General features: G+C 34.0%; 120 protein-coding genes and 1 riboswitch (1 of these 121 only partly in view). Of the genes, 62 read left to right on the top strand and 58 right to left on the bottom strand.

The annotated features are described in order from the left end of the window. On the top strand, window positions 1-871 hold the 3' portion of the coding sequence (locus LHL71_RS00840; RefSeq protein ID WP_227361172.1) for a proline-specific peptidase family protein. Its footprint begins 41 nt before the window's first position; the window shows 871 of its 912 coding nt (coding positions 42-912); its start codon lies off the left edge, out of view; it ends in the stop codon at window positions 869-871. 33 nt (window positions 872-904) lie between these two features. Here LHL71_RS00840 and LHL71_RS00835 read toward each other — a convergent pair whose 3' ends face one another. Then, window positions 905-2,422: an ABC-F family ATP-binding cassette domain-containing protein gene (locus tag LHL71_RS00835; protein WP_227361593.1), complete on the bottom strand. Its 1,518-nt coding sequence runs from the start codon at window positions 2,420-2,422 to the stop codon at window positions 905-907. Between the two features lie 164 nt (window positions 2,423-2,586). Between LHL71_RS00835 and LHL71_RS00830 the strand changes: the two genes are divergently transcribed. Together LHL71_RS00830 and LHL71_RS00825 are read left to right on the top strand one after the other, a co-directional pair. Beyond that, window positions 2,587-2,907 carry a VOC family protein gene (locus LHL71_RS00830; RefSeq protein WP_227361171.1) on the top strand — a complete coding sequence of 107 codons (321 nt, stop codon included), beginning with the start codon at window positions 2,587-2,589 and terminating at the stop codon, window positions 2,905-2,907. Then, window positions 2,907-3,596: a CPBP family intramembrane glutamic endopeptidase gene (locus LHL71_RS00825; RefSeq protein WP_227361170.1), complete on the top strand. Its 690-nt coding sequence runs from the start codon at window positions 2,907-2,909 to the stop codon at window positions 3,594-3,596. Before LHL71_RS00830 ends, LHL71_RS00825 begins: the two co-directional genes overlap by 1 nt. A 37-nt stretch (window positions 3,597-3,633) precedes the next feature. Here the strand turns inward: LHL71_RS00825 and LHL71_RS00820 are convergent, their stop codons facing one another. Both LHL71_RS00820 and LHL71_RS00815 read right to left on the bottom strand, forming a co-directional pair. Continuing rightward, complete coding sequence (locus tag LHL71_RS00820) at window positions 3,634-4,557, bottom strand: NADP-dependent oxidoreductase (RefSeq protein WP_227361169.1); 924 nt, start codon at window positions 4,555-4,557, stop codon at window positions 3,634-3,636. 19 nt (window positions 4,558-4,576) lie between these two features. After that, window positions 4,577-5,287, bottom strand: a complete 711-nt coding sequence (locus tag LHL71_RS00815; RefSeq protein WP_227361168.1) for an alpha/beta hydrolase — start codon at window positions 5,285-5,287, stop codon at window positions 4,577-4,579. Window positions 5,288-5,413: 126 nt separating this feature from the next. On the opposite strand from LHL71_RS00815, the gene LHL71_RS00810 reads away from it, so the two are divergent. Both LHL71_RS00810 and LHL71_RS00805 read left to right on the top strand, forming a co-directional pair. Further along, on the top strand, window positions 5,414-6,028 hold the full coding sequence (locus tag LHL71_RS00810; protein ID WP_227361167.1) for an NAD(P)H-binding protein: 615 nt from the start codon (window positions 5,414-5,416) through the stop codon (window positions 6,026-6,028). A 67-nt stretch (window positions 6,029-6,095) separates the two neighbouring features. Next, the gene (locus tag LHL71_RS00805) at window positions 6,096-6,716 is read left to right on the top strand and encodes an NAD(P)H-binding protein (RefSeq protein WP_227361166.1); all 621 of its coding nucleotides are present in this window, start codon (window positions 6,096-6,098) and stop codon (window positions 6,714-6,716) included. Between the two features lie 182 nt (window positions 6,717-6,898). Here LHL71_RS00805 and LHL71_RS00800 read toward each other — a convergent pair whose 3' ends face one another. Beyond that, window positions 6,899-7,264, bottom strand: a complete 366-nt coding sequence (locus tag LHL71_RS00800; protein WP_227361165.1) for a fluoride efflux transporter FluC — start codon at window positions 7,262-7,264, stop codon at window positions 6,899-6,901. Next, complete coding sequence (locus LHL71_RS00795) at window positions 7,264-7,644, bottom strand: fluoride efflux transporter FluC (protein WP_227361164.1); 381 nt, start codon at window positions 7,642-7,644, stop codon at window positions 7,264-7,266. The genes LHL71_RS00800 and LHL71_RS00795 overlap by 1 nt, the downstream gene beginning before the upstream one ends. A 127-nt stretch (window positions 7,645-7,771) precedes the next feature. Between LHL71_RS00795 and LHL71_RS00790 the strand changes: the two genes are divergently transcribed. The 4 genes from LHL71_RS00790 to LHL71_RS00775 all read left to right on the top strand — a co-directional run bounded on the left by LHL71_RS00790 (window position 7,772) and on the right by LHL71_RS00775 (window position 11,770). After that, window positions 7,772-9,286, top strand: a complete 1,515-nt coding sequence (locus tag LHL71_RS00790) for a YfcC family protein (protein WP_227361163.1) — start codon at window positions 7,772-7,774, stop codon at window positions 9,284-9,286. A gap of 20 nt (window positions 9,287-9,306) precedes the next feature. Further along, entirely contained in the window at window positions 9,307-10,650 is a 1,344-nt protein-coding gene (locus LHL71_RS00785) for a M20 family metallopeptidase (protein WP_227361162.1), read from the top strand. A 98-nt stretch (window positions 10,651-10,748) separates the two neighbouring features. Beyond that, window positions 10,749-11,258, top strand: a complete 510-nt coding sequence (locus LHL71_RS00780) for a YbhB/YbcL family Raf kinase inhibitor-like protein (protein ID WP_227361161.1) — start codon at window positions 10,749-10,751, stop codon at window positions 11,256-11,258. A gap of 56 nt (window positions 11,259-11,314) precedes the next feature. Continuing rightward, complete coding sequence (locus LHL71_RS00775) at window positions 11,315-11,770, top strand: universal stress protein (RefSeq protein ID WP_227361160.1); 456 nt, start codon at window positions 11,315-11,317, stop codon at window positions 11,768-11,770. Between the two features lie 25 nt (window positions 11,771-11,795). Here the strand turns inward: LHL71_RS00775 and LHL71_RS00770 are convergent, their stop codons facing one another. Beyond that, window positions 11,796-12,119 (bottom strand): hypothetical protein, encoded by a 324-nt coding sequence (locus LHL71_RS00770; protein WP_227361159.1) that lies wholly within the window; start codon window positions 12,117-12,119, stop codon window positions 11,796-11,798. A gap of 126 nt (window positions 12,120-12,245) precedes the next feature. Between LHL71_RS00770 and LHL71_RS00765 the strand changes: the two genes are divergently transcribed. Together LHL71_RS00765 and LHL71_RS00760 are read left to right on the top strand one after the other, a co-directional pair. Then, window positions 12,246-12,890, top strand: coding sequence for an NAD(P)H-hydrate epimerase (locus LHL71_RS00765; RefSeq protein ID WP_227361158.1), 645 nt, complete (start codon window positions 12,246-12,248; stop codon window positions 12,888-12,890). 20 nt (window positions 12,891-12,910) lie between these two features. Continuing rightward, complete coding sequence (locus LHL71_RS00760) at window positions 12,911-14,788, top strand: FAD/NAD(P)-binding protein (RefSeq protein ID WP_227361157.1); 1,878 nt, start codon at window positions 12,911-12,913, stop codon at window positions 14,786-14,788. Window positions 14,789-14,819: 31 nt separating this feature from the next. On the opposite strand, the gene LHL71_RS00755 is transcribed toward LHL71_RS00760, so the two are convergent. From LHL71_RS00755 to LHL71_RS00730, 6 genes are all read right to left on the bottom strand, one after another. Continuing rightward, window positions 14,820-15,446 (bottom strand): LVIS_2131 family protein, encoded by a 627-nt coding sequence (locus LHL71_RS00755; protein ID WP_227361156.1) that lies wholly within the window; start codon window positions 15,444-15,446, stop codon window positions 14,820-14,822. 68 nt (window positions 15,447-15,514) lie between these two features. Beyond that, window positions 15,515-16,195 (bottom strand): methionine ABC transporter permease, encoded by a 681-nt coding sequence (locus LHL71_RS00750; RefSeq protein ID WP_227361155.1) that lies wholly within the window; start codon window positions 16,193-16,195, stop codon window positions 15,515-15,517. Beyond that, window positions 16,195-17,232, bottom strand: a complete 1,038-nt coding sequence (locus LHL71_RS00745) for a methionine ABC transporter ATP-binding protein (protein WP_227361592.1) — start codon at window positions 17,230-17,232, stop codon at window positions 16,195-16,197. The genes LHL71_RS00750 and LHL71_RS00745 overlap by 1 nt, the downstream gene beginning before the upstream one ends. A gap of 27 nt (window positions 17,233-17,259) precedes the next feature. Then, window positions 17,260-18,072 carry a MetQ/NlpA family ABC transporter substrate-binding protein gene (locus LHL71_RS00740; RefSeq protein ID WP_227361154.1) on the bottom strand — a complete coding sequence of 271 codons (813 nt, stop codon included), beginning with the start codon at window positions 18,070-18,072 and terminating at the stop codon, window positions 17,260-17,262. A 367-nt stretch (window positions 18,073-18,439) separates the two neighbouring features. After that, complete coding sequence (locus LHL71_RS00735; protein ID WP_227361153.1) at window positions 18,440-19,054, bottom strand: uracil-DNA glycosylase; 615 nt, start codon at window positions 19,052-19,054, stop codon at window positions 18,440-18,442. Between the two features lie 19 nt (window positions 19,055-19,073). Next, the gene (locus tag LHL71_RS00730; RefSeq protein WP_227361152.1) at window positions 19,074-20,246 is read right to left on the bottom strand and encodes a D-alanyl-D-alanine carboxypeptidase family protein; all 1,173 of its coding nucleotides are present in this window, start codon (window positions 20,244-20,246) and stop codon (window positions 19,074-19,076) included. 168 nt (window positions 20,247-20,414) lie between these two features. Next, a riboswitch (TPP riboswitch) is annotated at window positions 20,415-20,505 on the top strand. A gap of 107 nt (window positions 20,506-20,612) precedes the next feature. Here LHL71_RS00730 and LHL71_RS00725 point away from each other — a divergent pair. The 4 genes from LHL71_RS00725 to LHL71_RS00710 are packed head-to-tail and all read left to right on the top strand — an operon-like array spanning window position 20,613 to window position 23,507. After that, the gene (locus LHL71_RS00725) at window positions 20,613-21,176 is read left to right on the top strand and encodes an ECF transporter S component (RefSeq protein WP_227361151.1); all 564 of its coding nucleotides are present in this window, start codon (window positions 20,613-20,615) and stop codon (window positions 21,174-21,176) included. 2 nt (window positions 21,177-21,178) lie between these two features. Beyond that, on the top strand, window positions 21,179-22,606 hold the full coding sequence (locus tag LHL71_RS00720) for an ABC transporter ATP-binding protein (protein ID WP_227361150.1): 1,428 nt from the start codon (window positions 21,179-21,181) through the stop codon (window positions 22,604-22,606). Continuing rightward, on the top strand, window positions 22,606-23,268 hold the full coding sequence (locus LHL71_RS00715; RefSeq protein ID WP_227361149.1) for an energy-coupling factor transporter transmembrane component T family protein: 663 nt from the start codon (window positions 22,606-22,608) through the stop codon (window positions 23,266-23,268). The genes LHL71_RS00720 and LHL71_RS00715 overlap by 1 nt, the downstream gene beginning before the upstream one ends. Before the next feature lie 56 nt (window positions 23,269-23,324). Next, window positions 23,325-23,507: an LBP_cg2779 family protein gene (locus tag LHL71_RS00710; RefSeq protein WP_227361148.1), complete on the top strand. Its 183-nt coding sequence runs from the start codon at window positions 23,325-23,327 to the stop codon at window positions 23,505-23,507. Between the two features lie 17 nt (window positions 23,508-23,524). Here LHL71_RS00710 and LHL71_RS00705 read toward each other — a convergent pair whose 3' ends face one another. The 4 genes from LHL71_RS00705 to LHL71_RS00690 are packed head-to-tail and all read right to left on the bottom strand — an operon-like array spanning window position 23,525 to window position 26,344. Then, on the bottom strand, window positions 23,525-23,782 hold the full coding sequence (locus tag LHL71_RS00705) for a zinc-ribbon domain-containing protein (RefSeq protein ID WP_227361147.1): 258 nt from the start codon (window positions 23,780-23,782) through the stop codon (window positions 23,525-23,527). Between the two features lie 2 nt (window positions 23,783-23,784). Next, window positions 23,785-24,141: a hypothetical protein gene (locus tag LHL71_RS00700; RefSeq protein ID WP_227361146.1), complete on the bottom strand. Its 357-nt coding sequence runs from the start codon at window positions 24,139-24,141 to the stop codon at window positions 23,785-23,787. A gap of 17 nt (window positions 24,142-24,158) precedes the next feature. Beyond that, the gene (locus tag LHL71_RS00695) at window positions 24,159-25,328 is read right to left on the bottom strand and encodes a hypothetical protein (RefSeq protein ID WP_227361145.1); all 1,170 of its coding nucleotides are present in this window, start codon (window positions 25,326-25,328) and stop codon (window positions 24,159-24,161) included. A 23-nt stretch (window positions 25,329-25,351) separates the two neighbouring features. Beyond that, window positions 25,352-26,344: an asparaginase gene (locus LHL71_RS00690; RefSeq protein ID WP_227361144.1), complete on the bottom strand. Its 993-nt coding sequence runs from the start codon at window positions 26,342-26,344 to the stop codon at window positions 25,352-25,354. Between the two features lie 81 nt (window positions 26,345-26,425). Here LHL71_RS00690 and LHL71_RS00685 point away from each other — a divergent pair, with 81 nt between their 5' ends. From LHL71_RS00685 to LHL71_RS00660, 6 genes are all read left to right on the top strand, one after another. Continuing rightward, window positions 26,426-26,794, top strand: a complete 369-nt coding sequence (locus LHL71_RS00685; RefSeq protein ID WP_227361143.1) for a hypothetical protein — start codon at window positions 26,426-26,428, stop codon at window positions 26,792-26,794. Window positions 26,795-26,865: 71 nt separating this feature from the next. Next, the gene (locus tag LHL71_RS00680) at window positions 26,866-27,951 is read left to right on the top strand and encodes an ABC transporter ATP-binding protein (RefSeq protein WP_227361142.1); all 1,086 of its coding nucleotides are present in this window, start codon (window positions 26,866-26,868) and stop codon (window positions 27,949-27,951) included. Between the two features lie 3 nt (window positions 27,952-27,954). Beyond that, window positions 27,955-28,767 carry an ABC transporter permease gene (locus tag LHL71_RS00675; RefSeq protein ID WP_227361141.1) on the top strand — a complete coding sequence of 271 codons (813 nt, stop codon included), beginning with the start codon at window positions 27,955-27,957 and terminating at the stop codon, window positions 28,765-28,767. Then, window positions 28,764-29,585 carry an ABC transporter permease gene (locus LHL71_RS00670; protein WP_227361140.1) on the top strand — a complete coding sequence of 274 codons (822 nt, stop codon included), beginning with the start codon at window positions 28,764-28,766 and terminating at the stop codon, window positions 29,583-29,585. The genes LHL71_RS00675 and LHL71_RS00670 overlap by 4 nt, the downstream gene beginning before the upstream one ends. Beyond that, window positions 29,582-30,649: an ABC transporter substrate-binding protein gene (locus tag LHL71_RS00665; RefSeq protein ID WP_227361139.1), complete on the top strand. Its 1,068-nt coding sequence runs from the start codon at window positions 29,582-29,584 to the stop codon at window positions 30,647-30,649. Before LHL71_RS00670 ends, LHL71_RS00665 begins: the two co-directional genes overlap by 4 nt. Before the next feature lie 52 nt (window positions 30,650-30,701). Next, window positions 30,702-31,028: a hypothetical protein gene (locus LHL71_RS00660; RefSeq protein WP_227361138.1), complete on the top strand. Its 327-nt coding sequence runs from the start codon at window positions 30,702-30,704 to the stop codon at window positions 31,026-31,028. Between the two features lie 36 nt (window positions 31,029-31,064). Here LHL71_RS00660 and LHL71_RS00655 read toward each other — a convergent pair whose 3' ends face one another. Together LHL71_RS00655 and LHL71_RS00650 are read right to left on the bottom strand one after the other, a co-directional pair. Then, the gene (locus tag LHL71_RS00655) at window positions 31,065-33,791 is read right to left on the bottom strand and encodes an HAD-IC family P-type ATPase (RefSeq protein WP_227361137.1); all 2,727 of its coding nucleotides are present in this window, start codon (window positions 33,789-33,791) and stop codon (window positions 31,065-31,067) included. 20 nt (window positions 33,792-33,811) lie between these two features. After that, window positions 33,812-34,021: a hypothetical protein gene (locus tag LHL71_RS00650; RefSeq protein WP_227361136.1), complete on the bottom strand. Its 210-nt coding sequence runs from the start codon at window positions 34,019-34,021 to the stop codon at window positions 33,812-33,814. Between the two features lie 187 nt (window positions 34,022-34,208). On the opposite strand from LHL71_RS00650, the gene LHL71_RS00645 reads away from it, so the two are divergent. Further along, complete coding sequence (locus LHL71_RS00645) at window positions 34,209-36,554, top strand: ATP-dependent DNA helicase (RefSeq protein ID WP_227361135.1); 2,346 nt, start codon at window positions 34,209-34,211, stop codon at window positions 36,552-36,554. Between the two features lie 45 nt (window positions 36,555-36,599). Next, the gene (locus LHL71_RS00640; RefSeq protein WP_227361134.1) at window positions 36,600-37,433 is read left to right on the top strand and encodes a fumarylacetoacetate hydrolase family protein; all 834 of its coding nucleotides are present in this window, start codon (window positions 36,600-36,602) and stop codon (window positions 37,431-37,433) included. A gap of 30 nt (window positions 37,434-37,463) precedes the next feature. Here the strand turns inward: LHL71_RS00640 and LHL71_RS00635 are convergent, their stop codons facing one another. Beyond that, window positions 37,464-38,510, bottom strand: a complete 1,047-nt coding sequence (locus tag LHL71_RS00635; RefSeq protein ID WP_227361133.1) for a lactonase family protein — start codon at window positions 38,508-38,510, stop codon at window positions 37,464-37,466. 96 nt (window positions 38,511-38,606) lie between these two features. On the opposite strand from LHL71_RS00635, the gene LHL71_RS00630 reads away from it, so the two are divergent. From LHL71_RS00630 to LHL71_RS00615, 4 genes are all read left to right on the top strand, one after another. Continuing rightward, window positions 38,607-39,119, top strand: coding sequence for a GNAT family protein (locus tag LHL71_RS00630; RefSeq protein ID WP_227361132.1), 513 nt, complete (start codon window positions 38,607-38,609; stop codon window positions 39,117-39,119). 118 nt (window positions 39,120-39,237) lie between these two features. After that, a complete protein-coding gene (locus LHL71_RS00625) occupies window positions 39,238-40,350 on the top strand; it encodes a GH25 family lysozyme (RefSeq protein ID WP_227361131.1) in 1,113 nt (370 codons plus the stop codon). A gap of 65 nt (window positions 40,351-40,415) precedes the next feature. Then, window positions 40,416-41,015, top strand: coding sequence for a hypothetical protein (locus LHL71_RS00620; RefSeq protein ID WP_227361130.1), 600 nt, complete (start codon window positions 40,416-40,418; stop codon window positions 41,013-41,015). A gap of 138 nt (window positions 41,016-41,153) precedes the next feature. Next, a complete protein-coding gene (locus LHL71_RS00615) occupies window positions 41,154-42,569 on the top strand; it encodes a GH25 family lysozyme (RefSeq protein ID WP_227361129.1) in 1,416 nt (471 codons plus the stop codon). Between the two features lie 34 nt (window positions 42,570-42,603). Here LHL71_RS00615 and LHL71_RS00610 read toward each other — a convergent pair whose 3' ends face one another. From LHL71_RS00610 to LHL71_RS00600, 3 genes are all read right to left on the bottom strand, one after another. Continuing rightward, window positions 42,604-43,356 carry a YibE/F family protein gene (locus tag LHL71_RS00610; protein ID WP_227361128.1) on the bottom strand — a complete coding sequence of 251 codons (753 nt, stop codon included), beginning with the start codon at window positions 43,354-43,356 and terminating at the stop codon, window positions 42,604-42,606. After that, window positions 43,344-44,453 (bottom strand): YibE/F family protein, encoded by a 1,110-nt coding sequence (locus tag LHL71_RS00605; RefSeq protein WP_227361127.1) that lies wholly within the window; start codon window positions 44,451-44,453, stop codon window positions 43,344-43,346. Before LHL71_RS00605 ends, LHL71_RS00610 begins: the two co-directional genes overlap by 13 nt. Before the next feature lie 87 nt (window positions 44,454-44,540). Continuing rightward, window positions 44,541-44,969 (bottom strand): universal stress protein, encoded by a 429-nt coding sequence (locus tag LHL71_RS00600; RefSeq protein WP_227361126.1) that lies wholly within the window; start codon window positions 44,967-44,969, stop codon window positions 44,541-44,543. Between the two features lie 120 nt (window positions 44,970-45,089). Between LHL71_RS00600 and LHL71_RS00595 the strand changes: the two genes are divergently transcribed. The 5 genes from LHL71_RS00595 to LHL71_RS00575 all read left to right on the top strand — a co-directional run bounded on the left by LHL71_RS00595 (window position 45,090) and on the right by LHL71_RS00575 (window position 49,685). Continuing rightward, a complete protein-coding gene (locus tag LHL71_RS00595) occupies window positions 45,090-45,980 on the top strand; it encodes a hypothetical protein (protein ID WP_227361125.1) in 891 nt (296 codons plus the stop codon). A gap of 106 nt (window positions 45,981-46,086) precedes the next feature. Continuing rightward, window positions 46,087-48,006: a M13 family metallopeptidase gene (locus LHL71_RS00590; RefSeq protein ID WP_227361124.1), complete on the top strand. Its 1,920-nt coding sequence runs from the start codon at window positions 46,087-46,089 to the stop codon at window positions 48,004-48,006. A gap of 74 nt (window positions 48,007-48,080) precedes the next feature. Further along, on the top strand, window positions 48,081-48,251 hold the full coding sequence (locus tag LHL71_RS00585) for a hypothetical protein (RefSeq protein ID WP_227361123.1): 171 nt from the start codon (window positions 48,081-48,083) through the stop codon (window positions 48,249-48,251). 27 nt (window positions 48,252-48,278) lie between these two features. Then, entirely contained in the window at window positions 48,279-49,073 is a 795-nt protein-coding gene (gene map / locus LHL71_RS00580) for a type I methionyl aminopeptidase (RefSeq protein WP_227361122.1), read from the top strand. Window positions 49,074-49,178: 105 nt separating this feature from the next. Further along, window positions 49,179-49,685, top strand: a complete 507-nt coding sequence (locus LHL71_RS00575) for a phosphatidylglycerophosphatase A family protein (RefSeq protein WP_227361121.1) — start codon at window positions 49,179-49,181, stop codon at window positions 49,683-49,685. Here the strand turns inward: LHL71_RS00575 and LHL71_RS00570 are convergent. Then, entirely contained in the window at window positions 49,682-50,311 is a 630-nt protein-coding gene (locus LHL71_RS00570) for a DNA-3-methyladenine glycosylase (RefSeq protein ID WP_227361120.1), read from the bottom strand. The two genes, LHL71_RS00575 and LHL71_RS00570, sit on opposite strands and share 4 nt — an antisense overlap. Beyond that, on the bottom strand, window positions 50,304-50,987 hold the full coding sequence (gene pgmB, locus LHL71_RS00565; protein WP_227361119.1) for a beta-phosphoglucomutase: 684 nt from the start codon (window positions 50,985-50,987) through the stop codon (window positions 50,304-50,306). The genes LHL71_RS00570 and pgmB overlap by 8 nt, the downstream gene beginning before the upstream one ends. A 93-nt stretch (window positions 50,988-51,080) precedes the next feature. Here pgmB and LHL71_RS00560 point away from each other — a divergent pair, with 93 nt between their 5' ends. After that, entirely contained in the window at window positions 51,081-52,064 is a 984-nt protein-coding gene (locus LHL71_RS00560; protein ID WP_227361118.1) for a LacI family DNA-binding transcriptional regulator, read from the top strand. Between the two features lie 33 nt (window positions 52,065-52,097). On the opposite strand, the gene LHL71_RS00555 is transcribed toward LHL71_RS00560, so the two are convergent. Beyond that, window positions 52,098-52,538, bottom strand: coding sequence for a VOC family protein (locus LHL71_RS00555; RefSeq protein ID WP_227361117.1), 441 nt, complete (start codon window positions 52,536-52,538; stop codon window positions 52,098-52,100). A gap of 152 nt (window positions 52,539-52,690) precedes the next feature. On the opposite strand from LHL71_RS00555, the gene LHL71_RS00550 reads away from it, so the two are divergent. After that, on the top strand, window positions 52,691-53,233 hold the full coding sequence (locus tag LHL71_RS00550; protein WP_227361116.1) for a DUF2179 domain-containing protein: 543 nt from the start codon (window positions 52,691-52,693) through the stop codon (window positions 53,231-53,233). A 62-nt stretch (window positions 53,234-53,295) separates the two neighbouring features. On the opposite strand, the gene LHL71_RS00545 is transcribed toward LHL71_RS00550, so the two are convergent. Then, entirely contained in the window at window positions 53,296-53,964 is a 669-nt protein-coding gene (locus tag LHL71_RS00545; RefSeq protein WP_227361114.1) for a ribonuclease H family protein, read from the bottom strand. Between the two features lie 107 nt (window positions 53,965-54,071). Here LHL71_RS00545 and LHL71_RS00540 point away from each other — a divergent pair, with 107 nt between their 5' ends. The 3 genes from LHL71_RS00540 to LHL71_RS00530 all read left to right on the top strand — a co-directional run bounded on the left by LHL71_RS00540 (window position 54,072) and on the right by LHL71_RS00530 (window position 56,577). Beyond that, the gene (locus LHL71_RS00540; protein WP_227361112.1) at window positions 54,072-54,485 is read left to right on the top strand and encodes a hypothetical protein; all 414 of its coding nucleotides are present in this window, start codon (window positions 54,072-54,074) and stop codon (window positions 54,483-54,485) included. 75 nt (window positions 54,486-54,560) lie between these two features. Next, window positions 54,561-55,901, top strand: coding sequence for a TrkH family potassium uptake protein (locus tag LHL71_RS00535; RefSeq protein ID WP_227361110.1), 1,341 nt, complete (start codon window positions 54,561-54,563; stop codon window positions 55,899-55,901). 10 nt (window positions 55,902-55,911) lie between these two features. Beyond that, entirely contained in the window at window positions 55,912-56,577 is a 666-nt protein-coding gene (locus LHL71_RS00530) for a potassium channel family protein (protein ID WP_227361109.1), read from the top strand. Window positions 56,578-56,616: 39 nt separating this feature from the next. Here LHL71_RS00530 and LHL71_RS06435 read toward each other — a convergent pair whose 3' ends face one another. Then, the gene (locus LHL71_RS06435; RefSeq protein WP_283812372.1) at window positions 56,617-56,742 is read right to left on the bottom strand and encodes a hypothetical protein; all 126 of its coding nucleotides are present in this window, start codon (window positions 56,740-56,742) and stop codon (window positions 56,617-56,619) included. 165 nt (window positions 56,743-56,907) lie between these two features. Between LHL71_RS06435 and thiD the strand changes: the two genes are divergently transcribed. Beyond that, entirely contained in the window at window positions 56,908-57,711 is an 804-nt protein-coding gene (gene thiD / locus LHL71_RS00525; RefSeq protein WP_227361108.1) for a bifunctional hydroxymethylpyrimidine kinase/phosphomethylpyrimidine kinase, read from the top strand. On the opposite strand, the gene LHL71_RS00520 is transcribed toward thiD, so the two are convergent. Together LHL71_RS00520 and LHL71_RS00515 are read right to left on the bottom strand one after the other, a co-directional pair. Further along, complete coding sequence (locus LHL71_RS00520) at window positions 57,712-57,891, bottom strand: hypothetical protein (protein WP_227361106.1); 180 nt, start codon at window positions 57,889-57,891, stop codon at window positions 57,712-57,714. It abuts the gene before it with no gap. A 1-nt stretch (window position 57,892) separates the two neighbouring features. Beyond that, a complete protein-coding gene (locus LHL71_RS00515) occupies window positions 57,893-58,600 on the bottom strand; it encodes an NAD(P)H-dependent oxidoreductase (RefSeq protein WP_227361105.1) in 708 nt (235 codons plus the stop codon). Window positions 58,601-58,722: 122 nt separating this feature from the next. On the opposite strand from LHL71_RS00515, the gene LHL71_RS00510 reads away from it, so the two are divergent. The 6 genes from LHL71_RS00510 (at window position 58,723) to LHL71_RS00485 (ending at window position 63,821) form a co-directional block, all read left to right on the top strand. Continuing rightward, window positions 58,723-59,148 (top strand): OsmC family protein, encoded by a 426-nt coding sequence (locus tag LHL71_RS00510; protein WP_227361103.1) that lies wholly within the window; start codon window positions 58,723-58,725, stop codon window positions 59,146-59,148. A gap of 20 nt (window positions 59,149-59,168) precedes the next feature. Beyond that, window positions 59,169-59,870, top strand: a complete 702-nt coding sequence (locus LHL71_RS00505; RefSeq protein ID WP_227361102.1) for a YczE/YyaS/YitT family protein — start codon at window positions 59,169-59,171, stop codon at window positions 59,868-59,870. Window positions 59,871-59,993: 123 nt separating this feature from the next. Further along, a complete protein-coding gene (locus tag LHL71_RS00500; RefSeq protein WP_227361100.1) occupies window positions 59,994-62,009 on the top strand; it encodes an ATP-dependent Clp protease ATP-binding subunit in 2,016 nt (671 codons plus the stop codon). A 229-nt stretch (window positions 62,010-62,238) separates the two neighbouring features. Further along, the gene (locus LHL71_RS00495; protein ID WP_227361099.1) at window positions 62,239-62,442 is read left to right on the top strand and encodes a cold-shock protein; all 204 of its coding nucleotides are present in this window, start codon (window positions 62,239-62,241) and stop codon (window positions 62,440-62,442) included. A gap of 110 nt (window positions 62,443-62,552) precedes the next feature. Continuing rightward, window positions 62,553-63,107 carry an NADPH-dependent FMN reductase gene (locus LHL71_RS00490; protein ID WP_227361098.1) on the top strand — a complete coding sequence of 185 codons (555 nt, stop codon included), beginning with the start codon at window positions 62,553-62,555 and terminating at the stop codon, window positions 63,105-63,107. Between the two features lie 75 nt (window positions 63,108-63,182). Continuing rightward, the gene (locus LHL71_RS00485; protein WP_227361097.1) at window positions 63,183-63,821 is read left to right on the top strand and encodes an FMN-dependent NADH-azoreductase; all 639 of its coding nucleotides are present in this window, start codon (window positions 63,183-63,185) and stop codon (window positions 63,819-63,821) included. 32 nt (window positions 63,822-63,853) lie between these two features. Here the strand turns inward: LHL71_RS00485 and LHL71_RS00480 are convergent, their stop codons facing one another. After that, window positions 63,854-64,834, bottom strand: coding sequence for a lipoate--protein ligase family protein (locus tag LHL71_RS00480; RefSeq protein ID WP_227361096.1), 981 nt, complete (start codon window positions 64,832-64,834; stop codon window positions 63,854-63,856). A gap of 88 nt (window positions 64,835-64,922) precedes the next feature. Between LHL71_RS00480 and LHL71_RS00475 the strand changes: the two genes are divergently transcribed. After that, complete coding sequence (locus LHL71_RS00475) at window positions 64,923-65,309, top strand: biotin/lipoyl attachment domain-containing protein (RefSeq protein ID WP_227361095.1); 387 nt, start codon at window positions 64,923-64,925, stop codon at window positions 65,307-65,309. 69 nt (window positions 65,310-65,378) lie between these two features. On the opposite strand, the gene LHL71_RS00470 is transcribed toward LHL71_RS00475, so the two are convergent. The 3 genes from LHL71_RS00470 to LHL71_RS00460 all read right to left on the bottom strand — a co-directional run bounded on the left by LHL71_RS00470 (window position 65,379) and on the right by LHL71_RS00460 (window position 67,569). Beyond that, window positions 65,379-65,513, bottom strand: coding sequence for an SH3 domain-containing protein (locus LHL71_RS00470; RefSeq protein ID WP_227361094.1), 135 nt, complete (start codon window positions 65,511-65,513; stop codon window positions 65,379-65,381). Window positions 65,514-65,725: 212 nt separating this feature from the next. Then, complete coding sequence (locus tag LHL71_RS00465; RefSeq protein ID WP_227361093.1) at window positions 65,726-66,592, bottom strand: hypothetical protein; 867 nt, start codon at window positions 66,590-66,592, stop codon at window positions 65,726-65,728. A gap of 134 nt (window positions 66,593-66,726) precedes the next feature. Continuing rightward, the gene (locus LHL71_RS00460) at window positions 66,727-67,569 is read right to left on the bottom strand and encodes a hypothetical protein (RefSeq protein ID WP_227361092.1); all 843 of its coding nucleotides are present in this window, start codon (window positions 67,567-67,569) and stop codon (window positions 66,727-66,729) included. 214 nt (window positions 67,570-67,783) lie between these two features. Between LHL71_RS00460 and LHL71_RS00455 the strand changes: the two genes are divergently transcribed. Continuing rightward, window positions 67,784-67,966, top strand: a complete 183-nt coding sequence (locus tag LHL71_RS00455; RefSeq protein ID WP_227361591.1) for a P8 family protein — start codon at window positions 67,784-67,786, stop codon at window positions 67,964-67,966. A gap of 22 nt (window positions 67,967-67,988) precedes the next feature. On the opposite strand, the gene LHL71_RS00450 is transcribed toward LHL71_RS00455, so the two are convergent. Continuing rightward, on the bottom strand, window positions 67,989-68,297 hold the full coding sequence (locus LHL71_RS00450) for a DUF7671 family protein (RefSeq protein WP_227361091.1): 309 nt from the start codon (window positions 68,295-68,297) through the stop codon (window positions 67,989-67,991). 82 nt (window positions 68,298-68,379) lie between these two features. Between LHL71_RS00450 and LHL71_RS00445 the strand changes: the two genes are divergently transcribed. Next, window positions 68,380-69,216 (top strand): DegV family protein, encoded by an 837-nt coding sequence (locus LHL71_RS00445; RefSeq protein WP_227361090.1) that lies wholly within the window; start codon window positions 68,380-68,382, stop codon window positions 69,214-69,216. 66 nt (window positions 69,217-69,282) lie between these two features. Further along, window positions 69,283-69,540, top strand: coding sequence for a hypothetical protein (locus LHL71_RS00440; protein ID WP_227361089.1), 258 nt, complete (start codon window positions 69,283-69,285; stop codon window positions 69,538-69,540). 36 nt (window positions 69,541-69,576) lie between these two features. Here LHL71_RS00440 and LHL71_RS00435 read toward each other — a convergent pair whose 3' ends face one another. The 3 genes from LHL71_RS00435 to LHL71_RS00425 form a co-directional block, all read right to left on the bottom strand. After that, the gene (locus tag LHL71_RS00435) at window positions 69,577-72,324 is read right to left on the bottom strand and encodes an MMPL family transporter (RefSeq protein ID WP_227361088.1); all 2,748 of its coding nucleotides are present in this window, start codon (window positions 72,322-72,324) and stop codon (window positions 69,577-69,579) included. Window positions 72,325-72,327: 3 nt separating this feature from the next. Continuing rightward, the gene (locus LHL71_RS00430; protein WP_227361087.1) at window positions 72,328-72,945 is read right to left on the bottom strand and encodes a TetR/AcrR family transcriptional regulator; all 618 of its coding nucleotides are present in this window, start codon (window positions 72,943-72,945) and stop codon (window positions 72,328-72,330) included. An 80-nt stretch (window positions 72,946-73,025) separates the two neighbouring features. Continuing rightward, window positions 73,026-73,862 carry a DMT family transporter gene (locus LHL71_RS00425; protein WP_249778702.1) on the bottom strand — a complete coding sequence of 279 codons (837 nt, stop codon included), beginning with the start codon at window positions 73,860-73,862 and terminating at the stop codon, window positions 73,026-73,028. A 191-nt stretch (window positions 73,863-74,053) separates the two neighbouring features. Here LHL71_RS00425 and LHL71_RS00420 point away from each other — a divergent pair, with 191 nt between their 5' ends. Both LHL71_RS00420 and LHL71_RS00415 read left to right on the top strand, forming a co-directional pair. Continuing rightward, a complete protein-coding gene (locus tag LHL71_RS00420) occupies window positions 74,054-75,793 on the top strand; it encodes a phospho-sugar mutase (RefSeq protein WP_227361086.1) in 1,740 nt (579 codons plus the stop codon). Window positions 75,794-75,897: 104 nt separating this feature from the next. After that, window positions 75,898-76,767: a DegV family protein gene (locus tag LHL71_RS00415; protein ID WP_227361085.1), complete on the top strand. Its 870-nt coding sequence runs from the start codon at window positions 75,898-75,900 to the stop codon at window positions 76,765-76,767. A 66-nt stretch (window positions 76,768-76,833) separates the two neighbouring features. Here LHL71_RS00415 and LHL71_RS00410 read toward each other — a convergent pair whose 3' ends face one another. Both LHL71_RS00410 and LHL71_RS00405 read right to left on the bottom strand, forming a co-directional pair. Continuing rightward, entirely contained in the window at window positions 76,834-77,772 is a 939-nt protein-coding gene (locus tag LHL71_RS00410; protein ID WP_227361084.1) for a phosphoglycerate dehydrogenase, read from the bottom strand. A gap of 74 nt (window positions 77,773-77,846) precedes the next feature. Continuing rightward, the gene (locus tag LHL71_RS00405; protein ID WP_227361083.1) at window positions 77,847-79,472 is read right to left on the bottom strand and encodes an ABC-F family ATP-binding cassette domain-containing protein; all 1,626 of its coding nucleotides are present in this window, start codon (window positions 79,470-79,472) and stop codon (window positions 77,847-77,849) included. Between the two features lie 215 nt (window positions 79,473-79,687). Here LHL71_RS00405 and LHL71_RS00400 point away from each other — a divergent pair, with 215 nt between their 5' ends. Continuing rightward, a complete protein-coding gene (locus LHL71_RS00400; RefSeq protein ID WP_227361082.1) occupies window positions 79,688-80,341 on the top strand; it encodes an MIP/aquaporin family protein in 654 nt (217 codons plus the stop codon). Window positions 80,342-80,380: 39 nt separating this feature from the next. On the opposite strand, the gene LHL71_RS00395 is transcribed toward LHL71_RS00400, so the two are convergent. The 3 genes from LHL71_RS00395 to LHL71_RS00385 form a co-directional block, all read right to left on the bottom strand. Beyond that, window positions 80,381-81,550: an acetate/propionate family kinase gene (locus tag LHL71_RS00395; protein ID WP_227361081.1), complete on the bottom strand. Its 1,170-nt coding sequence runs from the start codon at window positions 81,548-81,550 to the stop codon at window positions 80,381-80,383. A gap of 119 nt (window positions 81,551-81,669) precedes the next feature. Beyond that, on the bottom strand, window positions 81,670-82,572 hold the full coding sequence (gene gnd / locus LHL71_RS00390) for a phosphogluconate dehydrogenase (NAD(+)-dependent, decarboxylating) (protein ID WP_227361080.1): 903 nt from the start codon (window positions 82,570-82,572) through the stop codon (window positions 81,670-81,672). 210 nt (window positions 82,573-82,782) lie between these two features. Continuing rightward, a complete protein-coding gene (locus LHL71_RS00385; RefSeq protein ID WP_227361079.1) occupies window positions 82,783-85,368 on the bottom strand; it encodes a YfhO family protein in 2,586 nt (861 codons plus the stop codon). A 177-nt stretch (window positions 85,369-85,545) separates the two neighbouring features. Here LHL71_RS00385 and LHL71_RS00380 point away from each other — a divergent pair, with 177 nt between their 5' ends. After that, complete coding sequence (locus tag LHL71_RS00380; protein ID WP_227361078.1) at window positions 85,546-86,184, top strand: DedA family protein; 639 nt, start codon at window positions 85,546-85,548, stop codon at window positions 86,182-86,184. Window positions 86,185-86,474: 290 nt separating this feature from the next. After that, window positions 86,475-87,323 (top strand): GH25 family lysozyme, encoded by an 849-nt coding sequence (locus LHL71_RS00375; protein WP_227361077.1) that lies wholly within the window; start codon window positions 86,475-86,477, stop codon window positions 87,321-87,323. 64 nt (window positions 87,324-87,387) lie between these two features. Here the strand turns inward: LHL71_RS00375 and LHL71_RS00370 are convergent, their stop codons facing one another. Continuing rightward, window positions 87,388-87,735 (bottom strand): iron-sulfur cluster biosynthesis family protein, encoded by a 348-nt coding sequence (locus LHL71_RS00370; protein ID WP_227361076.1) that lies wholly within the window; start codon window positions 87,733-87,735, stop codon window positions 87,388-87,390. A 96-nt stretch (window positions 87,736-87,831) separates the two neighbouring features. Between LHL71_RS00370 and LHL71_RS00365 the strand changes: the two genes are divergently transcribed. Beyond that, a complete protein-coding gene (locus LHL71_RS00365; RefSeq protein WP_227361075.1) occupies window positions 87,832-88,806 on the top strand; it encodes an NADP-dependent oxidoreductase in 975 nt (324 codons plus the stop codon). A gap of 233 nt (window positions 88,807-89,039) precedes the next feature. Here LHL71_RS00365 and LHL71_RS00360 read toward each other — a convergent pair whose 3' ends face one another. Further along, a complete protein-coding gene (locus LHL71_RS00360) occupies window positions 89,040-89,525 on the bottom strand; it encodes a hypothetical protein (protein WP_227361074.1) in 486 nt (161 codons plus the stop codon). Between the two features lie 15 nt (window positions 89,526-89,540). Next, complete coding sequence (locus LHL71_RS00355; RefSeq protein WP_227361073.1) at window positions 89,541-89,960, bottom strand: DUF5391 family protein; 420 nt, start codon at window positions 89,958-89,960, stop codon at window positions 89,541-89,543. Window positions 89,961-90,163: 203 nt separating this feature from the next. On the opposite strand from LHL71_RS00355, the gene LHL71_RS00350 reads away from it, so the two are divergent. Both LHL71_RS00350 and LHL71_RS00345 read left to right on the top strand, forming a co-directional pair. Then, window positions 90,164-90,625, top strand: a complete 462-nt coding sequence (locus LHL71_RS00350) for a universal stress protein (RefSeq protein WP_227361072.1) — start codon at window positions 90,164-90,166, stop codon at window positions 90,623-90,625. Window positions 90,626-90,665: 40 nt separating this feature from the next. Further along, the gene (locus tag LHL71_RS00345; RefSeq protein WP_227361071.1) at window positions 90,666-91,562 is read left to right on the top strand and encodes an RluA family pseudouridine synthase; all 897 of its coding nucleotides are present in this window, start codon (window positions 90,666-90,668) and stop codon (window positions 91,560-91,562) included. A gap of 58 nt (window positions 91,563-91,620) precedes the next feature. Here the strand turns inward: LHL71_RS00345 and LHL71_RS00340 are convergent, their stop codons facing one another. Together LHL71_RS00340 and LHL71_RS00335 are read right to left on the bottom strand one after the other, a co-directional pair. Continuing rightward, window positions 91,621-94,029 (bottom strand): phosphoketolase family protein, encoded by a 2,409-nt coding sequence (locus LHL71_RS00340; RefSeq protein WP_227361070.1) that lies wholly within the window; start codon window positions 94,027-94,029, stop codon window positions 91,621-91,623. Window positions 94,030-94,294: 265 nt separating this feature from the next. Then, window positions 94,295-95,026: a GntR family transcriptional regulator gene (locus tag LHL71_RS00335; protein ID WP_227361069.1), complete on the bottom strand. Its 732-nt coding sequence runs from the start codon at window positions 95,024-95,026 to the stop codon at window positions 94,295-94,297. Window positions 95,027-95,134: 108 nt separating this feature from the next. Here LHL71_RS00335 and ybaK point away from each other — a divergent pair, with 108 nt between their 5' ends. Then, window positions 95,135-95,638 (top strand): Cys-tRNA(Pro) deacylase, encoded by a 504-nt coding sequence (gene ybaK / locus LHL71_RS00330; protein WP_227361068.1) that lies wholly within the window; start codon window positions 95,135-95,137, stop codon window positions 95,636-95,638. A 4-nt stretch (window positions 95,639-95,642) separates the two neighbouring features. On the opposite strand, the gene LHL71_RS00325 is transcribed toward ybaK, so the two are convergent. After that, window positions 95,643-96,278: an HD domain-containing protein gene (locus LHL71_RS00325; RefSeq protein ID WP_227361589.1), complete on the bottom strand. Its 636-nt coding sequence runs from the start codon at window positions 96,276-96,278 to the stop codon at window positions 95,643-95,645. Window positions 96,279-96,440: 162 nt separating this feature from the next. Here LHL71_RS00325 and LHL71_RS00320 point away from each other — a divergent pair, with 162 nt between their 5' ends. Continuing rightward, complete coding sequence (locus LHL71_RS00320) at window positions 96,441-96,701, top strand: hypothetical protein (RefSeq protein ID WP_227361067.1); 261 nt, start codon at window positions 96,441-96,443, stop codon at window positions 96,699-96,701. 195 nt (window positions 96,702-96,896) lie between these two features. Then, window positions 96,897-98,198, top strand: coding sequence for a D-alanyl-D-alanine carboxypeptidase family protein (locus LHL71_RS00315; protein ID WP_227361066.1), 1,302 nt, complete (start codon window positions 96,897-96,899; stop codon window positions 98,196-98,198). Window positions 98,199-98,247: 49 nt separating this feature from the next. Here the strand turns inward: LHL71_RS00315 and adhE are convergent, their stop codons facing one another. From adhE to LHL71_RS00295, 4 genes are all read right to left on the bottom strand, one after another. Next, window positions 98,248-100,881, bottom strand: coding sequence for a bifunctional acetaldehyde-CoA/alcohol dehydrogenase (gene adhE, locus LHL71_RS00310; protein ID WP_227361065.1), 2,634 nt, complete (start codon window positions 100,879-100,881; stop codon window positions 98,248-98,250). 222 nt (window positions 100,882-101,103) lie between these two features. Continuing rightward, window positions 101,104-101,619 carry a DUF1836 domain-containing protein gene (locus LHL71_RS00305; protein WP_227361064.1) on the bottom strand — a complete coding sequence of 172 codons (516 nt, stop codon included), beginning with the start codon at window positions 101,617-101,619 and terminating at the stop codon, window positions 101,104-101,106. Window positions 101,620-101,663: 44 nt separating this feature from the next. After that, window positions 101,664-104,009, bottom strand: coding sequence for an HAD-IC family P-type ATPase (locus LHL71_RS00300; protein ID WP_227361063.1), 2,346 nt, complete (start codon window positions 104,007-104,009; stop codon window positions 101,664-101,666). Between the two features lie 130 nt (window positions 104,010-104,139). Then, window positions 104,140-104,556: an Hsp20/alpha crystallin family protein gene (locus LHL71_RS00295; RefSeq protein WP_227361062.1), complete on the bottom strand. Its 417-nt coding sequence runs from the start codon at window positions 104,554-104,556 to the stop codon at window positions 104,140-104,142. A gap of 202 nt (window positions 104,557-104,758) precedes the next feature. On the opposite strand from LHL71_RS00295, the gene LHL71_RS00290 reads away from it, so the two are divergent. Then, window positions 104,759-106,120: a hemolysin family protein gene (locus LHL71_RS00290; RefSeq protein ID WP_227361060.1), complete on the top strand. Its 1,362-nt coding sequence runs from the start codon at window positions 104,759-104,761 to the stop codon at window positions 106,118-106,120. A gap of 404 nt (window positions 106,121-106,524) precedes the next feature. Here LHL71_RS00290 and LHL71_RS00285 read toward each other — a convergent pair whose 3' ends face one another. Then, window positions 106,525-107,694 carry an MDR family MFS transporter gene (locus tag LHL71_RS00285; protein ID WP_227361059.1) on the bottom strand — a complete coding sequence of 390 codons (1,170 nt, stop codon included), beginning with the start codon at window positions 107,692-107,694 and terminating at the stop codon, window positions 106,525-106,527. Window positions 107,695-107,807: 113 nt separating this feature from the next. Then, on the bottom strand, window positions 107,808-108,524 hold the full coding sequence (locus LHL71_RS00280) for an Ig-like domain-containing protein (protein WP_227361058.1): 717 nt from the start codon (window positions 108,522-108,524) through the stop codon (window positions 107,808-107,810). Between the two features lie 238 nt (window positions 108,525-108,762). Between LHL71_RS00280 and zwf the strand changes: the two genes are divergently transcribed. Both zwf and gndA read left to right on the top strand, forming a co-directional pair. After that, window positions 108,763-110,241: a glucose-6-phosphate dehydrogenase gene (gene zwf / locus LHL71_RS00275; RefSeq protein ID WP_227361057.1), complete on the top strand. Its 1,479-nt coding sequence runs from the start codon at window positions 108,763-108,765 to the stop codon at window positions 110,239-110,241. A gap of 115 nt (window positions 110,242-110,356) precedes the next feature. Further along, window positions 110,357-111,787: an NADP-dependent phosphogluconate dehydrogenase gene (gndA, locus tag LHL71_RS00270; protein ID WP_227361056.1), complete on the top strand. Its 1,431-nt coding sequence runs from the start codon at window positions 110,357-110,359 to the stop codon at window positions 111,785-111,787. A 49-nt stretch (window positions 111,788-111,836) separates the two neighbouring features. Here the strand turns inward: gndA and LHL71_RS00265 are convergent, their stop codons facing one another. The 4 genes from LHL71_RS00265 to LHL71_RS00250 all read right to left on the bottom strand — a co-directional run bounded on the left by LHL71_RS00265 (window position 111,837) and on the right by LHL71_RS00250 (window position 115,166). Continuing rightward, the gene (locus LHL71_RS00265) at window positions 111,837-112,043 is read right to left on the bottom strand and encodes a hypothetical protein (protein ID WP_227361054.1); all 207 of its coding nucleotides are present in this window, start codon (window positions 112,041-112,043) and stop codon (window positions 111,837-111,839) included. 20 nt (window positions 112,044-112,063) lie between these two features. Beyond that, window positions 112,064-112,408 (bottom strand): hypothetical protein, encoded by a 345-nt coding sequence (locus LHL71_RS00260; protein ID WP_227361053.1) that lies wholly within the window; start codon window positions 112,406-112,408, stop codon window positions 112,064-112,066. A 114-nt stretch (window positions 112,409-112,522) separates the two neighbouring features. Further along, on the bottom strand, window positions 112,523-113,764 hold the full coding sequence (locus tag LHL71_RS00255) for a hypothetical protein (RefSeq protein ID WP_227361052.1): 1,242 nt from the start codon (window positions 113,762-113,764) through the stop codon (window positions 112,523-112,525). 163 nt (window positions 113,765-113,927) lie between these two features. After that, window positions 113,928-115,166 (bottom strand): GW dipeptide domain-containing protein, encoded by a 1,239-nt coding sequence (locus LHL71_RS00250; protein WP_227361051.1) that lies wholly within the window; start codon window positions 115,164-115,166, stop codon window positions 113,928-113,930. Between the last annotated feature and the right edge of the window lie 177 nt (window positions 115,167-115,343).

Here is a 115,343-nt window from a genome sequence, read left to right as displayed (position 1 = left end):
TCACATTTGGACTAATACCCAAGGTACTGGCGATATCCATCTTCTTGCTTTGCATGGAGGTCCTGGTGGTTCTCACGAATATTGGGAAGATACTGCTAAACAATTAAAAAAACAAGGACTAAATGTACAAGTCCACATGTATGACCAACTTGGATCATGGTACTCAGATACTCCTGATTTCAGCGATCCAAAAGTTGCTAATGATATTTTAAATTATGACTACTTCTTAGACGAAGTTGAAGAAATTCGTCAAAAATTAGGTATCGATAAATTCTACCTAATTGGCCAATCATGGGGTGGCGCTTTAGTTCAAATGTACGCCAAAAAATATGGTGACCATTTAAAAGGTGCTATTATCTCATCAATGGTTGATCGTATTGATGACTACACTGAAAATCTTAATAAAGTTCGTGAAGCAGCTTTAACTGCTGACCAACTTGCTTACATGAAAGAATGCGAAGCTAAAAATGATTACGATAACGAAAGATACCAAGAATATGTTGATATCTTAAATCGTGGTTATATCGATCGCAAACAACCAGCTGCAATTTCACACTTAATCCCACTTATGAATACTGATATTTATCACGCTTTCCAAGGGGATAATGAATTTGTAGTTACTGGTAAATTAAAAGAATGGAACTTCACCGATCAATTAAAAGATATCAAAGTTCCAACACTAGTTACTTTTGGAGAACACGAAACTATGCCAGTCGAAACTGGTAAACGCATGGCCGAAATGATTCCAAACGCCCAATTTGTTTCTACTCCTGAAGGTGGCCATCACCACATGATCGATAATGCTCCAGTTTATTACGATCACCTTGCTAACTTTATTAAATCTGTTGAAGACGGAACTTTTAATAAATAAACAAAAAAGCAACCACAATTGTGGTTGCTTTTTTTATTGAGCTTTTAAACTTAATTTTTCTACATTAATTTCTTTATCAACTAGCCCTTTATAAAAACTAGCCTCATGACTAACAATAATTAAGTTACCTTCAAAGTCTAATAGAGCTTTCTTTAAGGCATTTTTAGTTTCTTCATCCAAGTGATTAGTTGGTTCATCCATAATTAAAAAGTTACTAGGTACAAATTCCATTAAAGCTAATTTAACTTTAGTCTGTTCCCCACCGGATAACTGCCCAATTGGTTTCATAGCGTTTTGAGAATCTAAACCACATTTAGCTAACTTAGTTCGAATGGCTTTTTGGTTTAACTTAGGATAAGCATCTTGAATAATTTGCATAGGAGTTTGGCGATTATCATCCCAAACCAAGTCCTGACTGAAATAACTAATTACGGCTGAAGGTGAAAAATTAGCTTCCCCACCTTTGGCTTTAATTTTACCTAAAATGGATTTAATTAAAGTTGATTTACCAACCCCATTAAAACCACTGATCCCAACCTTTTCACCATTTGAAACTGAGAAAGTGACCGGTGAAAGTAATGGTTTTTCATAACCAACTGATAACTCATTCACCACTAAAGCGTTATGGGAACCAGTATCTTGGTAAGGAAAATTAAAAGTAGCCATTAAATTAGTTGAAGGTGGATCAATTCGTTCCATTTTAGCCAATTTCTTTTCACGTGACTTAGCCATGGTTGATTTAGATCCCGCTTTATTTTTACGAATAAAACGTTCTTCTTTTTCAATTTCAACTTGTTGTTTCTCAAATTGACGTTGCTGGAATTCTTCACGTTCAGCTCGTTGGCGCATAGCCTGTTTAAAACTACCACGATATTTAGTGATTTTCCCAAAAGCAATATTAATAATACAGTTAGTAATTTGTTCTAGAAAATCATAATCATGAGAAACTACTAATACGCCCCCACTGAAATTATTTAAATAGTCAATTAGCCAATCAATTTGGACGGTATCCAAATAATTGGTTGGTTCATCTAATAGAATAACATCGGGTTCTGTTAATAACATCTTAGCTAAAATAATTTTGGAACGTTGACCTCCGGACATGCTACCCACTAGTTGGTCACGACCAATACTATCTAGTCCCAGACCGGTAATCGTTTGTTCAATTTTAGTGTCTAATTCATAAAATCCGCTAACGTCAATTTTTTCTTGGAGGGTTCCAGCCCGCTCTAACAATTTTTCGTTACCAGTTTCTGCATATTGATTATATAAATCAGTTAATTCATCGTTCATTCGATATAAATCTTCAAATGCAGTTTGTAAAAATTGAGTTAAGGTTAATTCATTAGGAATTTTGGCATATTGGTCTAAATAACCAATTTTAATATTTTTTTGCCATTTAATATCACCTGATAGCGGTAATTCACTACCGGTAATGATCTTAATTAGGGTAGATTTTCCAACCCCATTTTGTCCCACAATTCCCATATGGTCGCCTTTGTTTAATTGAAATTCAGCATCACTATATAAGTCTTTTTCCGCAAAACTCATTGCCAAATTTGAAACTTCTAATAAAGCCACTTAGGTTTCCTCCTTAGATTAAGAAAATCTGTATTGAAATACGTTACTCTTAATATTTAGTAACGTCAACCGCATTTTTAACTAAAAAGTTATATAATAGTTATAAATAATTTTTACGTAAAGGAAATACACTTATGAATATTCGCGAAATTAACTATCTTGAACTAAATGTTGTGAATCTAGAAACCGCACTTAGATTCTATCATGAGGTCTTCGATCTTCCGATAATTGATTATGGTGGCAAAAAAGCTATCAAGATTGGCAATAAACAAATTATCGCTTTTAACCAAACTACTAAAACAATTCCTACTAAGATTGGTATGGTAACTAAAGATAAATACGAAAACGTTACTTCTCATTTAGCTAACTATGGGGTAGAGATCATTAGCCTGACTGATGAAAAAATTGTTGTGATGGACTATGACGAAAACATGATTACTATCGAGTTTATCTAATGAATTTTACTGAAATTTTAAAATACCTCGGTACTAAAATATTTCAAATTATTAAATGGATCTTGTTTTTAATCGTCTATTTAACTGCTTCATCAATGATAACTTTATCAGGAGCGTTTGGTAATAAAGTATCACTAGCTCAAGAAGTCTTAGGAATGGGCCTAATTGCTTGTGCGGTGGCGTTAGCCTTTATTGACTGGCGCTACCATACTCAATTACAAACGAACAATCCTAGACATTTTGGCAAAAATAAAGTTAATGTTCAAAAAATTTTACTTATCTTTGGGCTATATATCTTAATGAATGTAATCCAAATTACTTGGTCAATCTTAATTAGTAAAAATATAATTAGTTTTCCTACCAATCAAACTGACGTAGAACAAGCTGCTATGCAGTTACCTATTTGGAGTAATTTATTTGCGGTATTTATCGCTCCGATCTTTGAGGAATTAATTTTCAGAGGAATTTTCATGAATTATTTCTTCAATAAAAATAACCATTTTAATAACTTCATGGCAATTTTATTTAGTGGAGTCCTATTCGGATTAGCTCATGAACCTAAGCCCGATTTAAATTTACTTATGTATTCTGCTCTGGGATGGGTCTTAGCCTTTACTTATATGCACTTTAAAGATATTCGCTATAATATCTTTTTACACTTCCTAAATAATTTAGCTTCTGTTTTATAATAAAAAATCTCGTTACTAATATAGTAACGAGATTTTTTTATTGACCGATAATAATTCGTCCCTGGGGATGTTGTTCCATAAGTTGGTGTCCTTGAATTACACTTGCTAATTCAAATGGCATTACCTTACTAATCCTAATTTGTAACTGATCTTTTTCTAATAAACTAACTAGTTCTTTTAAAATATATCCTTCGGTAAATTTATCTGTAAAACCAACTGGAATAAATTGAATATTCTTATCGTTAGCTGGCTGCTCGACTCCCGCTGCCATTAATAATTGACCACCAGCTTTTAGCATCGCCATATCGCTATTTAATCCCGCTCCATTCAGCGAAGTATCAATTACTATATCCGCTACGGAATTAAGCTCTTGTGCAAGATTTACCTGATCATAAGCTATAAACTGATCAACCCCTAGTGATTGTACATAAGTAGCATTTTTACTAGAAGCAATGCCAATAATTTTAAGGTTATCAAATCCAGCTAGCAATTGCGTCACGATAGAGCCCACTCCTCCGGAAGCTCCCTGGACCACTATTGTCATCTCTGGCTTAATCTCTGCAAATGAATGAACAATATTATACGCAGCAATGCCTGAAGTAACCATTCCTACTGCTTCATTCAAATTTTGGTCGTTAGCTAATTTAGCAACATTCGTTTTTTTGGCTACTACTGATTGAGCATACGTATGTAACCCCCTAGCGACGACTAAATCACCTACTTTAAATTGATCATCGTCACCACCAACTTCAGTGATTTCACCCACCACATCTAAACCGGGAATATATGGTTTGCCAGCGACAATTTTTGCCAACTGTTTGCGTTGATCTACATCATAGTTATTAATTCCAAATTTAATGGTTTTAATCTTAACTTTTTGATCATTGACTACGGGTTCGGCTATATCGTATTCATTAAATACTTCTGGACCCCCATGAGTTTGATATCCAAAGGCTTTCATTTTGAATTCCTCCTAAATTTTAAAGATAGGCTTGAACCCATTCCATAAATAATGGGAACCAACTAGCAAAATGATGATCAATCCGTTGATTGCCATTTCCTGTATATTGATTGGCTAGACTATAAGCATGGCCACCGGTGCTATAAATATGAACCTCAAAGGCTACATTATTTTCATAAAGCGCCTTTTCATATGGATGAATATGATCCATATAAGGAGTAACGGTATCATCGCGGGAACCAAAAATAAAGGTGGGTACCGTATTTTCATTAACCATCAACGAAACATCTTCGGTTGCGACACCCATTCCTTGATCTAAGGCCTTAGTAATAACCGGATAACCTAAGACTACGTAGCGCAAGCGATTATTTGAAGTATTAGAATAGCGAGCTGCCAATTGACCCCCTGCTGATAAACCAATCATCCCTAATTGGTCAACCCTAACATGTAAATCATCAGCGTGTTCCACAATATAATCTACTGATTGGTTAACTGCTTGAATTGATTGTTGATAATCTTTGTATTCACCTACCGCATAGCGAATTACAAATGCTTGGAATCCCTTAGTTAGAAAAGAAATGGCAACTTTTTCACTATCAAAATCATTAAACTTTTTATAGCCACCACCAGGAACTACAATTATCGCTGGTAGATTTTCTTGAGTACCACTATCGTATATATCTAAGTAAGTTTCATTAGCTTGATTCAACGTAACTTCAGTAAATTTCATTTTTAATTACTCTCCATTTCTTAGTATTTATAAACTAATTTTACAACTACTAAATGTAAATTAACTAATTTTATATCTAAAATGTTTATAATGTGCATATAAGCTAAATTGAAATGAGGTATTTATATGAAAAAAGTCCTAATTCTCGGTGCCAGTGGTCAAATTGCCCAACTTGTTGAACATGAATTAGCTGATAAAGTCGATATGACTTTATTTTTACGCAATAAAAATAAATTAACTAACCCTAACGGAAAAGTAATCGTTGGGGATGCAACTAATTTAGAAGATTTAAAATCCGCCATGCGGGGCCAAGATATCATTTATTCAAATTTAGGTCCGACTTACATGGCCAAAATGGCGGATGCTGTAGTTAAAGCCGCCATCGCAGAAAATGTTCAGCGAATTATCTGGGTAGCCACGGCCGGTATTTATACCGAATATTTACCGGGTCACCAACAAAAGATGGAAGCGGAATATGGTAAAGTTAGCGACGCACACAGTTATATGGGCGATGAACGGATTGGTGCAGATATCATTGACGATAGTTCCCTAGAATCAACCATTATCCGACCAAATATTTTAACTGATGAAGATGAAATTCAAACCATCGTTACTACCCAAAAGAATGATAATTTATTAGGCGGTCCCGTATCCCGCAAAACGGTGGCGCACTTTATTAGTGAATTAATTTTAGAGCCTAATCAACACATTAATGAATCCATTTCAATTAGTAAGCAATAGACAATATTCTTTTACGACCAATTACTTGGATTTATAATAAATCTATTAATTGCACGGGGGGATCGATTTGAAAAAAATTGTTATTATTGGGGCTGATAATAAAACTGCCCAACTAGTTGAAAAAAATTTAGAAAACCTAGTCACGATGGTGCTTATCATAAAATCAAACGTTAATATTAGTTTTAATAACTCCCAAGTATTCAAAATCAACCAGGTTAGTTCACAGGACTTGGTTAACTATTTGAGCGATGCCAATCTCATTTTTGCCATAGCCGGCATTAGTAATATGATCAAAGACACCCAAGCTGTTTTAGAAGCTGCTAAAAGGAGTAATGTTAAAAGAATTATTTGGGTCGCTACCCCAGGATTATATACCTCTATTCATTCAGAAAATCGCTCGCAAACTGAAGAAAATTATGGCGACTTAGAAGATGAAAATAGCTTTATTGGTAGTGAAAAGGTAGCCATTAAAATTATCCAAACGGATCCAGAAGTTAACTCGACCATTATTTGTCCAAATTACATTACAGATAATAAAAATATTGAAAATTACTCCGTAACTAATTTTAAAGAACATGCCACTTCATGGCCAATTTCTAGAGCAACCGTAGCTCGTTTTTGTTCAGACTTAATCTTAAATTCCGATCAATATAATCATAGTACTATCTCCATTGGTCATACCAAATAATTAATAAGCATATTTTAACCATTAAAATTTAAATGGTGTTATATTATAGATGTTCCCAAGAGGAACTACTTTGAATCTGATATCCACCGAGCAAGGGTCTACAATATCTAGACTGTACTCGACGAATCAGATCCGTTTAACCAGATAGGTTGATACCGCAAGGTGTTACTTACCTGGTTTTTTTATTGTATAAACCATTCTGTGACATACCGACCTACCAAAATTAAGAACCAGCCGCCCATAAATGTCCCTAATAGATAGATTAAGCCAACTTTAATTCGTTTAGTATCCATCAGAGCAGCCACCTCACTCATCCAAGTTGAAAAGGTTGTAAAGCCTCCTAGAATTCCTAGGCCTAAAAAGCTCCACCAGGCTCCCTGGATTTTCAATCCTAAAAGAATCCCCATTAATAAGCAACCGATTAAATTAATACATAAAGTTGCTAACGAAAATTTTACTAATTCCATTTTTTTAAATAAGTTAGTAATTAAAAATCTCATCGCCGCCCCTAGTGCAGCACCACTACCCACTAATCCATACGTTAGCATTAACCTTTCCTCCTTAACAGATAAGCACTTAGTTTAATGCATATTAAGCTAATTAACACTCCACCAATTAAACTGAGCCCGTCATAACCAATAGCCGTTAAATATTGATGATTAATTAGCATTTTTAATGTTTCGTTACTAAAAGTCGAGAACGTGGTCATTGCTCCTACAAAACCTGATCCCATACTGGAAATCAAAATTGGTGATAATTTATAAGCTCGCCCAATATAATTAGTAATTAGGACTAATAAGAAACAGCCTAATAAATTTACTATCAAAGTAGCAATCGGAAATCCATTAATTGGGGTAAACCAAACGCTAATTTGATAGCGGGTAATCCCTCCCAAAAAGGCAAATATGATTAACACTAAATAATTCACTTAAATTCTTCCTTTCACTTTAAAATAAATCAGATTTATCAGCTTGCAAAATTGCTACATTCTAAAAGATTAACTATAATGAAGGTGTACTATAATTCTAAATTTTATATTATAAGGAAGTGAGTTTATGACTAATGAACCTCAGGCACCAAAAAAGAAATTCAAGATGCCATCTGCGTACACAATTTTATTTTTCATTATTATAATTGTAGCTATCTTATCTTGGATTATACCAGCTGGTCAATACGATACTAACAAGGCCGGCGACATCATTGCTCATACATATCATGCTGTTAAGTCAAATCCCCAAGGTATTTGGGATGTCTTTGCTGCTCCTATCTATGGGATGATCGGTAACGATAAGACTGAAGGTGCAATTTCAGTTTCACTATTCATTTTAGCAATTGGTGGTTTCCTAGGAGTAGTTAACCAAACCAAAGCTTTAGATGACGGTGTTGCCACAGTTGTTTCTAAATATAAAGGTAAAGAAAAACAACTTATTCCATTACTTATGATTTTATTTGCTTTAGGTGGAACAACTTTTGGTATGTCAGAAGAGACTATCGCTTTTTATCCATTATTAATTCCCGTTATGATTGCGGTTGGTTTTGATTCATTAGTGGCAATTGCTATTATTTTAATTGGATCACAAATTGGTTGTTTAGCTTCAACGGTTAACCCCTTTGCTACTGGGGTAGCTTCTCAAACCTTAAATATTTCACCCGGTGACGGTATAATTTCTCGAGTAGTTTTACTAGTTATTACTACCGCGCTTGGTATTTTTTATGTTTATCACTATGCTTCTAAAGTCGAAAAAGATCCTAAAAATTCATTACTATATGAACAACGTGAAGAAGATCTTAAACGCTTTAATTTATCCAGCAGAGATGAAAATTATCAAATGACTGGTCGCCAAAAAGCCACTTTATGGATTTTTGGTTTAACGTTCTTTATCATGATTTTAGGTTTAATTCCTTGGGATACCATTAACAAGAAATGGACTTTCTTTGTAACTATTACTAAAAAAATTCAAGATATCCCCGTTCTAGGTCACTTACTTGGTTCTAATTTAGTACCTTTCGGTTCATGGTACTTTACTGAAATTACTACTTTATTCCTATTAGGTGCCGTAATCGTTATGTTTGCATCTAGAATGAGCGAATCAGCTTTCATTGATTCATTTATGAGTGGAATGAGTGACTTTATTGGCGTTGCCATTATTGTGGCAGTTGCTCGTGGTATTCAAATCGTTATGAATGATAGTAATATGACCGCTACTGTTCTTCACTGGGGTGAAAATGGTCTTTCTCATCTAGGATCTGCTGTCTTTATTATTTTGGTATATATCTTCTATATTCCAATGTCATTCTTAATTCCATCAACTTCAGGTTTAGCCGCTGCTACCATGGGAATCATTGGACCATTAGGTAAATTTGCCGGCGTTGCTCCTAGTTTAGTAGTTACTGCTTACCAAAGTGCTTCCGGTTGGGTTAACTTAATTACTCCAACCTCTGGTGTTATCATGGGGGCCCTAGCCATTGCCCATGTTAATATTACCGTCTGGTGGAAATTTATATTCAAATTAATGGTTTACTTGCTCATTACTACTATCATATTCTTAGCAGTAATGGCCTTAATCTAAATAATTAGGAGGACTAAATTATGGATCAAATTGTCACTAAAAAACAACAAGATGAGGCGGTTGAAGCCTTAAAACGACTTATTAGCAAAGCATCCGTTTACGATGAATCGACTATTAAAAATGGTCAACCATTTGGTAAAGGTATTAACGATGCTTTAAAAGAAGTACTTAAAATCTGTGATGAATTAGGTTTTAGAACTTTTAGAGATCCTGCTGGTAACTACGGTTATGCCGAAGTTGGTACTGGTGATAAAATTTTTGGAATTATCGGCCACATGGACGAAGTTCCCGTTGGGGATAAAGCTGCTTGGACTACTGATCCATTTACTGCTGATATTCGCGATGGTCGCATTTATGGTCGTGGTTCACAAGATGATAAGGGCCCTTCAATGGCAGCCTTATTTGCTGTTAAAGCTTTAATTGATCAAGGATATGAATTCAATTGTCGTATTCGTTTTATCTTTGGTACTGACGAAGAAAACTTATGGAGAGGAATTGCCGTTTACAATCAATTTGAAGATCAAATTGATATGGGAATCGCTCCTGATGCAGAATTTCCAGTAATTTACGCTGAAAAAGGTTTACAACAAGCTTACTTAGTTGGTGAAGGTAGCGATGATCTTGACATTTCTATCAAAGCAGCCTTTAATGCCGTTCCTGATAGTGCCCCTTATAACGGACCTAAGGTAGACGAAGTTAAAGCTGCCCTTGATAAATTTGGCTTTGAATATGAAAATACCGCTGATGGTATTAATGTAATTGGTAAGACAGTTCATGCGATGAATGCTCCTCAAGGTACCAATGCTATTTTAAGATTAGCCATGGCTTTAGATGAAGTCTTCCCAGGTAATAAAACTTTAGACTTTATCGGTGAAGTATTTAAAGAAGATGCTACTGGTACTAATCTTTTAGGTAAAGTAGCTGACGAACAATCTGGTCAACTAACCTTTAACATTTCTAGCTTGGAAATCAATGCCAAAGAATCTAGAATGCAAATTGATATGCGTATTCCAGTTACGGTTGATCGTGATAACTTATTAGTTGATTTAAAAGCTAAAGTAGCTCCTTTCAATTTACAATATGAAGAATTTGACTATCTTGCCCCACTTTATGTACCAACTGATAGCAAATTAGTTACTACTTTAATGTCAACTTACAAAGATCTAACTGGTGATAATACTCAACCACAAATTTCTAGTGGGGCAACCTATGCTCGAACTATGAACAACTGTGTGGCCTTTGGTGCCATGCTTCCTGGGGTTGAAGATACCATGCACCAAGTCAACGAAAATTGGGAACTAGATAAAATGTTTAAAGCTATGGACATTTATGCTGAAGCAATTAGACGTCTATGTACTAAATAATAAAAAACCTTCGATGATTAATCGAAGGTTTTTTTATTTAGCGTATATAATTGTTCTTTTAATACTTAAAAGTTAGAATTAAATCAGAGGTGAAAAATATGAAAATTACCGTACCGCTAGAAAATAATTTCTTACCAGATAAATTTACTAAACATGCCGACGAATCACATAAATTGCATAATATTCCAATTACATCTTTTCCAATATCCATTGATGAAGCACCCAAAAATACGAAATCATACGCTCTAACTTTTTTAGATTATGATGCCGTTCCCGTAGCGGGCTTTCCTTGGATACATTGGATTGCTGCCAACATTCCTAGTCGAGCTACCTTAATTCCAGAAAATAATAGCCAAAGCCCAATTATTCAAATGACTCAGGGAAATAATAGTACCGCAGGAAAATATATCAGTAATACGGATGAACGGACTAAAGCGCGCTACTTTGGCCCTACTCCTCCCGATGGTACGCACACCTATGAATTAACGGTTTACGCTCTAGATACTAATTTGGATCTTACTGACGGCTTTTGGCTTAATGACTTACGGAACCAAATGCAAGGTCACATTTTAGCTCAAACCAAAATTTCACTTCCAGTTAAAGGATAAGAATTTTTAATTAAAGTAAGTTATAATTAAAGTAAATAAGTATTGGGGGAATATTTATGCAAATCAGTCATTATCAAAATATTTTGGTCCCAGTTGATGGTTCAAAACAAGCTGAAGCTGCTTTACAACGTGCTACTAATCTAGCTCTATTAAATGATGGTAGTATCGATATTTTAAATGTTTTAAGTACCTCACAGTATAGCTATAATTATGGCGGGTTAATTGATGGGGATGTTATCAATTCCCTAGTCGAAGATACTACTAGCTATCTAAATGATTTAATGAAAAAAGTACAAGCCGCAGGATTAAAACAAGTCAGTGTACATATCCGTTTTGGTAATCCTAAAACTATTATTAGTAAAGAATTTACTTCCGATCACCATAATGATTTAATCGTTATGGGAGCAACTGGAATGGGAAAACTACAACAGGTTTTAGAAGGTTCCGTAACTTCTTTTGTTAATCGTAATGCAATTTGTGATGTTATGATTGTCAAAAAACCAGTCAAATAAAAAAGACCTAATCATAGGTCTTTTTTTATTTTCTAGCAATCTTATAGGATTGTTCTTCCAAATAAGTTAGTAAATTATCAGTTTGTTCTTTAAAGTCTGCAATAAATGATTGACCGAGTGGCTTTAATCGCTCAACTTCTTTACCAAAAACACTAACAACAACGATTTCATTATTAACTAATTTTCCGGTATCGTAATGACCCTCTTCAGCTTCATCTAAATAGCTTTGAAAATGATCATTAATTGAATTAATAATTACTTCATCTTCAGTTAATTGGGGATTATTTAACCGCCCCACTGCTAAACTTTGTTGAACTTCATTCATATTTTCGGGAAATTCTAATGACATAACTGTATACCTCGCTAATTAATATTATAATCATAACATTTTTACAAAAATTGGTTAAGTTTCTTGCCATTCTTAACTAAAAGCTTGATTATAATAGTAGGTAATTAAATTAAGGGGGTTGTTTATATGGAAACAATTTCAGTAAGTGAAGCAAAACAATTAGATGATAAAACTATCCACCAAGTTGGTTTAGACTCCATCGTTTTAATGGAACGGGCAGCTTTAAGTATTTATGATGATTTAACTCATAATAATGGCTGGAATCTAGACAACATTTTAATTCTAGCTGGTTATGGCAATAACGGGGGCGATGCTTTAGCATTGGCTAGAATTTTATTCACTCATCATTTTAATGTCACCATCTTACCGATTGGTTTCAAAGATAACGCTAGTGAAGAAAACAAAAAGCAACAATTTAGTTGTGATTACTATCATATTCCACTAACTACTGCTGATGCCGATTTTAGCCAATATACCACTATTATTGATGGAATATTTGGAGTTGGTTTATCACGCGAAGTTAGTAATGATTTTGCGACCGTTATTGAAAAAGCTAATCAAGCTAATGTCCCAATTCATGCTATTGATATCCCATCCGGTTTAAACGGCGATACTGGTCAGCCTATGGGGACTGCCATTAAAGCTACTTCAACTTCCACCCTTTCATATGTTAAAACTGGAATGGCTCTAGATGCAGCTCAACCATACGTTGGCCAAATCTTTATCGATGACATTGGGATTTATAAAACTAATACATTTAATAATGAATAAATTTTTTAGGAGTTTTTTTAATGAAAATTGCAATTATTGGAGCCGGTCCTCGCGGAATCCTAGTTACTTCTCAATTAATTAATCAGTTTAAACACAATACTACTCAAATTGAACCATTAGAAATATCAATTTTTGATCCCTATGGAATTGGCGGACGCGTTTGGAAAGCTAATCAATGGCCGGGATTAATTATGAATACACCTGCTGATCAAATTACTTTATTTACTGATCAAAGTGTGCAATTATCTAGTCCCGTATTCGATGGTCCATCCCTTTTCGAATGGTCTAAAAGTAAGCCTGCGAATGATTTCTTAGTACATCACCATTATCATAGTGATACCATTCGAGATGCCAAAAATTTAAGAACTAATGATTATCCACCAAGGGTCTTATTTGGTGCTTACATTCAATGGTTCTACGAACAATTATTAGCCGAATTACCATTTAACGTGAAGGTTAATTTTCATGAAACCATGGTTTACGACTTAACAGTTAATGCTGATAATAGCATTAAGTTAGTAACTGAAAGTGATAATTTTATTTTTGATAAAGTGGTAATGAGTTTAGGACAACAATCAAATTACCTAAACCAAGAAGAACAACAACTTATCTCTTTTTCACAAGATCATAATTTATCATATATTCCTCCTATCACTCCCGGGGATGCCGACCTATCAAAAATACCCGCCAATGAAAATGTTATTATACGAGGATTAGGCTTAAGTTTCTTTGATTATGTATCAGAATTGACAATTGGCCGTGGTGGTAAATTTATGCGCATGGATGGTCAACGCTTAGTTTATCAACCTAGTGGTAAAGAACCACATATCTTAGCTGGGTCAAAACGCGGACTACCCTATTATCCTAAAGCAATTAGTCAAAAAGGCTATGGGGAACGCTTTACCCCTATCTTTTTGACTGCCGAAAATATCCAACAGAGTTTGGTTAACCAAAAATTACCATTTGATAAATTTATTTTCCTATTACGTTCAGATATTGAATTAATGTATTATTCCCTAGTCATTTCTGAAAAATACCCTAATAAGAGTGTAAGTGAATTTAAAGCAGAATTTATCACTACTGACAATCGTCAAGAGTTATTAAATAGGTTTGGTATATCTAACCAAGATACCTTTATCTGGGATTTAGTTTTAGATCCGACAATTAATTTTAATCATGAAGACTTTGTTCAATATCAAAATGACTTAATTAACTGGTTAGATCAAACGACTAGTGATGCTAATATGGGCTCCAAAACTGGCCCGTTGACTTCTTCTTTAGAGTTACTGCGTGATTTTAGAGACATCATTAGAAATCTAGTTAATCAAAATATGTTTACTAACAATGAATACTATCATGAATTTCTTAATCAATTTAACAGTAACAACAATTTCTTAGCCGTTGGGGCGCCAGCTCTAAGGACTTCACAATTATCCGCCTTAATTCGTGCCGGCATCGTAACTATTATGGGTCCTAACTTAGAAATCAATCCCAAAAATGGTGAATTTTTCGTCAGTTCCAAAAAATTCCCTCAAGATGAATTTAAAGCTAGCACCTTAGTAGAAGCTCGAGTTCCTAAGGCCGATATTAATCACACGCACAATCCGCTATTAGAAAATCTATTAGAAAATCAATTGATTCAACCGGCCACTATTGATATTGATAATGAATCTGTTTCAATTTTAGCTGTTGATGTTGAACGCAAGACTGACCAAGTTATTAGTCCACAATCGACTCTAGAAAATATTTTTATTTGGGGCTTAACGCTAGAAGGTATTCGTTGGTCTACTACCACTAGCCCGCGTCCTGGAGTAAATGATCCTAATTTACAAACTGCTGATTTTATTGCTGCTAAATTACTTAATTTGCCAACTATCAAATCACCAGAATTACAATAAAAAAGTCACCGCCGTTATGGCAGTGACTTTTTTATTTATTAAAATCAATGAATGAGTGATCGGGTACTCGAATTAAGGTAAATTCATTAGCTTTATTACCAGCGTGCATCCCGATTCCATTAATAAAATTCTTTTTATAAGTAGAAGTTGCGGTAGCAACCCAGGCTTTTTGATAACGTTTATTTAAAACTTTAATTTTATTTCTATCCCAATTATATGCTGAAGCAGCAATGTTAACATCATGCTTTCCGGAAACAATTGTGGATTCATAACTGTTTACTTGATATTTTTCATTATTAACTAAATAATCATATTTTTGAATCGGACGATTTTTACCGGCATTATTAACTTTTACATAATAAGAATGTTGTGCTCCCGTTTCTAGGATTAAAGGTCGATATGTATAAGTCGTTACTACACGGTTAGAAGATAAATGATTAACATCTTGGAAAAAGGTAATCTTTCCCATTACCCCTACAACAAGTAAAAATAGTAAAACTTCTCCAATTGAAATCAATCCATTTTTCCACGAAAATGCTTTATTGCCAGTAACAATCTTTTTTAGTCGACGATTCCGAATATCGTGAATCATCCAAATTAAATAGATTAAAATTACTAGCCAGATAAAAACTCCGATTAAATTCCAGGTAGATTGCATATTAATCTCCTTTACTGCTTTAATGTATAGCTATAGTTTACACTAAAATTTTCAAAAGGTAAAAGCCCTTAACTATGGTCGACTGCTTTAGCTAACTTGTCACCAATCAATTGAATTAAAAATACCATGGCTAAAATTATCAAAAGAGCCACAAAGATTACATCATTTTCAAAGCGGTCATAGCCAATAATGATAGCTAGATTTCCCAAGCCACCGCCGCCAATTGCTCCGGCCATCGCCGTTAAGTTAATTACACTAATTAGCGTTACCACCGAGGCTCGAATTAATTCAGCGGTACTTTCATGTAAGTATACATGTAAAATAATCGACATAGGACTAGCTCCCACTGATTGAGCAGCTTCAATGATTCCACCATCAACATCTAGTAAAACATTTTGTACCTGGCGGGCATAAAATGGAATTACTCCAATAATTAACGGAACAATCGCTGCCGTGGTTCCAATGGAAGTTCCCACAATTAAACGCGTTAATGGTGAAATAATGGCTAGTAATATAACAAAAGGAATTGAACGAAATAGATTCACTAACTTATCTAGTAAATTATAAATTAAGTGATTTTCCAAAAGCTTGCCTGGTGCAGTAACCACCAGAGTAATGCCAATTATTAATCCTAAAATTCCGGAAATAATTGCCGTTACCAAGACCATATATAGGGTTTGACCAGTAGCAATTAAAAAATCTTCGGGCATTGTTACTACATTCGGAAAAATACGTGCTAACCAATCCATTATATCGCCTCCGTTAAATTAACTTCATTAATTAAAATTCCTTGATTTTTACAATAATTTATAGCCGATGCCAAATTATCACTCGCACCTTCCATTACCACAATTAAATTGCCTAATGGAGTTGCTTGTAAAATTTCCATATTACCATACAAAATATTTGAAACTACAGAAAATTGACGATAAAGTTCTGTAATTAATGGAGCTTCGGTATTTTGACCAACATACTCTAAATGCATTAACTTACGATTAGGATTTAACTTAAGATCTTGCAATTTAATTTTTTCGATTGCTTGATCAATTTGAGTAGCGGTATTAATAAAATCTTTGGTTAAAGCTTGTGTAGGTTGGCTAAAAATATCCAAAAGAGAACCGCGTTCAATAATTCGCCCATTTTCCATTACGGCTACCTTATTACAAATTTCCTTAACTGCTTCCATTTCGTGAGTTATTAAAACCACGGTTAATTGAAGTTTTTGATTAAGATTTTTTAATAAGGCTAAAATTGAGGCCGTGGTTTTGGGATCTAGAGCACTAGTTGCTTCATCACTAATTAAAATTTCGGGATCATTGGCTAAAGCTCTAGCAATTGCTACCCGTTGTTTTTGGCCTCCGGATAACTGGTTAGGATAGGCTTGAGCTTTATCGCTTAACTCTACTAATTCTAAAAGCCTTTGCACTTTTTGATTAATATGATCTTTACTCAAACCCGATGATTTTAGCGGAAATGCCACATTATCAGCAATTGTCCGTTGATTCATTAAATTAAAATGTTGAAAAATCATTCCAATTTTTTTACGGGCATTACGTAATTCTAATTTAGATAATTGCAACATATTTTGTCCATTAACCCATACTTCACCACTACTAGGTTCTTGTAATCGATTGATAACTCTTACTAACGTACTTTTACCGGCACCTGAATAACCCACAATTCCATAAATATCCCCCGGTTCAACTTGTAAAGACACCTGTTGAACTGCCTTAAAGACTTTTTGATTTTGTTTGAATTCCACATCAATATCTTTTAAATTAATGATTGGTTCATGCATTTGACTAATCTCCTTTTATTTAAATGTTTGGTCCCAGGCTGCCACGGCCGTTCCATGATAAATTTTTTGAATGTTCTTTTTATTGGTTTCGGTTTGATAGGCCGCTACCACTTTTTGATAAACCGGATTATTTTTATCATTAGCAACTAATATATTTACATAAGGTTTAGAAGTCTGATTAATTTTTTCTGTATAAATCGCCGTGGATAGTTTTAATTTAGCACTAGCCGCCATATCATTTGGGACGATTGCTGCTTGGGCATCTTTTAAAGATCTGGGAGTTTGTGCTGAATCCAATGGAGTAATTCTTAATTTCAATGGATTAGTCTGAATATCTTTAGTAGTTGGTAAGGCGCGATTAGTTTTTAACGTAATTAATTTAGCTGATTGCAATAAACTCAAGGCGCGGCCTTCGTTAGTTGCATCATTTGGAATGACAATTTGATCATGCGGTTTAAGTTGAGATACTTTTTTAATTTTATTGGAGTACAATCTCGAAGGCGCTAAATAGGTTACACCTAAGGATTGAAGATGCGTATGATGAGCTTGATTCCACTGATTGAGAAAATATGAATGTTGAAAAGAATTCATTTCTAATTCATGATATTGCAACGCTCCATTAGGTTGGTTGTAATCGGTAAATAAAATTAATTTTAAAGTAATTCCTTCTTTAGCCAAGTGTTTTACAATTGGCTTCCATACGGCTTCATCACCAGACATTATTCCAATTCGGACGGTTTTAGGATCATGATTTCTACAAGCTGTTAAACTAAACATTACTAAAAGTAGTCCTAAGCCTAACATTATTTTTTTAATTAATTTATACAATTCAAAAAACCTCCCTAAATTTTATTTAAAACAACTAAAAAAGCTCGCTTCTAACAATTGTTAGAAGCGAGCTTAGTCGCGGTACCATTCTACCTTTTAAGTCAAAAATTGACCTCTCATCAACACTCTCACTCAGAAATAATGAGCTGTAAGTGCGTGCACGATAATGAGTGCCAATCATCTTTACTTCATCCAAGGATTCAGCAAAGCCTTAAATATTAGGCCATATTCACTAAAGTATTTGTTTCCCAATTTCAGCAGCTATGGGCTCTCTTTATACATTAACTTTTAGTTACTCACCTAATTAGGTTTGTCGTTTTAAATTAATGATAGTGTAAGATACCCACTAAATTGTGTCAATACTTTTTTAATTTAAATACGTTTTTAATTTAGCCAAATCTTCATCAACTAGGGGGCGTTTAGATTTGAATCGTTTAGTATATGAGGGATGATAAGTTGGAAAAATTGTATAAGTTTTTTTGCCCCAGTCCCATTGTTTAGTCTGCAAATTCCATTCCAAAATGGGATGTTTGATAAACGTACCATGTACTTTACCAATTCGCTGATCAGCACCTAATAAGCGCTGTAACCCGGTATTGCCAATCGGTACCAATAAATCACAATCCAGGTTTTCGATTTCAAAATCAAATAACGGTGCAAATTGCTCAACTTCTTCAGAAGTAGGTTTGCGGTCACGCTTATATCCATTATTTTCATTAAACGGACGACTTTTAACTGCTGAGGCAATATAAATTTCTTCTCGGGTTACACCAATTTGGTTAAGCCACTCATCTAACTCAACTCCAGCCGGTCCTTGGAAGGGATGACCAACTTTAATTTCAGTTCGTCCGGGAGCTTCACCGACTAAGATAAACTTAGGATTTAGGGAACCCTCGCCAGCGACAAATCCTTCTAATTTAGGATTATCATTGGCAATTAATTGAGCTTTAGTAATTAATTCGGGTGTCAAAATAGTTTCCATAACTTAATCTCTTTATTAATTATTTAAAATCTGCATTAGTTGTGTAAATGTGTCTAATTAATTCAGCGGTTTCACTGAATTCATTTTGATCATTTAAAACTACGGTAACAATGCGATCTTTACCAGGTTTTTTACTAGTACTTACAAAACATAGTCCGGCGCGAGGTGTATAACCAGTTTTCAAACCATCAACGTATAAATTCTTATCATACCAACTACGACCAGGTAATAAATTATTAACGTTTCTTAGAGTTTGACCATCCACTTTCTTGCTAGCTAATTTAGAATCATTAATAACTTGGGGGTAGTCATTAACTAAGTTAGTTGCAATTACCGCTAAATCTTTTGCTGAAACCATGTTACCATCATATAATCCGCCCTTTGCCCAGTAGCCAAATAAACTTAAATCATCATTTTCTAGACCTGAGGCTGAAACAAATTTAGTTTTGCTTGATAAATTAAAGGCTTTAGCTTGTTGATTCATTTTATTAATAAATGCTGAGTTGCTACCTGATACCCATTGACCTAAAGCAATCGCAGCATTGTTAGATGATTCAATTAAAGCTGCTTGGTAAAGTTGTTTAACCGTGTAAGAATGGCCATTTTTAAATTTAAAGCCGCCAACTGCACTGTTATTCCCCATATTTACTAATCCACTATATGAATTCACATTAACTTTTTTATTCCAAGCATTTTCTTTTTCAGCTTTTTGCACGGCTAAGTAAATGGTCATTAATTTACCAGTTGAGGCCACTAAGCGTTGAGTATTAGCACTACGTTGTTCTAAAATTTTTCCATTTTGAGCATCCATGGCTACAAATGATTTAGCATATTTAAGGTTAAAAGGTGCTTTACCTTTAACTAAATAACTATGCCAAATCCAACCACCGACTCCTTTAGAATTAGTGGCATAGTAATAAGTGGCTTTCGTATTACCATGTTGTAAAGTAGCTTGTTTAGTTACGTAAAAGGTCGTATTAGGATAATTTTTTAATTTATGTAAGACTTTGGTGTGACTTATGTTAAAGAACGATCCGGATGTACTTTTTTTATGGTAAGCAGTTTTATTGACTGACTTAATACTAACCGTTTTGTAACTAGCCGCTTGAGCATTATTGGTATGTCCAAAGATCAAACCACCACTAACTGCTAGAGTAGCTAACATGACCTTTTTTAAATTATTTATTTTCATTATTTTATTCTTCTCCTATAAAATTTCCGTATAAATATAAATTAGCATTTATAAAATGCATTAACAATCAAATCAACAATTTGTAACCGACTTGTCAATCCTTTAACAAGTTTGTAATGGAGTCAATTTGATAAAATCTTTAACCTACTTTATAATTAACGTAAATCATACAACTAGCTGGGGTGCCTTTGTGCTGAGATATATACCCATCGAACCTGATCTGGTTAACACCAGCGAAGGGAGCATATCCGTTGTATATTAATGGATGATTTTTACATATGCTTATTAATCGATACCCAAAGACTAGTTTAATTAGTTTTTGGGTATTTTTAGTTGAATGAAACAATTTTTTAGGAGGTTGTTTTAATGAACAACAATCGCGATCACTGGAGTCTTAGAAATATTATTCTAATTACTCTAATTGCTATTTTCTGTGGAGTTATTTTTTGGGGAACTGGATTTTTATATACTGGACTAACCTTAATCCTCACCCCGTTTGGCTTAGCTCCTTTAGCCAACGATATTTTAATGGGAGTTTGGTGTATGGCTGGTCCCTTAGCTGGAATGGTCATTAAAGTTCCCGGATCCGCCTTTTTAGGTGAATTTTTAGGTTCCGCCGTCGAAGTATTTTTAGGTGGCCAATGGGGCGCCAGCGCTTTTATTTCTGGATTAGTACAAGGAATTGGGTCTGAACTGGGTTTCACGCTAACTGGCTATAAACATTACAATTGGCTAGGAATTACTGCTTCGGTAATCACCACTACAATAGTTACCTTCGGTTGGGACATGATTCGCAATGGTTACAATCACTACGACTTAGGTCTACTAAGTTTATTATTTATTACGCGCCTGGTTTCGACCTTTATTTTTAGTGGAATAATTACCGTTTTAGTATCTAAATTACTAACTAGAAGTAGCAGAGAAGAATAATTATGGTTAACGTAACAATTCAAGATTTTTCATATGCTCCTACCAAAAAAAGTGGTTTAATTCTAGATCACGTCAATGCGCAGATAAATTCTCAACAATTTACCCTGTTAACGGGGCCCTCTGGTGGAGGCAAATCCACCCTCTTAAAATTTATTGCTGGTCTCTATCCTAAATATGCTCATCTAGCTTTAAGTGGGCAAATTTTATTGAATCAACAAAACATGACCGATTTAAATCGAAACGCAGTTACCAAAATGGTCGGTATGGTTTTTCAAGATCCCGATCAACAATTTGCGATGGATACTGTTCAAAACGAAATTATTTTTATTTTAGAAAATTTACAGACTGATCCTAATCAAATAGATAAAATTTTACAGCAGGTTCTAGATTTTTGTGGTATTGAAGAATTAAAACATCACTCGATCAATACCCTATCGGGTGGTGAAAAACAAAAATTAGCCCTCGCGTGTGTCTTAGCAATGGATGTCGAATTAATCATTTTAGATGAACCCTTTGCTAATGTTGATCCAGCAGCTCGATTGGACTTAATTAATAAACTCAAAGATTTACAACTTCATCACCATAAGACAATTATTGTCTGCGATCATGATTTAAACGGTTATGAAAACATTGTTGATACGGTCCTTTATCTAGATGGTCAATCACACCAACTCAATACTTTAAATCCCACTCAAATCCATAGCTTATTTGCTAGTTTTAAAAATGCGACCAATTCTAAGTTAGCGATCAATTTACCAAATAAACATCAATCGGCTATTCTTGAATTAACTGATTTTAAGTTACAAACCGCCGACAAAATTTTACTAGCCCTTGATAATTTTAAATTTTACGCCCACCAAACAACCTTGATTACAGGAGCTAATGGAATTGGTAAATCTACTTTATTTAAAGCCCTGGTTAAACTAACCAATTTTCAAGGAAGTATTTTATTTAACCAAGTTAATATTAATAAAATTAAACCAATTAAATATGCCCAACAAGTTAGTCTTTTATTTCAAAACTCTGAAGACCAATTTTTAGAAATTACCGTCCAAGAAGAATTAGAACTTTCAAAAAAGATGCGCCAAAACTCAGCATTTTCTGAAGATGCTATTCAAGCAGCTTTAGAGGACCTAAATTTAGCCCACTTACTCAAACGAAATGTTTACAATTTAAGTGGCGGACAAAAAAAGAAACTACAAATTTTATTAATGTTGATTATGAACCCACCAGTTTTATTATTGGATGAACCTTTTTCTGGGTTAGATTTAGAATCTTTAAAAGTAGTAATTAGATTATTACAAACTGCTAAATTGAAATTTAATCAAACCCAAATTATCATTAGTCACCAACTTACCAATTTAGATCAATTAGTTGATCTACACGTCCAATTTAGTCAGCAAACTTTAAACTATTTGGAGGTCCTATAATGAATCCCGGTTTAAAATTAATCTTGATGATCATTTTGGTATTAGAAATATCATTTATAGAAAATTTATCGCTTAACGTCATTATTATAATAATTTGTTTAATTTATCTTCTAAAAAAACGACCTTCTAGCAAACAGTTAGTGGGACTCTTTTTGGGTCCCTTAATTCCGGCAGTTGGTATTTTCTTATCACAAATGTTTTATGGAAATGGCGGGAGTCTTTTAGCAGGAGTTTTCGCAACCAGAATTTATGCCTACGTATTTTTAGGTGCCTGCTTTACCTTTTCTACTAATATGACTGACCTCATGAAGGCATTAGAACAAAGTTTTCATGTGCCGGCTAAATTTGTTTACGGAATTTTATCAGCATTTAATTTACTACCTAAAGTAATTCAACAAATCAAAGTGATTCGAACCGCTTCCTTAATGCGGGGAGTAAAAATAAATTTTTGGTCACCTAAAATTTATTTTAAAGCCATTTTATCAGCCCTCCAATGGTCTCAAAATTTAGCAGAGGCGATGGAATCGCACGGATTTGTCGAAGATCAACCGCGAAGTCAGTATCATCCCATTCGCCTAACCCAACGAGATTGGAGTCAATTTTTTGCCATTTTAGTTGTCTTTCAAGGATTAGTTCTAATTTTGAATAGCAAGTTTTTATAAAATTTTGATTTTATTGCTATAATTAAAATATAAGATCAAATTAACGGAGGAAACTTATGGCAGAACAATTCAGTAACATTGCAGAAGATATCATTAAGTACCAAAAAAAATTTGATATGACCGATACCCAATTAGCTTTCCAATTAAAAATGTCTGTGGAACGCCTCCACGATATTAAATCAATGGAAGTAGCTCCTACTAAAGAAGAAACCGATTATATTGAAAGCAATATTAAATAAATAAAAAAGACACTAACTTAATTAGTGTCTTTTTTATTTAGCCATTTTTTCCAAAATGGAATTGATTTTTTGACTGGTTTTCCAGAAGCAATACGATCTCTTTCCATTCCTTCTTTATACGGATTCATCATTAACTTAAATAATGCTCGATTAGGATCAGGATTAGTCGGTTTAGTAACCGCTAATTGCTTATGACAGTTAGCACATTCTTGGGCATTAGGTGTTAATTTGCTGCCACAATATGGGCAAAATTGATAATCGTTGGTTGCGGTCATAATTAATCCCTCCTAGTGTGATTTTTACGAGCTTCATTTCTTAATCGACGATCTTGAGCGGCTGAAGCATTCACTTGTTGAGCTTGTTGCGCTTTTGCTTTTTTGATCTGAGCCTGTTTAGCTCGTTGTTTTTGTACTTTTTCATATTTTTCAATACTAGCTTTAGCATAATTGTAAACTCCCAACATCGCCAAAGCTAAGACAATGGAATAAGGGAATAATTCCCAAGGGAAGTACATCCCCCGTTTTAAAACAATGGGTCCTAACCAATTATATAATGCAACTAATACACCCATGTAAAAAGTCCAAATTAAAGTATCCTGAATCCATTTGGGAACTTTTCGCCATAAATTTTTCAATCAATGTCACCTGCTAATTATAAATTCTTTTCTAAATACGCCAATCGTAGATATTCAAATGAAATTTCACATATTGATTCTATTCCAACTACTCGAGCGGGAGTCTCATTTAATTCATCGTAATCAAATAATTCAATTACTAATTCCCAAGTCGATTCATCAAGTCTTCCTGGATAACCAACAATCTCTTGATTATCTAGGGTCTTAAATTTAAATAATTCATGTTCATTTATCGCCTGTTGAATAATGTGAAGCAGTAAATTATCTTGACTATCAAAATCACGTTGAGCATTTAACATATCAATTTCAAATAGATCTTCGGTGTTATTTAATTCCACAAATTCTTTAATCACTCTTAAGTAGTCAGAATTATTAGTTACCTTGGATACTACATCATATCGCATCCAAACGTAACCACCAAAAGTTCCATTCATACTAATAACTTTAATGACAAACTCAACTTCATTAGCCGCTAAAACTTGGCCGACATAGAAATATTTACGTTCATCTTTAAAATTAAATATTAAAATATTTTCCGTATCTTGAGCGGCCAAAATTTGTCGTTTAATGTCGGCTTGGTCAGTAAAAACTACTGGATCCACATGGTTTTTAAAAGAGAGGGTTTTAATGACTTTTCCTAACCGTGATAATTCATTGCCCCCAAATTCAATTCCCACTAAGTCATCTAAATCAATTGGCATTAGTGATTGCTTAACAAAATCAAACTTGTTAACTGCTTGTAGCACCATTTGATTTTCATTATTTTCCATTAACATACCTTCAGTATAGGTATATTTCTCGCCTTTTTTAGTAATTATCATAGATAACAAAAAGTTATCTCTTAAATAATCAAATAATTGATTATATAGTGATTCATCCGTTTCATCAAAGCGCTGGTTAGGATGAAAATTATAACCATATAAATTATTTAGGCGCGCAAATGAAATTTTTTTCATCATTTCTTCTACGTCGTAACTATCAAAATCAACTAGTGCAACGTTAGCATTTTTTAAGAAAACTGCTCCATCATCTACACCAAAATCATTATATGTTTGCATGATAAAATCTTCAGTTGTTACAAATTTTACACGTCCGGTATACACAATATCACTATTTTTTTGATAAATATCAATTATAGCTTGATTGCTTTGAGCTTTTTTTAATTTTTCGTAAACACTTTCCATCATGCACACCTCTTTAATAATAATTATTATGAAATTGCATCACTAACGAAATGTTTTAAATCTTCTCCCGACTTGCCGGCGCTAATTCCAATTAATAATTTAATTCGAGCCTTTTGACCATTAAGCCCTTTACACAAGGTAACTCCCATTTTTTGTAATTGAATTCCGCCACCTTCATAATCATAAATTCCTTGGGCGATTCCGTTATAACAACGAGAGACCATTACAATAGGGATATTATTATCTAATAATCGTTGAACTGCCGGTAAAGTTTTGGGGGGCAAATTACCCGCTCCTAAACCTTCAATTACTAATCCCTTAGTAGATTCTTGATTTAAAGCATCAATTTGCATTCCATCCATACCCGCATATGCTTTTAATAGATAAACTCCCTTTTCCACATGATCTACATCACAGACTTCACTATTAATTAATGATTGGAAAAAGATTACTTGTTCTTTCTCTAATAAACCAATTGGTCCAAAGGTTGGAGTTCTGAAAGTCGCTACATTGGTGGTATGCGTTTTCGTTACATATCTAGCAGTATGAATTTCATCATTCATAACCACTAAAACTCCTTTACCGTATGATTGATCATCAGCCGCTACTCGAATGGCACTTTGGAAATTATAAAGACCATCAGAGCCTACTTCATTAGATGAACGCATTGCTCCAGTTAGCACAACTGGAATCGTATTTTGCAAAGTTAAATCTAAGAAGTACGCTGTTTCCTCTAGCGTATCGGTTCCATGAGTAATTACGACTCCATCAATTTTTTCTTCAGCTTCTGCTTTTTGAATTCGTTTTTTAATTTCAAACATTACTTCGGGAGTTACGTGGGGAGAAGGTAAATTAAACATTTCATCAGTTATTAAGTTAATTTTACCCTTTAAGATCACTTGTTGACTAGCAATTGGATTTTCATTATTTGGGACTACTTCGCCATTTTCGTTTTGAGACATTGAAATAGTTCCACCTGTATGTATTGCCAAAATATTTTTCAATTTAAAAACCTCCATAAACCTGTTAATCTTATCTATTGTAACCTAAATTGAACCATGATAATTTATAAAAGTAAATATAATGAAAGAAAGATTAAGATGAAAAATAAAAACCGTTATTTCCAACCTAAAAATTCTAAAGAAGCTATGCGTCAAATTGAAACGCTCTTTAATAAGTACGTTGATGCTCCTTTAACACAAGAACTCGTAGCCTATCATCAAAACTTAATTAATCGTTTAAATGATGATATCTTAAAGGCCGCTGAAGCTGAAGGAATTCCCAGCCGAATTGAATCTATCCATAATATGGTCGATGTAATGCGCAGCTGGTTACAAATTAGAATGTCCAATCAGCCTTTTAATGGTCATATGGAACATTTTAAATATGTTACCAATACCAAAACTAAATTTAAGCGTAACACAATTAAATTAAAAAGTGGGCAAAACCGCCGAGCATCAAGGCACTAAATTCTTTTAAATAAAATCAATTAAACCTATAATAAATATTAATTAAGCTGATATAAGGAGGATTCATATTATTGAATAAGCCAATTGTAGAATTAAAAAATGTATATAAAAAATTTAACGATACGACCATTTTAAATAATATTAATTTAAAACTAGAAGCGGGACAATTCTATACCTTACTAGGACCATCTGGAAGTGGCAAAACCACTATTTTGCGAACCATTGCGGGTTTCAATGATGTAACTTCCGGTGAAGTTTTATTTCAAGGTAAGAAAATTAATTCCATTCCTCCTCACCAACGTAATATGAATACCGTCTTTCAAAATTACGCGCTATTTCCTAATATGAACGTTTACGAAAATGTAGCATTCGGCTTAAGAATCCATAAAGTCCCAGAAGCTGAAATTAAGCAGCGGGTCCAAGAGGTCCTTCATTTAGTACAACTAGATAATTACGGTGATCGTGAAATTTCCGAATTATCTGGTGGTCAACAACAACGGGTCGCAATTGCTCGAGCAGTAATTAATCAGCCAAAAGTTTTGCTCCTGGATGAACCTCTTTCAGCTTTAGATGCCAAATTAAGAAAAGACATGCAATATCAATTGCGTAGTTTACAACAACGTTTAGGAATTACCTTCCTATTTGTTACTCATGACCAAGAAGAAGCTTTGGCAATGAGTGATGTGATCTTCGTAATGAATGACGGCAAAATTTTACAACAAGGTTCCCCAGTCGATATTTATGATGAACCTATTAATCACTTTGTAGCGCATTTTATTGGTGAAAGTAACATCATCCCTGGAAAAATGATTAGCGATTTTCACGTGGAATTTTTAGGCCATACTTTTGAATGTTCGGATGCTGGTATTCCAGCTAATGAATCCGTAGAAGTCGTCATTCGTCCCGAAGATTTAGTCATTGTGCCTGTCGATCAAGGTAAAATTAAAGTCAAAGTAAGTACGCAATTATTCCGTGGAGATTACTATGAAATCATCGCTTTTGATCAGCAAGATAATGAATGGCTAATTCACTCAACTAAACCAACCATTGACGATAGTATTATCGGTTTAACTTTTGAACCCGATGATATGCATATCATGCGATATAACGAAGACGAACACAATTTTAACCAACGTTTGGAAAGTTATGAGGAATAAGCCATGAAAAAGGAATTTAAATTTTTATATTTCGCCCCTTATCTGCTATGGTTACTTTTATTTGTTATTGCTCCGGTAGCATTGATTTTTTATTACTCTTTTTTTAATGTAAATCATCAATTCACTTTGAACAATTACATAACCTTCTTCACTTCCGGAACCTATCTAACGATGACCGCTAATTCAGTTTGGTTTGCCTTTTTGATTACGGCAATGACTTTATTAATCAGTTATCCGATGGCCTATTTTATTACTAAATTAAAATACCGGAATTTATGGATATTGCTGGTTATTTTACCTACTTGGATTAATTTATTGCTCAAAGCCTATGCCTTTATTGGTTTATTTAGTCATAATGGCTTAGTTAACCAAATTTTTAATTTCTTTGGAATCCCTGCCCAACAGCTTTTATTTACCAATACTAGTTTTATCTTAGTAGCTGCTTACATTCAGATTCCTTTTATGGTTTTACCAATTTACAATTCACTTTTAGAAATTAATCCGTCCTTAGTCCAAGCCAGTAAAGATTTAGGAGCTACCTCTTGGCAAACCTTTAAAAAAATTATTATTCCCCTCAGTATTCCCGGAATTAAATCGGGAGTCCAAATTGTTTTTATTCCTTCTTTATCCCTATTTATGCTTTCAAGATTAATCGGTGGCAATAAAATCATTACCTTAGGAACCGCGGTAGAAGAACATTTTCTAACTACCATGAATTGGGGGATGGGCTCAACCATTGGAGTAGTTTTAATTATTTCAATGTTTATCGTCACGATTTTAACCCATACCAGCAAAAAGAGGAGGGTTGCTAAATGAGTAAGTCAAAATTTTCTTGGGGAAACCTTTACCTAATCTTCACTTTTTTATTGATGTATGCGCCCATCGTTTTTTTAATTGTATATTCATTTAGCACCGGTGATTCTATGACCAATTATCATGGTTTTACCTTCAAACACTACCAAGAACTATTGGCCGATAAACGCATGATTGCAATCTTTTTAAATACTATTTTAATTGCGCTTTTGTCCTCTGTATTTGCCACCATAATTGGGGCCGCTGGGGCCATTGGCATTAGTAATCAAAAACGCCAAAAAAATAAAGAAATATTATTGTCGTTCAATAACATTTTAATTGTTTCTCCAGATGTAATTATGGGGGCCAGCTTTTTGATATTTTTCACGGCTTTAAAATTACCTTTGGGTTTTTGGTCCGTTTTATTAAGTCACATTGCTTTTGAAATTCCCATCGTAGTTTTGATGCTCCTTCCCCATTTAAATGAACTTAGCGATTCCTTATTAACGGCTGCTAAAGATTTGGGGTCTTCATCTTATCAAACCTTTAGTAAAATTGTCCTACCATTCATCCAACCTGGATTAATTGCTGGATTTTTCATGGCGATTACTTATTCCTTAGATGATTTTGCCGTTACCTTTTTTGTAACGGGAAATGGCTTCTCAACTCTATCAGTAGAAATCTATTCCAGAGCTCGCCAAGGAATTAGCCTAGAAATTAACGCCTTAGCTGGAATTATGTTTATCTTTTCTTTGATCCTAGTAATTATTTACTATTTCATTGAAAATAATCATTCTCAATCTAATAAAAAGGTTAAAGCTAGATTGCGAGGGAAACTATGAAACGTTTAACAATAATTATCTCAACCATTTTAATTATTTGTTTGGGATTAGCCTACGGTAGCAAAAGCTTACAAAAATCTTCTAGCAATCAAAATGGTAAAGTTCTAAATATATATAATTGGGGTAGCTATATTGATCCTAATTTAATTACTAAATTTGAAAAAGAAACGGGCTACCACGTTAACTTAGAAACTTTTGATAGCAATGAATCTATGTATACCAAGGTTAAACAAGGCGGAACTAATTATGACCTAGTGGTGCCTAGCGAGTATATGGTCGCTAAAATGCGTCAGGATCATTTATTAGTTAAATTAGACAAGCGCCAACTTAATTTAAAAAATTATGGTAAGGCCTACCTTAATAAAAGTTTTGATCCACATAATCAATATTCCGTTCCTTATTTTTGGGGTACCCTAGGAATTGTCTACAACGATCAATTAATTAAAGGAACCACTATTAATAGTTGGCATCAACTTTGGAATCCTAAATATAAAGATCAAATTATGTTGGTTGATTCTGCTCGGGATATCATGGGATTATCTTTAATTTCATTGCATCAATCGGTTAATACCACTAATCGACACCAACTAGATTTAGCCAAGGATAAATTAGATCAATTATCACCTAACGTTAAAGCCATTGTAGCCGATGAAATTAAAATGTACATGGCCGATGGAGAAGCCCCGTTAGCTGTAGACTGGTCGGGTGAAGCTAGTGAAATGATGGATCAAAATCCTCACCTCCACTATGTTTTACCTAAAGAAGGTAGCAATATGTGGTTTGATAATTGGGCGATTCCTAAAACTGCCAAACATTATAAAGCAATTTATACCTTTTTAAACTTCATGAGCCAGCCTAAAAATGCCGTACAAAATACCGAGTATGTAGGTTATTCCACTCCTAATCAAGCAGCTTATCAGCTACTACCAGATAAAATTAAACACGATAAACAATTTTATCCTTCTCAAGCTACGCTGAAAAAATTACAGGTTTATAAGAACCTAAGCGCTACTAAAGTTCAAGAATATAACGATTTATATTTAGAATTTAAAATGCATAGATAAAATTTAGTACAAATTTTTCATTTAGATTTACAATGTAGCAGAGGTGATAATTATGGCAAAAATAATTGATCGACATGCGATTATAGTAGATATGGATGAATCCTTAATTGATTATGGACAAACTGTCTTAGACGCTAAAACTAATATTTCACAGGCGATTTATGATAGTGCGAAAAATGATATTAATAATTTAGATAAGCTATTTAATGATCAGGGATTTGGTCGCCAAGACAAATTCTACGATATTGGCGTTGGTTATTTAAAAGATTTTGAACCTCAAAATGAACAACAACTTAGCCAACAAAGTCAATTATTGGCTGAGGAAGCACTAGAATATTTAGGTAAGCATACTAACGAATTTGAAAATTGGCGTAAATAAAAAGCTTTCAACTAATTAGTTGAAAGCTTTTTTTATTTACATTTTTGACTTATTAGCCACTTTATTACGCATTCTTATACGAATTAATTTAACTATTTCAGTAACTACTAATACTACTAAACCAGCTAAAATTGGGATAATCCAACCGTAAAATAAATTAATATTAGCGGTACTAAAGATTTTTTGCATGAATGGTACATAAATCAAAATAGCTTGTAAGCCAATTAAAATGCCAATAATTACAAAGGCCGCCTTATTTTCAAAGAAGTGTTTGGAAATAATTGGATAAGAATTTCGAATGTTAAATAAGTAAAAAATCTTACCAAAAATAATAATATTAACGGCCATAGTGCTACCTAAAATGGGACTTAAAATACCGTTATCCACATAATAATCAAACGTGAAAATTCCCAGCGCCGCAATTAAAACCGAAACATAGAAAATTTCAAAGATATCAAAGCGATTTAAAATTCCTTTACTAGTATCTCGCGGTCCCCGACTCATAATGGATGATTCCGGTGGCTCAAAAATAAACGCAAACTGAATCGTTAAGGCTGATACCGTATTAATCCATAATAATTGGGTCGGATATAGCGGCAACTCTTGGCCCATAATCATACTAATTAAAACGACTAAACCTTCAGCAAAACTAGTTGGTAATAGGAAACGAATCGTCTTTTGAATATTATCAAATACATGACGACCCTCAGCTACTGCATCTACAATAGTCGTAAAACTATCCTTAACCAGCACCATATTAGCCGCTTCTTTAGCTACTTCGGTTCCTTTAATTCCCATCGCAATTCCAATATTGGCTTGCTTTAAGGCTGCCGCATCATTTACCCCATCACCGGTCATAGCAACTACCTTACTATTTTGTTGCTGAGCCTTGACGATTCTTAATTTATTAGCGGGGGTCGTGCGAGCGAAAACATTGTATTTACCAATATTGGCTACTAATTCATCATCAGACATTTCATCAATTTCTGGACCCGTAATCGCTGCAATATTGTCGGCTAAATTCAAGTTCTTAGCAATGGCAATTCCTGTATCGGGATGATCTCCGGTAATCATGTTAACTTTTACCCCGGCTAAACGTAAGCTGCGAATTGCCGGTATAACTTCTTCTCTTGGCGGATCAATAATACCGACTAATCCCGCTAAATGAATTCCAGAAGTAAAATCATGATCAAAATCAATGACATCCTGATTATCAGCTACTTCTTTATAACCTAAAGCAATTACTCGTAATCCTTGAGCAGTTAATTGGTTAACTTCGGTGTTCCAGGTTTCAACATCAAAATCCGGATTAGATTTTTTAACCATTTCTAACACCGTTCCAGTGGATCCCTTAATAAGTAATTCTCGTTTTTGTGGATACTGAATGATTCGAGCACTAAATCGATAAGCCGAATCAAACGGTAAGGAATCAACTTCATTAACTTCCGGAGATCGATTAAAAATTTTATGATATAAGGTAATAAAAGCTCCATCAGTCGGCTCACCCGTTAAATTCCAAACGTTATTTTGTTTAGTTAACTGGGCATCCGTAGTTTTTCCGGCAATTTCAATTAATTTTTCTAAATCTGGATCTTGTTTGTAGTCATAGATCTGGTCATCTAATAAAATATCACCACTAATTCCATTTTCATTATTAGCAAAACCAATTCCACTAACTTTATATTGATTTTGACTAGTAACAATATCCGTAATGGTCATTTCGTTTTTGGTTAAAGTTCCCGTTTTGTCAGTATCGACGATATCAACGGCCCCTAAGGTTTCCACCGCGGGTAGCGTTTTAACGATGGCTCCTTTTTGAGTCATTTGTTGAACTCCTCGTGCCAGTACTACCGAAGTTGAAGCCGGTAATCCTTCCGGAATTGAGCCCACTACCATTGTAATGATGGCAATCGTTAAAACTGGTAAACTATAGATTTTGGTAAACAAACCAATTATAAATAAGATAATCGCAATGACTACGATTAATACTGATAAACGAATTCCTAATTTATTTAAATTATTAGTTAGCGGGGTTACTTTGTCTTTTACGTCCGTTACATTTTCTTGAATAGAACCAATCTCAGTATCTTTACCAGTAGCAATTACAATTCCTAATCCAGACCCTTGGGTGACTGATGTAGAAGCAAAAGCGATATTAGATTGTTCCGCTAATGGAACCACGGCATCCATAATTTGATTTTCCGTTTTTTCCACGGAATCACTTTCACCAGTTAGGGTTGATTCTTGAATTCGTAAATTATCTGCTGAAATTAATCTCAAATCGGCTGGGACAGCATCCCCCGCCTCTAAATTAACTAAATCCCCTAGAACTAAATATTTCGACGGAATTTCGATCTTATGACCATTACGAATCACATAGTTTTGACTAACTAATAAAGCTTGAATTTGTGATAAAGCATTATCAGCCTGGACTTCTTGAAAAAATCCAATTAAAACATTTGCAATAATAACTACCCCAATAACCGCTGAATCGGAATAATGATGGAGGAACAGTGTAATAATAGCGGCCGCAATTAAAATATAGGTGATACTATTATTAAACTGAGCCAAGAATTGAACTAATTTACTTTTCTTTTTGGTCTTTAGTTCATTAAATCCATTGGCTTGTAAACGACGATTAGCCTCTTTTTCTGTTAACCCCTTTTCAACATCGGTGTCAAATTGTTGGGCTAAATCATCCCTTGATTTATTCCAAAGTTGCTGATCCGGTGGTATATTATTTTCGTTACTTGTCAAATTCATCATCCTCACTTATTCAATAATTAATCAAAAAAACCCCATGCTTTTTTAATAACTTGTTGAGATAAAATTTTACCAATTAATTCAATCAATTGATTGGGCATATAGCTCTTAGTATCTAATAAAACATTATCACCATTGATTGATGTAATTTGGTAATCATTAGTTTTAATATCAACATTGTAACTAGCAAATATATCTACAATTTTTTGTAATTTTTCTTCATTCATCATTTTATTAACTCACTTTACCTTGATTTCTAATTACCTTTCTTAATTATTCTCATTATTTTACCTGAAACTACTTTTAATAACTAGTGATAATTAAGCAAGTTAAGTTTGTACAATCTCATTTTGCAATTAAATAATATTTTTTTCAATTATTACGTCTATTTTATACTCAGCCAAAGGAGGTCTGCGCTTGTTAACCCATCAAATCGGGATTCGTCAATTAGTAGAATTCTTATTAAAAACCGGTGATTTAAATGCTACCCAAGGTAGTGATAATACCTTAGCTATGGGAAGCAAGATTCATCGTAAACTACAAAGAAACCGCAATTCTAACTATCAAGCCGAAGTTAATTTAAAAACTACTCTCAACTATTTAAATGAAGAATTTATCATCAATGGTCGAGCTGATGGAATCTATGAAGAAAATGGCTCCATAATTATTGAAGAAATTAAAACTTCCGACTTATTATTTGAAAATTTACCAACTAGTACCCTTGATTTATATTGGGGCCAAGTTAAAATTTATGCTTACATTTACATGCTCGATCAACAGCTCAAGCAAATTAATCTACAATTAACTTACGTCCAAACTCCCGATGAAATTATTACTAATACTATGCAGACGATTACCTTTCAAGAAGCACAGACCTTTTTTGAAGAGTTAATGCGTGAATATCGTAAGTGGATTAAACTCAGAAAGCAGCTAAACGAGCAAAGAATTCATTCAGCCCAAAGATTAGCATTTCCTTACGACCATTATCGTCCAGGTCAACGCCAATTAGCCGTAAACGTTTATAAATCGATTGCGCTAAAAAAACAATTATTTGTGGAAGCACCTACCGGAACAGGTAAAACTATTTCAACACTATTTCCTACCATGAAGGCAATGGGCGAAAATTTAATTAGCCGCTGCTTTTACTTAATAGCCAAACAAAGTACCCGCCAGATAGCTGCCGATACCCTCGCCATTATGAAAAATTCTGGTTTAAAGGTTAAAAGCATCGTTCTAACCGCTAAAGATAAAATTGAATTTGAATCTGAACGGGACTTAGCTCCAGAAGAAAATCCATATATGCTCGGATACTATGATCGAATTCGGCCGGCTATCATGGATATTATCACTCATGAAGATTCTTTAGATGCCCCAAGCATCCAAAAATACTCTCAAAAGCATTCCGTTGATCCGTTTGAATTTTCTCTAGATGTTAGTCTATTCTGCGATGTTATCATCTGCGATTATAATCACCTTTTTGATCCCCAAACTCATTTGCAACGCTACTTTTCCATTTATGACGAACAAAACTGTTTTTTAATTGACGAAGTTCATAATTTGGTCAATCGAGCTCGCGAAATGTACTCTTCATCCCTAGATAACGATCCCATCAATGACTTAATCAAATCATTAGATGCTCAAGATGAAAAAGATAAAAGCTTGATTAAACGATTCCAATCACTCAAGCGATCGTTTTCTCGTTATGGTAAGATTGACGATCTTGAAAAAATTCAAACCGATAGTTTAGATAATTTCAATAAAACGCTCAATAAACTCACCGAAGCCATTCATAATTGGCTTGGTGAACACTCTAATCAAGTAATTTCTAAAGAATTATTAGACTATTACTTTAAATGCCGACACTTCTTACTAATTCAACAGTTTTATGATGAAACCTTTCGCACCAAAATTACTGTAGATCAAAAAAGCATTACTTTTAAAATTTTTTGCCTCGATCCTGGTAAATTTATTGATGAAAGTCTCCAATTAGGCCGGGCAGCAATCTTATTTTCAGCTACCTTAAGTCCGCTAAAATATTATCAAAAGGTTTTGGGAAATAATCAAGAAAGTCTGGCTCAAATTACCCCCTCACCTTTTAGCTATCAACAAAGCCAAACCATCATTTTGGATTATATTAATACCACTTATAAATCACGGAAAGATAGTATCTTACCCATTTGTGATGCTATTTTAAAAATGACTGATGCCAAGTCCGGGCACTATTTAATTTTCTTTCCTTCACTTAAATATCTTAACCAAGTTCATGACAAATTTAGTCAGTTACATCCTGAAATTCCAACCATTGTACAAACTAGTTCCATGGATCAGCAATCTAGACAAGCCTTTCTCGACCAATTTAGCCAAAATGTTGATCAAATCTTAGTTGGCTTTGCCCTATTAGGAGGAATTTTTTCCGAAGGAATTGATTTAAAAGGCCGCCAATTAATTGGCGTTGGTATTGTAAGTGTCGGCTTACCTAAAATTAATTCCGAAACCGATCAAATTATGCAGTACTATGATCAAGAATTAAAACAAGGATTTTCATACGCCTACCAACTACCGGGCTTTAATAACGTTAGTCAGGCCGCCGGACGGGTAATTCGTACAAATGCCGATCTCGGTGTCATTGTCTTAATGGATCAACGCTTTACTCAACCACGTTACCGTAAATTATTTCCCCACCACTGGCAAAATTTAAAAATTGCTTCCAATGGCCCAACCCTAAAAAACTATTTAACTAATTTTTGGCAAAATGTTAACTAATTTGTTAAGGTAAATAATAACTAATTAATTATGGTGGGGGAAAATATGCGTTTAGGAATGTACGAAAATTATCCAGTGTTAATTGCACTTAAAAACCAACAATATTGGGGGTTAAAAATTCAAGATTATCAATCAATTGATGAAATTTTGCAAAATTGGAATTACTTTCAAGAAACTTTTTTAATTACCCAAACCGATGATAAAATTTTTAATAATCCACAATCTATTAAATTAGATTACGAAAAATTCCAATTGCCCATTAAATATTCTCGACAATTACCAACCATTAATTTACATCCGCTAACTTCTACCCGTTCACTTAGACCCGCTTTACCTAATATTTTCAATAAATTCGTTAGCTCATTAGCCGGTCCCAATAATGAAATCAAATTACCTAGTGATCGCGTAGATTGGACATCTAACCTAGTTATTGTCATAGGAGCAGGTGGGAGAGATATTAAAAAAGAAGATTTTGAAGATACCGTGGCTGGCTACATGATCGGTACCGACTTTTTTGATCAAAAGCTAGCCAATGCCGATAACCAAGAAGCTCAAGTATCTATTTCTAAATCTTATAAAAATTTCACTCCAATCGGTCCGTTCCTATCTACAATTGATAGTGTCGGTGACCTATTTGGTAAAAAGATTATTACCGAAATTAATGGTGAGGTAGTTCAAGAAAATGAAATCAATAAAATGATTTTTGATGTTCCTACCATTATTGAATATGTTTCTAGCATTATTGAGCTATATCCCGGTGATTTATTATTCACGGGTATTCCTAGTGATAGTAGCGACCATGGCCGTTACCTAAATTCCGGAGATGTACTGACTAGTTCTATTAAGGGATTAGGAACTATTCAAACCCGTGTAAAATAAAAAGGTAAAACTCCAATGAGTTTTACCTTTTTATTTTTTAGGATATACACTAACCCCTTCTGGTACAATGAAATCTTTTTGAATTAATTTTAATTTACCATCTTGAACATTACGTTTATATAGCGTAGCGTTGTCTGAGTTTTGATTTACACAGATAATATAGCTTTCATCATGACTAAAATTAAAATCACGTGGAAAATCTCCTTCAGTTGAAATCTGTTGGATTAATTTAATTTGATTTTGATCATCTACTGCAAAAACGGCAATAGAATTATAGCCACGATTTGAAACATAAACATAGCGTCCATCACTGCTCATTCGAATAGCTGCCGCTCCATTATGATCCGTAAAATCTTCTGGAATCGTAGAAATAATTTGTTTAATCGATAATGTATCCTGATAATCTAAAACCGCTAATTGACTACTTAACTCGCCCACTAAATAAGCAGTTGAACGTTGTTTATCAAATACAATATGTCTAGGACCATAACCACTTGGCATTTGAAGTTCACTATCTAAGGTTAAGTTTCCGTTTGAAGATACGGAGTATAGATAAACTTTATCTAATCCTAAATCTACGGTAACAATACGATTATCAGGAGTTAAATCCATATAGTGAGGATGGGGACCATTTTGTTGTTCGGGACGTGGTCCTAATTCTCCCGTATCGGTAATTTGATCTACTAGCTTAACATTACCGTCGGAATTTATTTTATATGTAGTAACTGTTCCAGCATGATAATTAGCAGCTAATAATAATTGACGAGCTTCATCAATTGCTAAATAGGCTGGTGAAGTCGGTGCATCTAATAATTTTTGTTGATGGTCTAAAGGAAAGTGGGAATGGTTTAAATTAAATACTAAAATTCCACCTTTAGTCTGATCAGTCTGTGAATCAGTTTCTTTATCAATAGCGTACAAGTATTTAGCATTAGATTCTGCCAAATAGGTCGGATTTCCAGCAGGTGCCACAAACTGTAAGTTTTGTAGTTGGCCATTTTCGGTATCTAAATCTAGTTGATAAATTCCTTCACTAGTTGATTTAGTATAGGTACCAATTAAATATTGTTCAATCATGTTTCTTCCCCTCCTATTTTTGGTAACACTTACATTATGCCATAATAGTAGAAAGTATATTACAATAATTATTAATAATTTTAAAGGAGACTTACCATGCCCGGATTTGAAAAATACCATCCCGTTTTAACCAATCACACTAGACTAGATTGGTTAACCACTTCATCAATTAAAGACGTTCATGAATTACTAGCTAGCGATAATATTAAAACTACGCAATATGAAAATCTTCACCCTGAAAATATCCTAGCTACCGTTAACCTAGTTAGTGGAATCATGCGTGAAATTATGAATGATAACCAATTAACTTGGGGAATTAGTGACCACCATAAAAATTTAGTTGGAATTATTAGCATCTTAGATGTTAATAATCCTGAATCAATCGGTACTATTAGTTTTACAATTAACCATCCCGAATTTATTGAAGAAGTACTGGATCGGGTTATTGACTTTAGTAAAAATCATTTTAGTTTAACCAAATTAAATCTATCTATTAAGGCTAATTCTGATCTTGCCCATTTATTAGAATCGATTGGTTTTAACCAAATTCAAAATAACTTATGGCAAATTTCGGTTAGTGATTTTACCTATCCAGAGATTAATTTTTAGTAAATATTTTAATTTTTTGATAATTTTTTTCAGTCCAATTGCTTGTAAATCGATAACTATATCGCTATATTATTCTTATATGTTATAAATTAAACACATAAAAGGGGAAAAAATTTAAATGTTATCAAGATTACATAAAGTTATCTTAACTGCATTGTTAGCTTCTGGATTTAGCTGGTTTAATCTAACTAATGTTAATGCTAGTGATTCAGCTTCATCAGTTAGTGCCACTATCGAGGCCAAACCCGCTGGTACTATGGGATCTAAATACCCAGTATTTAACAATTATTCAGCCAGCCTTTTAGCACGAACTAGTATTAAAAGTTATAAAAATAGTGTGCCCGATCTTTCAGAATGGCAAGGCAGCTTTACTAATTCAGAAGTTAAAAAATTAAAACGTGAAGTTCCGTTTGTAATTTTAAGAGTACAATATGGGGACAGTTATAAAGACCGCACTTTCAATCATAATAAAGCTTTAATGGAAAAATATAAGGTGCCTTACGGTGTATATTCATTTAGTCAATATACCAGTGCGGCTAATGCTAAAACCGAAGCCAAAGCACTTTATAAACGAGCTCCTAAAGCCCGCTTCTATATTAATGATTATGAAGACCAAACGGTTCGCCACGGTAGTACTAATACTGCTACTAAGGCCTGGTTTACCGAAATGAACAAGTATGCCGGTAAGAAAAAAGTTTTACTTTATTCTAATTATTACTTTATGCACAGTCATGCTAAAACCGCCGTTAAAAGTTACGATGGTTTTTGGTTAGCTGCTTACCAATCATCCGAACCTAAAACAGCTACCCACGTGTTATGGCAATATACAGATAATCACTATTCCAAAGCGCTTAAACAACACGTAGATGCTAGCATTTCTAAAAACCACTCAGCCGAATGGTTTTTAAATCAAAGTTCTTCAACCCTAGCAGCTAATATTAAAAAATTAACTTATAAAAAGCTAGACAAAGTTAAATATTACTCAGTTAAAAAGAATCAAACTGCCAAATTAAGTAAGAAATATAAAAATTATCGTTTATATAACCACGTAAAAAAATCTCACAAATCAATGGTTCAATACAGTTGGTCTAAAGTTAAACCCAAAGTTGGTAAAAAAGTCTATGTCGACATGAAAGGCAAAAAATCAACTACCAATTGGTATCGTATTCGCTTCTCAAGTAATAAAAATGCCAAACGATACTGGGTTTATTCACGTGCCCTTAACTTTTAAAAATTAAGCTAGGATAACTTTCCTAGCTTTTTTGTTTATAAATATTTAGATAAGGAGTCATACAAATGAATTTAAATGCCGAGAGTCTCATAAATACTGCTAATTTCGTCAAAGAATTATCTAGTAATCAAATCAGCCAAATAACATTAGATCTCGCTGAGGCTATTAAAGCAGCTACCAACCAATTATTAGCAGCCATCCAAGTCGATATTGCTAACAATCTTAATCAACCAGAAACTAATTTAACTATTGAAGATATTAACCAATTAGTGTTTGAACTAAGAGAAATTAGTAACCTTCCCTCTTCACTAGATGATTTAAACACTTCCTTTACCTTGATTGATCATGAAACTACTTCACAACAACATATTATTGGGTTTTACAATATGAATAATCTAAACCTGTTAATCGATGCCGTCGGTATTAGCTTAATTAAAGGACTAAGTTTAATCATTTTTGTTAATCCGCAAATTCAGCAATTAAGCCAGGTCTTACAAACTATCATTAATCAAACTCTAGCTAAATATAATATTGAGCAGCATTTCATTAACTTAATTTCTTTAAATCAGATTCAAAATTATGAACTAAAAATAGATCAACTCTTTGCTAAACAGGAGGATTCGTCTGCTTTAGACAATCTTAAAGTTTCAATTATTTACATTTAAATATTACTGTTTATGTGTGAACAGTAACATTTATTAACTAATTTGAAATATTTCTGTGTTCTGGCTGTATCATTATGCCTTTACAATGAGTGTATCTACATAAGAAATAATTAAAGTTATGATTTTAAAGGAGTTATCATGTTTTCAAAAGCAAATAAATTTTTACTAACCGCTGCCTTAGTTAGTGGTACTGCCATGGCCCTTTCTAACCCAGCTAATGCAGCTTCTAACACTGCTAGTTCAGCAGCTGCTGCAATTAACCAAACTATTAAAGAAAAACCTAAAGGAACCATGGGTTCAAAATATCCTCAAATTAATAACGCAATGAGTCGAGCACTTCTTGCAAAATCTACCACTAGCTACACTAAATCCATTCCGGATTTATCTGAATGGCAAGGATCATTTACAGATGCCCAAGTTAAAGCCATGAAGAACCAAGTACCTTTTGTAATTTTACGTGTTCAATATGGTAGTAACTACTACGATAAAACTTTTGCTCACAATAAAGCCTTAGTTGAAAAATACAATATTCCTTATGGGGTTTACTCATTTAGTCAATATTCAAGTCCTAGCGATGCTAAAACTGAAGCTAAAGATTTATATAACCGCGCACCTAACGCTAAGTTCTATGTAAATGATTACGAAGATCAAACTTCTTCAGGAAATACTAATACTGCAGCTACTAACTGGTACAATACCATGAAGAGTTATGCTGGTAACCGTAAAGTATTATTATACTCATATGCTTCATTTATGTACTCATACGCTAGCAAAGCCGTTAGTGATTACGATGGTTTCTGGTTAGCTGCTTACCAATCATACGAACCAAGCACCGTGCATGATTTATGGCAATACACTGATAGTTACTACCTAAGTTCTTTAAACCAAAACGTTGATGCAAGTATTTCAAGCAACCATTCAGCAAGTTGGTTCTTAGGAAGTAGCTCAAACGATAACGATAATAATTCAAATTCTGGTAGCGACAATAACTCTAACTCTGGTAGTGACAATAACACTAATACTGGTAATGATAACAATTCCAACTCTGGTTCAACCTTTGTTGAAAATGTTAAATATTCAGATTATTCACGCAAATTTATCGTTAAATCAAACAGCTACAACTTCTACAACCACGTTCCTGGCAACAACAAGTACAAAACTAGATTGACTAACTACGGAAGTACTTATAAGGGTAAACAAATTACTGTAAATAAAAAAGGTATTTTAACCACTAATAATGCTACATACTATCGTTGTTACTACAATGGTAAAAATATTGGTTGGATTAATGCAAAAGCCTTAGGACCAAATGTTACTTACAAACACACTAGTGGTAAGAAAACTGTAATCGATAGCCCTGCTTCAAACTTCTACAACCACGTTACTGGTAGTCAATACAAATCAATTCGTAAAATCAATAATAGTAAAAACTATATTGGTAAAACTTTAACTTATGATAGTGTTGGTACCAAAGAAGGCTGGAGTACTAAATACTACCGCTGTTACTACAATGGTAAATTAGTTGGCTGGATCTACGGCGGCTCACTTAAATAAAAATAAAAAGAACTTCTCACTTGAGAAGTTCTTTTTATTTAGTCTTTTTATAATTTATATACATTACATATGTAGTAACGGGAATAATTAAAATAACTCCGATTATGGCAATTAAAATCGAAATAAGTTGTGCTACAAACAATTTATCGTTAATAATTTGTCCCAATGAATAATGTAAATCTGAAAACCAAATAAATAACGCTAATGAGCTGCCAAAAAATCCAAAAAATAAGGTATTGACTGCCGTACCAATAATTTGTTGGCCAATTATTTGCCCATTAATTAAAATTCTTTGAGCGGGTAAATTGTCATCGTAATCAATTATTTCATCTAGGCCCGATGAAATGGCAATCGCCGCTTCACTAATCGCCCCCAGTGCACTTAAGATTACAGTAGAAATGGCAATTTTAGTAAAATTAGTCCCTACCAGAATCGACAAACCCTCTAATTCTTCACTTTCTTCGATTCCAAATCCACCAACTAAGGCCCATTTCTCAACAATTATAATTAAAATAATTAATAAAAATAAGACAATTAGTGAGGCTTTAAACGCTACGTTACTGGAACGATCACTAGCATTACTCCAAAAAATGGTTATCGCTAGAACTACCACACTAGCTACAATCGTCACTACTAGTGGTGGAAATCCTAAAGCCATTAAAACTACGCTAAAAAATAAAATCCCGAAATTAATTATTAAACTTAAATACGAACCAATTATTTTATTACCATCTACTAATAGCATTAAGATTAATAAAATAATTCCTAAAGTTGTTATGGTTCCCATTTTGTTTGTCCTTTCAGCCATAGACTTGTAAATAGACTAGCCAATAATACGGTCATTACAATCCCAATTGCGCTTATTAAACTAGAAATCATCCCCAAGGACATATTCATCGAAAAAGAATATCCCCAGGAATTACCATTTTTTAAAAATAATAACGTCATCGGCAGAGTTTCTCCCATAAACACAAAAAATAAAACGTTAATTAGAGGGCCCATAATTGAACTACCAATTTTTCTTCCCGAATCAAAAATTTGTTTCGTAGTGATTTGCGGATTTTCCTGTTTTAAGGCAAATAAGGAAGCCACTATATCTGTCGCTTCATCCATTACCGCTCCTAAGACACCAATAAGAATTTCCGTCGCCAGTAAGGGTTTGGGTAACTGTGTAACAAATTCCATGGATTCATAATAAACGCCCTTTTCTTTAGTAATTATAAAAACTAACCAACTTAAAAGTAAGGCGCAGATTGTTCCGCCTAATGCGGCGCACAAAGTAATCCACGTTTGGCGATTAAAGCCTAGGACCAAGCCTAACGTAATAACACAGAAAACTACTGCTAAAATACTAAAAATTACTATTACTGGACCACCATTGGTTAACCGATTAAGTTGAATGGCCCCGATAAATAAAATACTGTTAATGACAATACTTATTAGTGTAAGTAAGCCACTTCTTTTTAGTAGTACCAGTAACAAAACTATTACTAAATATCCTAGAAAAACTACCACCGTATCGCGTTTTAAATTTTTAATGGTGGCATGAAATTTAGGATGAACGTGATAATTTAAAAATACTTTCTGGCCAGCACGATATTTAATATCCATACCATGAGAATGGGAGTATGTATTATTTATTTGTAATTGCTTGCCTCGATATTTACCATTCGTAACTATTCCAGTTAATACTTGCTTGGTCTGCGTGTCTGGATTATTAAAATCGTCGGTAATTTTGGTGGTGGACTTTGTCTGAACCTGTTGAATTTCAAAAATTGGTTGGCGATAAAGTTGATCATCATACTTGGTAACTAGCACTACCGCGATAGCACCCACTACTATTAATAGTAGTTTGACCCAATGACTTGATAAAAATGATTTCATTATGACTCCTTTATCAAAATAAGCTTTAGCGCAGGCTAAAGCTTATTTTCAGATTAATTATTCATATTTATTTTAAGTACTACTATCTTATTCTTCAACCACGAAGACATTGGTATTAGAATGGCGAACTACATAAGCAGTGGTTGAACCTAAAATTGCTCTAGAAATTGCGTTCATACCGGATTTACCAATCACTGTTAATTGAGTATTTAATTCTTCAGGTAATTTTTCAGCAATTTGAACCTTGGGAATTCCAATAATGAAGTGCGTTTCGGATTTAATACCGGCGGCATCAATTAATTTTTTGGCATCATCCAAGATTTTATTAGCTGCCTGTTCAAAAGAATCCATAACATCATTACCTAAGGTAACTCCATATTGGACATAGCGTTGATCAGTGGCAATTGACACTACTTGTAACTTAGCATCAAACACCTTAGCCAATTGAATTGCTTCTTTTACCGCACTAGTTGAATTTTCACTACCATCGACTGGTACTAAGATATTTTCATACATTATTAATTCCCCCTCAATAATTTAATTACATTCATATAATAGCATTTGTATAATTTTATCGCATTATTTTACCCTATTTTATGCTATTATGTTTTTTAGATAAAAAAATGGAGATGGATCATGAAACTAAAACATTTTGCAATACCCACTGCTTTATTAGCCCTACTATTAAGTGGATGTGGTAAACAATCAATCACAACTCAAAAACAAGTTTATTCTGCTGATAAAGTTTCAGCAACCATTAAAGGAACTGCCAAAAATCTAGATAAAATTGATTATCAAATCAATAACGGAACTAAACATTCAGTTAAAGTTAATCAAAATACCTTTTTATTCCAAGTTCCTGCAACTTTAAAGAATCAAACTGTAAAAATCAGTCATGGTTCCCTCAATAAAACCGTTACGGTAAAGAAACAAACCTCTTTAGGTAAATATGAACAAATTAAAAAGAGCTACAATACTAATTTAGTTAATGCGAGCTTACCCAAAGATCTTACTAAACAAGCAGTTGAGTTACAAAAACAACAAGCTCAGTTAAAAGCTTTAGCTAAGAAAGATCCGCAACAAGCTCAAACCAAAGCTGCTGAGCTTATGCAAAAATCAACTAAGTTTAAAGAACAATTTGGCCAAGCTTCTAAGCAAGCTAAAACTAAATTAAATGACCAATTCTTACCAGACCATCCCAAAGATGGTATTCAAGATTTAGTTACCGCTAAAAATTACACTATTCAAGGTAATCTTGATCAAGGTCAAACCCTTAGCTTAGTCCTTAGCCTTAAGACCAAGGATCTAAGTTCTACAGCTGGTCAAAAAGCTTTTGGTACTGCTCTTAGTTTATTAGCAAATAGTACCGGCGCTAACGCCCAAGAAGTCTTAAAGGCCTTTGGTAAAGAAGTTAAAGAAATTAAAAAGAATCCTTCTTCTACCAAATCAACCACCATTACCAATCATGGGGTTAAATTTGATACCGCCTTTTCAGCTAAAAATATCTACATCTTAATTACTAAATAATAAAAAACGCTAATTACTTAGCGTTTTTTATTATTTATCTTACTTTTAAAAATTTAAGAACTAGAATATACTATTCAATAATTACATTCTAATGGAGGCACTACACATGGCTGAAACAATTGGTAAACAACTTTTAAAAAATGATTTATATCACGCCGTTAATGCAGATTGGATTAAAGACGCTAAGATTCCAGACGATCATGCATCCACCGGTAGTTTTATGGATCTCAATGACAATATCGATAAACAACTCATGCATGATTTTGACGACATGATGGATGACGATATTTCACTTAATCAACCAACTTTGTTTGAATTTTTTAAACTTTATGACTTAGCTAATAATTTTAAAAAACGAGACCAAGATGGCAACGCACCATTATTACCCTATCTTAAACGCATTACTGAATTAAAATCCTTTAAAGAACTTAATGATCAACTAGCCGATTGGACTTTAACGGGGTTACCACTACCATTTAGTTATTCGGTCGATCAAGATATGAAAAATACCCAAGTAAATACTTTATATGCCGAAGTTCCCGGACTATTTTTACCTGATCGTACCTACTATGAAAATGATAATCCGGCTTACCAACAATTAATGCCAATTTTTACTAAGATGGCAGTTGAGTTACTTAAGTTAGCCGACTACGGTGAAGATGAAGCTAATCAAATCATCGCAGACGCTAAAAAATTTGATGCTTTAATTGCTCCACACGTTAAATCAGCCGAAGAAGCTGCCGATTACAGTAAGATTTATAATCCCATGCCCTTTGCCGATTTCATTAAATTTAGTGACCATATCGATTTAAATGAATTAGCTCAACAACTTTTCAAAAATGTTCCGGAACAAATTATCGTTTCAGAACCTAAATACTACCAAGCATTAAATCAAATTATGAATCCCGATACTTTTGATTTAATGAAAAGTTGGATGCTAGTTAAAGTGGTTAATCGCTATGCTAATTATTTATCAGAAGACTTTAGACAAGCTAACAATATCTATAGCCAAGCCCTATCAGGTAAAAAGACAGCAACTCCTCAGAAAAAATCAGCATTTTATTTAGCAACCGGGGTATTCAATCAGACTGTCGGGGACTACTACGCTCAAAAATACTTTGGTGAAAAAGCTAAAGCCGACGTTGAACAAATGGTAGTAAGTATGATTAACGTCTATAAGAGTCGTTTAATTACTAATGAATGGCTAGGTAAAGCCACTAAAGAAAAAGCCATCTTAAAATTAGACTCGCTAGAACTTCAAGTGGGTTATCCGGATAAAATCGATAAACTAGAATACAAGTTTAAGGTCAAACCGGCTTCAGATGGTGGAAATCTTCTAGACAATATCATTAACTTCACTAAAATTTCTCGCGAAGATAGTTTCGATCAACTCGATAAACCTGTCGATCGTAAAAAATGGGAAATGAGTGCTAGCACGGTAAATGCTTATTACCATCCTTTTAAAAACATTATTGTCTTTCCCGCCGCAATTTTACAAGCACCCTTTTATAGTTTAGACCAAACTCCTAGTCAAAATTATGGTGGTATTGGTGCCGTAATCGCGCATGAAATTTCCCACGCTTTTGATAATAATGGTTCGTTATTTGATGAACTAGGTAATTTAAATAACTGGTGGACTAAAGAAGATCACCAACACTTTACTGAATTATCTAAACAAATGATTAAAGAATTTGATGGCTTACCATTTGCTGGTGGTAAAGTTAACGGTAAATTAACCGTTTCAGAAAACATTGCGGATGCTGGCGGTTTAGTCTGTGCTTTAGAAGCTGCCAAAGGTGAAGAAGATTATGACTTATACGAATTCTTTACTAACTGGGCTAAAATTTGGCGCAACAAGTCTACTCAACAATATCAAGAACTTCTATTAAGCGTAGATGTACATGCTCCGGCTGAATTACGGGCCAACGTTCAAGTTAAAAATCTAGATGATTTCTACACTACCTTTGACGTTCAACCAGGAGACGGTATGTACTTGGAACCTAGCCAACGAGTTAAGATTTGGTAATCTCAAGTTTACTAACAAGGTGTTCAGTTACTTTTATTTGAGCTATAATATACTCAAAGGCTGAGGTGATTATAATGAAATTAAGTGAATATTTAAATGACCAACTAAGTTTTTTAGAAAGTCAAATGCAAGAAGCCAAGAAACTAGATAACGAAACTATGCAATATCTAGTAGATTCTAAATCTTCAGAAATTCAATTAGTTTTAAATGCCCTAAACAAGGGAATCATTGATGAATTAAATTAATAACTATTTATAAAGGAAGAAATTATATTGATTACACTTAAATCCGATCGTGAAATTAAAAAAATGGCCGAATCTGGTCATATCTTAGCTGGAGTCCATCTCGGTTTAAGAGACCTAATTAAGCCCGGTTTAGATACTTGGGAAATCGAAGAATTTTCTAGAAACTACATCGAATCTCATGGAGCCATTGCTTCAGAAATTGGTTTTGACGGCTATAAATTCGCTACTTGTATCTCGATTAATGAAGAAGTCGCTCATGGAATTCCCCGTAAGGGCCTTAAATTAAAAAATGGCGATTTAGTTAAAGTTGATATGTGTGTGGAATACGATGGTTTCCAAAGTGACTCATGTTGGACCTATGCCGTTGGTGACATTGATCCTGAAAAACAACGCTTAATGGATGTTACTAAAAAAGCTTTGTACATGGGAATTGAACAAGCTAAAGTTGGTAATCGTGTAGGTGATATTGGTGCCGTTATGCAAAAATACATCGAAGACGAAAACCATTTCGGTGATGTTCGTGAATTAATCGGTCATGGTATCCAACCTACTATTCATGAAGATCCTAATATCCCCGGCTATGGAGTTAGTGGTAAAGGTCCCCGTCTTAAAGAAGGTATGACCATTACCATCGAACCAATGGTTAATATGGGTGATTGGGGCATTGTTGATCGTTACGATAAAAAAGATGACTGGGTTTACTATGTTTCAGCCGATAACTCCGCTTCATCTCAATATGAACACACCATTGCTATCACTAAAGACGGTCCTAAGATCCTGACTTCTCAAGGTGATGAAATGGACAAACCATTTTTACTATAATTTTTGATTTATCTGCTATGATTTTCATAGGGACAAATTAATCATAAAAAAGGTCCTTCAAGATTTTTCTTGAAGGACCTTTTTTATTAAAGGAGTTTGATAATTATGTTAAATAAAGAATTTAAATACCCAGATACGGCAGCCTATGACTTTGTAGTTCAGCGGTTAAAAGAAAAAGGCATTACCATTGAAGATATCGCTAAAATCTCATTTCAAATGCAATCGGAATTCTTACCTAACTTATCTATGGATGAAGTTCGTGAAGATACCGTTAGTGTTTTGCACAAACGAGAAGTTTTAAATAATGCCATGGTAGGTCTCGAATTAGACCGTCTAGCTACTGAAAATCAACTTAGTGAACCTCTCGAAAGTATCATTAAAAATGATGCGGGCGTTTTTGGTGTAGATGAAGGAATCGCTTTAGATATTGCTAACATCTATGGCACAATCGGCGTTACCAATTATGGTTTTATTGATCGTGAAAAAACTGGAATTATTAAAAAATTAGATGAAAGTAAAAAAGGCGATAACCAGTCAAATACCTTTATCGATGATATTGTAGGTGCCTTAGCTAGTGCGGTAGCAGCTAAAATTGCTCATCGTAATAGTTAGCGCCAACCAAAGTTTTCTAAATCCATATCGCGTTTAGAAATTCCGGAAACATACGGATTACCACTAACAAAAAATCTTAATGGCTTTTCTGCCCATGAGTCGATGTTACTAACACCGATTCGGGCAGAAAGGCCAATTTTTTTGGGAATTTTTGGCTTAAACAAATCAATATCTAAGGCACTTTCTCCAAATAATTCAAAATTCATTCTTCGATCTTGAATTCCTAAAGCTTTCATCAATTTTCCAGGTCCATTAGTCATTTCAAATCCTGATTTTTTTGGTCGATTAGCTAACATTAAATCTTTACCAACCGTCGGCTCAATAGCGCGAATTAACACAGCTTGAGGGATTCCCATTTTTTGAGTAGTTACGTTTAACAAAAATTGACCATAAATAGTATAGATATAAACGACTCCTGGTGGTGAATAAATGGGTTCGTTAGCTTTTGTGTGTTTATTTTGATACGAGTGAGCCGTAGAATCTAGCGGACCTAAATACGCTTCTGTTTCAACAATTAAGCCACCCATTAATCCTTGCGGTGAATGATACAATAGGCGACTACCTAATAATTGTTGGGCAATGGCATCCGTCGATCCCTGAGCAAAGTATTCAATTTCTTTAGGCATGATGATCATTCCAGTTATGTTGGATATTAGCTAAAGTTAAATCTTTAGTACTAGCAAAGTTAATATCAGCGGCCTTTAAGACTTGGAGATCACCAATTCCAATAGAAATCGCCCCCGCTTGATTAATCGATTCGATACCCACTTCGCCATCATCAATACCAACACATTGATTAGCAGTTAAGCCAAGCATTTCAGCCGCCTTTAAATAAACATCGGGAGCCGGCTTATTATGTTCAATCTTGGTGATATCCACAATGTTAGGAAAATAGTTAGTTAATTGTAGTTTTTCAATTTCTTTGGGAGCATTTTCGGAAGCCGAGGCAATCGCCATACGATATCCTTGGCTAGTAAGTTGCTCTAAAAATTGCATAATTCCGGGTAAGCGGTCAGCCGGGCTCATTTTATCAATTAAAGTTTGATAAACGTTGTTTTTTTCTTGAGCCAATTGAATTTTTTCAGCCTTAGTATATTTATCTTTGTATCCCATCGATGATAAAATTATGTCTAAGGTATCTAAGCGACTGCGCCCCTTTATTTCTTCTTCCAATTGAGGAGTCCATTTAATATTTAATTTATCAGCGATTTGTTTCCAGGCTTGGCTATGATAGATCCAAGAGTCTGTTAATATTCCATTTAGATCAAACAAGAAACCTCTTATTTCATTAAATTGAACCATTTAATCACTTCCTAGACTTATAGAATTAACTATATGATATCATCATTGTCTCAGAAAATTATTCAATTAAACTTGTAACTTAAGGAGCTCACTTTGAAACAACCAACTATTTCGGATGTTGCGAATGCCGCTGGCGTTTCCAAAACTACCCTATCTCGATATTTAAATCACAACTATGCTCACATGTCCGCTAAAACTAAGGAGCGTATTGAGCAAGTCATTAAAGAACTTGGTTATCGTCCCAACAAACATGCTCAATCATTAAAAGCCCATCAAACTCATGAAATCGGGATCCAAGTAGCTGATATTACTAATGCTTACATAGGCCAGTTAATTAAGGGAGTTGGCCCAATCCTTCGTAAAAATAACTATCAAATGCAGATCCTAGATGCTAATAATTCTCAGCAACTTGAACAACAACAACTAAAAGCATTGATCGATAAAAGAGTCGATGGGATCATCTTGCAACCGATTGATTATCATAGTGCTAACTACGAATTTATTCATGAAGCTAAAATACCTCTAGTGTTAGTTGATCGTGATACGGTCCCCAGTCGTTGGCCCGCCGTAATTTCAGATAATTACCAATCTGTACGCCAATTAGCCAATTTAATAATTAAAAAGAATTATGAACGAGTTATTACGATTTCTCAGCATTTCAATCCACTATCCAACAGTTCAACGCGTTATCAATCCATTAAACAACAACTCAATAAATTCAATCGAACCTGTGAAGCCTTCATCATTAGTGGTGATAATTTAATCAAATTATTAACTGAAATTAAGTTATCTACTAAAAAAACGGCCATCTTTGCTACAAATGTTATGGCTTTAGAAGTTTTATTAAACTATATCGCCAAATTAAATTTACCATTTCCGGATGATCTAGGCATTGCCTATTATGACGGCTGTAAATGGACCCAATTTGTTAACAACGGAATTACTACCATTCACCAAGATCCTACCTCCATTGGCCAAATTGGGGCAGAAATTTTAATCCAACAGTTAAATGATCTACCGATTAATTCGTTAAGAAATATTATTCCGACTAATTTAGTCGAAACTAATTCGCTATAAAAAAAGTAGCTAGTCAAACGACTAGCTACTTTTTTATTCTTTAACTGCATTAAAAATCCAAGTTATTCCATATTTATCAACAATTTGTCCATAAATATTTCCCGTTGTTTTTTTATCCAAGGTAATCAATACTTTAACTTCATCTGATTTAACTAAGCGATTATATAAATCTTTAAGAGCTTGAGTTTCATCGGCATCCTTTAAGTTAACCTGTAACATTAGTGATACAGTCGATGAGATGACGGTCTGACCATAAAAACTATCAGCACATTGGACATCTAACCCTAACAACTTAAATCCAGCTTGAAAAGTTAGATCCTCTAAGTTTACATCAGCATTTAATGATAAATCTTCAGCTTGCTTTGCTGTTGGTGAAATTCGATAAACATCAGTTGCTCCGAATACATCTTGATAGTATTGCAAAGCTTCTTTAGTATTTTCAAATGTTAAATATGGAACTAGTTTTATACTCATGTTAATAGACTAACCTCATTTTCGGTTTTTACGTTTAATAGAATATCGTTAAATCAACCATTTGTCAATTTTGGACATAGTAAGCATATCCCAACCACTTTATTTTTATCGTGTTAAACTAAAAATGAAATCTTAATTGGAGGTGTAGTTAAATGCAACTTGCAATAACAATTTTCTTTCTAAATGCTTTGTACATTTCAATCAATACATTTAGAACTGTGCTGGTTGTTAAAGGTCATCGAGTCTTGGCGCCAGTGGTTTCAGTCCTTGAAGAAGCAGTTTATGTTATGGCTTTAGCCATTGCTTTAAAGAATATTAATAGTCCGATTAATATCGTTGCATATGCGCTTGGTTTCGGGGTCGGAATTTATATCGGTATCTTAATTGAAGAACGTATCGCCTTAGGATATGTTAATTTCCAAGTTACCATTTCCGATAACGATGCTTACCACGACTTACCTGATCGCATTCGAGCATTAGGTTACGGAATTACCGTTACTAGTGCCGAAGGCCGTGATGGTACTCGTTTAGTATTAAGTATCTTAGTGCCTCGTAAAGCCCAACGCCGATTAATGCAAAACATTCAAGAAATGGCTCCCGATGCCTTTGTTTTAGTTACCGAGCCAATTCAATTATCCGGTGGTTTTTGGAATAAATCTGTTGATAAACGTTACTCTAAAAAAGATCAAAAATAAAACCTTTCATTATTATGGAAGGTTTTTTATTTGGTTTTTTATTTGGTTTTTTATTTGGTCTTTTAATGCATTTGATCCATTTCGCGATTTAATAATTCATCCACAAAAATATTTCCCTGATTAATGTTATGACCCTTAGTCCATTCAAAATTTAAATTAGGAAAATAGGTTAGCACTTGAGCCATGTCTTGCCATAATTCTAAATTTTTAATATCCTTTTTCCAACCACCTCGTTGCCAATTATTTAACCAGCCTTTAGTAATGGAATTTAATACATATTTGGAATCAGTTATGACTTTAATTGATTTTTGATTTAGATTTTGGCGATATAAATAACTTAACCCTTCTAGCAAAGCCATAATTTCCATGCGATTATTCGTGGCGCCAAATTCACCGCCGGATTTAGCCTTCTTAATATTTAATTCTTTAGAAATTACTAGATAGGCCCAGGCAGCCGGATCATCATTTTTAACGTGCCCTCCCAAAACGTTACCATGATTTCTTGAGCCCCCATCAGTAAATAAAATAATATCAGCTGAAGTAGCAGTTTCTAAATGACTAGTCGCTGATTTAGTCGGCGTCTTATCATTTAAAAAATTTAAAGCTTCCTCTTTGGTCTTAAAGCTTTTATAAATGGCCCCGTTAAATCCCGAAACCAATGATTTAGTTTCATCCCAACTGGTAAAAATTCCCGTCTGGCGTCCTTTTTTGATTGCGTAATATTTTTTCATCCAATAAATCCTTTCGTACTTAATTATTAATAATTATTTATTATAGTAATAATTACTTTTAAAATTTTTTTATTTATGTAAAATAGTATATAAAGGGGGCTAATATTATGTCACAAACTTATGCAGCATTAATTACAGTCGATGACGCCCGTGAACTGCTGAGGGATCGTAAAAACCAACAATTCGAGCGATTTCCTCGTTTAAAAAATAAGGGTAAATTTATTTTACCGGACTTTCGTTTAACTAGAAAACGTAAAGCCTTTAAGATCCGTAAACACACTTTTTTACAGCATCATGCCAGATCTTACGTTGCCTTTGATTCTGAAAATGGTCAAACTTTATGGATGCACAATTTTTCCAGTTTAACTGAAGCTTTATTTTGGTTAGATACGGGATTAAAGCCTGGTGATACTGATACTAATTCATCATATAAGCAATGGAAAGCTAGTCATGCTGATGATATTAATGATCTTAAAGAACAACTTAGATTAAAATCTAAGAAACATAAAATCGAAAATTAATTTACTTAACTGTCCAAAACTTAATAGTTTGGGCTTTTTTTGTAATATGTTAGCCATTAAAGGAGATTTCTAAAATTGGTACATAAAAAGTTCCACTTAACGCTATCACAAACTTTATCTTTAGGGTTTGTGATCATTATCCTGATTGGTTCTTTATTACTTTCTCTACCGATCGCTAGTAACACCCATTCAAGCACCAACTTCTTAGATGCCCTATTTACAGCAACTTCCGCAACTTGTGTAACGGGACTTACTGTCGTTAACACCGTAACACACTGGAGTTTGTTTGGTAAAATCATCATTTTACTTTTAGTAGAAATTGGTGGACTAGGTTTTATGACCTTCGCGGTTTTACTATTTAATATTGTTCGCCGAAAAGTCGATCTAACTTCGCAATTACTAGTTCGCGAATCTCTTAGTCTATCTTACACCGGAAATATTAACCAAATTGTCTTTTTAGTCGTTCGATTATCCTTAATTATCCAAATCTTCGGTGCCGGATTAATTGCAATTGATTTTATTCCCAGATTTGGAATTTTAAAGGGAATTGGCTTTAGTATTTTCCACGCCATTAGCGCCTTTTGTAATGCTGGTTTCGACTTATTTGATAATAGTTTAGTTAATTTTCAAACTGATCCATATTTACTATTTGTGATTAGCTTATTAATTATTTCTGGATCTTTAGGTTTCATTGTTTGGAAAGATTTACTCTTTTATCGACAGACTCACCGTCTCAGCTTACATACTAAATTAGCCTTATCGACTTATTTAGGATTTATTGTCATCGGCTTCTTTATTTTATTACTAACCGAACGAAACTTTGCTGAAAATCAGTCATTAACTATTTTTCAACGATTAGTAAATACCTATTTTATGGCAGTAACTCCTCGAACTGCTGGGTTTTATACCCTACCTTACTCTAAAATTTCTTTAGGGGGGCTCTTTATTTCTATGGTGCTAATGCTAATAGGAGGAACTCCCGGATCAACTGCTGGTGGAATTAAAAGTACTACCATTGGAATTCTAGTAGCTAAGGTTTGGTCAACCATTCGTGGTAAAGAAGACGTCACGATGTTTCATCGCCGCTTTTCAGAAGACAACGTCTCCCGCTCGTTAACCGTAGTCTTTTTAGTTAGCATGGTCATGGTCGTAGCCACCTTATTATTGTTTATTACAGAAAGTGTGCCTACTAAATTTGGACTAGAATATGTAATGTTTGAAGTCGTCTCTGCCTTTGGGACTTCTGGATTAACTTTAGGTCTAACCCCTAATTTATCAGTAATCGGTAAGATCATTATCATGTTACTAATGTTTATTGGTAGAGTAGGAATCTTTACCGTTATGTTCTCCTTATTAAATACTAATAAGAGCAAGTCAGCATATCGTTACCCACAAGAAAATGTTTTAATTGGATAGGATTGATAAAATGAAAAAAAATTATGCCGTAATCGGTCTAGGATTATTCGGTGGTAGTATCGTTAAAACCTTAATCAATAATAACCAAGAAGTTTTAGCCATCGATAAAGATGAAGCCTTAGTCGATAGTTACCAAAACATTGCCACCGAGGCCGTCATTGCCGATGCTGAAAACGAAGATGCTTTAATTCAGTTGGGCATTGGTAGCTTTGACAATGTCTTTATTGCGATTGCCGATAACATGGAAGCTAGCATAATGGCCACCCTCCTTTGTAAGGAGCTCGGAGTTAAAAATATTATCTGTAAAGCTGAAAATGACCGGCATGAACAGGTTTTGAAAAAAATCGGGGCCGATGAAGTTATCCAACCAGAAAAATTAATCGGTCAGCAAGCCGCTTTAAAAGCCATCGACCCTAATATTTTAAATAACTTCCCATTAACTTCTAACATGTCAGTTTCTGAAATTAAATTGGCCAATCAACGGTTAGGTCAAAAAGATTTAAGCGGGGCTAATATTGCTGGTAATTTTAATTTAAAAATTATTACTCTAAATAAAAATAATACCGATGATTTACAAATTAACCCTAGTGTGAATACCCAATTTGATATTGGGGACACCATTACCGTAATTGGTAAACAAACCGATATTGATGATTTTGAAAAACGAGTAATGTAAAAAAGACCTCAAGAATTAAATTCTTGAGGTCTTTAAAGACTATTTAGAAGCTGGTTTTGATTTCAAAAACTTTTGTAAATCAGCAACACGTTTGTTACGTGCATCGTCTTTTTTATGGTTGATTGGTCTACGGCCTTGAACACCGTTTGGATGACAAATTCTCATAATGTATATCTCCTTAATAAGTAAAATCCAATTAGAAATATTAATACGCCTAATTATTATAATACAACTAAGTAATATAACGCAAATTGTATTTAGAAACTCCATTTGCATAAAATCGATTTAGTGATAACATTTAAGTTTAATAATATATTCGAGGTGAGTTATTTGTTAAATCAAATTCCCCAAGCAGTCACTATTGCTGGTTCAGATAGTGACGGTAGTGCCGGTATGCAAGCCGATTTGCATACATTTTTTCGCCATGAAGTTTATGGCGCTTCGATTTTAACTGCTTGCGTTGCCGGCAATAGTTTCGGCATTCATGATAGTGTCAATTTACCGACTTCTTTTATTGATAGTGAATTTAAGGCTTTAGCTGAAGACTATCAAATCAAAGCTGCTAAAACTGGTATGTTGTCAGATAGCAAGTTAATCAATACCGTTGTTACTAATTATAAAAAATATAATTTTGGTCCCTTAGTAGTTGATCCCGTAATTACCACTAAACACGGCAACGAATTACTAGATGCCTCCGCTTACCAAACTTTGCGAGATACCTTAATTCCCTTAGCCTACGTAATTACCCCAAACTTTTTTGAAGCCCAAAAGCTAGCTGAAATGTCGATTACTTCCGAAGACGATATTAAATTAGCGGCCCAAAAGCTTCAACAATTAGGTGCTAAAAATATCGTAATTAAAGGAGCTCATAATGACCCCAATCAAACGGAAGTAAAAGATTACGTTCTTTTAGAAGACCAAAGTGATTTTTGGTTAACCGCTCCTTATCACCCAACTGATCGGGTTAACGGTACTGGGGATACCTTATCCGCATCCATAACTGCCGAATTAGCTAAAGGGGCTTCCGTTGAAGCAGCCATTCGTACTGCTAAACGCTTTGTAGATGCCGCAATTGCTAATGAAATCATCGTTGGCCATAAATTTGGACCAATTAATCATTGGGCTAAATTTTAATTACCAACCTTGTTTATCCCAAACCCGGCCATCTAATTCACCCTTAGCCTGCTCAATTCGTTTAGTCTGTTCCTTAACTATATCAATCGCTTCATTTAAAATAGCTCGCTGGATAAAGGAAGTTTCTTCTTGCTCTAAAGATTTTAGTTCGTTAATTAGCCAGTCATCATAATTTTCCATTTTAGTTTTCCTCCTGACTTTTAATTAAATTTATATTATCTTTTAATTCTTCCAATTCAGCTTTACGAAGATCGATTTGGTCAATAATCATGGCCAATCGATCTTTTTTTGTTTCATCATCATTGTAAATTTTTTTCAGATTTTTAATTATCCATGCTTGCTTTTCATCAAATGTAAGCGCTATAATATTGTCAATGAAGTTTAAATAACTTGTTATTAGTTTCATTTTTTCTGCTTCATTCATATATGAAAATTGGTTAATAGTAAGCGGCCGTAGGTATTTCATCTGAGCTGCCAATGCGAAAGCTTGGTACGGTCTCAGTAATTCAGAAATCGTATAGTTCTCACTAGCTCCTGCTTGATATGATTGTAAATTTTTTCCAATTCCAACAACGATTCCCAAAGATTTGTTCTGCAAACTATGTTTGATATTAACAAATTGATTGGTCATCACTTGATCAAGATAGCTTTTTAAGCTAGCTGGTGCACTATACCAATACATCGGGAATTGGAAAATGATTTTATCAGCTTGTTGTAAACGAGATTGTTCTTGTTCAATTTGTTTTTTAGTGTATTTAGCTTCTGGATATATTTCATCCAATTGAAGCCATTCAATGGAGTTTCCTAACCATTGGCTGCTAGTTTTTAGAAATTGATTAAGTCCCGAGTCTTGATAATTGGGATTTGAACTAATTATTAAAGTAGTCATGCGATTCTCCTTTTGGTGAAAAACTAAATTTAAACATCTTAACTTAAAATGTTATACACTGCCATTATAATCATCTATCTAATTTTAAGAGGTGATTAAATCATTAATTGGAGGAATTCATTTTGGCAAAATATATCACTCATACTGCACTAAGAAATATCGGTGATCAAGCTCTAACAAAAGCAGGAATTCACCAATTTATTTCGGATAACTTACCCACTAATCATGGGACTGATGCAGGACCTAACCCTACTCAGTATTTAATGGGAGCGTTAGGATCTTGCCTTTCAATTAGCGCTAAGGCTTTAGCCGGTGCTCGCAACATTGAAATTAAATCTTTTAATGTTGATATCGAAGCTAGCGTGGAGCGTTTTCCCGATAAAAGCTCTCGAATCAACGAGATTAATGTAAAAATTACTTGTAGAACTAACCTTGTACCGAATAAACAGTTAGATTTCGTTAACGAAGTCATTCACATTAGTACCATTTATAACACTCTAAAGGCTGCTAATGATGCAATGGCCTTGAATATTGAAATTATGGATTAACAATTTAAGGAGGCACTTTTATGAATCAACCTAGTATTCATCCTCAACAAAATAACAAAGTTCTCAAACGTCACCACTTGGAAAACTTATTATTAAAAACTTTAATGTCATTTATCGGTATTGGAATTATTTCTATTGGATCAACCTTACTTCTAAAATCAGTCTTAGGTATGGATCCATTTACCGCTTTAAATATTGCAGTATCTGGTAAATTAGGTTTTAGTTTAGGTACCTATCAACTTTTTGTCAATATCGCAATTTTCGTTTTTGTTTTGATATTTGATTTCCATTTAATTGGAATTGGTACCATTCTGAACATGGTTTTAATTGGATATGAAATTGAATGGTTCACTGCAATTTATGGTAACGTATTCCCAGATTCTTCAAGTTTCTTTGTAAAATTAATTTTAGCCGTTGTGGGTCTTCTTATTTTTAGTTTCGGAGCTTCTATGTATATGACCGCCGATGTCGGAGTTTCTCCATACGATGCCATTGCTCCAATCATTTCTAACCGTTTAAATTTCAGTTATAAAGTCGTACGTGTGGTTCAAGATTCAATCTTCCTAGTCGGTGCTTTCTTTGCCGCAGGTCCTGTCGGAGTGGTAACTTTAATCGTTGCCTTCTTCACCGGTCCCCTAATTGTATTTTGGACTGACCGTATTAACAAACCAATCGTTCGATGGATTGGTCGTTTATGTCACGAAGAAAATGCTAAAGACTAAAAAGGTAATCAATTGATTACCTTTTTTATTTTGCCAAACAAAGCAAATTATTTTATTAACTCCCTATCAGGTGATACGATAACGATATATTAGGTAATGATTATCTGTAAGGGGGAAATAATTATGGCAAATGATCCATTTGAATATTCTAGTTTTGATGATTTATTTAGTGATCCATTCTTTAAGCGTGCATTTGAAGCGGATGATCAAAGTTATCGCCGCCAAATGCCACAACAACCTCAACCATCACAACACTCTGGTAAGAAAACTTTATTAGAAGAATATGGACTTGATATGACTAAACTCGCTAAAAACGGTGATTTAGATCCCGTGATTGGCCGAGACAGTGAAATTGAACAAATGGAAGAGGTTTTAAGCCGTCGAACTAAAAATAACCCCGTGTTAATTGGTGAAGCCGGTGTTGGTAAAACTGCCGTTGTCGAAGGTTTAGCCCAAAAAATTGCTGACGGAGATGTATCCGACCGTTTGCAAAATAAACGCTTAATTTCCATTGACGTAGTTTCCTTAGTACAAGGTACTGGAGTCCGTGGCCAATTCGAAGAACGAATGCAGCAATTAATTGATGAAGTATCTAAAGATAAAAATATTATTTTATTCATTGATGAAATTCACCAAATTGTTGGTGCCGGATCAACTGGTGAAGGCGATAAAATGGATGCCGGTAATATTTTAAAGCCTAAATTAGCTCGTGGCGATTTTCAATTAATTGGCGCCACTACAAATGCCGAATTCCGTGACATTGAAAAAGACCAAGCACTTGCTAGAAGATTCCAACCAATTACGGTTGATGAACCTAGTGAGGCTGACACGTTACAGATCATTGAAGGTTTAGCTCCTAAATATGAACAATATCATCACGTTCACTATACTAAAGATGCCCTTCAAGCAGCCGTTACTCTAGGTAATCGTTACATCCAGGATCGTAAAAATCCCGATAAAGCTATCGATTTAATCGACCAAGCGGGAGCCAAAATTGCTATGAACTCTTCAGCTACCAAGGATCGAGCCGCCCTCGAACAAGAAGGCGCTCGCTTAGAGCAACAAAAAAATCTAGCTTCCCAAAATGAAGACTATGAAAAAGCCGCTAAACTTCGCGATCGGATCGATAAAATTGCTCAACAAATTAAAAATATTGATAACGGAGCCCAAGTTAAAGTTCCTGAAGTCACTTCTACTAGCATTCAAATGGTTGTAGAAAAAATTACCGGCGTACCGGTTTCTAACATTGATAACGATGAACTTACTCAACTTAAGAACCTATCTAAAGATATGAAGCAAGTTGTCATCGGTCAAGATAAAGCCATTAATTCCATTTCAGCAGCCATTAAACGTAGCCGAGTTGGATTTACCGATGGCAATCGTCCAATTGGTAGTTTCTTATTTGTTGGCCCTACCGGAGTTGGTAAAACTCAAACAGCCAAGGCTTTAGCTAAAGAACTCTTTGGTTCCGATAAAGCCATGATTCGTTACGATATGTCTGAGTACATGGATAAAATTAGTGCCAGCAAGCTAATTGGATCAGCTCCCGGATACGTTGGCTATGAAGAAGGTGGCCGTTTAACCGAACAAGTTCGTCGCCACCCTTACAGTTTAATTTTATTGGATGAAATTGAAAAAGCCCATCCCGACGTTTTAAACCTCTTGCTTCAAATTTTAGATGATGGTCGTTTATCCGATGCTCATGGTAAATTAGTCGATTTTAGTAACACAGTAATCATCATGACTAGTAATGCCGGCCAAGAAAATATTAAGGAACAACCTAACGTTATCGATCGCCTAAAACCCTACTTTAAGATTGAATTCTTAAACCGAATTGACGACATTGTTCAATTCCAACCTTTAAGCAAAGATAATATCTTAAAAGTCTTAAATATTTTCCTTAATAACTTAAATAAATTAGTTAATAAATCGCGTGGAATTTCCTTTACTGTAACTAATGATGCTAAAAACAAATTAGTACATGACGGTTACGATGAAGAGCTCGGAGCCCGTCCAATGCGCCGAGTAATCACTAAGGAAATTACAGATCCATTAACTAACGCCTACTTGGAAAATTCTGATGTGAAAGAATTTAAAATTGGACTTAAAGATAATCAAATCGAGATTAAACCGGCTTAAATCAACAACTAAAATTTTTAATTGCTAAATAAAAAATAAATAAAATTATTTATTTAGCAAATCATTTGACATGGTCCGGAGTTATTGTTATATTATGGTTAATGTGTTTTAGGTTTCGATTGTTAAGGTAACTTGTTTTATTTTTTGAATTAACAACTTCCTTAATTGCGTTCCGACTAGATACATTGCAAATTTTTTAAGCGCATGAGCGCAAGGAGGTTTCATTATTATGAAACAAGGTACTGTTAAATGGTTTAACGCTGATAAAGGTTACGGATTCATTACTACTGACGACGGTGACGTATTTGTTCACTTCTCAGCAATCAACAAAGATGGTTTCAAGTCATTAGACGAAGGCCAAAAAGTTACTCTTGACGTTGAAGATAGTGATCGTGGACCACAAGCTGCAAACGTTAACGTTGTTGAAGGTTAATTCAACTTCTAAGACTGGTGATTATTCACCAGTCTTTTTTTGTGCAAATAAATTGCAATTAATTGATAGTTAACTCATAATAAATATAGCTTTATAAAGGGGGTTAACTAATGTCAGTTAATGTAGCCGTAATTGCGGGTAGCTTACGACAAGGGGCTTTTTCAAAAGCAATTGCTAAATCCGTTGCTTCGTTACTACCTGAAGATTACATAGTTAAATTTATTAATATTAATATGGATCTATATAACCAAGATCTTGATCAAGAAGAGACAGTACCTGAATCATGGAAGAGATTCCGTCAAGATATGAGTAAGATGGATGCCGTCATTTTTGTAACTCCAGAATATAATCGTTCCATTCCTGGTGGTCTAAAGAACGCCTTAGATGTCGGTTCTCGTCCAATGGGATCTAGTATTTGGGATAAAAAACCGGCTTTAATTATCAGTGAATCACCCGGTGGTATGGGCGGAATGGCCGCTAACTTTGCCTTAAGACAATCGTTAGTATTTTTAAACATGCCAACAGTTCAACAACCCGAAGCCTACTTAGGTAAAGTTACTAGCTTTATTAACGAAGATGGTTCAATTACCGACCAACGCGAACTAGATTATTTCCAAAGTTTAGTAAACGCCTTTGTGGACTTAGTTAAGAAAAACGTGAAATAAAAGATTGCCTTCGGCGGTCTTTTTTATTTTAAATAGTATAATTAGTTTATAAATAATAATTTAGGGGGATTTATTATGGCTACTTTATTAGTAATCAAAGCTCACCCTGCTAGCGATGTGATTTCTACTTCATTAACTATGGGTGATCGATTTATCGAAAGTTATAAAGAATCAAATCCACAAGACGATGTATTAGTTCATGACTTATATGCTGAGGGAAATATCGCCATCGACAGTTCTAATTTAAACGTCTGGAAAAAATTAACCGACGGCACCAAGTATGATGAATTAACTCCAGATGAACATATCTTAATTAGTCGCCAACAACTACTACAAGAAGAATTCATTAAAGCTGACAAATACGTATTTATTAATCCAATGTACAATTTATTTTTACCATCTAAATTAAAGGATTATTTAGATATCGTCTGCCAAGCAACGAAAACTTGGGATTACCAAAAAGGTGGTTTCCTTAAAGATAAAATTGCCCTTCATATTCAATCTTCATCCGGTAAATATCATTCAAGTGATAATCCCGATATGCTAAAACTAGATATGGGTGACCACTATCTTAGAATGATTCTTAGACAAATTGGGGTTACCGACGTTCAAGGTATCTACTGTGAAGGTCTTAATGGTCAAAATCCACAAGCAGATTTACAAGCTAAACAAGCTGCCTATCGTCAATCCGAAGAACTCGGCCAACAATTCTAAATAAAAAAAGCTGATGAAATTCATCAGCTTTTTTATTTAACTACTTTATGCGTTATAAAATTGAGCATTTTTTGTTTTTCTAAAGTTTTTAGATGTCCCTGATCGACAGCTTTTTCAATGGCGTCATCGCTAGTATCACTACCAACTAAAGCTGTTTCAATTGCGGATAAGTCCCCTTCAATCTTGAAGAACGGTACAAATTTGAAAGCCGTAAATTGATTGCCTACTACGGTAAAATTAATCCCTAACTTACCAGCTGAAAAAGCTTCGTCAGCATATTGACCGTAACCAGCATTATGACCATAATTCCATGAATCTAAACCAAATTCATCGGCCAAACTGTGTTCAATTTGCTCCCAATCAGTGGTTGAGATTTGATAGTCTTGAGCATCATCGATATCATCGACGTTAAACATCACTTTAATAATCGCCGCTCTTAAATCATCTAGACTAACTTTAGATGGTAATTCACTTGCTAAATTAATTAGTTCATCAAATGAAGGTTCTAAAATGACTTTTTTAGCGATATCTTGATTAACTTTAAATAAAATCTCAACATCTACCGTGTATCCTCGAGCATTTTTCTGCATTTGAATGCGTCCAAATGTTTTATCGTTAACTTGTAATTGATTAGTTCGATCTTTTAATTTGGCAGTAACCCCCAAATTTTCTAGGGCTTTTAAGATCGGTTTAGCAAAGTAATCATAATTTTCAAAATTACCATCATCTTTACCAATGATTTCATTAATTTTTAAGGTCCCACTATCGTTATATTGAATGTTACTATTAATTGGTTTTCTTACTAACTCTAAATGATATTGATTCATGAGGGGCACATTTAAAGTCTCCCAAATGTTATCATCACGGCCAATAATTACGGCAGGATTACTTGCGTAAATCATCACACCGTGACCATCTTTTTGTAGGTCATTGACAAAGTAATTTTCGATGGCTTGGTTAACAACTGCCATATTCGCAAATTTAGTTTCTTTGGAATTAACTATTAAATACATTACACTTCCCCCTTAATATCTAATTGCATATTCTTAATGCGACTTTAATTATAGGTTATAATTGAAGAAAATAGTATTGAGGTGACTTATGATGAGTAAATTTGCATGGATTAATCGCATTAAAAATTTTTTCTCAACTAACCAAATGAGTTCACCACTTCCTAAGGAAAATATCAAAAATGGGATCTGGTATCATTTAGAGGATAACGAAAACTATCTTCTGGGTTTAGATCCTGGAGTACTTTCCAAAACTGGCAAAATTGAATATGTACATTTTTTAATAACTGATAAAGAAATTAACCAAGATGAATCTTTTATTGAAGTAACTGGCGAAAATAGCTCAACTATTCTCACCTCTCCAATTAGTGGAATTATTTTATCCAAAAATCCTTACTTAAACGACAACCTAAGTCGTCTAAATTATGGCGATCCTCATGAAAATTGGTTACTAGAAGTTGCACCTAATAAGGGTTAAAAAAAGCCGTCATTCAATTCAATGAATGACGGCTTTTGAGATTAATTATGGCATTTTAATTTTATTAGGTTAACTATTAAGAACGTAACGAATATCTCCGGAATAACTAGTGTAGGATAACCAGAAATGGTTACCTGACTTTAATTTACTTGTATAATAAACCGTGTCGCCAGCATGATATGCAGCTAATGCTGTGGCACTCATATCAGGTTCAGCTCATACTCCACAAGTAGTATTAAAAGTAAAACTACCTGAAACATTAATAGTATAACCATCGGGAGTATTAGAAACATCAATTGCCATAACTATAATCTCCTAAAATTTAATATTTATAACCAGCGCCGATTACAATTATTAGTATAATTTAAAATATCGTTTACATTTCCCACATTTTTCCCAACTTCATATCTATATGGTTAGTCATTAGGTACTAATAAAATTTCAAATCTTCCATAAGCACTACCAAAGTAATTATCATAATCATCTTCAGTCTTACTTACCGCACTTACACCAATTTTATAACCTTTATAGTTATCTGGATTAATTTTTTTAACATTTAACTTACCGAGTATATAATCTTTATAAGAAACGTCATCTGTTAATGCTTTAAAAGTATTAACAGAAATTAATTTTCCATCATTTTTTTTATCTAAACTATCAATAAAATCATAGTATTTATTTGACCAAGTATCTCTTATATAACCATCTTCTGAAATACTACTTAATCCTAAATTAATAGCTTCATCAGCATCTGAGGTTAACTTTGGATCTTCAGTTGCACCACTAAAGATTGATAGAATAGTTTTCTTTAATTCATCACGACTCTTATAACTTTCTACTCCATATGCATCAGTATATTTGTCAGAATTAATATTATTTGAATTGTTATTATTTGAGTTATTGTTATTGTTGCTTGGAGCTTGATATTTACCTTTAGTTAAATAACCACGATAGATATAACCAGTTACCTTTTTATTGCCACTAACTACTTGATAGTAAATGGTGGTTTTTTTACCGTGTTTCATGGCAACACTTTGTTGAACGTGCCAGGTAGTGTGGGGATAGTTCTTTGAGTTATGTAGTTTCTTGGTGTGATTCCAATTCCATAAGTAAGCCGTTTGGCCTTGCTTTTTGGCATGATATGCGGGCGTAGTTGATTTATAACTCTTAGTCTTTGTCCATACATATTTAGTAGATGCACTAGCTTTAGTTTGGTTAGCTAGCATCCCTGCACCAGTTACGGTTAAGCCTAGTGCTAGAGTAGTTATTAGTTTATGTTTCATAATTTTCTCCTAGTAATTTATTTAAACAATCCTAGTTTCATTATAATGCAAGGCTTTAACTAATAGGCAAATATTTTTATATTATCAATCAACTCAAAAAATATCCTAGTCGAATAGCTCGGCTAGGATGTTTTTTAATCATTAGGTACTAATAAGATTTCAAATAGTCCATGGGCACTTCCGTTAAGATTACCATTTTCAGTCTTACTTACGGCACTTACCCCAATTTTATAACCTTGATAATCATTTGGATTAATTCCTTTGGCTTTTAATTGGCTCATTACATATTCCTTGAAAGGTCTGGAATCTCTAGTATAGCGTCCTTTGTTTTCAATTTGAATTAGTTGGCCGTGATGGTCTTTCTTGACCTTATCCATTAAATTATAATAGTCGTTTGTAGCTTTATCTCGTTGAGAAGCACTGCCAGTCATTGAATTTAATATTAAATCCACAGCATTATCAGCAACCGAAGTTAACTTAGGATCTGCTACGGTACCTTTAAAAGTTGATAAAAGAGTCTGCTTGAATTCTCCTCGACTACGATAAGTTTCAACACCATAAGCATCGATATATCGATCTCGATCGATTTCTTGATAATTGTTTTCGTGATTAGCTTGATATTTGCCCTTAGTTAAGAAACCTCGATAGATATAGCCCGTTACTTTTTTATTGCCACTAACTACTTGATAATAAACTGTTGTTTTATTACCATGCTTCATGGCGACACTACGTTGAACATACCAGGTAGTATGTGGATAATTCTTAGCATTGTGTAATTTTTTAGTATGACTAGCGTTCCATAAATAAGCCGTCTGGCCAGCATTTTTAGCATGATATGCAGGCGTAGTTGCTTGATAACTTTTAGTTTTAGTCCAAACGTATTTAGTAGCTGCGTTTGTGTTAGTTTGATTAGTTAATATCCCCACACCGGTTAATGATAATCCCAGTGCTAAGGTGGTCATTAATTTATGTTTCATAATTTTCTCCTTACTTAAATCAATTTTTCAACCACATTATATACTCTTCGGCTGATAAATACTTTTATTTTGATGTTGCTTGCTATCAGGATAATGTGGGTAACTTGCCAAACAAAATTTAACTATCATGAATTATTTGAATTATAATATAAGTGTAATTAAATTGATTAAGGGGGAATTGATCGTGGTAGAATCCAGCTTGTTAGATAAACCAATGTCTGAAGCTTTTCCTGCATGGGGAAACTCCAATCTTCCTGTTCGTAACGCCTTATGGGACTATTACATGGAGTTAAATGGCCGCAACACCATGAAAACCGAAAAAGATATGGATCCATATAAACAAATGTCTGCCGAACAAATTAAAATACAAGTCGAAAAATTACTTAAAAGTGAATAATAAAAAGGAAGATAAAATCACTTTATCTTCCTTTTTTAATATGACTTAGTAAATCATCTGAAATAAATTCATTAGTAAATCTTTGCATAGGAGTAAAATCATGGCGATTTTTAAAAGCCAATTCTTTAGTTTCAACAATGGCAACTAACATATTATTTTCGGTAATAAATACTTGGCCTAGTTTTTTAAATTTTCCCTTGGTATGTTTACCAATTCGCCAATCATGTGCTTTATATTCTCCATTATTATCTAGCTTTAATTGATATTGACCTGAATCATCAGTTATTAGCGGTACTCCAATTAATTGCAGCGTATCATACTTGCCCTTCATTTTTAAATTACCTTTCTTCATTAAGTATCATTAACCATTGTAAATTTTAGCTATTAATAATTCAATCTAAGGAGATATTCATATGCCTAAATTTAAAATCGTTACCGATTCAGCCGGACAATTAACCGCAGATCAAATCACTCGCTACAATATTTACGTTATTGATTTACCAGTTACCGTCAATGGTAATTTATACGGTCGGGTTAGTACCATTAATCCGGAAGCTTATTTAAGATTACTCGGTAGTTCCAATAAACCTAATATTGAATTCATTTCACCAACTGATCTGGCCCAAATTTATGATGAATTAGCCAGTGACGGTTCCGAAATTATCTCCATTCACTTAAGCAGTCGTTTAATTAATACTTTTGAAGTCGCTCAACAGGCCGCTGAAATCGCCAGTGCTACGGTTCACGTGGTTGATAGTCAAATGGCTTCCATTGGCTTAGCCTATCAAACTTTGGCTGCCGCTAAAGATGTCGAAGCCGGTAAAGATTTTGAAGAAATTAAGCAACACCTGGCTCGCGTATTAAGCCATACCCATTCATTTTCTTCAATTATTGATAACAAACAACTAATTACCAACAAAGTTATCAATCGATTTATGGGATCTATTGAAGACCGACTTAATATTAGATATATTTTAGAATTTAAAGATAATGAATTTAAGATGCTTAGAAGAACGCCAGACATGAGTTGGGTAGCTGATTTTTGGGATGAGCAATTTAAATTTATGCATCAACATGAAATTTTAGATATTAATATTGTGCATGCTAATGATGATCGTCGCGCCAAGCAAGTTTTAGATACCGTCCAAGCCCAATTTCCTGATATCAAAATTAATTTTAGTATCGTTAATCCCGTTATCGCTAATATTGTGGGTACCGAAGCGATTAATTTTACTTATTTAACTTCATAGGCAAATCTAACCAGTTCGCAAATTTAAGGTGGTAAGATATATATAATTTCAAAGGGGGAATTGATTATGGCAGAAGAAAATAAAGCAGATAAAGCATTGAATAAAATTGGAGATACTTTAAGTAAACTAGATGAAACTTTAGCCAAAGAAGAAAATGATAAACTTCAAGGCAAAAAAACTCGTGCTTGGTTTGAAGAACATCGTGCCATTCATGAAGTTAAAAAGGCCCTACACGAAGTTGGTAAGTACGACAAATTTAATGAAGATGACTATAATCGTTTCATGAAGGACTATGAGCGCGCTATTAAAGACTTAAATGAATAATAAAAAAAGCTTTCCCGAATGGGAAAGCTTTTTTTATTATTTTTCATCATCATCTAAACTGTGTTTTGGTTTTCTACCGTGGTAGAAGAAGAAGTTAGCAAATGAAATATTTTCATAAGTCAAGCGCATTACCGCTGGCATAACTAATGGAATAACTATTACTAAGATAATTAAACCAACAATTACCCCAATAGCAACTTGAATTAAAGTAAGAACTCCTGAAGGAATTAACGCAGCAAAAGTTCCTCCTAAAATAATTACAGCTGAGATAATTACTGTTCCAATAACTGTGGCAGCTTCGATCATTCTTTGACCAACTGAAGCACCGGTATCTTTATTTTCACGATATTTCATGATTAAGAAGATACTGTAATCAACTCCTAGGGCAATTAGCATAACGAAAGTAAAGAATGGAGTATTCCAAGTTAGCATATCTTGTCCTAATAGGTGTTTACTGATAAATTCAGTAATTCCTAATGAAGTTACGTAAGTTAAAGTTAACATTGCTAAAATGTAAATTGGTTGTAGCAATGAGTGAGTAATTAAAGCTAAGGCAATTCCAATACCGACAATCATAATAATTGCAGTTCTAATGAAATCTTGACTTGAAATGCTCTTATCATCAGCTGACAAGGCAGTTTGACCACCAATAGCTACGGTAGCATTCTTCAAATCAGTACCTTTAAGGTTTTCTTGAACTTGTCGTTGAAGATCAATAACACGTTTCATAGATTTTTCTGAGTTTGGATCGGTGTCTAAAACAATAATCATGCGACTAGTTTTTTGATCACCTGATAGATACATATCAGTAGAATCTTTGAAAGTCTTACTGTTCATGATATTACTTGGGATGTAGAAAGTATCAGCAGCGGCTGATTTTCCTAAATCTTTAAGGTAATCATTTGATTGTTTTACCCCACTATTCATGGTCTTAAGACCATCACTAGCAGTCATTAATTTGGTTTGAGTTTCTTGTAATTCATCTGCTAAATCTTGAGCGTTAGTAGCAATGGTTTGAGTATTGCTTCCAACTTCAGTTAAGGCAGCTTGAGTACCAGAAACCGTAGCTTGTTGTTTTTCAATTGATGAAGTCAAAGCAGTAACTAAAGCTTGTTGTTGAATTGCATTTAATGGAGTACCCGCAGCAGTTAATTGTGATTGAAGTTGTTCAACCATTTGTGTTGGAGTTGCTCCAGTATTAGCACTTTGAGCTGCCGTTTGAATTTGAGCTAATTGGTCAGCAATACTTTGAGTTGAGGTACCAATATTTTCAAGTGGTTCAGTATTAAATTTAGAACTAGTTAGACCTTTAGTAGTCTTAGTTAATCCATTATTTACTTTATTTAAATTACCAGTCAAAGTATCTAATTGGTCATTTACATAAAGTTGTTTAATCGCTACCCCACCTGGTTGGGTAACTGAGTTGACACTAGCAATTCCAGGGTTCTTTTGAATTTGTTTAGTGATACGATCAAGTTCTTTTAGATCTTTTTCGTTGTTTAATTTGTGATCGGCCTTAATGTATAAGGTTGCTGGTTCGGCAGTACCTTTTGAGAAATGATCTTGAACTACCAAGTAACCTTTTTTAGCTGGCATGCTATCACTTAATTCAACCGCATTATCGTAATTTAATTGGTTATTATAATGCATCGCAATTGGTAATGAGATGGCTAAAAGTAATACCAAGACGATAATTGGGTGTGCTACAGAGCTCTTAGCTTGGAAGTGCCAGAAACGACTTCCACCTTCGGCTTCAAGATTCTTAGAAGGCCAGAAGATTTTTTCGCCCCATACAGCCATAAAGAATGGTGTAAAGGTAAGTAGAACTAATAGTAATACGGCTACCCCAACAGCCACTCCTACAGCTGATTGGTAAATTGAGAATTTAGCTAAACCTAAGGCAGTAAAACCAATTAAAACTGAAGATCCACTGTATAAAATGGTTCTACCAGCAATTTTTCTTGAAGCAATCGTGGCTTCTACTTTGTCTTTACCTTGCGCTAACTGTCGCTTAAATTCGTTAAATAGTAAAATATTGTAATCTGTACCAATCCCAAATAATACAATTACCATGAATACTTGGGTAAAGTTAGATAGTGGGAAATTGTAGTATTTAACTAAATTAGCCACAATACTTAATGAAATAATAAATGATAAACCAACTGAAAGTAAGGAAATAAATGGCACGATTAATGATCTAAATACAATAATTAATACAATTAAAATAAAGACTACGGTAATTGCTTCAGTCTTTTTAATACCTTCTTCAGTGGATAGTTGGAAGTCATCTTGTAAGATGTCACTACCAGTTACATAAGTTTTTACTCCGTTAGTTTTAACTGCGTCTTGGATTTTATCATTCATATCACGAATGCTATCTTTTTTACCAACGTCTAGTTGAACTAACTCAGTAGTTTTATCTTTAGAGATCAATTGTTTTCTAGTAATTGAACTATCTGAAGCTGCGGTGATTTTTTTAATGTCATATTTAGCTTGGTCATTTTTTAATGAATTAATAGTAGCATCGATATCACTTTGTTGAATATCGGTGATCTTACTATCGTCATTATTAAAGACTACTACCACCTGACGAGTGTTACTAATCTTATGTCCCCAATGCTTTTGAATGGTATCAGCTACCTGGCTTTGAGCACTAGCTGGGATTTTAGTTTGGCCTTTATCAGAAACTAATTGCGATAAATTAGGTAGCAATAAAATGCTAGCAAGCGCAACTAAGATCCAAGCCACAAAAATTCCGGTGTATTTTTTTGAAAACTTATCCATAACCTACTCCTCTTTTTTTATTCTAATCAATTCATCAGGACTAACTTCGCGATATCTTAAAATAATTTTAGCCACTTCTTCTGGTTGTTCCGGATGTTCCTTGGTTAACCAGTGAATTACAATTGACATTAAATTATTTAAAATCATCTCTTCGATATAGTCTTGAGGAATTACTTCGTCATAAAAGACGCTATCCTTTATTTGACTAAATTCAACACGAATTTCTTTACGAAATAAATCTTTGAGTTTATTAACAAATAACGGATCACCATTGCTACTTAACAAGGCCGCCACTATATCACGGTCATTGTAAATCTGATTAAGAGTTTTAATCACTAATTTATAAGGTAAAATTTCAAAACTATCGTTCTTTAATTGCTCGATCGCGGTAGGAATCACTGAATTAAGTGCTTCCTGGAGCTTTTCTAGTAACTCTCGTTCGATTTTATGCAATAAATCAAATTTATCACTAAAATGAATGTAAAAAGTTCCTCGATTTACTCCGGCCAACCGAGTAATATCAGTTACGCCGATATCATTGAAATTCTTTTCCTTAATTAAATCGATAAAAGACGCTATTAATAATTGTTCAGTTTGCTGATTTCTTTTATCCGATTTCATCACCCGACTCCTTTACTCCAGATTAATTTACTAACCTATTATAAATGAATCTTTTTAGAAGTCAACACGGTGTTCATAATTTATTTTTTAGGAGTTTTAACCGACAAAACAAATACCGTACTAATCGCTAGTAGCATCCCCAAGGCTTCAATCCAACTAAAACTAGTATTTAAAAATAATACCATCCCTAAAGTAGCAGCTAGCGGTTCAAACGTATCCAACAATCCAGCTACCGTTGGTGAAATGTAGGCTAGGCTTTGCATGAAACAGATATACGCTAAAATCGTACCAAAGATTACAATAAAACCAACGCCTAGGACCGTTCCTAAAGTCAGTGTGGGGGCATTTTTCCAAAATGGGAAACAAACTGAAAATACAATCCCACCAATCAACATCGCCCAACCAATCACTAATAAAGAGCCATATTCAGCAATTAATTTGACTGGAATCATAGTTTGTAAGGCTCCGGCTAGGGCTAGTAATAAACCAAAAATAAGTGCCGTTTTAGAAATTGCTAAATGATTAATATCTCCCTTGGTAACTAATAACCAAGTACCTATAATAGCTAAACCTACTGCAATGATTTCTTTAGTTTGTGGTAACGAACGGGAAATAAAAATAGTAAAAATCACAATTAAGACCGTCCCTAAACTCTGCATAACCGTGGTAGTCGCTGCATTACTATTTTTAACAGTTAATAAATATAGATATTGAACTGCCGATAATCCTAAAAGCGAATAAATTAACATTACCCACCGATTTTTAGGACGTTGCCAAATTACATTTAATTTTTGATGTTTACCAAATTTGACATAGGCCAAAATAGCAATCCCGGCTAAAAGCATCTTAATTCCCATTAACCATTCCGTCGAAAGATGCTGAGTAGCAAATAACGATTGGGAAACGGGCCCCTGAATTCCCCAAAAAATTCCCCCGAGACTCGCTAAGACAATCCCCTTTTCTTGATTTGTAACTTTAATGATGAGTTCCTCCTACCAAAAAATTTGAATCTAAACAATTTATTTTACCAGTTTTTGGTATAATTATTAATTAATGTTAGTATTTTATTTGTAGAAACCTATTTTTTACTGCATAAGGAGAAAAGTTAGTGAATGAAATTGCTGAACAAACTTATAACACTTGGTTAGAACAAGATAATTTACCAAGTAATATTTTAAATGAACTTCAAAACATGAAAAATGACCCTAAAGAAATCGAAGATGCCTTTGCAACTCATCTATCATTTGGTACTGCGGGAATGCGTGGTTTAATTGGTGCTGGTACTAACCGAATGAACATTTATACGGTGCGCCAAGCTGCCGAAGGTCTAGCACGTTTTATGGATACGCTAGATGACGCTACTAAAAACCAAGGGGTAGCCATTAGTTTTGATTCACGGTATTTCTCATCAGAATTTGCCCATGAATCCGCTCGCGTATTAGGCCATCACGGAATTCCAACTTATGTATTTGACGATATGCGACCAACTCCCGAACTATCTTTTGCCGTTCGACACCTACATACTTATGCCGGAATTATGATCACGGCTAGTCACAATCCTAAAGAATACAATGGATTTAAATTATATGGTCCCGACGGTGGTCAAATGCCCCCTAAGGAATCTGATTTAATTACTACCTATATTAATAAAGCTAATAATTTATTTGATATTCGCGTTAGTGATGAACATACTTTAAGAATGGATAATATCATGCACATTATTGGTGAAGATGTTGATATTCCATACTTAGAAGGACTTAAAAACGTTACTATTAACAACGAATTAGTTAAAACTACCGGTAAAGATCTTAAATTTGTTTACACACCTTTACACGGAACTGGAAAAGTTATCGCTCGACGAGCTTTAAATGAAGTTGGTTTTACGGATTACGAAGTAGTAGCTGAACAAGCCATTGCCGATCCGGAATTTCCAACTACGCCTCATCCTAATCCGGAATTTCCGGAAGCCTTTAATTTAGCTATGGAACTCGGCCAAAAAACTAAAGCCGATATTTTAATTGCTACTGATCCGGATTCTGATCGTTTAGGAGCCGCTGTTCGCCAACCTGATAATACCTACAAGTTACTATCAGGTAACCAAATTGCCAGTGTTTTACTAAACTACATTTTAAACGCTAAAAAGCAATCCAATACTTTACCTACCAATGGAGCCATTGTTAAATCTATCGTTTCTACCGAATTAGCTGACGCAATTGCTAAATCATATAACGTAGAAACTAAAAGTGTCCTAACCGGATTTAAATTTATCGCTCAAAGCATTCAAGAATTCGAAGATCAAAAAGATCACACCTTCTTATTTGGCTTTGAAGAAAGTTTTGGTTACTTAATTAATCCATTTGTTCGGGATAAAGATGCTATCCAAGCAGTCCTATTATTAGCTGAAGTCGCTGCTTACTATAAAGATCAAGGTAAGACCTTATATGATGGGGTTCAAGAAATGTATCAAAAATACGGATACTTTGATGAAAAAACTATCTCTAAAGTCCTTACCGGCTTAGATGGCAAGCAAAAAATTCAAAGCATCATGCAAAATTTCCGTGACCATCCAATTACTGAACTAAATGGTCACCAAGTGGTCCGTGTGGCTGACTATGCTAAACAAACTTTAACCTTTGATGATGGCCACACCGAATCATTAACCTTACCAACTGCTGACGTTCTTAAATATTGGTTAGATGATGACACTTGGGTCGCAATTCGTCCTTCCGGTACCGAACCTAAAATTAAATTTTACGTTGGTACTAAGAGCGATTCACAAAAATCAGTCCAAGAAAAATTAGTTGCTTACGAAAACGCAATTGCTGATTTAGTAAATCCGCTCCTATAAAATCACCAAACTCGAGGAAGTTTCTCGAGTTTTTTATTACTTGCTTTTATTAGTTACTATGGATAATAATAGTAGCAAACTATATATTGATAGAGGAAAAACATATGAAAACTGCTGTACTAACTGATAGTGCTAGTAACATCCCTAAGGAATTAGTTGAAAAATATGATATTACCGTCTTACCAATTACGATTATTTTTGGTGAAACTCAGTATCGTGATGGTGTAGATATGAGCGCCCAAGCATTTTTAGATAAGTTGGCTGATAGTAAACAATTACCAACGACAGCTCAAGTATCGATGGGTCAAATGCAAGAAGCTTTTGATAATTTAAGTGCGCAAGGTTACGATGAAGTAATTTGTGTTAATTTATCATCTGGTATTACGACCTTTTACGAAAATCTAGTTATGTATTCTAAAGATGTCACTAACATTAAAGTCTATCCATTTGACTCGTTAATCGCTAGTGCTGGGGAAGCTAACCTCACCTTATTAGCTGCTAAAATGGCTCAAGAAGGTCATCATGCAGATACCATTCTGCCTAAATTAGAGTTAATGCGGGATTCGATGAAGGTGGCCTTTGTAGTAGATAGTCTTTCACATTTAATGCGTACTGGTAGAATTTCAAATGCTTCGGCCTTAATTGGTAGTATGCTTAGAATTAAACCGCTTTTAACTTTTGAAAAGGGTAAAATTGTACCACTCAGTAAAGAACGCACTATGAAACAAGCAACCAATAAAGTCATGGAATTAGTCGAAGCCTCGGTTCCTACTTATGATGTGCCGGTTCGAATTTCCGTGGTTGATGCCAATAACCCTAAATTACAAAATGATTGGTTAGAAAAACTGCACCAAAAATTTCCTGATGTCGCTATTGATAGTAATTTAATTGGTCCAGCCATTAGTGTGCATACGGGTACAAAAGCTATGGGAATTATCTGGTCAATTGATTGGGAATACCTTAGCGAACATTAATTTTATTTCTGCTATTATTTAATATTTTATAATTATAAAAAAGGCCTCCGATTAACGGAGGTCTTTTTATTTAACTTGGTTAACGGGCCATTGAGGTTGTTTATTATCAACTAATGTAGTAACTAATTCTCCAGCTGCTCCCGTAATCATCCGAGTCATACTTTCCACCGTATTGGCAGCAATATGAGGAGTTAGTAAGACGTTATCTAACTGATATAACGGACTATCTAATGGTAACGGTTCATCATCAAATACATCTAAAGCAGCTCCAGCAATTTGTTTTGATTGGAGGGCATGCAACATAGCATTAGGATCCACCAATTGACCACGGGCCGTATTAATTAGATAGGCACTTGATTTCATCATTTCAAATTCACGTTGACCAAATGAACGCTCCGTTTGGGGAGTTACCGCTAAAGTTAGACAAATTATATCAGATTGCTTAATTAATTCTTCTCGTTCAACATAGGTAGCATAATCATTAGCTTTTTTAGTGCGATTATTATAAATAATTCGCATATCCAGTTGACTGGCTTTTTTAGCTAACATTTGACCAATTCGACCAAAGCCAATAATTCCTAAAGTTTTGTTTGCTAAGTCAAATCCGGGATGATTTCTAGGATATTTGTGATCACCCTTACGCATCGCCATCGAATCATTAAAAATATTTTTTGAAACGGCTAAAATATCCGCTAAAGTAGTTTCAGCCACAGTTGAGGCATTGGCATTAGGCGTAATGGTTACCCAAATTCCTCTTGAAGCCGCGAAATCTACATCAATATTGTTATAACCTACGCCACTTCTAGCAATGATTTTTAAATTTTCAAATTTAGCAATGTCATCATTTTTAAAAGTAGTGGTCCCGGCTAAAATTCCTTGAGCATCGGGAGCTTTAGTTAAAGCATCAGGAATTGAAATAGCTTCAACTACTTCTAAACCGGCATCAGTTAAGATTTTTTGACCAACTTCAGGAAATCCTTTTGGAACAATTACTTTTTTTACCATAATTTTACCTCCATATTTATTATTTAAATTATAGCACCAAAAAAGTCACCCATTTAAATGAGTGACTTAGTAGTTTAAGCATATAATTCTTTTAATTTGGCTTGAACATCGGGATGAGCTAAATATTCATCATAATTAGTTTCTCGGCGATCAATGATTCCATTTGGAGTAATTTCTACAATATGGTTAGCAATTGTTTGAATAAATTCATGATCATGCGAAGTAAATACTAGTGATCCAGGGAAGTTCACAAGACTTTCATTTAAGGCTGTGATTGATTCTAGATCTAAATGGTTAGTTGGATCATCCATTAATAGTACATTACCCTTTTGTAACATCATTTTAGCTAACATACAGCGAACTTTTTCGCCCCCAGATAAGACGTTAACTTCTTTATCAACGTCTTCACCAGTAAATAGCATACGACCTAAGAAACCTCTTAAGAAAGTATCATCACTGTTTTCTTTTGGAGCAAATTGGCGCAACCAATCAATAATTCGTAATTCATTATTGTTAAATTCACCCGTGAAATCTTTTGGAAGGTATGAATTTTTAGTAGTTTGACCCCAAGTAACTGTACCTTCATCTGGTTGAATTTCACCAGCTAAAATTTGCATTAAAGTAGTAGTTACCAAGTCATTACGACTAATTAGGGCAGTTTTGTCCCCTGGTCGAAGGGTGAAAGAAACATTATCTAAAATTTTAACACCATCGATTGATTTAGAAACTTTGTCTAAACGAACTAAGTCATTACCAACTTCTCGTTCCTGTTCAAATTTAATGAATGGGTATTTACGAGATGATGGACGAATATCATCTAAGGTAATTTTTTCTAATTGTTTCTTACGAGAAGTGGCTTGTTTAGATTTAGAAGCATTCGCACTGAATCGAGCCACGAATTCTTGTAATTCTTTAATCTTTTCTTCTTTTTTATTGTTAGAATCAGCTTTTAATTTGGCAGCTAATTGACTTGATTGTAACCAAAAATCGTAGTTACCCACGTATAATTGAATTCGATTAAAATCAACATCACACATCATAGTACATACTGAGTTTAAGAAGTGACGGTCATGAGAAACGATGATGGTAATTTTAGGATAGTCCGCTAAAAATTCTTCCAACCATTGAATACTATAAACATCCAAACCATTAGTAGGTTCGTCGAGTAGTAAAATATCTGGATCACCAAACAAAGCACGGGCTAATAATACCTTAACTTTTTGACCTTCAGTTAATTCACTCATTAACTCTTGGTGTAAGTCTTCAGTAATTCCAAGTGATTGGAGTAATTGTGAGGCTTGAGCTTCTGCATTCCAACCATCCATTTCAGCAAATTCGCCTTCTAATTCAGCGGCTTTTAAACCATCGGCTTCACTAAAATCGGGTTTCATGTATAAAGCATCTTTTTCTTTCATAATATCGTAAAGTTTTTGGTGACCTTGAATAACCGTCTCCAAAACTAATTGATCTTCAAAACCATAGTGGTCTTGGCTTAAACTAGATAGTCGTTCATTCTTATCAATATGAATATTTCCCGTAGTTGGTTGAAGTTCACCCTTTAATAAGTTTAAAAAGGTTGATTTACCTGCACCGTTTGCTCCGATAATTCCGTAGCAATTTCCGGGAGTGAATTTTAAATTAACATCTTCGTAGAGTTTTTTACCTGAAAATTGTAGGCTCATGTCTGTTACAGTTATCATTAAATTGTATACCTCGCTTTACTTCATAAAGAAAATGGCCAGTCCGCTTTGAACTGGTCATTTTAACAATGCAATAGTCATACAATATCATAAATCAATCAAACTAACAAATGAAACTCACCTATAATTTATAACCAATTCCTCCAATTCGACTAGTCTTATTCAGCAAATCGTGTTAACATATCAACTGCATTGCTTTATAGGAGGATATTTCATTGAAAAAATATGTTGCAGAATTTTTAGGAACCTTCATGCTAGTTTTTCTCGGAACTGGTGCGGTGGTCATTGCTAAAGGAGATACCTTAACCATTGGTCTAGCTTTTGGTTTAGCTATTACTATTATGGCTTATACTTTTGGAAATGTTTCTGGTGGTCACTTTAACCCAGCAGTTTCAACTGCTATGTTAATTAACCATCGTTTAAACATCCAAGACTTCATTGGTTATGTGATTTCACAATTCCTAGGTGCTATTGCTGCCTCAGCAATTGTTAGAGCTTTAGTTGGTAGTCTTAATTTATCACAAGATCAATTAGGTCAAACTATTTTCCCTAACATTTCTAGTTTCGCAGCCTTTTGCACGGAAGCTTTAATTACTTTCTTCTTTGTTCTTATTATCTTAATGGTAACTAGTAATAAATTTGGAAATGCTAATTTAGCTCCACTAGCAATTGGAATTTCTCTAGCCTTCCTAATTATTTTTGCCTTGAATCTAACTGGTGGATCCCTCAATCCAGCTAGAAGTTTCGGTCCCGCAATCTTTGCTGGCGGAACTGCTCTAGTAGATTATTGGGTATACTTAATTGCTCCAGTTGTAGGGGCAATTATCGCAGCTTTCGTAGCCAAATGGTTTGGTAGCGAAGAAGCTTAATAAAAAAAGCTGACCAATTAATTGGTCGGCTTTTTTTATTTATTGATTTGCTTGAACACTTCTTACCATGGCTAGTTCTTCATTAGTTGGAATTAATAAAATTTGAATTTTAGAATTAGCAGTTTCAAGATGTCCCGGCTGTTGTTGATGATTTAAATCCGTATCAATTTCTACTCCTAAATAAGCTAAGCGATCACACACTTCTTGGCGTACCCATTCATCATGTTCGCCAATGCCCCCTGAAAAGACGATTGCATCGGCACCATTTAGTTCAGCAATATAGCCGGCAGTATATTTAACTACCCGATTTACAAAAATATCTAAGGCCAATTTAGCTTGGCGATCATCCGTACTTTCAAGATCGCGCATATCAGACGACTTTCCGGAAATGCCTAATAAACCAGACTGTTCATTAAACATTTTAATAACTCCTTCAGCACTTAAATTTAAGCGTTTCATGAAATAAGGTACTAAAGCCGGATCAACATTTCCTGAACGTGTTCCCATAGTAACTCCATTCATAGGAGTAAAGCCCATGGAAGTATCAAAACATTTGCCATTGATTTCAGCAGCGATGGAAGCCCCCGAGCCTAAATGCAAAGTTACCAATTTAAGTTGGTCAGATTTTAAAATTTCACTGGCCTGTTGAGTAAGGTAACCATGACTGATCCCATGTTCGCCATAACGTTGAATGTGGTATTTTTGAGTCAAGTCATAGGGAATACTATAAATTGCATTAATTTCTGGAATATCTCTAAAGAAGACACTATCAAAAATAGCATATTGCGCTACTTGCGGTAAAATTGTGTGAATAATTCGAATATATTTAGCTTCGATTGGATTATGAATTGGTGCAATTTCCCCTAAACTTTCAATTTTTTCTACTACGGATTGATCAATTTTAGTAGTTTTACTGAATATATGATCACCAGCTACAATTCGATTACCAATGGCATCAATATCACTTAAATGTTGAATAATCCCAATGTTTTTTAATTCCGTTAGCATCAAATGTGCTGAAGATTGGTATGTAATATTATCTTGAGTTTCTTTAAATTCTTGATGATCCCCATATTTAATTTTAATGATTGATCCCGGTAAATTAATGCGTTCAATTTCGCCATCAGCTAAAACCGTTTCGGCTGGCATATCAAACAATTTAAATTTTAGTGATGAACTTCCGGCATTAACAATTAATATTTTACTCATATTCCCCACCCCTTATTATCGATTACACCATTATTATAACCTATTAGTTAACAATTAATTCCTAATTTAGCTAATAAAAAAACACTAAGCATTTAGCTTAGTGTTTTTTAAATAATTAATTATTTTTTCATGTCCATTGCGTGGCCACCGAAACCATTACGTAAAGCAGAAACTACTTTACCAGTAAAGGTATCTTGTGGAAGTGAATCCCAGCGTTGGTATAGTGATGCAGTAATAACTGGAACTGCAACGTCTTCTTTAATAGCTTCTTGAACAGTCCATTTACCTTCACCAGATGAGTGCATAACACCAGCAATTTTGCTTAATTCTGGATCTTTAGCAAATGCTTCTTGAGCAAGATCCATAAGCCATCCACGGATAACTGAACCATGTGCCCAAACAGTTGCAACTGCTTCGTTGTTGTAATCAAATTGACTGTTTTCTAACACGTCAAATCCTTCACCGATGGCACCCATCATACCGTATTCGATACCATTGTGAACCATCTTAAGGAAGTGACCTGAACCTGGTTTACCAGTGTATAGGTAACCGTCTTTTTCTGCAATTCCTTCATATAAAGGTTTGATATGATCGAAGGCTTCTTGACTTGGTCCACCAATCATAAAGTTACCATCTTTAGCAGCACCTTCCATACCACCTGAAGTACCACAATCAAAGAATAAGATACCTTCTTGAGCAGCCATTTCGCTGTGACGAATTGAGTCTTTATAAAATGAGTTACCACCATCAATTAAGTAGTCGCCTTCTGAAAGTAAATCAACCATTTGGCTAACTGTACTATCAGTAGGGTTACCTGCAGGAACCATAATCCATACTGTGCGTGGTGCAGATAATTGACTTACTAAATCTGCAGGACTTTTTGCGCCTTTAGCACCGATTTCAACTGCAGCAGCTACACTTGCTTCGTTTAAATCATAAGCAACAACTTCGTTACCGTTGTTAATCATGTTTTTAACAAGGTTTAAACCCATTTTTCCTAAACCGATCATACCAACTTGCATATAATTGTACCTCTTTCATTAATCATAATTTTATTATGTTTACAAGCATTATTATATATTTTGAAATTAATTTTCGCAACCGTCTATTTTAAATTAAATTTTTCACTAAGTAAAATAAAAATAAACGCCTTCATACACCGGTATGAAAGCGTTTATCAATAAATTGAACAATTTATTTAATTTGGAAATTTTTGAAAATTTTTTACAAAATTATTGTTTTCGACGAATTCTAACAATCATCGATCCGCCGACTAAAATCAATCCTAAACAAGTTAATAGGCTACCAAGCATTAAACCATGTACTTGATAATTAAAGGCTAGACGATGTTTACCACTAGTAAGTTGAACTCCGGTTAATCCATCGACCACTTTAAGAGTTTTAGCTTTTTTACCATCAACTTTAACTTGCCAGCTTTTATCATATGGAATACCCAGAACTAAAGTATTTTCTCCGTCCCTAACGTTAACTGTACCAGTAAACTTGCTTCCATCTTTGCTTAAAGCTTTAGCATTATCTAAAGCTAAATGGTGTTTTTTAGTGTAGTTAATGTATTTTTGGTACTTCTTCATTTTCAAAGTAGCAAAGTATTTTTTAATTTGTTTATCTTCTAATTTATATACAGAAGCAATGTGGACCTTGGTAATTTGACCTTTTTTAGCATTTCCTAATGGAATAATGCTAGTACTTAAGCCTTGGTATCTACCAAGAAGCCGTTGGCCATTAATTCTAATACGTAAGTTAGATAAAACTACGCGGGGAACATACATAAATTGCGGACCATTAGCTTTGGCCTTAACCTGCATATCATAGAAGTAGTATTTATTTTGTACTTCTTTTAAATCGAAGACTTCGGATTTTTTCATAAATCCTTTTTTGGCTCCCGTTTGAGCCTTAGCTAAGTTATTTAAGTTACCAATAATATGGTTAGGTTTTAATTTAAGTTTTTGAACTTGGTTATTCGCCATAATTCCTAAACCAGCCCCAGCGTTGGTATCTTCAATTTGATTACCGTCTTCGCTTAAGTTAGCAATGTATTTAATATCAAACAAGTTATTAGTAATTGGAGTAGAACCTAAAGTCCCAATTCGGCGAACATTGCGACTACCAAAACCAAGGTTTGATAAAACAAATTGAGTATTAGAATTTAAGGTTGAACTATATGATCCTAAACTTGGAGTATTAAAAATTAAGGAATCATTGTACTCATTGTAAGGGTTGGGAGCATATGCCCACTTGAATGCGTAATTAGTAATAATTGCTCGATAAAAGACGTTTTGTTTATTAAGATCACGGTTAGCTTCTTTAGTTAAAGCATTGGCCTTATTAAATTGCGAAGCAAAATATTTTTGGTTAACCCAAGTAATCTCACGCGATGACATAATGAAGTTGGTTCCCATTTCCGCTGCTAAAAGCAACAACAGTAGAGAACTCATAAACTTAACTTTTTTACCACTTAAAATCATAAGTAGAACTGTCAAGATAATAAAGGCAGCCACATAAAGTAAATGTTCATTAGTTACAAATAATTGTTCACTTGAAGGGAATTTCTTAGTAACAATGTTAGCCGTCAAATATCCCAAAGCAATTAAGGCGGCTACAATTCCCGAGGAAATAATTATCGATTTTTTATCTTCAAATAGTCCTTCCAAGTAACCTTCATAAGTAACCATAATAATTGAAAAACTAAATAGATAAACCATTCTAAATGGGAAACCAGCCGGTTGTTGGAACATATGCCAAATCGTATTAAGCGGTAAAATTATAATTCCCGCAAAAATCAAACCAGTTAACCACATGGAAGCACGTTTATCAGTCTTGTTAATTTTCTTAGAAATTAAATAAGCAATAAAACCAATAATAAATAAGGAACCCGTGAAGATACTTGGATCATGGTTTAATCGACCTAAGAAGTTATTAGCCCCTACACCTAAATTAACCCCAAAAGCTGTTCCAAAGGTTAGGTATGGCATGTAGGCATTTACATCAAAGCTACCTTTACCAGTTGAAAGCATTGAGAAAATGGTTGGTAATAATAAGACGGCCGATAATAAACCAGCAATAATGGAATACCAAGCAAAGCGCCAGAAACTACTAATATGGTCTCTAAAGACGGCTAGGAATTTCATGCCTGCTGCTTGTTCTTTTTTCAATAAATATAGGAAGTAAATTACACAGAACACACAAATCATGTAGCCCATGTAGTAATTCGTAAAAATAGTGTAAGTTAAAGTAAAGACATATAGCCAAACTTTATTTTTATAAAATAAGCGTTCTAATCCCAGTACGATAAATGGTAAAACAATTAATGCGTCTAGCCACATTAAATCATAATAATACATGGCAACAAAGCCACATAAACCATACGCTACCCCACCCGCAATACTCATAAGATTGTATTTTTTATATTTAAGGTTTAAAAAAGTACTCATTGAGATACTTGCTAGGACAATCTTGATCCAAATTATCAGATCAATAGCGATCGGTACTTGACTCTGTTTAAATAAAACAATAATCAAATTTAACGGACTCATTAAGTAATAGGTATAAATTGGAACAATACTGTCCCCAATTGACACTAAAAATGAGTAACTTGAGATAGTATGATTTAACAATTCTCTTCTTAACTCAGAGAAAAAGGGAAAATATTGGGCTTGTAAATCACTGACTAAAAAGTTGTTCGCACCAAATGGAGCAACATTCATAATCTTAAAAACCAGGGCCATCAATACTAAAGGCACTAAAATCGTACCTAAGATATTAATAATCTTACTTGATTTATTTGTTCTGGTATCCATGTTAAAGTCCACCTTCTTATGTATTATGAATTAATCATTAAATACCATTATACCGCAAACCAGACAAGCAAGTCTGTACCGTTAGCTATTTTTACTAAATATTTTTTCTTCTATTATATAGATAATAAATGAGAGTGTTAAAATAATGATATAAATTAAAAGTTGAGGTTGTCTGTTATGAATCCAAATATCTTACAAACAGTTAAATCATTTTCCAAACTTCTGGATTCCGGAATTAAAGCCGCCATCGACGCCGGTGGTCTTTGGAGTTATTTGGTATTTTTTATCGTAATTTTTCTGGGCTGTGCCTTCATCTTTTTATCTTGGTTGCCCAGTGATGTGTTAATTTTTTTATGTGGATCACTATCAGGAAATTACCATTTAAACATTTTATTAGTGATTATAGTTGGTACTTTAGGTGCCTATTTAGGTAATACCGTTAAATATCATCTATCAAAACACAATCACAAGACTAAACTACCAACTAAAATTAAAAACAACCGGCTAATGGATTATTTTAATAAGAATAGTAGCCAAGCTGTACTTACCGCTAATCTAATTCCTATTATTGGGAACTTTATTCCGATGATTGCCGGATATGAAAAGATGAATTCTACTATATATAATAGAAAGAATTTTGAAGGAGCCTTAATTTGGATCTTAATCTTTGCGTTATTAGGCTATATATCCGTCCATATTCCAATCATTAAACACAACATGGTCCTTTCTTCGATCCTAATTAGTCTAATTATCGGTCTTTTATATCAAATAATTGGAAAATCGGTAGCCCTTGTCAAGAAATCAGCTCAAAAATAAGGGCTTTTATTACAGTACGCTCCCGTTTTTGTAACATACAAGTGTTTTTTCGACCGATTTTAATGCAAAAATACTAAATCAAGCACAAATTTCAATTTATTTTGAAAAAATTTGTGCTTTTTTATTGCTTATTAAATGTAAGCCCCACAAGGAATTTCGGCGTTTATTTCGGAACACTTGTTCCCGTTTAATCATTTTGAAATATTCCTGATATTGTTTAGTATCATTTATTTCGTATACTATCCCTTGTAAGTTTTTATTGTGAATTTCCGAGGAGGAATTTAATTTATATGAATATTAAATCTATTAAAAAATTGACTGGGTTATTTATGGGGTTAGTAACTGCTTTAACTATTTCAACTACTGCATTTGCAAGTAAAGATAAAATTGCTGACGTTTCTCAATGGCAAGGGGATATCCAATGGGATAAGGCTGCTGATGACTTAGAAATGGCAATTATCCGTGTTCAACAAGGTAGTACCAATGATGAAAGTTACTACTTAGATACTAAAAAAGATCAAAATGCTAGTGGTGCTAAAGCTGCTAACGTACCATTCGGTGAATATGCTTATTCTGAATTTACAAGTACTGATGATGCTACTCAAGAAGCAACCGAATTTTATAACAACTCAAGTAAAGATACTAAGTTCTATGTTTTAGATAACGAAGCTCGTGCAACTGAAACTGGTAACGAACAAGAATATGTTAATGCTTGGTTAAAACAAATGCGTAAATTAACTGATAAACCAATTATTTATTACTCATACCAAAGTTTTATCGAAGCCAACAACATGGATTACAGTAAATTTGATGGTTCATGGGTTGCTAAATATTCTTCAGAACAACCAACTGCACAAACTGATTTATGGCAATATTCTCAAAGTGGTACTGTTAATGGTATCGATGGAGATGTCGATTTAAATACTGCCGTTGATAATAACGCCGTTAAATCATGGTATGCAAATGCCGAAAAGAACAACAAAGCTGCTGATAAACAAGAACAAAAAGCAACTGAAAATAAACAAACTGATACTAAAGATAAGAATGATGATAAAGATAACAAAGACAACCAATCACCTGTTAGTGCTCCACAAGCTGTCTTAAGTGTTATCCAAGGTTTCTTATTAGTTAGACCTTAATAACGACTAATATAATTTATTAATTAAAACACCTTCTCGGTTATGAGAAGGTGTTTTTTTGTGGTTAAACATTAGTCATATCTTTTAATTGAACATTATTGTCTAGAATTCCACTAGCTCCGCTTAAAACTAAGTTATTATTCTTTAAATCTAGCTTTAAATTATCGTCTAATTGGGATTTAGTGTAATCTTTATAATACCAATCACCATAATTAGTCTTTAAAACTGCTTGGTAGTCTGGCGTGTCTGCCATTGGTTTTACAGCAATAATATCAAAGGCAACTTCTAATGAGCAATAACCGGCTTTCGAAAATGGACCTACCCCATCATCTTGACTCAATAACATTTTATTTTTACCATCTAAATATGGTTTTAATTTGTCGTATGCAGCTAATGTAATTGTCATTTCCATAATTTCACGCTCCTTTTGATACATATCTTAAACTTATTAGGCATATAAATCCATTTTTTTTAATTACATATTATAATAGCCTTGAGAGGTGATAATATGCTAGAAAATTATGAGATTAGAGATAAAATGGATGCTATTGGAATTAATGCATTTGGTGATGCTAACCAATTACAAATGATGAAGGTTGATGTTCCAACTATTAACGATGATCAAATTTTAATTAAAGTTCGCAGTACTGGAATTAACCCCATTGATTGGAAAACTCGTGAAGGTTTACGTCAAAAACGTTATGATTTTAATTTTCCAATTATTTTAGGTCAAGAAATGGCCGGGGTCATTGTCCAAGTGGGTAAAAATGTTAAAGATTTTAAACCCAATGACCAAGTTCTAGGTTACGGTGTGCCTAGTGAAATGGGAACTTATGCTCAATATTATGCTATGGATGCTAAATATGCTGCTAAATTTGGTAACCAAATTTCTTTTGCCGAGGCTTCTGGTATTGCCATGACCGGAACTACTGCTTATGAAGCACTTTTCACTTATGGTAAATTACTCAAAGGCCAAACCGTCTTAATTTTAGCAGGTTCTGGTGGGGTAGGTTCTTTAGCTATTCAACTCGCTAAAAACGCCGGCGCCAAAGTTATTACGACTACTGGAACTAGTAACATTGACTATGTAAAAAGTATTGGTGCTGATGAGGTGGTTGACTACAAAAATGATAATTTAGTGGATAAAGTTCAAAATGTCGATTTAGTCTTCGATACTCTTGGTGGTCAAAACCAAGTCGATGCTTTTAAAGCTGTTAAGTCCGGTGGAACGATTGTTTCAATCGTAGAACAAACCGATCAAGCCGTTTCGCTAAGTAAATTATATAATATTACTTTCCATAAAATTGTTAATCGTCCAGATCATGACACTATTATCAAATTAGCACAATTAATTAGTGCTGATAAATTACATGTCAGAATTGCCGACGACTTACCATTTACTCTAGATAATGCCAAAAAACTTCAAAACCATAGTCAAACTGGCCATACTGATGGTAAATTAGTAATGACTTTACAATATTAAAAATATGGTATAAAAAAAGGACTAACTGAATTAATCAGTTAGTCCTTTTTTACGGGTACTCAAATTAATGAATAGATTTCGTGAATTCCACAATTCATTGAAATCAGACACCTACAATACGGTAGAAAACGTGTCCCCGCTCAAAAATTCACCTAGCCACTCACGTGGACAACCTAAGTTGCGTGATTTCTCGACTCATCGCATAACTTAATTATACTATTTTTAGCAAGTAATTACAAATCTTCTTCGCCTTCAGTAACTTCTCCGTCACTTAGGTTAGTCGTAATCGCCAAAATTTTATCGTCGACCCAGGCATTCATTTCATCCAAATAGTCATCCAATTTTGATGAAAATTCTTCAGCATTGGCAATTTCATCAATTCGTAAACCTGAAACATTTACTTTAGGTGAGATTACTAATAAGTATACGTTAACTCCCATGACTTCTTCATCAGAAATCATTTTAGAAATACGACCAACTTCTTGTAAAGGTAAGTTAATTACGTTAGTTTCTACTCTAATCACCGTATCACTGTCAGCAATAACTAATTCTCCCACCCCTAATTGGTCCTTTTTAATTTGTTCCTTAACAAATTCATATAAAGGTTGCATTAAAGTAGCCGGACTTTCAACCATGGCTTCCATATCAGTAGTGTTTGAAAGTACTTTAAGATTGTCATTATTTAATAAATCAATAAAATCAGCAATTTTTTGTTTCATTTTATTTTCCCCTTTTTAATGGTGCGTCCGCTGGTTAATCATCTCTTGGATGTACATCCCTCTTAGCTTAAATGCTAAAAGATACCAATCAACATTAACCACGATTCCGATTAAAGCAATTATTGCTACTACCAATTTTAAAAGTAAGTTAGCATGGCTAGTGGTAAATAGGGTAATCACTACTCCCACTAGGCCAATCGTATAAACTGCAATTATGACTGCTAATAAATAATAACTCACTTTTAAGTGGAATGCGGCTAAAATGATTGCCACCACGTATAAAATTAGGGCAGTAAAAGTGACTTGCCAAAATTCCGAACTATATACTGGCTCCGCTAATTTCATTGGTTTTAAAATCATCAAACCATTTACAATTAAAAATATAACTAACGAAACAATCGCCATTGTTATTACATGTTTTCTTTGTGCTTGCATAATATCCTCCAACTTATAAAGCGATTGAAATTCGCCTAATTTAAATCAATTCTATCCTATTTTTAGTAACTATAAAAGTCGATCTACTAAATTTATTATCGATATTAAGAAAACGATTACATTTTTTTACCTTTATCCTATGTTATTTTGATTTTATAATGGTATAGTAAGAGTATAAGATATTATTGATTGAGGTGGATAAAATGGAAAAACAAAGTTATCAAAACATTTTAGTTCCAGTAGATGGTTCATCAATTTCCAGTAAAGTTTTAGATCGTGGTATCGAATTAGCCATTGCCAATGACACTACCTTAGATATACTTAACGTTTTAGAAGTAACTCAATTTAATCAATCATACGGAAGTTCTTTAAACGGGGATGTGATTTATAAACTCACCGAAGACACTGAAAAGCAACTTGAAGCCATGCAAAAACGAGCTCAAGAAGCGGGTGTCAAAGAAGTAAATATTCACATTCGTTTCGGTAATCCTAAACCTATTATCGCCAATGAATTTCCTCAAGATCATCAAACCCAACTAATTGTCTTAGGTAGTACCGGTTTAAGTGCTATTGAAAGATTTGTGGTTGGTTCAGTAACTAGTTTTGTTACTAGAAACGCAATCTGTGATGTTTTAACTGTACGTCCCGACAAACAGGCTGATTAATTCAACCTGTTTTTTAATTTCAAAAATTACAGGAGTTTTTATGCAAAATCAATGGACTTATCAATTACCAATTAACCATTCTCGGAAAACTCAAAGTTTGCGGGAATATTTAACCGATTATCTACTAATTCCCAAACACTTAGTATCCAATTTAAGAAAAGATCATCGCGTATTAGTCGATCAAAAATACTTACCGATGAATTTTTCATTAGCTGATCACCACACGCTAGATTTAACGTTTAACGCTAATGATTTTAAACTGCCTTATACGCACATCCAACCTATTGATCAACCCGTTCAAGTGTTATATGAAGATCCAGATTTAATTGTTGTGAATAAAAACCGTGGTGATAAAACTCACCCTAACCAACCCAACGAAAATCAATCTACTTTTAACTACACGGCCGGATATTTAGCTAATCAAAATGAATTACCGTATATGGTCCATCGTTTAGATCAGCAAACTAGCGGGGCCATTATCTTTGGTAAAAATCCAGTGGTGGTCCCTATGTTAAATCAATTAATCTTTCAAAAAAAGATTAAACGGACCTATCTAGCTTGGGTTCATGGAGCAGTTAATCCGGCAAGGGGTACGATTGATTTACCGATTGGTCGGGATTTAGATGACCAACGTAAACGTAAAATCAATGGGGATCATGCGGTGCCAGCCATTACCCACTATCAAGTAATTAAGCAACACGCTGATTTATCATTAGTTAAAATCGAACTAGAAACTGGGCGCACTCACCAAATTAGGGTCCATTTTCAAGCTATTGGTCATCCCCTAGTTGGTGATCCACTTTATAGTAATGACCAATTTTCGAAAATGTTACTTCATTCTTGGCAACTAGAATTAATTCATCCGTTAACCATGCAAACTCGTACTATTACAGCCCCTATTCCTAACGAATTTGATCTATCACTTGATCATAAATAAAAATCTGTAAAAAAAAAGACGACTAATAGTCGTCTTTTTTTAAATAATTTAAATTAAATTATTTGTTTAGTGGAGTCCATTTCCAGTTCATAACTTCTGGTAAATCAGTACCAACTTCACGAGTGTAGGCATTGTGTTTTTCAATCATGTCCATCATTTCGTGAGTAAAGCTCATACCTTTAACAGCATATTCTGGGATGTTGTTAACAACATCAGCAGCAACATGGAAACGATCCATTTCGTTAAGTACACGCATGTCAAATGGAGTAGTGATATCACCATTTTCACGGTAACCGTGTACGTGAACGTTCTTGTTGTGACGGTCAAAGAAGATTGATTTGATCATGTCTTCGAAGCCGTGGAATAAGAATACAACTGGTTTGTCAGTAGTAAATAATCTGTCAAATTCTTCGTCAGTTAAACCACGAGGGTCAATATCTGGACGACGTAATCTTAAGATATCTACAACGTTGATAAAGCGAATCTTCATTTCTGGGAAGTTCTTGTTCAAGATTGAGATAGCAGCAAGAGCTTCTAAGTTAGGTTCACTACCAGCAGCAGCAATAACAACATCAGGTTCTGCACCTTGGTCAGTTGATGCCCAGTCGATGTAGCCAAGACCATTATTTACTAATGATGTAGCTTCTTCAATTGAGTACCATTGTGGACGTGGGTGTTTTGAAGTGATGATTAAGTTAATAGTTTGACGTAATTGGAATGCAGTGTTACCAACAGCTAATAAAGTATTAGCATCAGCTGGTAAGTATTCACGAATAAGAGTAGCTTTCTTTTCAGCTAAGTGAGTAAGCATACCTGGATCTTGGTGAGTGTATCCATTGTGATCTTGTTGGAATACAGTTGAAGTATCAACAAAGTTCAATGATGGATAGTCATGACGCCATGATTGTTCTGATGCTTTACGTAACCATTTCATGTGTTGAGTTAACATTGAGTCAACCACACGACCAAATGATTCATAAGTAGCAAAGAAACCGTGACGACCAGTTAATACATAACCTTCTAACCAACCTTCTGCTTGGTGTTCTGAAAGTTGTGAATCAATTAAGTTACCTGAGTGAGCCATGTCTTCATCGTATGGAGTTTCAATTTCTTCCATCCATTGACGAGGAGTTTCTTCAAGTAAGCCGTAAAGACGGTTTGATTTAGTTTCATCAGGACCGAATGAACGGAAGCTTGATGGGTTCATCTTAGTAACAGCAGCTAACCAGTCAGACCAAACGATCATATCTGATTTTTCTTCAGCACCTGGAGTAGTAATTTCTACAGCAAAGTCTTTGTAATCAGGTAATTTCAATGGTTCTGGGTTAATACCACCATTAGTAATTGGGTTCATTGCCATACGTTGGTCACCCTTAGGAGTAAGGTCAGCCAATTCTTGTTTTAATGAACCGTCTTCATTAAAGGTATCTTCTGGTTTGTATGATTTCAACCAATCAACTAATTGTTGAGCGTCTTGCATATCAACAGCAGAAACGTTTAATGGAACTTGGTGAGCACGGAATGAACCTTCAATAGGCATACCTTCGTCATCTTTCATTGGACCAGTCCAACCTTTAGGTGAGCGAAGAATAATCATTGGCCATACTGGAAGAGTTGCATTGTCTGCAGTTTGGTTTTCACGAGCATTCTTTTGAATAGCTTTGATTTCTTCGATAACAGTATCCATAACTTTTGCCATCTTTTCGTGCATTTCTGCATGTTTGTCGATAGCCCAGTCTTTAGGATCGTTACCAGTTTCAACAAAGTAAGGTTTCCAACCCATACCAGTGAAGTAGTTAGTTAATTCTTCATCACTCATACGTGAAAGAATTGTTGGGTTAGAAATTTTGAAACCGTTCATGTTAATGATAGGCAATACAGCACCATCTTTAACAGGGTTGATGAATTTGTCTGAGAACCATGATGCAGCTAAAGGACCAGTTTCAGCTTCACCATCACCAATTTCAACAGCGGCGATTACATCTGGGTTATCAAAGATAGCACCAACACCGTGTGATAATGAGTAACCAAGTTCTCCACCTTCGTGAATTGAACCTGGAGTTTCAGGAGCAGCATGAGAAGCAATTCCACCTGGGAATGAGAATTGTTTGAATAATTTCTTCATACCTTCTTCATCTTGGGTGATGTTAGGGTAAAGTTCAGTGTATGAACCGTCAAGGTATGAGTTAGATACCATAACTTGTCCACCGTGACCAGAACCTTCAATATAGAACATGTTTAAATCGTATTTGTTGATAACACGGTTTAAGTGTGTGTAAATGAAAGTTTGTGAAGCAATAGTTCCCCAGTGTCCGATAGGTTTAACCTTTACATCTTCCGGTGTAAGAGGTGTTTTTAACAATGGGTTATCACGTAAGAATAATTGACCAACTGAAACGTAGTTAACTGCATTCCAGTATTTTTCCATAAGATCTAAATATTCTTTAGAATCATAATCTACAGTCATGTGAGTAACACTCCTTTTTAATATTAAAAGTAAGTTTGCAATAGAATACTCGTAAAAATTACCAATCGAATTAGTTATTTTTACACCCTCAATAATATACGATTTATATAAAAAGTCAACCTTTTTATAAATTGATACGGTCCAATTATTAAAAGCGGTCCTAAACCATTACAACTACTTACATTATGAAGGGTTTTGACCGTTTAGTCCATTATTAATGGTTAAATTAATAAAAAAATAGAAGAAAGTTAAGATTAACTTTCTTCTAGGCATTTTCGTTTAAATCTACGAAGGTATTAAATTTTAAATATTTATAATGTAGGCGCATATTAGAAACTTCAAAAGGCGTTCCATCATCTAAGAAAAAGATGCCTTCCATTATACCTACCGGTTCTGTAGGCGTTAGACACAATAATTCTTGATCTTCAGCATTAGAAGGTTCGGCCATAATAGACATGAATGACTTAGTAACTGATTTGCCAGCTTGCTCTTCCATATAATTGAATATTGAACTACTAACTATTTCCGCTGAGAGTTCCGGCGCTAATTTAATAGGAATATAGCCAATTTCAATCATAAATGGTTGATTATCAAATAAACGTAATCGTTTAATTTCATATACGAAGTCCCCTGAATTAAGGAAGAGATCTTTTTGTAATTCTTCATCAGCTGGAATAACTTTAAAATCTAATAATTTAATTTGAGAAGTTTTTCCGTTACTTATAAAACTATCTGTAACTCCTAGGTTAGATCCACCATACTGGAAGATAGTCCGATTCTTTTGGTACAAGGGATTAATAAAAGATCCCGAGCCTCGCTTTTTAAAAATAATTCCCTGATTAGCTAATATGTTTAAAGCTCGCTTAATCGTACTACGACTAACTCCATACTCTTCGCTTAAGCTTCGTTCATCAGGTAAACGTTGGGATTTAAATTCATCGGCCTGTATTCTATTTTTTAAATCAACCATTACGGTTCGATATACTAAATCAGCCATTACTACTCCTTAAATTTCGTTCGATTAATTTCTATTGATAAAGTATACCAGATTATTATACTTAAAATGTAAAATAAATTTGATAACTATTATTACAGAGGTAAAAAAATGTCTAAAAAAAATAAATCAAAAATCAAAAAAACTCTTGTTGAACAGATTTTAGATAAACATAAAATTCCATATGAACAAATGGTTTTTGAAACTTATCAAGATGGTGACGTGGCCCAGCTAAATATCCAAAAACATGCTGAACAAGACCAACACTTAATTTACAAAACTTTAGCTTTAATTGGTGACAAAACCGGTCCCCTAGTTGGCGTATTACCGATTGATGAACATTTAAGCTATAAAAAATTAGCTAAGGCATCTGGTAATAAAAAAGTCGGTATGGTGCCCTTAAAAGATTTAGTCAAAACTACCGGCTATGAACATGGGGCTAATACTCCCATTGGAATTTGGGAAAAACATAAGTACCCTATTTATTTAGATACTGAAGCCAATGAAGCCGATACAATTATGGTATCATCTGGTCAAATTGGCCGTTCCGTTAAACTTAATCCCCATGATTTAATCAATTTAGTCCAAGGAACTATAGTCGATCTAAAAGAATAGTAACTTACTGACCCCACTCGCTTTTAAACTTTTCTAAAAAATCTAACATGAAACGTTGGCGTTGCTTTGCGATTGTTTGTGCCGTTATCGTATTCATTTGGTCCTTTAGTTTTAATAGTTTTTCGTAAAAATGATTAATAACCGTTCCGGGTTGCCGATACGCCGTCTTATTCATTTGTTGGCGGGGTAAAATTTCTGGGTCATACATAGTTTCACCAAAGTGACCTCCATAATAGAAAGCCCGAGCAATGCCAACGGCTCCAATTGCATCCAATCGATCCGCATCCTGTACAATCTGACCTTCAATCGAGAGGGTCTTTTTTTGTGCTAAATTAGCGCTAAAGGACATGTTATCGATGATTTCAAAAACTTGATCAATAAAATTACTTGGATATCCCAATTCGGTTAACTTTTGCCGAACTTCTTGTCGTTTTGAAGCCGGATCTTCTATGAGCTTATCATCAAAAACATCGTGTAGGTAAGCAGAGACTAACACTAATTCCGAATTGGCCGACTCCCCAGCTAAAATTAGCTGAGCATTTTTAACCACCCTTAGAATATGATTAAAATCGTGACCCGTTTTATCATTTTTAAGTTGGTTTTGAGCAAACTCTTTAACTATTGATAATTTATTCACAATAACTCCTCAGATCTTTAATTTTTATTTAAATTTTGCAAGTCGTTTCAATAACGTTTTAATAATTATTTTGCTAAACTAAAAGCAGTTACTAGATAGTGGGTGATTTAGATAATTGGGTATTTGTTACATGCACTTTTAACGAAGAAAGGCAGGTCAGACCCAATGAAAAATATGCTTATAAATAAATTATTCGGAAACATTAGTTCTTCATTCGATATCGCCGCACTGAACTTAAATTCCTTAATTCTAATTATTTTGGGAATTGCTATCATTTTGGTTTTAATTAGCTTACTTAGATTATGGTTAAACAAAAAAGTAGATATTCAATCTCCAGGTACCAAAAACTATGTTATCAATTTAACTACTGATAATTCAACACTAAAAATTTTACAGATTACTAGTTTTTTGGCTAATCGTAAGTAGAAAGTTATGCAATCAATAATACGATACCCAGTATATGTTTAAAATCATTCACTATCTTAATTAAACCCCAAGGAGCAAGAAAATATTACTTGCTCCTTTATTTTATCTAAATATTTCGCATTGCTTTATTTGAATAACAATTTTGGTTTAGTGCTATACTTCTGTTAAGTAACTTTATAGGGGGGAATGTAATATATGAAACACAAATTTCTACTATCTAGTATTGCCTTTATTAGTATTTTGACAGCGCCGATCTTCGGTTCCAATGCCAAAGCAGCCCAACTAAATGATGAATCGGCTTCCGATGCTAAAGCTGCTTATGTGATCGATGCTAAAAGTGGTCAAATTCTATACCAAAAGAATGCTAACCAAAAGTTACCGATTGCTAGTTTAGCCAAAATAATGACTTTGTATCTAACTAGTGATGCGATTAAAAATAAAAAAATTCAATGGAATGAAGAAACAACTATTAGTAAACCGTTAATTACTATGAGTAACGATGATTCACTTGGTTCTTTTAAAATGAAAGCTACTAAGAAATACAGTATTCGTCAACTATACCAAGCTGCTCTAGTAGCTTCTTCCAACTCAGCAGCCATTACTCTTGGTGAAAAAGTGGCGGGTAATAATAATCGTTTCATTGATATGATGAATGAACAAAGTAAAAAATGGCATTTAAACGCTCATTTTGTAAGTAGTTCGGGACTAGAAAATTATGATCTTAAGAAATTTAATTACGAAAAATCTGGTTCATCTAACAAGGACTATAACCAAGTTAGTGCCAAAGCCATTACTACCGTTGCTCAAAAATTAGTCGACGACTATCCTTATGTTAAGGATTGGAGTAGTAAACACGAGTTAACGGTAGCGGGTGAAAAATTAACCAACTCTAATCGTCTCTTAAAAGGTGATAGTTACTATGTTAAAGATCACCATGTCGATGGTTTAAAAACTGGTTACACTGAGCAAGCTGGACTTTGTTTAATTACTACCTATTATCATGATGGTCGTCAATTAATTGCTACCATTTTAGGAAGTAACAGTAGTTTTTCTACTACCAATACCTTAATTGATGATATCAATGAAAATTTAACTTACGGAGCTATTCCAGTAAAGACTAGAGTTTATAAGCAACAAAATACCGAAGTTAAGGCCACTCCTACAGAAAATAAAGTTAAAATGTGGCATGACGCCGAAGATCCTAACAAAGGAATCGAAACCAGCGTTAAAAAAGATGTTACTAACAACGATCCCGTTGCTAAAGGTGAAAAAATTGCTACGGCAAAAGTTGATTCTAAAAACTACCCTTATCAAGCTAACGTAAAATTAGTAGCAGATAAAAATGTCGGCAGTAAAGAACAAGTCCAAAAAGTTAAAGCTAAAGAAGAAGCTAAAAAACAATCAAAAAAGCAAAGCTTATGGGATAAAATCAAAGCGTTCTTTAACTTTTCTGGAATTATCACCAAAGATTTTTTCATGTTTTATTTACTAAAATAATATTTCAATAAAAAAAGCGAATCCTATTGGATTCGCTTTTTTTATTAATCTATTTAGTTTCTACACCCTTACCATCATATTCATCAATCATAATTTGTTTCAATTCTGCCATTAATGGTTCTTTAGGGTTAGCAGTAGTACATTGATCTTCGTAAGCTAATTTAGCTAAGTCATCCACAGTATCTTCAAAGTGTTTCTTATCAACACCCCAGTCTTTTAGACTTAATGAAACACCAACTGAATGTGCTAAATCAATCATTTTTTGTACTAGTTTTTCAACTAATTCTTCATCAGTCTTACCAGTTAAACCAATATATCTTGCAATAGTTGCATAGTCTTCAGTTGCACGGAAGTATTCATATTTTGGCCATGCAGTGAATTTTTCAGGTTTCTTAGCATTAAAACGAATTACGTGTGGCATAGTAATTGCAATGGCAATACCATGGGTAATTCCAAATTCACCACCAAGTTTGTGGGCAATTGAGTGATTAATACCTAAGAAGGCATTACCAAAGGCCATACCAGCAAGAGTAGCAGCATTATGCATTTCTGCACGAGCTTGTTTATCACCATTGTATGAAGCAGTTAAGTTATCAAAGACTAATTTAATTGCTTGTAATGAGTATGGACGAGTGTAATCAGAAGCCATAACTGATACAAATGATTCCATACCGTGACTTAATACATCTAATCCAGAAGCTGCAACAGTTGCCTTTGGCACAGTTTCTACAAATTGAGGGTCAACAATAGCAACATCGGGGGTTAAAGCGTAGTCAGCTAATGGGTATTTAACATGAGTTTTCTTGTCAGTAATAACTGCGAATGGAGTTACTTCTGAACCAGTACCTGAGGTAGTTGGGATAGCAACAAATTGAGCTTTTTTAGCTTTATTTAACTTATAAGCACGTTTTCTGATATCCAAGAATTTTTGTTTTGCGCCAAAGAAACTAGCATTTGGATCTTCATAGAATAACCACATGTTCTTAGCAGCATCTAATGGAGAACCACCACCTAAGGCAATAATTGTATCAGGTTGGAATTCGTTCATTTGGGCAACCCCACGGTTAACTGTATCAGTTGATGGGTCCGGTTCAACATCTGAGAATATAGCATATTCTACTTGATTTGGACGGTTGTGTAATTCATTAACAACTGTATCTACGTAACCATGCTTAATCATTGAAGGACTAGTTACGATAAATACTTTATTTACATCTGACATTTGTTCAAGGTAACGTACAGAATCTTTTTCAAAGTAAATTCGAGGTAATTTCATCCATTGCATATTATTTCTTCTCTTTGCGATAGTTTTAATATTTAATAAGTCATAGTCAGTAAGGTTATGAGAAATTGAGTTACTTCCCCATGAACCAGTACCAAGAGTTAGTGAAGCAGTCATTTCATTGTATAGATCACCAATACCACCTAAACCAGTTGGAGTATTAACAATCACACGTGAGGCTTTCATTTGTTTACCAAATTCTAAGATTAGATCATCATCACTAGATTGGATACCTACAGTATGACCAAGTCCACCATGATCAAGTAATCGTTCACAAACATCGAAGGCTTCTTCATGTCCACTTACTCGGTAAACACTAAGTACTGGACAAAGTTTTTCACTTGAAAGTGGGAAATCTTTACCGATTTCATTATTAGTCATTTCAGCAGCTAAAACCTTAGTATCAGCTGGAACTTCAATCCCAGCTAATTCAGCAATTTTCTTAGCTGATTGACCAGCGATAGGGCCTCTAACACTACCACGTTTTGGATCAAACATAGCATCAGCAAGTTTTGCCTTGTCACTATCTTTAATGAAGAAGACGCCATTTTCAATTAATAATGCTTTAATTTCATCGTAGATAGTTTCATCAATTACAGCACTATTTTCAGTGGCACAAATCATCCCATTATCAAAAGTTTTTGAAAGTACTAAATCGTTAACGGCACGACGGATGTTAGCAGTTTTTTCAATATAAACTGGACCATTACCAGGACCAACCCCTAAGGCAGGTTTACCAGTTGAATAAGCAGCTTTAACCATGCCAGGACCACCAGTTGCTAAAGTACTTGCAACATCGGGATGATTAATTAATTTAGTAGTTGCTTCAAGGCTAGGTTCTTCAATCCATTGGATAAGGCCTTTAGGTGCCCCAGCAGCTACCGCAGCATCCAATAATACTTTAGCAGCAGCAACTGATGATTTCATTGCTTGTGGGTGGAAACTAAAAATAATTGGATTTCTTGATTTCATTGAAATGATTGATTTAAATAAAGTAGTTGAAGTTGGGTTAGTAACGGGAGTAATTCCGGCTAAAACACCAAGTGGTTCAGCAACTTCGATTAATTGTTTTTCTTTGTCGTCTTTAACTACACCGACAGTTTTGTGATCTTTAATAGTGTTCCAAATTTCTTCAGTAGCAAACAAGTTTTTGATTGCTTTATCTTCAGCAATTCCACGGCCAGTTTCATCAGCAGCCATGATTGCTAAATTCATGTGTTGATCAACCCCTGCCATTACCATTTGGTGGGTAATGTAATCAACTTTTTCTTGATCAAATGATTCCATTTCTTTTAATGCTTCTTGAGCGTTAGCAACTAATTTGTTGATAACAGTATCGACTTCAGTAGTTTCTTTTTCAGGTTTAGTTTCAGGTTTTTTAGGTGCGCTTGTTTTTGCCATTATATCTTCCTCCGTAGAAAAAAGTTATAGTTATTTATTTCACAAACATATAATAACACATCCATTTCAAATGTAAATACTTTTTGTTCAAAAATACACAAATTATTTCTAAAAAATAAAAAAACGCCTATAAATAGGCGTTTTGTCTTGAACTTTTTTTATTATCATGGATATATATTATGAAAGCGATACCATTTACGGTATAGTTTACATTTTCACTTATTATACCTTTTGAATCGGCTTATTGATAATTTCTAAAATCTTCTGAGTTTTAATCCGATTAATAATCGCATCAACAGCGACCTGGCTTAGTTCGTCTGATAAATTTTCAGCAGTTACCGGTTCATCAGTTTTCTTTAATTTTCTTAATGAGTTAGTAAAGCGATCAATAAAATCATCATAAGCTTGTTGCGGATATTTATTAGCAGTTATTTGGTCAATTCCTTCACGAATCATACCTAAAGAAAATGTCGGTTTTAATAAATTAATTAAAATAATGTCAGCAATTTGCATAGTTTGATACTTCTTTTTATTAGGAGCCATAATTGCCTTATTTTTAACATAATTATTAATCATTGAGGCGGTAATGGTTTCAACTCCTAACGGTCCCAGAATACCATTAATTAGTGCTACGACTTGATCCATATAAAGATCGAATTTAGGTAATTCATTCCAATGAGGTAATTCAATTGTACTAATTTTATTTTTCCATTGTTCATATTGTTTTTGGTCGTTCATTTGCTACACCTCCATGTATACATTATATCACTTAGTTATGATAACTACTTATTATGTTTTTTACGATTAACAAATTTGATACATAATTCCTGAATAAATCTAAATACAAAGTAAGAAGTTAAAATCAATGGTAAGGCAAACAACCAAATTCTAGGATTGAAAAATGAAACCAATGAGAATAAACGATTAAACATAATTATTATGATTAAAAATATGACTAACATAGTACCATCTAGCATTAATTTAAAACGATTAAATGGTCTTGAAACCATTACTAAAGCAATCCAACTAATTGCTCCAGTCAATAATACTGATAGAGTCGAAGTAAACATATATTCCAAACCAAAAATTTGTCCTAATACTTCAATTACAATAATATATCCGACTATCGTAATGGCAGCGGGCGTAGAAATCAGCATAATATTACGTAAAAATTGATCACTAATTTTCTTAAAGTTTGGTTGTAAAGCTAGGAAAAATGATGGAATTCCCACCATCAAAGTCGTAATCGGCGTCAACTGAATAGGTTCAAACGGATAGCCACTAGCTACAAAAATAAATAGTAACGAGAGTGCCACGGAATACATCGTCTTAATTAAGTACATTGAGGCCACTCGTTCAATATTATTGATAACTCGACGTCCTTCGTTTAATACCCCAATCATGGCATCAAAATTGGAATCAATTAATACAAAATCAGCGATACTCTTAGTACTTTCACTACCTGAAGCCATCGCAATTCCACAGTCGGCTTGACGTAAAGCTAGTAAATCATTTACTCCATCCCCAGTCATAGCAACTACGTGGCCTTGATCTTGCCAATCTTTGATTAAATCATATTTTTGATCCGGGGTTACACGACCAAAAATTGTGTTATTTTCAATTAACTCAGTAAGATTAGCATTTTCATCAATTTCAGACATATCAACATACTGTTTGGAATTCTTAATATCGGCTTGACTAGCTATGGCTGAAACCGTAGCCGGGTCATCCCCAGAAATCACTTTAATATCTACTCCTTGGGTATTGAAATATTTAAAGGTGTCCTTAGCATTGGGGCGAATCACATCCGTAATTAAGATGGCGCCTAAAATTTGAGGATTGGTATCCTTAAGGTTTTCAAATTGACTAACTTTTGCTAAGACTAAAACGCGGTAACCCTGCTTAGCATAGCCAGTAATGGTATCACTAGGTACTGAACTAGAAATAAATTGGGGAGCTCCGAGGACGTATTTATTTCCATCGCTAAATTCCACCCCACTCCATTTCCGTTCAGAAGAAAATGGAATCACTTGATTAACAGATAACTGTGGATTTGGAATTGCTTCAGTAATCGCGATGGCTGTTTCATTTTCATCGCCGGTACCAATCACAATTCCACAAGCCAATTGATTAATTTGATCAACAGATAATTCCGATAAGGCAATGGTGCGAGCGTATTTTAATTCTCCTGAGGTAATAGTTCCAGTTTTATCTAAAAAGATAGTATCTACACGCGCCAAAGTTTCAATCGCTGGTAAATCCCTTACTAAGGTCTTTTCTCGAGCTAATTTCAAAGCCGATACGGCCAAGGTCATTGAAGTTAGTAAGACTAGGCCTTCAGGAATCATCCCAACCATCGCAGCAACGGCTCCTAAAATCGATCGGTTAATAGAAGCCCCACCGAGGATTTTAGAAATGAATAGTGCTACTCCTAAAGGAATAATAATAAAAGTTAGGACTTTAATAATTTTATTGATCGTAGTCAGTAAAATACTCTTAGTATCATTTCCACTACGCGCTTTGTCTGATAAATGATTAACAAAAGTATGCTTACCCACCTTAGTAACCGACATTTTACCTGATCCACTAACTAAAAAACTTCCCGAAGTTAAATGATCACCCGTTTTTTTAGTTATGGTGGTTGATTCTCCAGTGATTTGGGATTCATCAACTTCCATAGAATTGCTTTGGACGACTTTTCCATCTACTGGAATTTGATCTCCTCGATTTAGTAATAAAATATCGCCTAAAACAATTTCTTCCGGTTTGATATGTAGAACTTCACTTTGGCGTAATACCTTCAGAGTACCCTCAGCTAAGATCGCCATTTTATCAATTTGGCGCTTAGAGCGCAGTTCTTGAATGACTCCGATCCCAGTATTAAAAAACGCAATTCCTAAAAATAGTAAGTTTTTGTAGCTTCCCGTATAAAAAACTAATACTCCTAAAATTATGTTAATAAAATTAAACGGAGTTAGTATATTATCTTTTAAAATCTGCGACACACTTCTAGTTAGGGAATGTTGGGCGGTATTTTGTTGATCCATCTTTTTTTGTTCATCAACCTGGTTAAAATTTAAGCCAGTGTTAATGTTAACTTCACTTGGTTGAATAATTGATTTTCCCATATTTTCCTCCACTAATTAGTATTAAACTTATTTTACAAAATAAATCGTAAAAAAACAGTTTTTACTATTGTAGTCATTTTTCTAAAAATAAAAACCATCCTTAGAAAATCTTAGGATGGTCTTTAACATTTTATTGGATTTCAATATGATGAGTTCCACTATCATCGGGTGCTTGCTTAGGTAAAATAATATCAAGAATTCCCCCATTATAAGTTGCTTTAATATTTGCTTCATCAACATTAGGCAAATTATAGCTTCTCGATAAGTTATCAGCGGAACGTTCTTGTTTAATTACTTTGCGATCATCATTATGTTGCTCGGAAGCATAGGCGTGTTTTGCATGGACTATTAAATTATCATTTTGATAATCGACACGGATCCCATCCTTTTTAAAACCGGGTAAATCAATTTTAACTTCATATTGATCATTACTTTCTACAATATCAGTTTTCATGGCGTTATTAAAAGCACCTAGGAAATTTTTACCAATGCTACTAAAAAAGTCTTCATTTTGATTGAAAATTCCAAAATCACGATTATTTACCATAATGATTACCCCCATTTAATTTTTAAATCTAATACTTTATAGCTAGAATAACATGATATTTAAAAAACAGTGGTAAAATTGATTTTAAATATAAATAATATTTGGTAAAATATCTATCACTGGAATAAATATTGTAGTAGAATTTTTAATTATGTAAATATTATTTACATTGGGAAAGACATAATGAAATGAGGAATAAACGTTGACTGAAGGTCAGATAATCTCCAATCTGGTTATTATTATTATTACTTTTATTGCCGCCGCTTTCTTCGTGGCTGGTGAGTTTGCCCTAGTACAAACTCGATTAAGTGCATTGGAAGAAAAGAAAAAAATTGCTTCCAAAGGTAAAATCAAAAAAATCGATCGTGAAATTCACATGGTTACCAATTTAAATGAATATCTTTCAACTACCCAAGTAGGGGTTTCAGTTGCTGGTATTATTTTAGGTTGGGTGGGTGAATCATTTTTCGAAACACTTCTCTTTGACTTACTAGAGATTAATAATTCTCCAATTGGTGAAGCAACTGCTCATGGTATTGGAGCGGTCCTTGGAGTTATCTTATTAACCTATCTAGAAGTAGTTTTAACTGAAATTGTTCCTAAAAATGTTAGTATCGGGATGCCAACTAGGGTTTTAGACTTTGTGGCTAGTCCTTTAAGATATTTTCACGTCATTTTTTATCCATTTGTTTGGTTACTTAATAAATCCGCTAACGGTATTGTAAAACTATTAGGAATTCCCATTGCCGACGAAAATGACGAAGCTTTTTCGCAAGCAGAAATCTTAAACCTATCTCGTAATGCTGTTAAAAATGGTGAGCTAGAACAAAATGACTATTTATACATGCGTCGTGCTTTCCAATTTAACGATAAAGTTGCTAAGGATATCATGATTGACCGTACTCAATTGGTAGTTATTGATATTACTTCAACGGTTAAAGAAGCCTTACAAGTTTACTTACAAGAAAAATTTAGTCGGCTTCCAGTAGTGGCTGATAATGATAAAGATAAAATTCTTGGTTATGTATATAGCTATGATTTAATTCGCCAATCACAAGTTGATTCAAGTATTCACGTAGATAAATTACTTCGTAACATTACCACAACTCCCGAAATGTCACCAATCACAGATGTTTTACATCAAATGATTAAAAAACAAACTCCGATTGTAGTTGTTGTAGACGAATATGGTGGAACTTCCGGAATTATCACTGATAAAGATATTTATGAAGAACTATTTGGAACGGTTCGAGATGAAATCGATCCTTCAATTACTGAAGATATCTTTAAGCAACCCAATGGAACTTATCAAGTTAGCGGTAAATTAACCACTCATGATTTTGAACGCTACTTTGATATCGATATCCCCGAGTTTACTAATTCGGATGCCGTAACGCTAGCCGGTTACTTTATTGATAATTATCCCGACTTAAAATCTGGCAAGGTAATCAAGCTTCATGCGTTTGAATTTAAAGTTATTGATTACGAAAATTCATTCGTTAACTGGTTTGAAGTTACTAAACTAAATGAAGATCCTAAAAAAGACGTTGGCGATGAAGCCTAACGTCTTTTTATATAACTAAACACTTATTAAGTAATTCTAAAAATTGTTAAACTAATTTAAAGTTAGTAGTATTTAAGATTATTAGCGTTAGTATTTAGTTATAAACCTTATTATAGAGATTGATTTACTAAACACATAATTTGCAATTATTTCATATAGTTATTACCAAAATTTTTAAGTTTAATCAATTACTTGATGTTATTGAGTATGATTAAGGCTGGCTACATAATATTTGGGGGAAATATTATTCATAGACGCATTAATTATTTTAATAAAAATAATACTCGCAATCTCAGTTATTTTTATTAGCATATTCATAAATTTATTTTAATAACAAAATCGGGGGATTTTTAAATTTATGATGCACATTAAGTAACAACAATGATACTAAAAAAGCCATCGACTTAATCGGTGGCTTTTTTAGTGCGGTTTTTTAAAATTAATAATATTAAGAAGAAAATAATTAGACCTGCGGCTGAACCAAATAGCACTTTATATGAGGCATATTCAATAACTGCGCCCCCATATAATGGACCGATAGCACGTCCCAAGGAAATAAAGATATTATACATTCCTTGATACCTACCGCGCTCAGCTGGTTCAGATAAATTATCAATCCAAGCTGGGATTCCTGGCAAACCAATCATTTCTCCTAAAGTAGTAATAATCATTACTACTACAAAAGTACTATATTTGGTTGCAACAATTAATCCTAGAAATGAAATAGCAAATACAAAAATTCCTACATAAACTTGATTACTTAATTTAAATCTTTCACCAATTCGGTTAACTAATGGCTGACCAATAACAATCATCAAACCATTAAGTGTCCATAAAATACTATATTTTTCAAACGAAATGCCTAACTGAGTCATGTGAACTGAGATAACACTTTCCCAAAGCGTGTAGGCTAAATATACTGCTAAAATTAATAAACAAATCAATAAAACTGTTTTGTTCATGGAATGTTTAGCCACGGGTTTATTTGGAGTCGGATTATTATCAGATCCTCGTGGAACTTCGATATTAAATGCAAAAATAGTAATTAGTAATAATGCGATATAAAATACTAACGCAGCTGAGAATACGATGGCAATTCCATGCGCCATCAAAAATCCAACTAGTAGCGTTCCAATTACCACACCCAAATTAGTACCAATATATAAAATATTAAATACTACTCGATTGGGTCGGCTACGAATAGTGGCAGCATAGGAATTCAGCAGCGTCATACAAGCTCCATCCCCAAAGCCTACAAAAATTAGCATAATTCCAAAAATCGGCCAACTATGTAAAAATATCAGAACTAGTATTCCAATTGTAGAAATTAACGCACTAACAATTGCAATTTTATACGGTGACCATTTATCATATAAATAACCACCACAATAATTACCTACCATCATCGCCAGCGACATCACCAATAAAACCATCCCGGCTAATGTTAATGATTTATGTAGATAATTGTGCATATAAACCGTTACTAACGGCCATAACAAAGCTGCACCAGAATTTAAAAGTAAGGCATAAACAACCACTGCTTTTAAATTTAATTCAGTTTTTTTCTTAAACAACTAATCAATCCCCTATTTTTAATATTTAACCCCTATTTTGCCATATTTTGTAGTAAATTAATACCAATATGCACTAAAAAAGCCAAATCATCTTTAATGATTTGGCTTTTTAACTATTTAATTAAGTTAGCTTTGTAATAACTTAATGGTAAGTTAGCATATTTTACTTTAATTGCGTGGTTGTTTTTATCTACAACGGCAAATTGTTTATTAGAATTAAATCTTAGATAGAAACTCTTTGAGCTCTTACCTCTTTCATGATATGTAATCTTCCAAAAAGCATTTGAACTTGGAGTAACATCGTAGGCTGCATAACTAATTGTCTTTTTAACTAGTTTGCTACCTTTGTAGATGTATTGATTAAAACCAGTAGTTTGGTTAAATTTGTAAACTACGTAGTAACCATGATTTGAGCCAGATTTCCAAATACCAGTTGGAGTTTGTAAAGTTACCGCTGAATTATTGGCAACATTTTTAGAACTATTTGATGATTTATTTGATCTTGCCATAACGGTTTGAATACGGTAGAAATATTTACCTTTAGCTTGGTTAGCGTAAACATAAAGTTTTTGATTTGCAACTAATTTTGTATGTAATTTAACACTGAATTTACCAGTAGTTTTTGATGCCTTACTCTTAGCAATTGTTTTATTGTTAGAGTTTCTAACAATTACGTTTACTCCCTTAGTAGCGGTACCAGTAATTGTTTTTGAGTTGGTATAGATATCATTAACTTTAATATTTAAACTACTTGCTGAAGCAGTTACATTAAAACTAACTAATAAACCAAACACAATGCTTACAAAAGCAATAAGCTTAATTTTTTTCATAAGTGTTTCTCTCCATTTCTTTTTGTTTTTTTATTATAATCACCAAATGTGAAAAAAGTTTGATTTATTAGGTGTCTTATTGTTTTTTTAAACATTCGTTCGTAACAAAAAAAGATAGCGATTACATTTTTTATCGTTATTCGCTTTTTTTGTTCAAAAAGGTGGTATATAATAAAAACATTGAAGTGGTATAGACACATATACCATCCTCTAAAATCAAAACACGGGGGTATTTATTTTGGCAACTGAAAGACGCGCATTAATTATGCTTTTTGGAGCAACCGGAGATTTAGCAACTCGAAAACTTTATTTCGCTATGTATAACCTATACATTAAAGGAAATATTCATGATCATTTTGCAGTAATAGGTACTGCACGTAATAAGTTTAACGATGAACAATTTAGAGAATTAGTAATCAAATCGGTTAATAGTTCCGTTAAAAATGCTGACAAAAAAACATTAAATGATTTTGCTTCACACTTCTATTATGAAGCTCATGATGTTACTGATTCAGCCCATTACTCAGTCCTACGCGATAAAGCTGACGAATTAGATAAGAAATATGATTTACAAGGTAACCGTATTTTCTATCTATCAATGGCACCTAACTTCTTTGGGGTAGTAGCTAAAAATCTTAAAACTCAAAATGTTTTATCAACTAACGGTGGCTTTAACCGACTAGTTATTGAAAAACCATTTGGTCGTGACTTTGCTTCTGCAAAAGCATTAAATGATGCCTTAAGTGCTTCATTCAATGAAGATCAAATCTTTAGAATTGATCACTATCTTGGTAAAGAAATGATTCAAAATATTGAAGCACTACGTTTTGGTAACACTATTTTTGAAGCACTTTGGAATAATCGTTATATCGATAACATCCAAGTTACTTTAGCTGAAGATTTAGGAGTTGAAGAACGTGCTGGTTATTATGATAATTCTGGTGCTTTAAGAGATATGGTTCAAAACCATATTATGCAAATCGTTTCATTACTAGCTATGGAACAACCAGTAGCTTTCAAAGATGTAGATATTCGTGCTGAAAAAGTTAAAGCTTTACGTAGTTTACGTGTATATAACGTCGCAGAAGCTTCAGTTAACTTTGTTCGTGGCCAATATGATCCAGAAGGTAAGAACCCTGGTTATCGTCAAGAAGCCGGCGTACCAAGCGATTCACGTACTGAAACTTTCGTAGCAGGTAAATTATTATTTGATAACTATCGCTGGTCAGGAACTCCATTCTATATTCGAACTGGTAAAAAATTAGCTGGTAAATTTACTAGAGTTGACGTAGTCTTTAAAAAACCACTCATTGATATCTTTGCCTTCCCACAAAGTGGTAGCACTCCATTAACTGAAAATGTTTTAACCATTTTCGTTGATCCGGCTCAAGGATTCTCACTACGTGTAAATGCTAAGAACGGCGACCAAGGTTTCCATACTGAACCAGTCGATCTTAAGTTTATCGAAGATAAAACTCGTGATGTTCCACAACCTTATGAACGTCTTATCCATGATGTCTTAAAAGGTGACGGTACTAACTTCTCAAGTTGGCAAGAAGTTGGCTATGCTTGGAAATTTGTTGATCAAATTCGCCGAGTTTGGGATATTCAACAACCTATGTTCCCTAACTACCAACCAGGAACTATGGGTCCGGTAGCTGCCGATGAACTATTAACTAAGGATCATCGTCAATGGATTTATAAATTAAATCAATAATAATTCATTAATAATTCATTTTTTTAATCTTTTTGTTTAACAAATACCTTGTGTAGTGTTACACTATGTTTATATTTTGTATTATTAAAACTTTATATAAAGGATGGGTTATATTATGGCTGATCAAAAAGCAAACATTGGTGTTGTTGGTATGGCCGTTATGGGTAAAAATCTTGCCCTTAACATTGAAAGCCGCGGATATACCGTTGCAATTACCAATCGTTCAAAAGAAAAAACTGAAGCTGTTATGAAAGACCACAGTGACAAAAATCTTATTCCAAGTTACTCAATTGAAGATTTTGTTAACTCACTTGAAACACCTCGTCGTATCTTATTAATGGTTAAAGCTGGTAAACCAACTGATGCTGTTATCGAAGAATTATTACCATTACTTTCAAAAGGTGATGTTTTAATCGACGGTGGTAACACAAACTTCCACGATACTATGAAACGTAATGCTAAACTTGATGAATCAGGTATTAACTTTATCGGAATGGGTGTATCTGGTGGTGAATTAGGTGCCTTACAAGGTCCTTCATTAATGCCAGGTGGTCAAAAAGAAGCTTATGATTTAGTAGCTCCAATCTTAGAAAAGATTTCTGCTAAAGCTCCTGAAGATGGCGAACCATGTGTAGCTTACATCGGACCAAACGGTGCCGGACACTACGTAAAAATGGTTCACAACGGTATCGAATACGGTGATGAAGAATTAATTGATGAAAGTTACAACATTTTACGTAATGTTGCTGGCTACTCAGTTGATGAATTATCAGATATTTTCAAAGAATGGAATAAAGGTGAACTTAACAGTTACCTAATCGAAATCACTGGTGACATCCTTTCAAGAAAAGATGATCTTGTTGATGACGGTACTCCAATCGTTGATCGTATTTTAGACCGTGGTGCTAACAAAGGTACTGGTAAATGGAGTTCAGAAGATGCTCTTGAAGTCGGTGTTGACCAATCAGTTATCACTGAATCAGTATATGCACGTTACATTTCAATGTTTAAAGAAAACCGTGTTGAAGCATCAAAAATTCTTCCAAAACCAACTGCAAAAGTTGAATTTGATAAGAAAGAAATCGTTGAAAAAGTTCGCGAAGCCCTCTACTTTAGTAAAGTTATGAGTTATGCTCAAGGATTTGAACAATTACGTGTTGCTTCAGAATATTATGATTGGGATCTAGATTTAGGCGAATTAGCAAAAATCTGGCGTGCCGGATGTATCATTCGTGCCCAATTCCTACAAAACATTACCAGTGCATACAACAAGGATCCTAAGTTAACTAACTTATTATTAGATCCTTACTTCACTGATATTTGTAAAAAATACCAAGACTCAGCTCGTGAAGTACTTGCTCTTTCAATTAAAGCAGGTATTCCAACTCCTTCACTTTCAGCTGCTATTTCATACTACGATTCATATCGTGCAGAAGTGTTACCAGCTAACTTACTTCAAGCACAACGTGATTACTTTGGTGCTCACACTTATGAACGTACTGATCGTCCAGGTAACTTCCACTACCCTTGGTACGAAGAACAATAGAACCAATAAAAAAAGACCAACAATCGTTGGTCTTTTTTATTTACAATTTTTATTCATAATATAGACCACTTAATTTACGACTAGTCTCCTGCTTAATGGACCTAGGAGTATGGCCTTGATTATATAATTTATCAGTTTGAATTACCGCTTGAATTTGAGCCACGTCTTTAGGTGTTTTAATGGAAGCCACTGCTTGATTAATTAATAATTGTTCTACCGTAATTTCACTTTCTGCAAGGATTACTGGTTTTACCATAATTATTCCCCCTATTCAACTTAATTTCCCACTTCAATATTAGTATATTGTTGCTGATACCAAGCTTCCCAAGAGCCCGCTTGGGGATTACCGTTAGAATCATACTTAACATCCATAGTGACAATAATTTTATTAAATTGTGTGCCCATTTTCTCATGCAATAAGGTAATCAATTCTTCCGGTTGCATGCCATAATTTTGAGAAATCACGTTATTAATATCAGCCATATTGTAATCAACGGGATAGGCTGAAATTATTTCTAAACTACCTTCTAAATAGTGCTTTACATAGAAACTAATAAAGTCTAAAGTCACCGTGTTTTTAGTATCAGCATCTAAAAGGTCAAAAGTAAGTTCGTCAGCCACTATAACACTTCCTTTTTTATTTATTAGGATCTCTTTAATTATGACATGTTTTTTAAATAAAGTTAAATATTTACTCCCAAACAAAAAAGCCAATTCTTTGAATTGGCTTTTTTATTAAAATTCATTAGTTGCAATTAAATCAATAATTTCACGAATTAAATCGTTACTAATCACAATAGAATAATATCCGTCTTCGTTTTTAGTTTGATCATCAATAATGCTTTGTTCAGGAGCCTTAACATAGATAAAGCTTGGTTCAATGGTATATGATAAACGAATGTTATCACCATAATGAACTACACTTGGTAAGGCATCGGTATCTAGATTAAATTTCATAAATAATCCGGTTGTGTCTAAGTTATCTAAAATACCGCCACCAATTCTAGGAATTAAGGTAGGTGTAATCTTCATATAAACTGATGCTAAGCCATCTTTAGTAAGCGTGTTAACTAAATCATCCTTAGCTAATACATCGGATTTATTTCCTTTCACATCGGTATCTCGATTGAAGGTATTTACGGCGTTAGTAAAATTAACATTAGAATTAAATAATAGGCTCAAACCACTAGTATTTGAAATAAAGTTAGTCGTTTTTTGACCAGCTACGTCGTAATTTGAATAATTAAAGACCATGCTGACAGTAGTCTGGTTAACTCCCGTCGATTTATAAGCTTTAAGCCCTTTTGCATTAATCCAACCATTTACTTCAGAATGCTCTGAGTCGGTTACATAGACCCAACGATCGCCTTCACGAGTACGTGTAGCTGCCTTAGTAATTTTTAATTTATCATTAGCAAAATCAGTAGTATCGGTTACCTGACGGCCAATTTTATATTGAGTGTACATTGGTGATTTATATGTAACGGCAGTACCATCATTTTGGATACCGGGATTATTAAATACATAGGTTTGTTTGCTTTCAGTAGATGATGGATTACTAAAAACAGTTGTGGTAAATGGTTTTAATCCACCACTAAATTTATTTACTGCTTTACCACCATAGACCCAGCCACGATATTGTCCATCAAAACTAACTACTTTATAGTAGATTGATCCACGATTAGTTTTAGTATATCCATAAGCGCGGAAATTATTTTTACTATTTGTAGAAGCAGCTAATATTGATAATGTAGCCTTTGAAATCACTACTTCTTTTTTACCTGATAAAGTTGCCGGTTTATTATAAACGGCATTATTTCCTGTAAAAGTTACATTACGGTTGTTAGGATTGCTATTTAAAGCGTGAAAGCCATTTGAAGTAACTTTAGCAGCATTAGCATTGATTTGCTCGGCAGCTAAAGTAAATCCTAAAACAGCTGATCCCATAATTAAGGTGCTCATTAAATTTGATTTCATAATACAATTCTCCCATAGAATTTTTTAATTACATTTTGAACATAATAAGCATACCATTAAATTATGGTTATTGTAAATGCCATTAACTATTACCCAATAAAAAAAGGATTAACTTTTCAGTTAATCCTTTTTTATTAATTACTGTTAACTAGTTCTAATTAGATTAGAATTCGTTAGTAGCAATTCTGTTGATGATGTCAGCAATAATGTCATTGCTTACAGTGATTGGGTAGTAACCATCAGCGTTTTGGGTCTTATCATCGATAAGAGTTTGTTTTGCTGATTTAACGTATACTACACTAGGTTCAATAGTGTATGATAGACGTAGTTTGTCACCGTAGTGAACATTGTTTGGAAGATCATCAGTGTCTAAGTTAAATTTCATGAATACACCAGTAGAATCTAAGTTATCAACGATTCCGCCACCTAAACGTGGGATTAATGTTGGTGTAATCTTCATGTAAACAGTCTTAAGACCATCTTTTTCAAGAGTTGAAACTAACTTGCTCTTAGGAAGAACATCGTTCTTGTTACCTTTAACAGCAGTATCGCGGTTGAAAGTATTTACGGAATTAGTGAAGTTTACGTTTGAGTTGAATAATAGACGTAAGCCACTGATGTTTGAAATAGCGTTAGTATTCTTTTGACCTGCTTGGTCGTAGTTTGAGTAGTTAAAGACCATACTTACAGTAGTTTGGTTTACACCTTCTGAGTTGTAAGCTTTAAGTCCTGATGCTTTAATCCAACCGTTAACGTTTGAATTGTCTGCATCTTCAACGTATACCCAACGATCGCCTTCGCGAGTACGAGTTGCAGCTTTAGTAACTTTTAATTTGTCTTTTGCGTAATCGGTTGAATCCATAATCTTACGACCTAATTTGTATTGAGTGTACATAGGTGCAGCGTAAGTTAATTCTTCACCGTTGTTTTCTTTACCTGGAGTTTTGAAAACATAAGTAGTTGATTTTTCATCTGAAGTTAAACTTGCATCTTTAGTAGTTGCAAATGATTTAACACCACCGGCATATTTGTTTAAAGTTTTACCACCGTAAACATAACCACGGTATGAACCATCCATGTTTACAACTTTGTAGTAAACTGATCCACGGCTAGTTTCAGTATAACCGTATGCACGGAAGTTTGCTTTTGCACTATTAGTTGATGAAGCTAATTTTGCAGCAGTAGTAGTTGAAACAACAGTTTTGGCACCTTTGATAGTACCTGGTTTGTTGTAAATTGCGTTTGCTCCAGTAAGTGACACGTTACGTGATGATGCTGGAGTTGTTAAATTGTGGAAACCATTTGAAGTAGTAGCGGCATCTGCGTTAACAGAACCAGCAGCTGCAACAAATCCTAATGCTGCTAAACCAATAAATAATGAATTCTTTAAACTAGATTTCATTGTAATAAATCCCCCTATAATATATATTTGATCTCATATTATACAAATAATACAAGGATCAATATTCAAATATTTTTTTGAACATCATTAATATACATCTACTATTTATATTTTACAAATAAAGTGACTCGGAATTTTGCATATATATCTATGTATAATATAAACCCCTTAATCTAA

Source organism: Lentilactobacillus laojiaonis (assembly GCF_020616595.1).
Classification (GTDB): domain Bacteria; phylum Bacillota; class Bacilli; order Lactobacillales; family Lactobacillaceae; genus Lentilactobacillus; species Lentilactobacillus laojiaonis.
The sequence above is the reverse complement of the archived record's forward strand: the minus strand, read 5'-3'. Positions and strand labels throughout refer to the sequence as shown.

Excerpts from the sequence above, each read along its gene's own strand:
- LHL71_RS00485 (WP_227361097.1), top strand. The coding sequence starts at position 63,183 with ATGGCTACTTTATTAGTAATCAAAGCTCACCCTGCTAGCGATGTGATT.
- LHL71_RS00620 (WP_227361130.1), top strand. The coding sequence starts at position 40,416 with ATGAATTTAAATGCCGAGAGTCTCATAAATACTGCTAATTTCGTCAAA.
- LHL71_RS00800 (WP_227361165.1), bottom strand. The coding sequence starts at position 7,264 with ATGCTAACGTATGGATTAGTGGGTAGTGGTGCTGCACTAGGGGCGGCG.
- LHL71_RS00490 (WP_227361098.1), top strand. The coding sequence starts at position 62,553 with ATGTCAGTTAATGTAGCCGTAATTGCGGGTAGCTTACGACAAGGGGCT.
- LHL71_RS00315 (WP_227361066.1), top strand. The coding sequence starts at position 96,897 with ATGAAACACAAATTTCTACTATCTAGTATTGCCTTTATTAGTATTTTG.
- LHL71_RS00655 (WP_227361137.1), bottom strand. The coding sequence starts at position 33,791 with ATGAATTTGACAAGTAACGAAAATAATATACCACCGGATCAGCAACTT.
- LHL71_RS00545 (WP_227361114.1), bottom strand. The coding sequence starts at position 53,964 with ATGAAAAAATATTACGCAATCAAAAAAGGACGCCAGACGGGAATTTTT.
- LHL71_RS00515 (WP_227361105.1), bottom strand. The coding sequence starts at position 58,600 with ATGACTACTTTAATAATTAGTTCAAATCCCAATTATCAAGACTCGGGA.
- LHL71_RS06435 (WP_283812372.1), bottom strand. The coding sequence starts at position 56,742 with ATGAGAATTTGTCATCCAAACGGTGTTCAAGGCCGTAGACCAATCAAC.
- LHL71_RS00720 (WP_227361150.1), top strand. The coding sequence starts at position 21,179 with ATGGTTAACGTAACAATTCAAGATTTTTCATATGCTCCTACCAAAAAA.
- LHL71_RS00705 (WP_227361147.1), bottom strand. The coding sequence starts at position 23,782 with ATGACCGCAACCAACGATTATCAATTTTGCCCATATTGTGGCAGCAAA.
- LHL71_RS00610 (WP_227361128.1), bottom strand. The coding sequence starts at position 43,356 with ATGGGAACCATAACAACTTTAGGAATTATTTTATTAATCTTAATGCTA.
- LHL71_RS00825 (WP_227361170.1), top strand. The coding sequence starts at position 2,907 with ATGAATTTTACTGAAATTTTAAAATACCTCGGTACTAAAATATTTCAA.
- LHL71_RS00640 (WP_227361134.1), top strand. The coding sequence starts at position 36,600 with ATGCGTTTAGGAATGTACGAAAATTATCCAGTGTTAATTGCACTTAAA.
- gnd (WP_227361080.1), bottom strand. The coding sequence starts at position 82,572 with ATGCAAGTTGGTATGATCGGTTTAGGAAAAATGGGTTTAAACCTTGTT.
- LHL71_RS00440 (WP_227361089.1), top strand. The coding sequence starts at position 69,283 with ATGGCAGAAGAAAATAAAGCAGATAAAGCATTGAATAAAATTGGAGAT.
- LHL71_RS00695 (WP_227361145.1), bottom strand. The coding sequence starts at position 25,328 with ATGATGGAAAGTGTTTACGAAAAATTAAAAAAAGCTCAAAGCAATCAA.
- LHL71_RS00635 (WP_227361133.1), bottom strand. The coding sequence starts at position 38,510 with ATGATTGAACAATATTTAATTGGTACCTATACTAAATCAACTAGTGAA.
- LHL71_RS00345 (WP_227361071.1), top strand. The coding sequence starts at position 90,666 with ATGCAAAATCAATGGACTTATCAATTACCAATTAACCATTCTCGGAAA.
- LHL71_RS00735 (WP_227361153.1), bottom strand. The coding sequence starts at position 19,054 with ATGGAAACTATTTTGACACCCGAATTAATTACTAAAGCTCAATTAATT.
- LHL71_RS00530 (WP_227361109.1), top strand. The coding sequence starts at position 55,912 with ATGAAAAAAAATTATGCCGTAATCGGTCTAGGATTATTCGGTGGTAGT.
- LHL71_RS00660 (WP_227361138.1), top strand. The coding sequence starts at position 30,702 with ATGGCAAAAATAATTGATCGACATGCGATTATAGTAGATATGGATGAA.
- LHL71_RS00540 (WP_227361112.1), top strand. The coding sequence starts at position 54,072 with ATGTCACAAACTTATGCAGCATTAATTACAGTCGATGACGCCCGTGAA.
- LHL71_RS00690 (WP_227361144.1), bottom strand. The coding sequence starts at position 26,344 with ATGGAGGTTTTTAAATTGAAAAATATTTTGGCAATACATACAGGTGGA.
- LHL71_RS00765 (WP_227361158.1), top strand. The coding sequence starts at position 12,246 with ATGGAAACAATTTCAGTAAGTGAAGCAAAACAATTAGATGATAAAACT.
- LHL71_RS00375 (WP_227361077.1), top strand. The coding sequence starts at position 86,475 with ATGAATATTAAATCTATTAAAAAATTGACTGGGTTATTTATGGGGTTA.
- LHL71_RS00835 (WP_227361593.1), bottom strand. The coding sequence starts at position 2,422 with ATGAGTTTTGCGGAAAAAGACTTATATAGTGATGCTGAATTTCAATTA.
- LHL71_RS00730 (WP_227361152.1), bottom strand. The coding sequence starts at position 20,246 with ATGAAAATAAATAATTTAAAAAAGGTCATGTTAGCTACTCTAGCAGTT.
- LHL71_RS00675 (WP_227361141.1), top strand. The coding sequence starts at position 27,955 with ATGAAAAAGGAATTTAAATTTTTATATTTCGCCCCTTATCTGCTATGG.
- LHL71_RS00785 (WP_227361162.1), top strand. The coding sequence starts at position 9,307 with ATGGATCAAATTGTCACTAAAAAACAACAAGATGAGGCGGTTGAAGCC.
- LHL71_RS00505 (WP_227361102.1), top strand. The coding sequence starts at position 59,169 with ATGAATCAACCTAGTATTCATCCTCAACAAAATAACAAAGTTCTCAAA.
- LHL71_RS00585 (WP_227361123.1), top strand. The coding sequence starts at position 48,081 with ATGAAATTAAGTGAATATTTAAATGACCAACTAAGTTTTTTAGAAAGT.
- LHL71_RS00450 (WP_227361091.1), bottom strand. The coding sequence starts at position 68,297 with ATGAAGGGCAAGTATGATACGCTGCAATTAATTGGAGTACCGCTAATA.
- LHL71_RS00480 (WP_227361096.1), bottom strand. The coding sequence starts at position 64,834 with ATGTATTTAATAGTTAATTCCAAAGAAACTAAATTTGCGAATATGGCA.
- LHL71_RS00710 (WP_227361148.1), top strand. The coding sequence starts at position 23,325 with ATGGCAGAACAATTCAGTAACATTGCAGAAGATATCATTAAGTACCAA.
- LHL71_RS00790 (WP_227361163.1), top strand. The coding sequence starts at position 7,772 with ATGACTAATGAACCTCAGGCACCAAAAAAGAAATTCAAGATGCCATCT.
- LHL71_RS00405 (WP_227361083.1), bottom strand. The coding sequence starts at position 79,472 with ATGATAACTGTAACAGACATGAGCCTACAATTTTCAGGTAAAAAACTC.
- ybaK (WP_227361068.1), top strand. The coding sequence starts at position 95,135 with ATGTCTAAAAAAAATAAATCAAAAATCAAAAAAACTCTTGTTGAACAG.
- LHL71_RS00465 (WP_227361093.1), bottom strand. The coding sequence starts at position 66,592 with ATGAAACATAAACTAATAACTACTCTAGCACTAGGCTTAACCGTAACT.
- LHL71_RS00830 (WP_227361171.1), top strand. The coding sequence starts at position 2,587 with ATGAATATTCGCGAAATTAACTATCTTGAACTAAATGTTGTGAATCTA.
- LHL71_RS00570 (WP_227361120.1), bottom strand. The coding sequence starts at position 50,311 with ATGCCTAAAGAAATTGAATACTTTGCTCAGGGATCGACGGATGCCATT.
- adhE (WP_227361065.1), bottom strand. The coding sequence starts at position 100,881 with ATGGCAAAAACAAGCGCACCTAAAAAACCTGAAACTAAACCTGAAAAA.
- LHL71_RS00385 (WP_227361079.1), bottom strand. The coding sequence starts at position 85,368 with ATGGATACCAGAACAAATAAATCAAGTAAGATTATTAATATCTTAGGT.
- LHL71_RS00250 (WP_227361051.1), bottom strand. The coding sequence starts at position 115,166 with ATGAAATCTAGTTTAAAGAATTCATTATTTATTGGTTTAGCAGCATTA.
- LHL71_RS00265 (WP_227361054.1), bottom strand. The coding sequence starts at position 112,043 with ATGGTAAAACCAGTAATCCTTGCAGAAAGTGAAATTACGGTAGAACAA.
- LHL71_RS00300 (WP_227361063.1), bottom strand. The coding sequence starts at position 104,009 with ATGGGAAAATCAATTATTCAACCAAGTGAAGTTAACATTAACACTGGC.
- LHL71_RS00320 (WP_227361067.1), top strand. The coding sequence starts at position 96,441 with ATGAAAAATATGCTTATAAATAAATTATTCGGAAACATTAGTTCTTCA.
- LHL71_RS00615 (WP_227361129.1), top strand. The coding sequence starts at position 41,154 with ATGTTTTCAAAAGCAAATAAATTTTTACTAACCGCTGCCTTAGTTAGT.
- LHL71_RS00520 (WP_227361106.1), bottom strand. The coding sequence starts at position 57,891 with ATGGAAAATTATGATGACTGGCTAATTAACGAACTAAAATCTTTAGAG.
- LHL71_RS00295 (WP_227361062.1), bottom strand. The coding sequence starts at position 104,556 with ATGGTAAATAATCGTGATTTTGGAATTTTCAATCAAAATGAAGACTTT.
- LHL71_RS00360 (WP_227361074.1), bottom strand. The coding sequence starts at position 89,525 with ATGAAACAAAAAATTGCTGATTTTATTGATTTATTAAATAATGACAAT.
- LHL71_RS00395 (WP_227361081.1), bottom strand. The coding sequence starts at position 81,550 with ATGAGTAAAATATTAATTGTTAATGCCGGAAGTTCATCACTAAAATTT.
- LHL71_RS00280 (WP_227361058.1), bottom strand. The coding sequence starts at position 108,524 with ATGAAAAAAATTAAGCTTATTGCTTTTGTAAGCATTGTGTTTGGTTTA.
- LHL71_RS00350 (WP_227361072.1), top strand. The coding sequence starts at position 90,164 with ATGGAAAAACAAAGTTATCAAAACATTTTAGTTCCAGTAGATGGTTCA.
- LHL71_RS00455 (WP_227361591.1), top strand. The coding sequence starts at position 67,784 with ATGTCTGAAGCTTTTCCTGCATGGGGAAACTCCAATCTTCCTGTTCGT.
- LHL71_RS00605 (WP_227361127.1), bottom strand. The coding sequence starts at position 44,453 with ATGAAATCATTTTTATCAAGTCATTGGGTCAAACTACTATTAATAGTA.
- LHL71_RS00770 (WP_227361159.1), bottom strand. The coding sequence starts at position 12,119 with ATGTCATTAGAATTTCCCGAAAATATGAATGAAGTTCAACAAAGTTTA.
- LHL71_RS00665 (WP_227361139.1), top strand. The coding sequence starts at position 29,582 with ATGAAACGTTTAACAATAATTATCTCAACCATTTTAATTATTTGTTTG.
- LHL71_RS00685 (WP_227361143.1), top strand. The coding sequence starts at position 26,426 with ATGAAAAATAAAAACCGTTATTTCCAACCTAAAAATTCTAAAGAAGCT.
- LHL71_RS00595 (WP_227361125.1), top strand. The coding sequence starts at position 45,090 with ATGAAACTAAAACATTTTGCAATACCCACTGCTTTATTAGCCCTACTA.
- LHL71_RS00495 (WP_227361099.1), top strand. The coding sequence starts at position 62,239 with ATGAAACAAGGTACTGTTAAATGGTTTAACGCTGATAAAGGTTACGGA.
- LHL71_RS00305 (WP_227361064.1), bottom strand. The coding sequence starts at position 101,619 with ATGAACGACCAAAAACAATATGAACAATGGAAAAATAAAATTAGTACA.
- LHL71_RS00380 (WP_227361078.1), top strand. The coding sequence starts at position 85,546 with ATGAATCCAAATATCTTACAAACAGTTAAATCATTTTCCAAACTTCTG.
- LHL71_RS00575 (WP_227361121.1), top strand. The coding sequence starts at position 49,179 with ATGTTAAATAAAGAATTTAAATACCCAGATACGGCAGCCTATGACTTT.
- LHL71_RS00415 (WP_227361085.1), top strand. The coding sequence starts at position 75,898 with ATGAAAACTGCTGTACTAACTGATAGTGCTAGTAACATCCCTAAGGAA.
- LHL71_RS00500 (WP_227361100.1), top strand. The coding sequence starts at position 59,994 with ATGGCAAATGATCCATTTGAATATTCTAGTTTTGATGATTTATTTAGT.
- LHL71_RS00355 (WP_227361073.1), bottom strand. The coding sequence starts at position 89,960 with ATGCAAGCACAAAGAAAACATGTAATAACAATGGCGATTGTTTCGTTA.
- pgmB (WP_227361119.1), bottom strand. The coding sequence starts at position 50,987 with ATGGTTCAATTTAATGAAATAAGAGGTTTCTTGTTTGATCTAAATGGA.
- LHL71_RS00600 (WP_227361126.1), bottom strand. The coding sequence starts at position 44,969 with ATGTATGAAAATATCTTAGTACCAGTCGATGGTAGTGAAAATTCAACT.
- LHL71_RS00650 (WP_227361136.1), bottom strand. The coding sequence starts at position 34,021 with ATGATGAATGAAGAAAAATTACAAAAAATTGTAGATATATTTGCTAGT.
- LHL71_RS00365 (WP_227361075.1), top strand. The coding sequence starts at position 87,832 with ATGCTAGAAAATTATGAGATTAGAGATAAAATGGATGCTATTGGAATT.
- gndA (WP_227361056.1), top strand. The coding sequence starts at position 110,357 with ATGGCTGATCAAAAAGCAAACATTGGTGTTGTTGGTATGGCCGTTATG.
- LHL71_RS00715 (WP_227361149.1), top strand. The coding sequence starts at position 22,606 with ATGAATCCCGGTTTAAAATTAATCTTGATGATCATTTTGGTATTAGAA.
- LHL71_RS00410 (WP_227361084.1), bottom strand. The coding sequence starts at position 77,772 with ATGGTAAAAAAAGTAATTGTTCCAAAAGGATTTCCTGAAGTTGGTCAA.
- LHL71_RS00370 (WP_227361076.1), bottom strand. The coding sequence starts at position 87,735 with ATGGAAATGACAATTACATTAGCTGCATACGACAAATTAAAACCATAT.
- LHL71_RS00755 (WP_227361156.1), bottom strand. The coding sequence starts at position 15,446 with ATGCAATCTACCTGGAATTTAATCGGAGTTTTTATCTGGCTAGTAATT.
- LHL71_RS00820 (WP_227361169.1), bottom strand. The coding sequence starts at position 4,557 with ATGAAAGCCTTTGGATATCAAACTCATGGGGGTCCAGAAGTATTTAAT.
- LHL71_RS00760 (WP_227361157.1), top strand. The coding sequence starts at position 12,911 with ATGAAAATTGCAATTATTGGAGCCGGTCCTCGCGGAATCCTAGTTACT.
- LHL71_RS00725 (WP_227361151.1), top strand. The coding sequence starts at position 20,613 with ATGAACAACAATCGCGATCACTGGAGTCTTAGAAATATTATTCTAATT.
- LHL71_RS00430 (WP_227361087.1), bottom strand. The coding sequence starts at position 72,945 with ATGAAATCGGATAAAAGAAATCAGCAAACTGAACAATTATTAATAGCG.
- LHL71_RS00775 (WP_227361160.1), top strand. The coding sequence starts at position 11,315 with ATGCAAATCAGTCATTATCAAAATATTTTGGTCCCAGTTGATGGTTCA.
- LHL71_RS00810 (WP_227361167.1), top strand. The coding sequence starts at position 5,414 with ATGAAAAAAGTCCTAATTCTCGGTGCCAGTGGTCAAATTGCCCAACTT.
- LHL71_RS00590 (WP_227361124.1), top strand. The coding sequence starts at position 46,087 with ATGGCTGAAACAATTGGTAAACAACTTTTAAAAAATGATTTATATCAC.
- LHL71_RS00335 (WP_227361069.1), bottom strand. The coding sequence starts at position 95,026 with ATGGCTGATTTAGTATATCGAACCGTAATGGTTGATTTAAAAAATAGA.
- LHL71_RS00435 (WP_227361088.1), bottom strand. The coding sequence starts at position 72,324 with ATGGATAAGTTTTCAAAAAAATACACCGGAATTTTTGTGGCTTGGATC.
- LHL71_RS00470 (WP_227361094.1), bottom strand. The coding sequence starts at position 65,513 with ATGAGTGCCACAGCATTAGCTGCATATCATGCTGGCGACACGGTTTAT.
- LHL71_RS00815 (WP_227361168.1), bottom strand. The coding sequence starts at position 5,287 with ATGAAATTTACTGAAGTTACGTTGAATCAAGCTAATGAAACTTACTTA.
- LHL71_RS00750 (WP_227361155.1), bottom strand. The coding sequence starts at position 16,195 with ATGGATTGGTTAGCACGTATTTTTCCGAATGTAGTAACAATGCCCGAA.
- LHL71_RS00625 (WP_227361131.1), top strand. The coding sequence starts at position 39,238 with ATGTTATCAAGATTACATAAAGTTATCTTAACTGCATTGTTAGCTTCT.
- LHL71_RS00445 (WP_227361090.1), top strand. The coding sequence starts at position 68,380 with ATGCCTAAATTTAAAATCGTTACCGATTCAGCCGGACAATTAACCGCA.
- LHL71_RS00670 (WP_227361140.1), top strand. The coding sequence starts at position 28,764 with ATGAGTAAGTCAAAATTTTCTTGGGGAAACCTTTACCTAATCTTCACT.
- LHL71_RS00555 (WP_227361117.1), bottom strand. The coding sequence starts at position 52,538 with ATGAGTATAAAACTAGTTCCATATTTAACATTTGAAAATACTAAAGAA.
- LHL71_RS00550 (WP_227361116.1), top strand. The coding sequence starts at position 52,691 with ATGCAACTTGCAATAACAATTTTCTTTCTAAATGCTTTGTACATTTCA.
- LHL71_RS00340 (WP_227361070.1), bottom strand. The coding sequence starts at position 94,029 with ATGACTGTAGATTATGATTCTAAAGAATATTTAGATCTTATGGAAAAA.
- LHL71_RS00780 (WP_227361161.1), top strand. The coding sequence starts at position 10,749 with ATGAAAATTACCGTACCGCTAGAAAATAATTTCTTACCAGATAAATTT.
- LHL71_RS00460 (WP_227361092.1), bottom strand. The coding sequence starts at position 67,569 with ATGAAACATAAATTAATGACCACCTTAGCACTGGGATTATCATTAACC.
- LHL71_RS00255 (WP_227361052.1), bottom strand. The coding sequence starts at position 113,764 with ATGAAATCAAATTTAATGAGCACCTTAATTATGGGATCAGCTGTTTTA.
- LHL71_RS00630 (WP_227361132.1), top strand. The coding sequence starts at position 38,607 with ATGCCCGGATTTGAAAAATACCATCCCGTTTTAACCAATCACACTAGA.
- LHL71_RS00475 (WP_227361095.1), top strand. The coding sequence starts at position 64,923 with ATGATGAGTAAATTTGCATGGATTAATCGCATTAAAAATTTTTTCTCA.